This is a genomic window from Halohasta litchfieldiae, from assembly GCF_002788215.1.
GTDB classification, from domain to species: domain Archaea; phylum Halobacteriota; class Halobacteria; order Halobacteriales; family Haloferacaceae; genus Halohasta; species Halohasta litchfieldiae.
This window is the reverse complement of sequence record NZ_CP024845.1, coordinates 1,235,054-1,347,980: the sequence shown is the minus strand read 5'-3', so window position 1 is coordinate 1,347,980 and position 112,927 is coordinate 1,235,054. Positions and strand designations below refer to the sequence as shown.

The window sequence follows — 112,927 nt, the reverse complement described above, 5'->3', positions numbered from 1 at the left end:
TCTCAGCCAATTCTTACAATACTACAATCAAGTCCTTCACATCTTCTATCAACCGTATAGGTGGTTTCACTCACTGAGCGAATATTCTTCGTAAGTTCGAACCCGTTTTGTTCCCAGCTGGACTTTCCACCTTTCATCAAGCGTAACTTCTCGTGTCCAAAGTACCAGCAGATCCAGAATGCATGAAATGCATGCCAATTACGCTCATCACTGTAGAGAATCAGCGTTGTGTTTTCAGTAATGCCGCACTTTCCCATGACCTCCTCAAATGTTTCTCTCTCAATACGGTGGCTTCCAGAAATTTGAGACATCTCATGATCCCAATTAAGAGCTATTGCTCCGGGGATATGCCCACGTCTATATCTTTCAGGATTACAACCTATTTCTAGTAACCGTACCGACGAATCCTCTTTTTGAATCTCATCAAGCTGGGACTGTACCCATGATGAGCTCACTGTATACGAATTGCGTGGGTCAACAGTCATCAATATCTACCTGGTTTGAGGGGTTTTGGAGTTACAGAAATGTATTTGAGAAGCCCAATCTGGATGTACCAGACTTGTAGCTAGGCGCAATTCGTGGTGGACGAATTGGAAGTGGGCAATCCCAAATACGTTCATATATAAATACCAGACCGATATAAATGTATTCCTTCGAGTGATAATTTCAAACATATATGGAAGTTAGATAGGAAACAATGTAGTATCCATCACCCCAAAAAGTATAATCCAGAGACTCCAATACCCACAATGATAGATCAATATCTATGAAATTCACATCCAATAGATGTGTGATTGAGCTATTACGAGAGAGAATTCTAAACAAAAAGCAAAAATGGTGGCGATGACTGTACCAGAAGTGCTCCTCGTTGAAGACAGCGAGTTCATGTCGATGCGTATTATTGAGACATTAGAAGACAGCCATAATATGTCACTCACGGCTGTCGGGACAGCCGCCGAAGCGAGAGACAGTCTCATCGACAATACATTCGACTGTATTGTTGTCAATTATGAACTCCCAGACGAAACGGGGGTAGAACTAGCTGATTCATTGAATCCATCGGGGAGGGAACCAGTAGTACCCATTATTCTGCTGACGGGCCGGGAGCTCGAACCGATCGCCGCCGATGCAATTGAGAAAGGGGTGACAGAATTCGTCTACAAAGGTGACCACGCTACGGCCAATATGGATGTCTTAGCAAATCGAATCCGAGTTGTTCTCAAAACTCACAGTCTTCCTGGAGAATCGAACTAATCGTAAGACGAGATCAGTTCGTCACTCATTGACAATTTGTATCTACAACCAGTTTCATTCGGCAGTCTACTCCGACTCTTCTTCAAAACGCTGGCGTGCGCTGTCGTTGATTTTCGCTGCGATTTCGTCCATATCCTCGTCGCTCAATTCTCTATTTACTATGAGCTCATCGATCAATTTCATCGATAACGAAAGAGGGGGTGCCCCCGGCTCTCCTTCGCAGAGATCCCCCCAACCCCTGCAACTTGACATTGGTTTGAACTCATAAAACAGTACTGGTAATTTACTCGTTTAATCAAAAACACATCTGCCAACTGGCGGTCAATGCCTCCCAATTCGCGTGTTGAATCTACCGCCCACGAAGAGAGTACAACTGGTTTCGATGAGATCAAACCATTGCTCGAACTGTCGATAGCAGATGAAGACGAACTTCCTGCAGACTGTAGACAATTGGTAGCTACTCAGTTATCAGCAGTGAATTGTCCCTGTGACATCAGTCGACGCGCGATCACGACCAATCCGTTGCCGAAGCCTTCTCCGAAAATTGCCTGTTCCTCTCCCGTTGAGGGCACAATCGAACTCACTAGGATTGTCGATCGATCGACCAACACCAGCCGTCCGATTGCCGTTTCGTCGGTATTGGCGTCGTCTTCTTGGAGCCACTCTAAACCGGACACGAACGTTGTAGCCCGTGGAATTACATCCTGGACGTGGGTTCGTACCGACTCGGATGCCGCACCGACCAACAGGTCGACTTCCTGGTCAGTCTCGTTGAGCTTCGCAACCAGCGGGTCAGTGAACAATGACTCGTCGGCGATGACGAATACGATCTCGGTTTCGGCCTGCGAGAGCAGTGTGTTCGTCCGTTGCTCAATTGCTGTCGAGCCTGTCATTGACCAGATCTCCTGGATCGATGACTCGTCAGCATCGGTGTCCATCTGGATGGAATCCAGTGCGTCGTGGAGCCGGTCGACGCGTGCGTCATACTGATCCCGGAGCGTCTCTGTAGCCTCCGACAGCGAGACGGCTCGGAACCGCTGGGGACTCGAATGCTGAATCTCGACCAACCCCTTAGACTCCAGTACCCGAACCGCATCGTAGACGCGCGTACGGGGAACATCGGTTATCTCGCTGATTTTTTTCGCCGTGGCTGACGGCACCTGTGAGAGACCGACAAAACACTGTGCTTCGTATTCTTTGAGCCCTAGCTGCTGGAGAATCTCAACCGCCTCTTGTATATTGTCCACTGTTTCCATATATTCGACAGTCCGACAGTTTCGGATCTACCTGAGAAAACCGTATCTGCGCAGATAGATATTGTTACTGGTTTCGTAAATAGAATATTCAGGTTGGTAGAGCAGCACGCGAAGTGTGCGAGGAAGTCCATGAGATCCAATCATACTGTAACTGCTTGCATGAACATTTTGGAAACACGTGATTTGAACGTTTTGCCTTCTCAAATTGGCAGTAAACTAATTCACTCACTTAATCACAAAAATTATATATCTGGTAGAAGCCAAGCGATTTACCAGTGCACAATCCCAATTTGTATTCTCCCTACAGCATTGCTGCGTGCCGATCGCCCACGTCGTGTGATCTGATTCGTGTGTTTAGACAGCAACAGACACGATGAGTAACAACCCAATCGAAAACCCACAGTCGACAGCAATCACCCAACTCGAACGGTTTGGATTGAGTACCTACGCCGCACGAACGTTCGTTGCGTTGGCGATGCTCGATACCGCAACAGCAAAAGACGTAAGCGAGGTCTCGGAAGTGCCACGGACTCGGGTGTACGATGCTATCGACGAACTGCACAACCGGGGACTCGTCGATATTCAGAACACCTCGCCCAAGGAGTTCTGGTCAGTCTCCGCAGAAACAGCGAGTAGAATATTCGAACACGAACTTCAACGCTCCAATGAAATACTGCGGACGGCACTAACTGAACTCGAACCTGTCCAGCGACGATCTGAACAGCGAGGGGTCTGGACTGTGAGTGGACAGCAAGCGATTTCTAACCGTCTGGTGGATTTTTTTGACAGTGCCGAAGAAGAGATCGTCTATATGACTGTCGAAGACCTCCTTACTGAGGATCTCCTGTCGGGCTTACGTCGGGCCGCAGAACGAGGTGTTTCGATCCGACTCGGAGGGGTCTCGGCCGACGTCCAGGCACGTATTCAGGACGACATTCCCAGTGCACAGATGTTCGAATCACTGTGGGTCTGGTCGGATACGTCAGCTGGACGGCTCATGATGGTCGACAGTGAGAAGACACTTGTGAGTGCGCTCGCCAACGGCAAGGACGCGAAACCGTCGGACCCACGGTCGGAGACTGCAATCTGGGGAGAAGGCGAAACAAACAGCCTCGTTGTGGTCCTGAGAGCAATCTTCACCTGGCGAATGAATTCAAACGAGTAGGAAATCAGATCTAACAGATACGAACGCCGTGCGAGGCAAGGGTGTGGGGGCGTCCCTGCAAAGAGGGCAACGGGAAGGGACCGACATCTCATTGAATTCTCTTGTGGCGGAAACTGTTGGTGAGTCATAATCGATTGACGATTTGTATAACAACTCGGTTGTGCGATTCAATGCTCTACTTAGAGGATCAATCCAGCAAATGAAAATCGACTGTAAAGCCAATTTGTTCTGAACTAATGTAACTAGTGATCGCCGAGGACAGTCTCTTCTCTAGTCGTCCTTCGGGATCTAGAAGAGGCCAAACAAGCCTCCTTCATCTCCTTCCTCTTCTTCCTCTTCTTCGTCTTCTTCTTCGTCTTCCTCTTCTTCATCTTCTTCTTCGTCTTCCTCTTCTTCATCTTCTTTTTCATCTTCTTCTTCGTCTTCCTCTTCTTCATCTTCTTCTTCGTCTTCTTCTTCTTCTTCCTCTTCTTCGTCTTCCTCTTCTTCTTCCTCTTCTTCGTCTTCCTCTTCTTCTTCCTCTTCCTCTTCCTCTTCTTCTTGAAGACTTGGATCAATTGTTGTATCGCAAATAACTTGATTATCGGTTACAAGCTGGATTTCAGTCTCAACAGAAGGCGAATCAAACGCAGCTGATTCTCCCGTATCAAAAAAACCATCCCCATTTCCTTCTGTTATCTGAAACGCTTTTTGTGACTGTGATGACTCATTTTCGAATACGATTTTTAACTCGTCTACATCGGCGGACTCCCCACCAGTATGTGTGATTAGTACAGAATCATCCTGCATCTCAATCGAACAATCCATCAATATATCATCGGAATTTGCTTGTTCCATGAAATTAGCTAATGCAAATCCACCTACACCTGTTATTCCAATCGTAATTAATCCCACAAATAGAAGAGATCCAATGACTTCAGACTGTCCTCGATCCGAATCTTGAATCATCTCGTACAACAAAAAACATAAATTCAGAATTAAACTTTCCTTATTAATTCTCTCTTTATGTATCTACAAAATAATATATATGCCATTTCTACTATTTCATGCACCTTTTCCTTTGTATATGCGGTGGAAACATAACCTATTGCAAGATATGGCGGCCACAGTCTTGGATATCTGGTTTGATCATGTTATCGTATAACTCGATTACAAGCTGTTGTACTGGCTTACCAGCGAACAGAATTTTCATACTCACGCTGCTAGCTCATCTCAGACTGTACGACGTGTTTTAATCCCGTGCTGGGTTTTCTGGCTGTCTCGACCCGACCGCGTCGATAAATTCGACTAAGTATCAGTCGATTATATTGAGAACCTCAAGATATCCTCCAGTAGGTGTTGAATCTGTGTCTGCGGTGGCTGGCTATCCTTCAGCAAGGTAGCGACTGTGAGTCCTATTCGTAACCAGTCGCTGTCGGCGGCGGTCAGCCGCCGACGCGACAGTGTTGCCACCAATCAACGCTGCCCTGATTCGGGGACAACCACCGGAAGAACCGGCTGTCAAGCGGTTGGTTCGGTGGAACAGATCGACGAACTTCGAGTGCTGTCCAAGCAGGTTAGCCGTTCAACCTAGTGGGTCTTCAGTCGTGATCTGTTAGATGCCCACTACATACCGTCTATCAGTTGTACCTAGGACTTCATCGTTGGAGACAGACTAGACCGATCGCTTCCATACCCGCTTTCCGAAACCGGATTGTGCGGTCGCCGCGCCACACTTCTACGTCCATCGTCGAACGGAGCAATACTGCGACGGAATCGAGATACCGGTCCGAACGCTCCTCCCGAATCTGCATGAAGTTACGGTCGCGCCGGTCGGTCGCCCGATTGGCGACGTACACACGGGCGAACTCCCGTTGGGTTGAATCAGCGTGGCGATAGAGGTACGACGGCAGTCGCTCAACCACGCCCGCTTTCTCACCAGCAGGCGCACCGAGGGCGACAAGCACCCGGCCCAGCACGCTGGCGTCTGACTCCGGCCGTATCTCTTCGACGTTTCCGGAGTTCGAGAGAGCGATACGACTCCCGACGCCGAGGGTGTCGAGATCAGCCCGGAGCTGGCCGTCGACGCGATCGTCGGGTGCGGAATAACTCGGCTCAAAGGTTGAAGCACTGATCGACCCGCCCGAAAACACACCGGCGACCAGTCGGTTCAGCGCCGCGAAGGTATCGCTGTCGGCCTCGCATTCGAGCCAGCCGTGCTCACGGGCGGTCTCGATACCGTTAACGACATCTGGTCGACTGCCGTCTTCCCACGACCGAATCCGACCACGAGGCAACTCCATGCGCGTCGAAATTGCGTGTGAGCCGAGGGTCGTCGTTGCCCACTCTCGTTGGTACTGCCGATAATCTTCGACAGCATCCATCGGGTTGGCATATGCAGGGGTGTTGTAGGTCCCAGCAAGGTCCTCAACACTTGGCAGTCGCTCCATGCTACCTAATACAAGACCACTATCAGATATGAGGCTGTCGAACAAACGTATTTATATCACTACCAGCCTAGTGACATACACCACAGCACAACAGTCGCTCGAATGTAACTGTCGACGAAGAACGGCGGAGCGGGATGGCGTGCTCCAACCGTGTCGACGGGATGTATCGAAATAACCGTTGTGCCATGTGGAGGTATACCAAAAATGTTCAAAGAACTATTCACAGACGATAATGAACGTGGTGTGTCTCCTGTTATAGGGGTCATCCTCATGGTGGCGATAACCGTCATCCTGGCCGCCGTGATCGGTGCGTTTGTGCTCGGACTCGGCGATCAGGTGTCGACTAATGCACCACAAGCTACGATCGGATTTTCATTCGACTCTGATACGAATGTGACGCTCACACACGAAGGTGGCGACAATATTGAAAAAAGCGAAATTGAAATATCAGTCGGTGGCTCACCATTGTACGATGGGTCAGGGTTTAACAAAACCAACACCAACACAGATGATGCTACTAGAAACGATACGTGGTCAAGCACCATCTCAACCGGTGATGAACTCACAATACCTGTCGACGGTTCAGATACCACTGGTGAGGTCGTCCGTGTTGTATGGACCAACCCATCGGGTGGGTCTTCAAACACGCTCGCCGAACGACAGTGGCCTAACTAATCGGCTGTTGTCGGCGGCAGATTTTTTATTTGGCTCGCAAATTCCGATAGCGTGAACCCTCGTCGACTCGTATTTATTGCCGTCCTAGTCGAGGCCTGCTGTGTCAGGGTACCACTGCTGGGAAGTCGGGGGGCGGGATAGGGATTTGTCGATCAGCCGCCGATGCGACAGCGTTGCCACTCATCAATGATGCCCTAATCCGAGGGCAACAATCGGAAGAACTGCCGGTCGAGCGGTCGGTTCGCTGGAACAGCTCGACGAACTCCGAGTGCGGTCCAGGCAGCGCGGAGTACCATCTGGCAAAACTCTACGAACGGCCACTCCAAGAGGCGGCGCCCCCTGTGGTGGGGCGCCGCCAGGTTTCACACCACGTCCAAGCAGACACTTTCTCTAACCCGATGTGATCGACTGAAGATGTGGTCGAGACGCCTAGAAAACCCTGCACGGGATTGAAACCGACGGCGAAGCCTACGGAATCCAAGGCTCGAACCGTCGAGACAGATAGAAGACCCAGCATTGCAGAATGAATTGATCGAGTTATGCCGTAACTCGATTGAACATCCCTACATCAACCGATATATGATCCTCTCAGCGGACCGCCAAACCAATTTTTGATCGAAAACCCCTATCTATCTGTTCATGGTTCGGATCGATGACTCAGATCCAGTTGTCAAATGCTGGTTGTCACCTGATGAGCTCGATTATCTTGAACGGACTGCTGGTGCCGCCGGGTGGGAACAAGAGATTGCAATGCAACTGATGGGGCGGTGTGGGCTCCGTGTGAGCGAAGTTTCCTATCCGAGTACCGAGGAACTCAGGTGGTCAAAAGATGGTGATATCTGGCTCTTTGAGGTCCGAGGCAAGAATACCAAAGGTGGCGGTCCGAAGACCCGCGATGCTTGGATGCCCGAAACAGTAGCTGATGACATCCACAAATATACTCGTGAACGCAAGCTCTCCGAGTCAGATCTGTGGGTCGACGTCTCTACACCATCGATCCGTCGGTGGGTGAAGGAAGCAACACAGGCGATTGCTGACGAAACGGGCAACAAACGGTGGAAATCAGTTTCCTCACACGATCTCCGGCGTAGTTGGGCGACCTACCATCTCGTCGAACGACAAGTCGACGTCCGGACAATGATGGCTATCGGTGGCTGGAGTGATTACTCCGCCATTGAACCGTATCTTGCTGAGCCGACCGAACGTCGAATTGGAGAGGCAATGTTGTCATCCTCTCTTCACTGAAGGGCGAGAGCTTATCATCGTAGTTGGGGGCTCAAGCTATCTATCGACACATCATGAGAGGAGATTATCTGGGAGATACTGTGCACAGTCAACCGGGATCGCCTCCCATGCTGCTTGAATCGCCTGGTATCCGACCCACCCTTCGCCGCGAAGCATCTCACCGCAGGCGTGGCAAAACTCTTCGACAGTACAGGCTCCTGAATCAAGTAACAGATACAGCAAAAACGTGGGTGCAACCGCCTTTCCGTTCGTCTCGTCTGCCTGGTCAAAAACACGGTTGATCGACCGTCGACCGTGCTTGTCCATTAAAATCGCAAACCGATATGTTCCGGGATGCTGTTTGATCTCGGTTTGTATCGACTGCTCGCCAGCATCCTCCCCATGTGGTCGTGGGACACATGAGACAACAGTAAACGAATCGTTCGTATCGTCATCAAATGGTTCGCGTACATTGGTACACCCATCATGAAGCCACTTCTCCTGTGTCCCCTCTGGTGCGTGTTCGGATGTCTCCCGAATATGGCGTGTGAGTTCGTGATAACAGACGTTTGTCGTCGTCAGTTGGAGCGTCTCGACAATACGGGGCCACAGGCTTGTGTTTGCAACAGCAATTAAAGCGTCAGTGTCAACAATTACGGGATATCGTACGTCATCGTCGACCATTGTCACTCCTGGAACACATCAGTCGTGTCAAGCTCTGTGGCCTCTTCGAAGGTCTCCCGCTCGCGGTCGATCTCTTCAATGGCATCACCGAGCAAGATTTCTGCAGCATCATCGGACAGCTCGCCATCTTTGTACTGCTGGTGAAGAGTAATCCTCTCTTCATCTGACAGCGTCTCTCGAAGCTTCTCGGCTAACCCCTGACGAGCAAGTTCACTGATGTTGATCCCACCAAGCCGTAGCTGGTCGACGATCTGTGTTGCCTCCTTTTCAGCTCGCCCTCGGAACTGGATCTTGTCGTTGTTCGTCGACATCTTGTGTTAGTATTCATCCCCGAGAGACATAGTTGTTGTGACACGCCATCCGTGTCATGACATTATCAGACTACACCTCCCGCATAACACTTGACGCTATGTAGATGCGTGGAAAGACACAGTAGAGTGCCTATGTACGTGTTTCCTCCACGAAGTGGATTCAGTCGAGATCAGCCTTTACACAGCACTTCGAGCAGTCACCTTTCACCAGCGGTCACCCTGTTTCGGCAGCTCTACATATGGGTGAGCGTTCTACCCCTCACACCTTCTAAGCAGGTTAGTATTAACTACTAACTTGTGATCTCCGGATTGTGAGCAAGTTTTCTGCGAGTTGGACACTGCTCCTATTGTGGATGACGATCAAGCCTTGATCAACGACTGTCGGTGCACTATTACCGATCTCAAAGCCCGCCTCGCGGCATCCGGGTAGTTGGACTTGATAGCCATTGCCTGCAATTCCTACTGATGACATCGCACCTTGATGGATACTATTGGTGTCCTCGGCTGCAGATGCGACTAACTCCGCACGGTGGCTTGTCGACACGTTTTCGGCATCGATGATAAGTAGCAAGCTGTCGAACCCGTAAACGTAGACCTCGGCTAAGCGTGTCACCTCTCCGTCGTCATCTTCAACAATTAGGTCCGCTTTCCGCGCTGGCTTCGTAATCTGCAACGCCCATCCACCAGCCGACTCTTTGATATTGTTAGCCACATAAGTTAGTAGAGACTACTAACTTGTTAGTGTTGGCAATACACGGGGTGCCAGAATTACGGCACAAAAATAAAATGGGTTATCCGTCAAAACTGTCTAATTTATCTTTGATGTCTTTTATATCTAAACCGTCTAAACTATCTAAACCGGCTTTGATTAGTAGTGGGAAGTAGTGACGGTTTTTTTCGAAGTTCTCACTGAATTCGTATTCATACTCAGTTTCAATCATACCAAATTGCCGATTCATCTCCCGCTGCATTGATTCGGGGAGGTACATCATTTGAGCTGGGCGGTCTTCTTTCACAGAGATCTTATTCGTCTTAGATGGTTTAGACTGTGTAGATTCCTTATCGCTCTTTGCTTCTTTTTCCATCTTCTCTGTCCCAGATTTGGCCTTCTCACGAGTCTTATTTCGGCGGTTCCGCAGCCGGCTGGCACGGTCTTCACCCTCGTCATCGCTCATGCTGTAGCCTCCCCATCAGCAACTTGGCTCTCAGCAACACGCTCAATCTCGACTGCGATCTCGTCGAAAACATTGACCATATCACAATCCGGATCGAACTTGGCAAGCGACTGCCCCGAGTCTAGGGATTTCTGGATGGCTGCTCGCTCTCGGACCTTCCACGTCGGCTTGCCCTCAAACGCACTTTCGATCCACTCGATCATCTCGGTTGCCTGAGTCTTCCGTACGTCTATCCGGTTAATTACTACACCAATATCCTCAATACCGATCTCGTAATCATACTCTAGGGCGTCGACGTGATCGAATAGGAGTTCGAAGGCACGTTTCGAGGTCGACTCCGCGAGTGCTGGGATGAGAACGTTTTGAGTGGCGAATAGGGCGTTGTCCATGAGGTTTCCCAAGAATGGCGGACAGTCGACGAGGATAACGTCGTAGTCGTCCTCAACCATATCCAAGAGCAGGGCAAGCTGCTCACCACTGCGGCGACTGAGTGTGAGCTCCGGCTCGGCAGCAGTCATGTCGATATTTGATGGAATCAAATCCATCTCGTCGTGATCACAGATAATCTCTCTTACCCGCTCGCGTTCGGTAGAATCTGTGAGGCATGTAAACAGATTTGGCTCGGGGTCGTCGTAGCGTTCCATCATTCCAAGATTCTCGGTGGCGTTCCCTTGGGGATCGAGATCTACAAACAGAACGTCGTTCCCACGATCAGCTAGCGCACCAGCAACATTGATTGCGACAGTTGTTTTTCCAACGCCTCCTTTTTGATTTGACACAGCGATCTTTAACGGTTTAGACATACAAGATAGATTTATTGTCTAAACTGTCTTAACTGTTTGCGTGGTCTTTGGTGAGCTGGCTTAGAAGAGCCCACTCGGAATTGTATAACAATATGTGATTTTTGCAGTTGCGAAGATTGGATGAGTTGCCCGCTGAGTCACCAGCAGACAGGGCTAAATTATTATGGAGAGTGATTGTCCTACTCGTAGCACGCGTTCCGCGGGGCGTCGACCTGGTGTCTAAGTCGGCACAAGGGCTAATACAATTCAAATACAATAGTCGTATATGCCAGTCGACTTCGAAAAACACACACCTGGTAGCCCCCGGATTGACCTGTCCGAAGGCACCAACGCGAGGCGGTTGATGGAGTTTCTACTTGAGACGCCCAGTGTTGGATATACGCCAGCAGAATTAGCAGATCAAACCGAGATACCTCGTGGAAGCGTTGGTCCAACATTGAAGCGGCTCGAAGAGGCGGGGCTAGTTCGACACAAAAAACCGTATTGGGCTGCAGCAGAGGATGACAGACTCGGGTCTGCGATTGCTTCGTTTGTTGGTGTTGAAACTGCCGCATCATCCTTTGGCGATGATTGGTACGCCGAAAACGAAGGGTGGGAAGAAGATTTGCCTGATCTGAGTGCTGAGGACGAATAGGATGGCGTACAATCAAGGAGCAATTGTTATTGCTGATGACCCCTTCGGAAATAGCTCGACCCGACCTTATCTAATACTTTCAAACAAGCAACACCCGTTCCACGGCGAAGAGTATATTGCTGCTATTGTTACGACAACAGCTCGGGAACAGGCTATCGAGCTCACGGAAGAGAGGATAGACGAAGGAAGACTGCCGAAGGTCTCGCATATTTCTCCATGGGCTGTGTTGACTCTCAAAGACTGGATGATAACCCAACAACCTGCAAAAGCGACTCACTCTACTGTTGAAGACGTATATCGAGAATTAGGTATCTATCTTCGAACCCAGCAATAGGGTCACTGGATCTGTATAGGTCTGAAACGTGGCGATAGTATTGAAACGACGGTGAATCTGAATATATGTCTCAACTAATCTGCGAGACCACTCTATGATTCACTCTTCTGTTTCAATTTCATCTCGAACGATCTCCCGGATCTCTGCTTCAGAGAGCCCTGTCTCGTTGCGAGCAGCAGCAACCTCTCCGTTGAGCTGGCTCAACAGGTCATAGAGGTGGTCAATCTGGTCTTCGAGGTCGGTATAGCCTGTGCTGTCGATCTCCTCTGGTGAGATTGCAGCGGTGTCGACATCCGAATCAGCACCAACGGCGATAGGACTCAGCCGTCGGCTTCGAGTGACCTGCTTGACACCGGTGACGTTCTCAGCAAGGTGGGGTCCAAGCCGTTCCTGGGCGTAGTCGGGGCCGTGTATGAGCGCGATTGTGTCTGGCCCCACTGTCCGAGCAAATGAGAGTAAGCCGCTCTGTGCGGCGTGGCCGCTGAGTCCGTCAACCATCGAGATCCAGTCAGCAGGGAATGAAAGCCGAGTTTTCAGTTCCGAACCGTTGTCATTCTCGGGTGGGACCCATTGAACGTCAGTACTGTCAGGCCAGTCAGTACCGAGTGGTGTTGCATCAATGGTTGCTGAGATCGTCTCTTGGTCTGCCTGATACTGTGACTGGAGGGTCCGACCAGTGGTATTGGTAGCCTGATATCCCGTTAGGAAGACCGAAGCAGTCCCGAAGCGGGCTGCAAACTCAGCCAGATACCGCGGAGAGTTTCCACCGGTTAGCATCCCTGACGGCGAAATAATAACTGGGACGGTATCATCACGTACTGCACGTGAGAGGATCTCTTGGCGGTCTTGGTCTGTCTCAGGAGTAGTGATTGACTCCGGGAAGAACGGTTCCGTCTGACCACTCTCGGTCACCCGGTTGACCAGCGACTCGTCGACATAGGTCTCGTCGTCGACGTATTGGTGATAGATGTCAGTCCCTTCGACGGCCATGCCATCGAGAACAATTTCGAGACGATCCCGAAGGTCAGTAGACAAGGTATGGAATCGTTCAGCGATTATCAACAGAATCGTCTGGGCACGCCCAATAGCAAAGGTGGGAATCAAGACGGGTTCACGCGTTTGGATCGCCCGTTCGATATCAGTCCAGAGGTCTGTACGAGCACCACTGAGAGAGGGGTGGCTGTGAGTGTCGCCGTAGGTCGACTCCAACATGAGGAGATCTGACTCTGGGGGCGGACTCAGGTCGGGAAGGTGGGTGGCTCTGCCACCGAGGTCACCAGAAAAACAGACACGATAGCCACTGGTCTGGATCATCACCCATGCAGATCCGAGGAGATGAGCTGCGTTGCCGAACTGGAAGATTGCCGGTTCGACATCCGAGACTGGAGCCACACCTTCGATACGGCCACCGCCGTAGTCGACCGTCTGGAAGCGATCACACACCTCGGCGACATCACGACTAGTAAACTGTTGGATTGCCTGTGAGTTATCGGTTTCGCGGCGATGAATCTTCAATGAGTCCTCAAGCATGAGTGAGGCAATCGAGACCGTCGGTGGGGTAGCAATGATGGGAGCATCATCAGCGAGGAGATTTCGATTTTCGAGGACTGGCAGCCCACCGCAGTGGTCGACGTGGGCATGGGTAAGGAATACAGCGTCGATTGATTGCGGCTGTAATCCGCGGAAGTCGGGGAACTTCTCGCCGGTGCCCTGATTCAGCCCGCAATCGACAAGATACCGGCCGTGCTGGGTGTCGACCTGATAGCAACTCCGACCGACCTCTCGATCACCTCCACGTGGGGTAACAACCAATGGAGTGTCGGGAGAGGGTGTTACATCCGCATAATCAAGTGGATCAAAAGTTTCGTCAGCATCTTCGGGGAGCCAAGGGTGAGTCGTATTCGGCATGAGAGTAACCGACACTTTCGGTGGTAGAAATAAAGTCTGGTCGCTTCTGAGACAAATTTTTTCGGTTACCAGTGGTTCGTACTTGGCTATCTAGTATTATCATTCCAGTCAGTAGCAATGATCTCCCCCACGGTCGCGGTGCCTTTCGGTGTAACATGACGATCTAATTCTGCGTGAAAACCTCAGTTGATCTAGAAAATTGATATAGCGATATACTGTATATCACGCAGACCATCTTACAGCGGTACGATACGGGTGGTTTGAGAGTATACTACGACTTAGGATATCATTCACGTGCGCGCGAAACACATAATATGGGGCTAAACACCTGCGTCACTGTAATGCAGTTCTCATTGATTCGATAATGTTCTGTTCAGTTGGAGCGGCGAGATAAGGCTCAATAGCGTCATAGGAACTCCATCCCCCGAGAGCCATGACGATCCGCGGGCTGACGTTCTGTTCGACAAGGAGGTGATTTGCCCAACAGCGGCGAAGATCGTGGGTTGAAATACGGCGGTAGTCATCGTCTCCAGTTTCTTCGGCTGCTTTCTCGGCTGTTTGTTCAACCCAGTACTGGACGGTCCGTTTGGCTTTCGGCACTAAGCGTTCCTCGTCGTCGATCCCAGTCTGCTGAATGTAGCGGTTGATTGTTGCCTCAACATCCCGTGGAAGCCATGTCTCGCGGTACTTACCCCCGGTATACTCACCGGTGGTGTCCTTTCCACCGACGACTTTCAGCTCGAAGTGCGTACCGTCGCTCATTCTGGAGACGTGCTTAGGCTTCACATCAAGGACTTCCTGGACACGAAGCCCGCAATCACCCATTAGCCGGATCGCTACTTCCTGTTCAAACGTCTTGGCTTCCCGAGGCAGTACTTCGTATTCGCTCCGTGAGAGCCAGACGTTCCAGGAGCTGTCTTTGTTCCGTTCGGTTCGCATTGCGTGTTATTCATGAGAATCATGCACTTAGCGGTGTTGATATCGGCCCTCAACAGAGACAATTCCCGGCCTGGAGTCGAATTTTTGCACGTTAATATACAAACGTGCAAATACTGGTCGATGATGTGATCTGGCCTTCTGGATCCGCTCGTTTCGTGAAGCTTGGGCTTATAAATCAAGTTTTCACGAGAGTAATAGCTAATACGGAGTAGTGAAAATAGCCGTGTATGTCTGGATCAGATCGAGACGGTGGGGGACGATACACACCATCGGTTACAGACGCCGATATTCTTGGGATTCTTGAGCGAGCGTCAGCCCCAGTGATGACTGCAACTGAGATTGCAGATGAGCTCCCGATTGGTCGGAGTGCTGTTCGAAAGCGACTCGTTGATCTTCACGAACGTAAGGCCGTCGAGCGAAAGGACGTTGGGGCCCGCTCAGTCGTCTGGTGGATCGTCGACGAAGATGACGAGACACCCGATTTCAAGAGCGGGTTTGGGTCATTCGCTGAAACCGATCTCGAAGCCCAGGTAGAGAAGGCAAGTGAAGAGTTCGAGAAGGGGGTTGAGGAGCGACAAGATGCTTTGTTTGGACAGTAGCTTTCTTATCGACTATCTCCACGGTCGAGATCATGCACTGTCGTTTCTGGAGGCGCGACCAAATGCTGAGTACGTGGTCCCGACCTTGGCATTGTGGGAGCTCTATACTGGGGCCGAACGATCCAACAAGCAGGGAGACTCGATTGCAGCGATTGATGACTCACTCGATTGGATTGGTGTGATTGGATTCAACCGAAGTGCAGCTCAGGAGGGTGCCCGGATACGGGCTCAACTGTTCGATCAGGGTCAACAAATTAATGCGGTTGATGTTCTCATCGCTGCCGTCGCTCTGGATTATGATGCAGATATCGTTGCTATGGATCGTGATTTCGAGTATATTGACGGCCTAAATGTACTCTATCCCGATGATTTGAGTTGAAATATGAGTGAGGTCTGTCGGCACCTAATTAACTTTGAACGGCTGTTAGAGTAGTCCCACACTAATAATGCGTGAATTAAGAAGCGTCCTAACCACGACAAACCGTTAGTTCTGAACTAAGCGTAGTATTTCGTAGTATTAACCGGGTCTATTTAAGTAGTACGTGCACAGTAGACTTCTTATGGGGTCGTCCAGTGTCGTACGGTTCTGAATCTGAGTACGTTGTCGGAGTTACGCGTTCTGGACAGCCTGTCGTCGCTGAATCTGGTGATGGTCAACGATCCGCTCTTGCTGTGAAGCGTGACCGCATTGTCGACAATAAAAAGCGGCTTATTCAGTTCGAAACTGCTCGAACGACATTCTATGCGGAGAGTGCAAAGGATACTGACAAGTGGAATCGCCTTTGGAAGCACCAACACGAATGGAATTCTGATGATACTGGCCGACGAGAGCACCAAGACAAGGTTCACCTGAGTCATGCTCTCGCGGATTCACTGCATCTCTCTGCTTTCCAAAAACGCCGTGTCGTTGATATTGTCACTAACACCAACGGTCGACGATTTAATCAAATCGGAGGCATCGAGGCCCTAGTACTCGGTGCAATTGCATATATTGGTGAGGTCGATGCAAAAGAAATTGATGATCGAATTGTTGGATCTGAATCGTTTGAAGCAATCTGTGAGCTGCATGATGTTGAAGGATGGAATGCCTGTAAGAAAATAAAAGATATCATGAAAGACTAGTTCATGAATACGCTGTCTACTGTTTCTTCATCTGTATGATTGATAATTAGCTTCTAATGTGGTTAGTTGAGCAAGCGTTGGATTATTGTTTTTATAGCACGTGAAATTTGAGTGCTTTGGGAAATAATAGTGAAGAAAACCAAGAATATGGTTGTAGATAAACAGAAAACATGTATGTGATTATGTTAGGGTGTTGGTTCTGTGTTGTTTTTATCGCGCGGTTGTGGTGAGCGCTCTGTGGTTGAGTGTGATCCATGGATAGATTGTGTAGAACGAGATCCAGAGTGCTCATAAACTGACATTCGTTAGTCAGCAAAATCAAACAAACCAATGACTAATAGCAGTGACTACGTTTTCCGTTGTAGCGGAATCATAGAAGGAACAGAAGATGTGCTTGAGAACGATTGCCGGTCACGTATCTCAAAAGCAGTCAAGCATTTGCCCGGTTCGGCTGAAGGGTGGTTTGAGATCTACGATCTCACGACACGACCACTCAGCAGCCACATGGGACATCTCGGTCGATTTTGGCCCAACATTGAAGTAAAACGTAAGATACGGTCACTCTTAGCGACTCGTTCGAGCCGTTCCGGCTCGAACTTCGTCCGAAGATGGTAGAGGACCGTGTTCCCAGCGGGTGAGTTCTGGCTCGACGCACAGAGCGTAGAGACAGAGGTCCCGTCGGCGCAAGCGCCGACGAGGACCTCATAGATGTCTTCAGCAGTGATTTCAGCGTTATTGGCTAACGAGAGCGAAACTTCCTCGTCAAGGCGGTTGACGAGAAAGTTAAGAAGCTGGTCCTCGTGGATCTCACCGTCTGCTTGTTTGGTTTTAGACACACCTTCAGCAAGCAGACGTTCTAACTAAGCGGCTTTGTGAAGTACTGAGCATGAGCGACCAGAACACCTGTCCGACCAACAGAAGCACGAGTGCTCTCGCCCCTGGCTTCTTCCCCTCCCTCCACGCCAGGATACCCGAAGCCGAACCGAGAACGATCGAAATAAGTAACGAGAGGAGCAGAAGGATTGAATTCGACACAGTCACCCAAATTACCTCTATGTATACGAATCTTATGTTGATAAAAGCTGTTCTCTCACACCCAATTAAAAAAAAAGAGAAAGCGGTAAATTAGCCGAAGACGGCGATCAACAGGACGCTTGCCACAAACACATAGTTCATCTCGCCGAGCAACTCCAGCCGACGGTAGTCGTCGCTGCGCCCGATACGACTATTGAGCAAGACCGCCAGCACCCGCCCGGCGAGGAGAATCAACGCGAAGAGCATCGGCAGGTACCCGCCGAGAAACGCCCCGACGACCACGAGAATGGAGAGAATATTGATCATATACAATAGGTGTCGCGTCCGTCGGACGCCCACGACTGTCGGAAACGTTGAGACGTCGTTTTGGGCATCATCTTCGATGTCACGGACGTTCGGAATCTCCGTGTTGACGAAGATGTCGGCGAAGAAGTAGACCGTGAGGACGACGGCGAGGGGCGTGATCGCGGCGTCGGCAAACACAATCGGCAGGAATACCATCGCTGTCGCCCACGCTAGCGCCACAAGTGTGGAATTGAGCACAAAGACGGTCTTCAGGCGCTTGAGCGGCACAAACGAGCGTTCGGACAGATCCACTACATACAGGATCCAAGTCGCACCTGGGACGAGGGTGATCGCGAGCGCGAGTGGACCACCAAGCGTCGAGAGGGCGATTGCGAGTCCGTATGCTCCAGCTGACGTGACCGAGAGGAGACGCCTGTGTCGCCCAATGAACGCACTCCGCTCAGACGTTGCCTGCGGGTCGTATCGTACATCGCTGATTCTGTCGCCGACGTAGACGCCGTAGGCGACCAACCCGACGACGATGGGGGCCGGGGTTGGCGCGAGCGACAGGATCACCATCGTGACGAGCGTTCCGGCGATACCCATCCCCACGATATCGAGTTGGGTGAAGATGCAGGCTTTTCGTATTCGATGCCACAGATCGACTGACGGACGATGACCTCTACCAGTTTCGGTGGACTGTTCACTGGAGGTCGTCCGCTCTAGTTTTTTACTTGACATACTACTGTAGTGACAACCCAAGCGAACGCGCTGTTGTTCCCTTGGGTGTCGAATGTGAATTATACCCACCTGACAATAAGATCAATCGAGAAGTTTCGGCTGGAGGACTGTCTGTGTGTGGCTTTCTCGACGGCCAGGATTCCGTCGCGATGACGAGGAGGCTCTCGCCGTCGACGTTAGCTCACGTCGACCAACGTGTCGACGCTGTCGGTAGTTCCACATTGAGCATCGACCTACAGAGACTTGGAGTCCCATTTCCAACAAAAAGATATCCAGTGATTGTGACGTGTCGGATTCTCGGAGAACCAAGTACTCGGGACGTAACATTGGACTACACAGCGACGAGAATTCAGATCTACTTAAAGAACAAGAGAGTACATTTCGTCTGCTCTGCAGAATCATCACAAGGGGAAACGGGGGTGCGTCCAGCAAAGCCAACAAACAGAAACTCTCTCTGTTTTCTCGATAGAAAGAAGAGATCAAAAACAGCAGCTAGATTCGTCTACAGTTGATACCGTGCTACCTCCGAACTACCGCACTCTAAACAACAATTCTGTCCCTCCTCTAGTTTCGAACCACACTGTCGACACTCCACCAACGTATCTGAGGTGCTACCGTCACCCAGAACAAAATTAAAAATTCTCAACATTATGTATCAAAGGCAGAATGCAAGAGAGGTGTGAGTTGCATGGAGCATGTGACATTGTATTCCAACTACTCAACCCCTCCTACATATCCAGAGAAGTCACTACTTGATATAATTCAGCCAAGCACAGTGAAAGTGAAACATCAATCCCGATATGAGATACCCCAATAATAGGACTGTACCACCTGCTTCCTCAGCCTCTTTAGGAGCGATATGTTGTATGTCACAAGAACCTCGTCGACCAGTCTGTGCTGAAACGCCGCTGTTTATATATACCTTGTTGCACAAGATAAGACAGTGTCCGATATGACGAAACAAAGTGTGAGGATCTGTATTGATCCAGATCCAAATACCGATACGGGGGTATTTCGTATCGAGGCAGCAGACGATATTCTCCGTCTTCTAGCCGATGCCCACGACTCAGAGTTCACCATTCCTGAGCTTGTCGACACAACGGACGTCGCTCGCTCGACAGTGTGGCGGGCTATCGACTTACTCGAAAGTATAGATGCAGTCGACATTCGAGAGACGCCACAACGAAACTACGTCTCCATAAATCCAGATAATCTCAAAAAAGACGATCCCATACTGGCCATCGAACAATCGGAGTTCCACAAGCCAATCCGAGCGTTCGTCGACCAGATCCAGGAAGCAATCATTGACACAGATGATGTCGACTCACTTCTTGGGATCGTCGTCTTCGGAAGCGTCGCTCGCGGTGAAGCTGATCGACAGAGCGATATTGACCTCTTCGTTGTAGTCGACGGAGATCGAACACCTGCTCGGCGGGTTGTGACCGATGTCGTTGCCGACCTCCAAGACCAGCGATTTAATGGAGATCGATTTGAATTTGAGCCATACGTCGAATCCGCAGACAGTGCTCTGCGAGCTGGATCAAAGCTTCGTGAGATCTTCTTGGAGGGAATTACAGTATATGAAGACGAGAAACTGCAGTCAATCCGGAAGACGGTGATAGCCAATGAGTAGTACACGTATCGACCAGTTAGTCACCGAAGTCCAGGCGGCATTCGACCGCCGACCAACACAAATCGAACCAGGCCTCGATGTCGAGGATGCTGCACTCCTCCAGTTGCGAAAGGGATGTCGACTGCTCGCTGGTGCCGACACACTTCGGGATGCAGAATACTACACACTCGTGATTGAGGCCTCGTTCGTCGCAATCGAACGGACAGTCGAGTTTCGGTTGCTCGAACGGGGAACAATGGATCCAAATGACCTTCCGGGCACACATCCAGGAGTGTATCGAGAAGCGGCTGCTATCGGGCTTTTCGCTGAATCGGTCGCCGAAGATTTGGCGGATCTGTGGCGAGAACATCGGGCGAAGACCTACTATCAAGATGGCCTTGCAGCAGCTGACCGTGCAGACACAATGTATGAACTTGCCAGCGAGATTCACGAGTTTGTCGTCGGTCGATCTCGACAAGGCCATGAATGCATCTGTGACTCTACCGACTGAAATTCATCCCTGAACATGGTAGTTAGTGTCGATGTCGAATTAACTTTATCCAGCCTTTGAGAACCGTCTACCAACGTTTCTCTATTTTGAAGCAGACGAAATGTACTCTCCCACTTAGCGTTGCTGCCAAGGTCGTGGCTGCGCGCACAGCGGCGTTCTCGTGAGCCTGCGAACGAGAACCGGTGAGACGACCGGTGAGTCTCACCGAGCGAGCACGGAGCGGTGGGTGGGGAGGTGGGGTTAGGGTCGGCTCCGGCATAGAGCAAAAAAGAAGCCCCCTCGACCGACTACTCCCACCACCGACCGCGCTCAGGAGTATGGATGGTGCTCCACCCGGTCACAGCCACCGAGACACGCCCTTGATACCAGCTCTTGGCCGCTCCGTGTATACACACCTGCTCGCCTTCTTGCACCGACTTCGGATTCGACCTCACGAAGGACGTGAACTTCGTTCGCCCACTCTCATCCTCGATGAGTCCCACCTGAGCAATAACTGGACTCGATGAATCCCACAACTGGACTACTCGACCCTCGATGCTCACCTCTTCACGACTAATTGATTCGAGCTTCCCGATCGGCACTACCACTCCGGGGGCCGTCTGCAATTTCTCGAACGTCCCAACCACCGCACTCGTCAGATCCAATCCACCGACTACGGCTTCAGCCAGATGTCGACCAATCGCTGCCCTTGACCAGCCCTTCAATTTCTCGGCCAACCGCATCGCCTCCCTATTCACCGCCCCCAACTGCTCAGGAGGAAGCATCTCACGAGGATCGGCTCGCTCTGGATGAATCATCGGATTCACACAGCCGGCCCGCTTTAGGAACTCCACACGCCGCGCCCCAGTTTGCTCGACCACGATCTCTCGGGTCCGCTCTTCTCGTCCCTCTTGACTTCCGAATACCGCCTTCGCACTAATCGATGCTAACTCTGCTTCCCGCCCCTGGATACGTTCTTCCTGAACGAGGGTCTTTCCGTATATGTGATCCCGAGCTGCTTCGAGACGCGCATCTGGGTGGTTTGAATCGACCTTCGCCTGGATTTCCATCTGCACCGACGGCCGGAACTCAGGAGTCTCATCGACGACCTCGAAGCCATCCTCGTCGACAGTCACTTCATCCGCATTTTCGAACGCCTGTTCATCGACCGAAACTTCATTACTGGTTACGTTGCTATTTTTCATTGGAGTCCTAACTCCGAAGGCGCTCGCCCAGCGTCTTTTTCCGACACCACGACTGCCCAGCCGTGGCTCTCTTTCGACCAACTCAACCGTCACACGCTCTCGCTCGCGCCTTCACGAGCGCCGCTGGGCGCGAGTGAGAGCGTGTCCGAAGAGAGAAACTAACCAGTACCGCGCGCAGTCTCAGCGAGCGAAGCGAGGTGAGGCTCGGGGCACGAACGCAGTGAGTGACCCGGTGTCTGCCTGAAGCAAGCGTCCAGCAGAGTATGCGTCGCGGGGTGAGCACGTCAAAGCGCAACCCCCGACGGATACCTGCTGGCGTCGAAGGCACATTCATTTTAGCCCGGAACGGCGAGCTTGCTCGGCGCAGCCCGGAATGGTCGGTCGCGAGCGCCGCGGAAGGCAATAGACGGCGAGCGGGACGGACCGTTAACCAATATAGACCAGACCAAGATACTGGAGGAGTAGCTACACGACTGGTCTCTTCAAGGGTCGACAATTAGGCCATCATTAAAACATATGTGCAAGGCTGCGAGAGAAAAGTGATCGAACAAAGATTGTTATCCAGTTTAATAGTCAGAATAGATTAATACGTAATTCGTTGGAGTGAGTATGGCACTCATTCAGTTCACTTAATACATTCGTGAGTAAGTGGTACGTAACTACCGTATGCTCTCAACAACGTCTGTAATTCTCGTTACTCTATGGAGCATCTTCATACTGTACTCCACTTCAGTGTTGTTCTGGCTGTTTGAGGCCGGTATTCTTGCCCGAAATCAGATTGTTTCTACTGATGAACTGGTGTATGGGCACGAGGATGTCCAGGTTCGCATCTTGACAGTCGGAGCAGAGGAGGTTGTGCAAGCAACGGTCAATTCGATACCAGAAGGAGTCACTGATATTCGGGTGATCGCCGAACGGGATATCCAGATCGAGGGTGCGACGGTACATGTTGTTCCTGAAGAGTTCCAGTGTAACGCGACTCACAAAGGCCGTGCGCTTGAATGGGCGCGCCAAAATGTTCCATGCACACAGGAGTTCATCTTATATCTCGATGAGGATACCATCGTCCAGCAGTTCACCGGCTTGCCGGATGCAGATGTCATACAGATCACCGAAATGCCGATTTTCACCGGGTCATGGATCGCATACCTCTCAGAGACGTTCCGAATCGGCTACCAGTACGAGCAACGGGCATTCGGCCGGTTCAAATTCCCCCTGTATGCATGGGGCGGTGGCATCGCCATCAGGAAATCATTGGAGGACGAAATTACATGGGATGCAAAAACGATTACCGAGGACACAAATTTCGTCTGGCGTGCAATCAAAGAACGCGGTGACATCGACTTCCGAGTTCTCAATTTCAAATTCCGTAATCAGGCACCGCCAACAATTCGGGGGATGTTCCGGCAGCGTCGACGATGGTTTTCTGGGACGCAGCACTCATCGAATATCCTGCCCCGTCGATATCGTGCGTTTCTGTCGTTCCGGATGATTGCGTGGGCTCTCTCGCCGGTCATCCCGTTTATTTCGCTCTTCTTGTACTTCTTCCCACAGTACGTTCCACAGCCACGGGCGTATCTACTCGGGTCGCTCGTTGCGTTCGCAATGTTGTTTGTGATCACGTTCGTTGGCGTCATTGTTTATATCAAGCACGAACGGATTACTCTGCTTGCACTCCCACTGACGCCACTGCTGGTCGTGTTGAACACTTTCGGTGCGTTATGGGGATGGATTGCGCCCATTCAGACGTTCGCTGTAACAGAAAAGGTTGCCCCGAAAATACAGAAGGTCTTGCCTAGCGAACTTGAACAAATCAACCCGTGGCTAAAAGAGGGTGATCTTGAGAACCATGATGGCGAAACGGAACTCATTGCGGATGGTGGATTTGATGAGATTCCTTCCAGTGGAGAGTAGTCGATAGTAATTACTGCGCCGAACTGTTTTATTACCGTGTCGTGAGTTCCGATCGGATGCCTCGTCGGGCGGTTCTCACTGCGCTTTGAGTGGCTTCTGGGGCAGGGATATCTCGGAGGGAAAAAACAGACCAATGTCAGATCGTACGCAGTCGACTACCGGACCGGATGGGAACTGGACAGTTATTGTTGAAGAAAACTGGGAACAGTTCGATTCGGATTGGTGGGGTGTCGGCTTTATTGATCGAGACGAATGGATTCCCGACGACGATGCAACTGTGAGTCCCGATCATGTCTTTGTGGAAGGCGAGCAGTGTGTCTTAGAGGTAGAATCCGAAGGAACAGGCCCTTCTGGTTGCTATCAGGGAGTGATAAATTCGAGTGTTGGGGGTGAGCCCCATCATCCGTCTATCGGTATTCCGATTGACCTGTCACCCGGACAGTACGTAGAAGCTCGACTCAAGTTACCGGGTCGAACCGGGGTGTTGCCTGCGTTCTGGATGCACCCAGCAAACACGAAGTGGCCACCTGAAATCGACATCGTAGAACTGTTTCAACGGGGAGCTGACCCCGAGACTGAACGCCGTTTGATGAACGTTGATGTTCATTGGAGTGCATCTGGAGAACCAAACGATAGAGGGACCCACGAACATGCCCCGTCGTCAGTAGATACTGGAATCGATCTCACCGAGAGTTTCAATCGGTACGGCTGTGCGTGGTTCGAAGATCGGATTGAATGGTATTTTAATGGGCAGCAGATTGCGACACGGTCATCTCTGCCAACAATGATTGGATCACTCACAGCGTCGACTGCTCAGCCGTTCGGACTCATATTCTCGAATCATGTGAATCGAATCGGTCAAGCAGATCTTACTCGGGCATGGACCGAGCAGCTCGTTATTGATTGGATTACAATATCTGAGCTGAGTTCGTAATTAGCGATCGTATAAAGAACGTAATTCATACTGGTTGTGAATTCGGCTGCTATACTGCCACTCTGTATTCAGGATACATTATCAATCATTGGCTAAGGGTTTCAACAGAACCTCAAACTATAGAACTCAGATCTATTGGTCTGGAGACTGAGAATCTTATCAGCGCTACACATATCCTTGAGCAGAACTATCCTCGCAGTTTTTTAGCCGAAAACCTTTACTGAGTTATGAATATTGCGACCTTCCAGCTCGATCATGAGGCAGTCGGTCTCAACCAAGCATTTGGACAGGTTCCCAAAATGCGAGTCGAAGCCGAACGAGTTGCTGCTCACAGCACTGAGTGGACGATGCCGTGTTTATGGATTTCAGGCACAGATTTCACTGCAATAGACGAAGCACTCTCGTCCGATCCGTCGATTGAAACAATCGTAGAAGCAGCCGAGTTTGCTGACGAGAAATATTATATGGTAAAGTGGGCTGACGCCGTCATGGAACAAATAGCCCGTTACACCAACCAAGGAGGATCGATTCTGAGTGCGACTGGGACTCCTGAAGGATGGCGGCTACGGTTTCGATTCGCTGATCGTGACCATTTTGACTCCTTCCGTAAAGCCCTGAATGATCAGAACTATTCATATTCGTTATTAGAACTCACAGAACCAGACAAACCTCGACTGTCAGTTGGAAATTTGACGCCGAGACAGCGAGAAGCCCTTGTGACTGCTTGGGAACATGGCTACTATAAGATTCCACGAGAGGTTTCGGGCGAGGAGATCGCAGCAGTACTTGGAATATCTCACCAAACGCTTTCAGAGTTGCTTCGACGTGGGACAGAGAAACTCATTAAGTCACAGCTGGTGACAACCGAATAATCCTGCTCCAGTTTCGGTAAGAACATTCGTGCCCCTTATTTAAAAGGCAGAATGAGCAGGGGTGGAAGTCATTTCGTTAGAGTACCCATGTTAGTTTGGGATTCTCCCATCCCATCAAGTGATTCCTTCCCCCAAAATCACCAGTTGCCCTCCTCTCACAAATCAGAGTGCCAAATGCCCCCACATTGGGCACTCTTTGATAGAGAAACCACTCCGCTAGTGCCCCCGTTTCTCTATCAACGGCTCTGGTGAATCGCCAGAAGGCGTTTGATTTCACGGTTTCACGGCTCGCTTGATGTTGTAGACCGCACACATCAGAACGATCTCACGAAATTCGCGGTACCACGCTCGGGCACGCACCGCGTGGCCGAGCGTTCGCTTAATCGTTGAAAAGACGGTCTCAGACAGCGCTCGTTGGCCGTACAGAGACTCATCGATGCGCGCGTTATGCGCGCAATCGACGGGTCGGAACTCACGGTGCTTGATCAGCGGTCTCACGCCTTCTTCGCGCAATTTCTCGCGTAATTGCATCCAATCGTAGCCTTTGTCGGCGGCGAGGCTGGCAATCTCGCCCGCGTTGCGGCGGGCGAGTTGCCAGCCGATCTGCGTGTCGTGACGTTTCTCGGTCGTACAGTGAACGTTGAGTACAGCTTGTGTTTGTGTATCGACGAGAGCGGTCGTTTTCAGTGTTTGAACGCGGTAATTCGTGCGGCGGCAGTAGTGCTTGCTGGCGGTTTCACGGTCGAAGAACGTCGCGTCCATCGCGGCGTGATCCGCGGTGTCGTGCAGCTGCGCCGAAAGGCGCAGCAGCACTCGCCAGATCTTCATCTGTAACCTGTCAAACGACTTTACTAGCGTCGAGTGATGCGGGAGATCGCCCTCTTCGAGGCCGATTTCGGCCAAAATATGTGGCATCTCGCTCAAGAGATCGAGCGCCTCGCGGTAGGATTTCTCTAGGTAAATCCGGAGACAGTGAAGCGAAACGACGGCGTAGTCGGCGAAGCCCCCACCCCCTTCGGGGGCGGCGGCTTCGCCTCGGCCACCAACAGCATTTTTAGCTAACGACACCGCCTTGCTCGTGAAGCGGGAGATCTTCGACATAGGCATCGACAGTCTCCCGCTTCAACTCCTTTGAACTGACGACCTATCCCGACGCAGTGTGGCGATTCACCAGAGCCTTTCAGACGAACGCTTGTGCGGTTGAAGCCGTTGGCGCTGCGCTCGGTTGGCGGTCGCGACTGGTTTCAGACGAACGCTTGTGCGGTTGAAGCCGAACATTGCTCAATGCGCTCCAAGACTTCTCTCCCGGTTTCAGACGAACGCTTGTGCGGTTGAAGCATTCCCTTCGTGCCTTGAATCAGCCACTCCCAGACTGTTTCAGACGAACGCTTGTGCGGTTGAAGCTCATATCTTATCGCCTCCCAAATGGTGCGAGGACAGTTTCAGACGAACGCTTGTGGGGTCCGTTCTACTTTCACTGCGCTTTACATTCTTTTATATACTGTCTGTGAGTATTAAGTATTGGATGACATCCCCCAATCACAGAGGTGAGTCCAGTAAGTGCGCGTAATGGCTCACCTATCCGCACGTGCAGACACGGTATACCAAAATGACTACCACGACAAGCTCCGCGGTCGACTCTGGGGTGCCCTATCAGGAACCAAATACGATGAGCGACACGACTCGGGTAAACCACCAGGGTTCTCGTTTTCTAACCCGTTCCCCCCACATGATATGCAGGAGGGTGACGACCGCAAACTGCTAGTTGCCTCTCCTGACGAGGAACTGCTCGCCAACGTCGCTGCGGACCTACTTGAGGAGCCGGAGCTCAATATCGGCGAGATGCCGTTTCACGTCGACGATGTAACCTCACTCGAACCCGACGTGGGAGAACCCGGAACACGAGGGACGATTGAATCCGGAACCGGCCTGCTAGTCCGGATACCGCCGTGGCGGTGCGAAGAGTACGGAATCGACCATCCCGGTGGCGATACGGCCGTCTTTTGGCAGCCTGAACATACAACGAAGCCGCTTCGAAAACAGGTAGAGGCCAACCTCGATCAGAAGCACGAGTTGTATGCTCACGATCACTTGCCCGGACCGAGTGATGTCGACGGCGACTTGTTCGACGGCTACGAACTTATCAAGACCTTCGCCGTTCCGGTGACGGTGACCGAAGGTCAGGAGATGACCTACGTCTTGAGCAAGTGGAAGTTCAGTTATACCGTTCGAAATGACCATCACCGTCGACACCTGAATCTCGCACTCGACTGCGGGCTCGGCGAACGAAACTCGTTGGGACTCGGGTTTATAAATATCACCGACAAGACTCGACCCGGCGAGAGCGAACTGGAGGAGCGGGATGCTTTCGCCTGAGGCATTCCGCGAGTCCTATCCCGAAGACGAACTGGCCGAGGAGCTACCCGACTCACCTATCGGATCACTCCGGGATCTCCAGTACCTCTACGGGAAACTCTACACACTCGCCACGACAGGCGGCGGCGAGTACGCCCCGTATCTCACACCCGATGCAGCCGGTGATCTTGTCGACACTGATGACAGCCTGATCGTCGTCCGGGTCGATGTTTCTGGTGAAGAGCCACAGCTGGCCGACGACGATATCGGCCCCGTTCAAGTGAGGAGATACACCAAAGACCTGATTCAGCAGGTCGGTCACTGTAAGTATCCGGCAGCTCGGGGGATTGACCACAGCGTGACCCACCAGGCTGGGCGAAATAGCGACCCCGAGAAGTTGGCTCGGTACGCTAAAGAACGGTTGACCAAATGGGCCACTGATGATGTAGTAACCGAGACAGCCGACGAACATCCGGATGGCTGGATTATTGACCGGCTTGCCGAAATCGGTGATAATGAGACGGCGCTCGAAACAATCGAGGAGACACTCACGCGGAAGCTTGGTGGCGAATCGGCGACATCGCTGCTGACAGTACAAATAAAAACTGAGTCTGACGGCGACTACCAATGGCCTGGAGATATTGACGTGTTCCGTGAGGCGATGCGCCAGCGGAAGCTCTCAAAGCTTGTCACCAAAAACAAGGCCAAGGACTCATCTGGCGACGCGACAGACCTCGTCACCGGTCGACCTGCTCGGACGGTCGGCACGTCCGAGGACCCACAGAATTACTTCCTCGGCAAACAGCTTGAGAAGTTCCCCGGCCTCGACATAGAAAACGCGTGGCGCTCCCACCCGATTTCGGAGGACGCCGCGATCACGGTGATGAACGCCGAGACGTTCGTCGAAGCCTGTACCTATCGAACCTTCGGCGCGAAAGTGTACTATCTACCATACGTGTTTGGTCGGCTGACCCCCGAAACGGTGTATCAACTGTATGGCCTACTGTACAGGGTTGTCGAAGACGGCGGCGACACAACGCCTATCGAACAAGCGCATATCGACCAGCGAGAACAGGACCTTGCTGATCAGCGATTCCGGTTCTATGTCTCAGCAGTCATGCCGCATCAGATGTCCCGGTATGACGTATTCGGTGAGACGCTGAACGGTCGACTCCACTATCCAAAGGAACTCGCGTTCACACACAACCGATTTGTCGAGACCGTCTCTGTGTTCAACACCAGTACAGAGTGGACTGCACCATTACCGACAAACGAGAAGTGGGGGCTACTCTCCGGGAGCGATGAGCAGCTCCACGCTGTCGCAACTGGCTGGTACTTTTATCAGACGTTCGCCGAGCGCGACGATGACGCTGCGGACGCCGACGATCCACGGATCGAGGCGCTCGTCAGCGTGCTGAGTGGCGATGCAATCAGCGTCGATGTCCTACTTGGAGAGTACGTCGACCGAATCATCGACGACCAGACCGACGAGGACGACCACGAGGGCTTTCCAGCGTTTCTGGTCGCCAGCCAGTTCGCTCAACTCTGTGCGCTGGCCGACGCCGACGACCTTGATCTGTTGAAAACAACCGACTCGAGTAAAGAACCGATCACCTACGAACCGAGCTACGAGAGACATACAATGGACAATCATTTTGCCGCAGATGGGGGCCACCCCGCCGAACCGAAACTCGAATCGTTCATCAATGACACACCCGCGCTGTCGCCAGACCACGACGATGATCCCGAATCGGTCTCTAGCGAGCGCCGTGGGGCGTTCCTCCTAGGCGCGCTTGTCGGCGATATCGGGAGCTATCAGGAGTACAGCGAGAACCGCTCGACGACGCTCGTCGACCAGTATCCGGTCAAGTCGATCACCCGGTCACGTATTAAAAAGGTCACTCAGGAGACGGTCGCCAAGACGCTGACCTATACACGAAAAGAAAAGAAACAGAGCGGGATCTATCCTGGAACGAAGGCCGAACACATCGTTGAACGACTTCGCGAGACGATTCTCGATCCAGATCCCGACGACTGGGAGATCGACACTGACGACCTCCGCTTCTACTACGCCCTTGGCGTAACTTACGGAATGAACGACCACCCAGATTGGAACCAGACGGATAGCGACGCAGACGACCCAGCCGAAACCGAGGAGGAACACTAATATGTCCGACACTATCGACACCGTGACGAACCGCTCAGAAATCGTCTTTCTGTACGACGCCGTCGACGCCAACCCGAATGGGAATCCACTCAGTGGCTCAAATCGCCCACGAATCGATCCACAAACCCAGCAGGCTATCGTCACCGATGTTCGACTGAAACGGTATCTCCGCGACCAGCTCGATGACGACGGCCACGGCGTCTACATCCGCAACGTCCAAGAAGAGGGTAACCAGTTCACCCGCGGTGAACTGCTCGAAGATCGACTCAAAGCCGTCGACTACGATGACTACGATCTCAAGGACGACGAGGAAGCCGACCAGTTCCGCGAGGACGTGTTCGGCGAGTTCCTCGACAACAGCGTCGACGTGCGCTATTTCGGTGCGACGATGTCGGTCAACACAGACGATGCCTACGCGAAACATCTGCCGGATCACTTCACAGGTCCGGTGCAGTTCTCGCCCGGCAAATCGATCCACGCGGTCAACGAAAACGAGGAGTACGACAGCCTGACAAGCGTGATCGCAACGCAGGAAAACAAACAGCAGGGTGGGTTCGATCTCGACGACCACCGGATACAGTACGGGCTGATTCGGTTCCACGGACTCGTCGACGAACACGGTGCCGAGGATACCAAACTCACCACGAGCGATGTCGAACGACTCGATACGCTCTGCTGGCGGTCGATCAAAAATCAGACGATCAGCCGAAGCAAAGTTGGCCAAGAGCCACGGCTTTATTGCCGCGTCGAGTACGCCGACGAGAGTTTCCATCTCGGCGGCCTCGATAGGGATCTCGAACTCGACCCCGACAACTCGAAAGCCGACGAAGAGCTGCGGACAGTTCGAGATCTGACACTCGACGTAGAGGGATTCGTCGACCGGCTCGAAAACGCGAGCGACCAGATCAAGCGCGTTAGAGTCGTCGTCAGTGATGTGTTGGATCTCTCTGCTGGCGACGAATCCGGTGGACCTGACGTTCTCTACGATGCACTCCGTGAGGCACTCGGAGCGGACATCGTCGAGATCGTCGATGTATACAACGAACACACCGCAACGCTTCCGACCGACGGCGACACTGCCTAACGATGGGACAGCAATCGTTGGGCGAGTGGTCGACCGAGAGTGATGGTTCGCGCCCGAAGCGCTGTCTCTCGTTTACCATCCGTGGTCCATGGGGACATTTCCGGCGGATCGAGGGCAATATCGTCAAACAGACCTACCGAATCATCCCACGGACGACCGTCGCTGGCCTGCTGGCCGCCGTTGTCGGCATCGAGCGGGACGGCTACTACGATCTGTTCGCCCCCGAGGAGTCAGCAGTCGCCATCGAACCGGTCTGTGAGATCCGGACGATCAATATGCCGATGAACACGCTATCGACGGCGAGCGGCAATCTCCAATCACTCAACGGACGGGGAAAAATCAGCGTGAAACTCCCCGATCCGACGACACTCCGGCAACAGCACAACTACGAAGTACTGGTCGAGCCAGCCTACCGTATTGATATCTCGCTGTCGGACGACGAGTGGTATACTGAACTCCGAGAAATGCTCACGGCAGGGAAATCACACTATGTCCCAAGCCTCGGCCTCTCCGAGCATCTCGCGGAAATCAAGTATCACGGGGAATTCGATGTCGACGCAGGACCACAGGGTGAGTCTGTAGCAGTCGATTCAGCAGTTCCGAACGCGGTCGACGATATCGTTCTCGATGCGGGCACACGCTGTCAGATCGAAGAATCACCGGCGTTTATGCGGGCAGATTCCGGTGGCCGGACGACAACCGGATTCACGACCTACGCGTACAATCCGGATGCGAACCCACTGACGGTTGCCGATATAGAGACTGCTCGTGTCGACGGGCGGACCGTGGTGTTCGTCTGATGGCCAGTCGGTACTCTCATCCACCGGAGAACGGCCATGACGGTGTCGAACTGGTCGACCATCTCGAAGATGTTGCCCGCCGCGTCCGAGAAATCGTTCCTGTCGACGCCGAAACACCCGACGGAGAGTCGCTTCCGGATGTCGTCGAGATACTCGCGTACGTACACGACTTCGGTAAAGCGACGACGTTCTTCCAAGAGTATTTGCTCCATTCGACAGAGCCGGATTTCAAAGAGTACCGATACCATGCACCAGTCGGCTCGTTTGCGGCCTACTACGCGCTTGATGCTCAGGGGTTCGAAACCGAGACCTGTTTGGCGGGTTTCGTTGCGGTCGCCAAACACCACGGTCAACTCACGGATGTCGTAAAATACATTCACGACCGTTCGTACCGTCGCAAAAACGTCTCAGCCGGTTCGTTCAATAGTGCTGAACGACAGCAGACGGCAATTGCAGAACAGTTGGCGGATATCGAGACCCATGTTCCGGAACTTGCAACCAAACTGTTTGACAAGGCGACCAACAAGGCGGGTTCATGGGAGTCGTTTCGAACATCGTTTACCGATGGGCTGCTCGACGAGATTGCTTCGGCCGTCGAGACGGTCGGAAGCGGAGCAACGATCAGTCGAGACTCGTTGTCCGACTCCTGTTACGGACTGGTTCTCGAATGTTGGGGGTCGCTCGTGCTCGCAGATAAGACGAGTGCCGCAAGCCGAAGCGAGGCTACAGGAACCGAACACTCACCCTACGAGGCGGAGCAACCCGCATTGCAGGTGTTGGATGAGTACGTCGACGATCTCGAATCGTCGTCGCCTGCTGATCCGGATGGAAGTCGAACGGAACAACTGAACTACTACCGGTCACGTGCCCGGTCGACTATTGTTGAAAACGCCGCGGCATTCGCCGAGTCCGGTGGTGGGGTTGCGACACTGACGCTACCGACAGGCATGGGAAAAACACTGTCCGGACTGTCGGCCGCCCAGACGATTCGTGACGAACTCGGCGGCCAACGGGTGATTTACGCGCTACCGTTTACGAGTATTATTGATCAGGTCGTCGACGAACTCGAAGAGATCTATGAGACGGACACGCTTGGTCGGCTGCTGACGGCCCACCACCACCTCTCGGAGACCACAATCGTCGACGAGACCGATGAGGATGTCGACAAAGCCGACAGAAACGACGACGTTGCTGGGATGCTCGCAGAAGGATGGCGGGCCGGATTGACGGTAACAACCTTCGTCCAACTATTCGAGAGTCTCGCCGGACCAGCGAACACACAGTCGATGAAGCTACCAGCTCTTCGCGATAGTGTGGTGATCCTCGATGAACCACAGAGCCTCCCGCTCGACTGGTGGAAGCTCGTTCCTCGCCTCATCGAGATGCTGACCGAGCAGTACGATGCGACAGTGATCGCCATGACTGCTACCCAACCCCAACTGTTCGACGAAGCGACGGAACTGGTCGACGATCCCGACGTATACTTCGAGACGACAGCCCGCGTCCAGTACGAACTCGACCGGTCGACCGAGCGGTATATCGACGCCCAAGAAGGGCCGAAATCGTACGCCGACGCAGCCACCGAGCTTCACAACGCTGTCGAGTCCGGTGAGTCGACACTCGCAGTCTGCAACACAATCGATAGCGCGAGGACTCTGTTCGATCACGCTACTGATCTCGAAGCGTCGCTCCTGAGCGTGGGTGAGGTCTATGCAAACGCACTCGAAACCGTCGAGACAACAGCCGACCTCGATCCAACTGAACTGGCAGCCGAGATCGTGGACAGCGGCGACCAATCAGTACTCCACCTTTCGACACGACTTCGGCCGGTAGATCGACTTATGCTGATCGAAACGGCAAAAGAACTCACAAAGCGTGGGCATGGCCTGCTGGCTGTCTCGACACAGCTCGTCGAGGCTGGTGTCGACATTAGTTTCGACCGAGTCTACCGGGATCTGGCCCCCATCGATAGCATCGTGCAGGCGGCCGGACGCTGTAATCGGTCGTTCGAGCGGGACCGAGGCCACGTTACGGTTTGGTGGCTCGACGTTCCTGACGAACAACAAAAAACACCTGCAGAGGCAGTGTACAATCGCGGTGCGACACTGCTTCCGGTGGCGGCCGAGACGCTCGATTCCGTTCGTGGTGAAGAATCTGTGCTGTCGGAAAGAGCTGTTGCTCGAACAGCAGTCAAGCAGTATTATAAGACACTCCACGAGCAGAAGGACGTTGGCAAAGCGGCATACGCGGAGTATGTCGACGACGCGAGAGGAGACAAACTGGCGGAGTTGTCGCTTATTGATCAGCGAAATGCTGTCGACATTGTTATTTGTCGAACCAATGCCGAACGAACTCGCGTTGAGAACGTCCGAGAAGCGTGGCGAAACTACGATTTCGACCAGGTTCGTCGACTGATGGACGAACTCAAAGAGACGAGAGTATCGATTCCAGTATATCGAGGCGAGTCGGACAAAACTGAGAAACTCGGACAGTTGAATCCGATCCACTCGGATTCCGATGTATTGTGTCTCGACATTCGGGAACACGGTCTCGGCCAGTATTTTAACGAGAGTACCGGGTTCGTGATACCTGATAGCACTGCTGAGAGGCGGATACTGTGACCGACTCGGACCCAGTCGGCCGCCTCCTCGCAACCGCCCGTGGCGAACCAGTCGACGATCCCTTCCGCGTGACGGGCGTGATGATGCAGTACTACCACGTCTGCAAGCGAGAACTCTGGTTCGAAAGCCGGAATCTCGAAATAAACCGTGAGAACGCGACTGTCGTTCGTGGGACACGAGTCGACGAGACAGCCTACAGCGACAAGCGCGAGAACCTTCATTTGGGTATGATCTCGCTGGATCTCTTGGATGACGGTCGCGTCGTTGAAATTAAACCTTCCTCGGCACTCACCGAGCCCGCTGAGATGCAGCTGTCGTACTACCTCTGGTATCTCGACCGCGTTGCAGATGTTCAGCGCGATGGCGTCCTCGCCCATCCCCGAGAACGAAATCGAGAGCCAGTTGAACTAACTGACGAGCGCGTCGAAAAAGTCGAAGCAGCGGTTCGAGGGATTCACAGCATAATCACCCAGTCATCGCCGCCACCGGCTGAGGAAAAGCCGTTCTGTGACTCCTGTGCATACCACGACTTCTGTTGGTGTTGACAATGGATAGAAACTACCACGTGTTTTCCGACGGCCGACTCGAACGCAACGACGACACCCTTAGACTCGTTACTGAGGACGACGAGAAAAAATACATTCCAATCGAGAACGCTGAGGCGTTCTTTCTGCATGGCCAAATCGATTTCAACACTCGATTGATGTCGTTCTGTAACGAACATACCGTTGCACTCCATGTCTTTGGCTGGGAGGATTATTACAGCGGCTCCGTGATGCCCAAGCGCGGCCAGACCTCCGGCAAGACGGTTGTCGAGCAGGTTCGGGCCTACGAAGACACACAGCACAGACGCCAGCTTGCGGCCGCAATCATCCGTGGAAGCATTCACAATATGCGGACAAACGTGGTCTACTACAATGGCCGCGACCACGATCTCGAAACTGAAATCAGTGATCTGGAAACTGCAGCAGGGCGTGTCGACACGAGTCTCCCGATTGACGAGTTGATGGGAATCGAGGCGACCGCTAGAAAGGCCTACTACCGGAGCTTCAATGAAATCCTGCCGAGTGAGTTCCAGCTTGCCCGCCGAGAATATAATCCGCCGCCGAACGAAATTAACAGTCTTATTTCGTTCGGTAACTCACTGGTGTATGCCAACTGTGTTTCGGCAATCAGAGCAACCGCTTTGGATCCGACGATCAGCTATCTGCATGAGCCCGGAGAACGCCGATACTCGTTGTCACTTGATCTCGCAGATCTCTTCAAACCGTTACTCGCTGATCGAGTGCTGTTCCGTCTCGTGAACCGACAGCAGATATCCAGTTCTGACTTCGAGACCGAACTCGGGTCGTGTCTCCTAAACGAGAGCGGGCGAAAAACATACACAAAGACGTTTGAAGAGGCACTTGAGAGAACGGTCGACCATCCAGAACTGAATCGGAAGGTTAGCTACCAGTATCTGCTTCGGCTGGAAGCCTACAAACTGAAGAAACATCTTCTCACTGGCGAAGAGTACGATTCGTTCAAGCGATGGTGGTAGTATGTATGTCGTGATGGTGTACGATTTAGAAGCTGAACGGACTCATAAGGCTCTCAAATTGGGTCGACGGTATCTGACCCACGTTCAAAACTCAGTTCTTGAGGGTAAAATTTCAGAGGGTGATCTCAAAACACTGCAAAACGAAATCGACGATCTGTTGAAACCAGGAGAGTCGACGATCATCTACGAATTGTCCTCAGATACACTGCTCAACCGTACCGTGTACGGTGAAGATCCCACCGAGGATCAACGGTTTCTCTGAGTTTCCGTCAACCCCCCGGGGGTTTGGGGGTGATTGGGGGTCGACCGAAGTGCTTTAGTATAGCCGTCCGGTAGAGAGCTTGTGACCCGTATTTCGGGCATGGTTTCAGACGAACTCTCGTGAGGTTGAAGCACTTTCCTCTACTGGATCATCGTAGGGATTCCGAGTTTCAGACGAACTCTCGTGAGGTTGAAGCGCCTACGGCCCGAAGGGATCGGGCAAGACGACGTTCGTTTCAGACGAACTCTCGTGAGGTTGAAGCCGCCACAGAGTTGCGGGACGTACTTCTTGAGCGCGTGTTTCAGACGAACTCTCGTGAGGTTGAAGCCTCAGCCGAGTCATCGCCATTCGTGTGTTCTCTTGTTTCAGACGAACTCTCGTGAGGTTGAAGCGAATCGATACCAACCTCTTCGGTGAAATTGCCTCGTTTCAGACGAACTCTCGTGAGGTTGAAGCAGTTGTTATTGATACTGAAACTGATTATTACATCAGTTTCAGACGAACTCTCGTGAGGTTGAAGCGAATCTGAAGAGAACATCGGGATACTGGCACACCGGTTTCAGACGAACTCTCGTGAGGTTGAAGCAGCCTATCTGGCTACGATCCAGTCGAATCTCCTCAAGTTTCAGACGAACTCTCGTGAGGTTGAAGCGAACATATCAGTAGGAGCATAGTCCCGACCAATTGTTTCAGACGAACTCTCGTGAGGTTGAAGCAGTGGTAACCGAGGGTATCCCTTTGAGGGACCGAGGGTTTCAGACGAACTCTCGTGAGGTTGAAGCTAACTGTCGGGACGTGGTTTTCGGCCGTCTTACATGTTTCAGACGAACTCTCGTGAGGTTGAAGCCCCGCAGCGTCCGACTGTGCTATTGTTCACGTTGATGGTTTCAGACGAACTCTCGTGAGGTTGAAGCTATTTCACTTACGACATATCGCGCGGAGAGGGCACGTTTCAGACGAACTCTCGTGAGGTTGAAGCGTTCGACTCGATCAGCGCGTCCCAGAACACCGTAGTTTCAGACGAACTCTCGTGAGGTTGAAGCATGTTCACGACACCGTGTTCCGCAGCCATGGATTGGAGTTTCAGACGAACTCTCGTGAGGTTGAAGCGGTCCATCGACGTCCTTCGTCGTGGGCTGAATAAAGTTTCAGACGAACTCTCGTGAGGTTGAAGCTTCCGAATCGAGGCCGTTGCCCTCCATCGTAATTTGGTTTCAGACGAACTCTCGTGAGGTTGAAGCTCCATGACCCACACCGTTGCGAGTACGCCCACCACGTTTCAGACGAACTCTCGTGAGGTTGAAGCATGGACTACCGAGATGTCAGTCCAGCGCAGGTCAATGGTTTCAGACGAACTCTCGTGAGGTTGAAGCCGAATGGGATTATCCAGCGCCAGTGTGCGAAGACTGGTTTCAGACGAACTCTCGTGAGGTTGAAGCTTTACCAACGTCAGAGGCCCCGACGACCACTCCGAGTTTCAGACGAACTCTCGTGAGGTTGAAGCCCGTTCAATGGCAACCACAAGGCCATCGCGTCGTCGTTTCAGACGAACTCTCGTGAGGTTGAAGCGAGTTACAACACTGGGTTGATACCTTCAGTAGTAACCGTTTCAGACGAACTCTCGTGAGGTTGAAGCCACCGCTGTCCGATCTCATACCACCCGGCAATGTCGGTTTCAGACGAACTCTCGTGAGGTTGAAGCGGAGGTGTCCCCCGATGGGTCATCTCCCGGCATGGTTTCAGACGAACTCTCGTGAGGTTGAAGCCTGTTGAGTCGCAAAGAACTCATCCACCGTGGCGACAGTTTCAGACGAACTCTCGTGAGGTTGAAGCAGGCCTCCGAGCGGCGATTTTGTTAGCGAGTACAAGTTTCAGACGAACTCTCGTGAGGTTGAAGCATGGTCGTTCCGTCGTCGAATTCGACCACGACAGACAGTTTCAGACGAACTCTCGTGAGGTTGAAGCTTGAACAAAGCCGCCAACTTCGCAGCTCCCACCGGGTTTCAGACGAACTCTCGTGAGGTTGAAGCAGGTATCAGAGGATGCACCACCAGCAGCCAGTCGAGTTTCAGACGAACTCTCGTGAGGTTGAAGCGCGCTTTTCGACGAGGACCGACCCGATAACGAACGGGTTTCAGACGAACTCTCGTGAGGTTGAAGCTCGATCTCCTGGTCCGACCCCGACGACTGGCATAGCGTTTCAGACGAACTCTCGTGAGGTTGAAGCGACTTCGACTATTTCAGGGACAAAAGGACTCGAAACAGTTTCAGACGAACTCTCGTGAGGTTGAAGCAACTTCGGCGGCTACTCACTCTCGACGGCGTGGGTGAGTTTCAGACGAACTCTCGTGAGGTTGAAGCGACATTGCAACTCAAACAAAGGCTCGGCTTGACTTAGTTTCAGACGAACTCTCGTGAGGTTGAAGCACTGATCAACCTACCGGGGGGCATCTTCTATCGCACGTTTCAGACGAACTCTCGTGAGGTTGAAGCCGCTTCCTGCGTGTGCTTTCCGCGGGGTTTCACAACGGGTTTCAGACGAACTCTCGTGAGGTTGAAGCTGTGGACGCACACTGGCCGCTGTGTGATCTAGGGTGGTTTCAGACGAACTCTCGTGAGGTTGAAGCCGCGGTGTGTTGCTACTCGAAGACGCCCCGCAACAGGTTTCAGACGAACTCTCGTGAGGTTGAAGCTATCGCACGAAGGCGATTTACACGTACCAGCCAAGTTTCAGACGAACTCTCGTGAGGTTGAAGCAGGGTGGGGGAGAGAATCGGGGGGGAAAGTAACAGTTTCAGACGAACTCTCGTGAGGTTGAAGCGACCGTGACAGACACTCCGGTGGGGGCGGCGAAGTTGGTTTCAGACGAACTCTCGTGAGGTTGAAGCGCGATACAGTCACCGGTGTTTTCTCGAAGGTCAAAAGTTTCAGACGAACTCTCGTGAGGTTGAAGCGAGTCCTTAGTGTAGTCGGTCCACCCGTCGAAGATAGTTTCAGACGAACTCTCGTGAGGTTGAAGCAAAGGGCAACTCGTCGAAGTCGAACAGTCGGATACGTGTTTCAGACGAACTCTCGTGAGGTTGAAGCATCACCAACGAGGGGATCTACGAGGGGCAGTTCGAGTTTCAGACGAACTCTCGTGAGGTTGAAGCCGTGGAAACCGGCGACGACTCGTCGGAGAGCTGCGAGTTTCAGACGAACTCTCGTGAGGTTGAAGCTTTCATCGCGCCGTCGACGTCGCCCATCACCGAAAGTTTCAGACGAACTCTCGTGAGGTTGAAGCAATTGGCCCGCCTCCGCGAACGCTGCGACCTGCGGGTTTCAGACGAACTCTCGTGAGGTTGAAGCCCTCATACGGCTCCTCAGTGATCGTTATGGTTCCACGTTTCAGACGAACTCTCGTGAGGTTGAAGCTGGTGGAGGTCGGTGGCCAATGTGTGTCCACAGGGGTTTCAGACGAACTCTCGTGAGGTTGAAGCGACAGTTGGACCGACCTCCTGGAGAACCGCGACGACGGTTTCAGACGAACTCTCGTGAGGTTGAAGCGATGGAGATGGATTAGAGGTCACTGGGTTGTCGGTGGTTTCAGACGAACTCTCGTGAGGTTGAAGCGATACGGCAGTCATCCACGAGCTGACGATCTCGACGAGTTTCAGACGAACTCTCGTGAGGTTGAAGCGTCGACCCTCCGTCGATAGTTTTGCCAGTCGGTCGTTTCAGACGAACTCTCGTGAGGTTGAAGCATACTACAAACCTGATGAGGAGACCCAGTCACCGGTGTTTCAGACGAACTCTCGTGAGGTTGAAGCGAGGAGTGCGTCCATATGGCCGAAGCATGCCCCCCGTTTCAGACGAACTCTCGTGAGGTTGAAGCGGCCTCAAACTCACCAAAATGCTCGGCCATTCGGACTAGTTTCAGACGAACTCTCGTGAGGTTGAAGCAGACGAACTCCCGTGAGGTAGATGGATCTAGATCATGGTTTCAGACGAACTCTCGTGAGGTTGAAGCAGCGACTCATCCGACCGAATCCCGATTCCAGCGGCGTTTCAGACGAACTCTCGTGAGGTTGAAGCCAACTAGATCAACGGGTCGGCTTGACTTAAGGGTTGTTTCAGACGAACTCTCGTGAGGTTGAAGCGAATTCTAAATCAACACTGCCGGAATTGACGACTACAGTTTCAGACGAACTCTCGTGAGGTTGAAGCCTCGCTTTGGGCCCACCCGCGGAGATAGCCGACAGGTTTCAGACGAACTCTCGTGAGGTTGAAGCAACAAATGACTGCGGTTTTCGATGGGGCTAACTCTAGTTTCAGACGAACTCTCGTGAGGTTGAAGCGACCGGGATCGGGGCGCGGTGAGCATCCTTCGACCGGTTTCAGACGAACTCTCGTGAGGTTGAAGCGTGCTCAAACTCACCAAAATGCTCGGCCATTTGGATTGTTTCAGACGAACTCTCGTGAGGTTGAAGCCGTGCACGTTGCGATACGCGCGTATTGGTATTTCCCGTTTCAGACGAACTCTCGTGAGGTTGAAGCTTCGGGAATGGCTGGCTCGTCTGGGATCTGGGCGAGTTTCAGACGAACTCTCGTGAGGTTGAAGCATGGTTGTCTAACTACTGGAACCAGAAACACGCTGGTTTCAGACGAACTCTCGTGAGGTTGAAGCGTGAGGCGAGCCACGCGCAGGATAGGGTATGCGGGTTTCAGACGAACTCTCGTGAGGTTGAAGCAGTCCATGGCCGCTGAGTACGGTGTCTACAATATGGTTTCAGACGAACTCTCGTGAGGTTGAAGCTGGTGGTAGGTCAGTGGCCGGTTTTGGACCTATGGTTTCAGACGAACTCTCGTGAGGTTGAAGCGCTCGTCGGTCGGCCTTCGTCGGGGTCAATGGTGTTTCAGACGAACTCTCGTGAGGTTGAAGCGTTGCCAGAACGACGATTGTTGCGAGATTCCGAACTGTTTCAGACGAACTCTCGTGAGGTTGAAGCGGACGCTCGTCGAGAATGGTGGCATCCAGTTCTTCGTTTCAGACGAACTCTCGTGAGGTTGAAGCTACCGCCCCATTGCACGGCGGCTGGCTGAAGCCCAGTTTCAGACGAACTCTCGTGAGGTTGAAGCTGTTTACCCTACTTCTATACGGCTGTTAATAGCCGTTTCAGACGAACTCTCGTGAGGTTGAAGCTGGCTGTGCAGGTAATCGATATAGCGGTGAGTGCTTGTTTCAGACGAACTCTCGTGAGGTTGAAGCACAGTCGATCTCTCCTGATCGGGCGGCTCTGGTTGTTGTTTCAGACGAACTCTCGTGAGGTTGAAGCCAGAGCCTTCCATAGCGGCCTCAGATACCCAAAAACGTTTCAGACGAACTCTCGTGAGGTTGAAGCAAATTATGGAACAGCGGCCTGATCGGTATTCGGATGGTTTCAGACGAACTCTCGTGAGGTTGAAGCAGTTGCCACCGCATCTTTGACTCAGTGATGCACGGGTTTCAGACGAACTCTCGTGAGGTTGAAGCAAATTATGGAACAGCGGCCTGATCGGTATTCGGATGGTTTCAGACGAACTCTCGTGAGGTTGAAGCTCATCTCCGTCGTTGTCTCTATCACTCATGCTACCAGTTTCAGACGAACTCTCGTGAGGTTGAAGCCCCGCACCAGCTTGGAAGTGATGGTTCTCTGTTGTTTCAGACGAACTCTCGTGAGGTTGAAGCAAAAAATAAGATCCGACAGCAACGATCTCGTGCTTAGGTTTCAGACGAACTCTCGTGAGGTTGAAGCGCTCGGTCGGACAATATCCTGGTCGTGTCGCAAAGTCCTCTAGAGTTCAGTAGTAACTGACTCCCGTGAAGGCGGGGTTGCCTCTGGTGTCCAAACCGAGGTACCCCATGCACGCCACAATCGACGTGCGGTTCGAACTGAGTATCGACGACGACAAAACGCTACCGCTCGCCACGCTTGCCGAGGCCGTCACTGACCAGAACCTCGAAGCAGTCCTTCTCGAATCGCTGGTCGAGAGCCTCGACGCCGCCAGCGTCGAGGCGCTCTGTGGTGAGAAACACGCACATGGCAACGGTGACCAGCGCTTCCAACGCGCCGGCACCGACACCCGCACAGCTGTCACAACTGCCGGAGAACACGAGTTCTCTCTCCACTACGTCGAAGATACAGCCGCTTCCCCAGACGAATCCAGCTACTTCCGGCCCGTCGAAGACGTTCTCGACTTCGACGGGCAGAACCGCTATCAGCAGGACATCGCCGCCAAAAGCGTCGATCTCGCTACCTCGCTCAGCTATCGAGACGCTGCCAATCACGGCGACAGCTTCGTCTCGATGCCGTCGCCGACCACCATCAACCGCCGTGCCAAGAAATACGGCCACAAGCTCAAACAGTTCCTTCCAGACTGTGTCGCTGGCACAGACGCTGACGCCGTCATTCCTGACGGGACAAAGTGCCACAGCCAAGACGACGACCGCTCGTCCCACTCCGTCCAAGCAACGCTCGGCGAAGACACCGCCGAAGAGTCACGCTCCCTGCTGGATCTGTCGGTCAACGCTGACTGGGACGAAACTGCCGCCGAACTCGATGATATCGGCGCAGTCACTGACGACGCGACGGTCGTCAGTGACGCTGATAGCGGCATCGTCACAGCCTTTACCGACGAAAACCGTGACCACCAGCTCGATCTCGTCCACGTCGGCCGAACGCTGGGTAACACCCTCTGGGACGATGGCGTCTTCTCCTTGGACCGTCGGAAGGAGATCGTTTCGGAGGTGATCGACGAGGTGTTCCATCTGAAGAACTCTGTGGCGAAGCATCGTCCAGCGGAGGAGTTCGCGGCGATCCGCTCGCGGATCGCGCGAACGAGAGAGCGATTAGAGAAGACAGCGTGGCAACTGGAGCAGTTCGGGTCAGCAAAGGCTGCAGGGTATCTTCGGCGGTGGCTGCCGTCGATTGTGACGTTCGCCGAGCACGCTGTCGAGGGGTTCGAGGTTCCGTGGACCTCGAACCCCGTCGAACGACTGATGGGCGAGGTCAGCAAGCGGTGCAAGAACCAGTGGATGCGCTGGACAGCAGAGGGATTGGAAGCGATACTCCAACTTCGGTTGGTGAAGTACGCCGACCCCGAGTACTACCAAGCGTTCCTCGACGAACTGCTCCAACGTTCGACCAAAACAGCAATCAACTGTGACCTCTCAATTGAGAGTACCAGCGGCAAAGTCTAGACCGCTTTGCAACACGACCCAAGGAACTGATGAGTACGGATCTCGTGACGGTTCCGTCCGGGGCTACGATGAAAGGGGCCGCAGGTCAGATGCTCCACAACGACGTTGGCAGCGTTATTGTACTCAACAACGAGACGCCCGCGGGCATCGTTACCGAAATGGACGCACTGCGTGTTGGGTATGCAGCTAACCGGCCTTTCGAGTCGGTTCCGGTTCGGAAGGTGATGAGTCGACCACTAATCACGATTGAACCAACCAAAACCGCACGGACCGCCATCGGTCGCATGCACAAAAATAATATTAAGAAGCTCCCAGTGGTCTCTGGATTCGATCTTGTCGGGATTCTGACGATGACCGACATCGTCCAGAACCACGGCAAGCTACTAAACGAAGCCCGAAACCTCGAATCCGGTCACGGGAGACGAGATCCCGACGAGTGGCGTGGCGGAGACTGAGTGCGTTCTCACTCACTGAAAACGAACCAGTTTCGCTAAGTGCCCCGATTACCTACGTGGGAGTATGCAACAGCGCAAACTCGGCGATTCCGATGTGGCGGTCAGCGAGGTCGGTTTCGGCGCGTGGGTCGTCGGCACTGACTGGTGGGGCGACCGGACCAGAGACGAGTCGATCGAGATGATCCACCACGCGATCGACCAGGGGATCACCTACTTCGATACGGGCGATGTCTATGGCCACGGCAACTCCGAGGAGCTTCTCGGCGAGGCGCTGGCCGACTACCGCGATGAGGTCACCATCGCTACCAAAATCGGCTACGATTACTACAACAACCCCCAGGCCGGCCACGGTGAACTCCCCAAAGAAATCACCCCCGAATACATCCGCGAGGCAACCGAAAAGAGCCTCGACCGACTCGGCGTCGACTCTGTCGACGTGCTCCAGCTCCACAATGCCGATGTCGAAGAGGTCGACGAGGACATCTTGGAAGTGTTCGACGAACTCAAAGAAGACGGCATCATCAAGGCGACCGGATGGGCGCTCGGCCCCTCGATCGGCTGGCTTGCTGAGGGCGATATGGCAATTGCCGAGGAGTTCGATTCGCTTCAGCTGGTCTGGAATATGTTCGAACAGGAGGTCGGCAACCACTTCCTCGAAACCATCGAGAACACTGGATCGTCGACCAGCCTCATCCCACGAGTGCCTCACTCTTCGGGGCTGCTCAACGAGCAGGTCACTCCCGAGACCGAACTCGATGCGGGCGACCACCGTGGTTTCCGGCCCGACGAATGGTACGAGACGGGCTGGGAGAAACTCGACACGCTCCAATTCCTCAAAGCCGATGACAAACGAACAATGGGGCAGGCTTCGATTGCCTACCTGTTGAGCCACGACCCAGTCGCTTCAGTAACGCCAACCTTCCGGACGAAAGCCGATATCACCGAGTGGGCTGGGGCTTCGGAGGTTCCGCTCACTGACAAGGAGGTCGACCGCGTCGACGACCTCTATGCAAACGGTTTCGGTATCGAGCGATTTGACGGGATGGATAGTCTTCGCTCCTCGGTCGACGGCGAGGATCTCCGAGCTGCCGGACTGGATCGGAAAGTAGCTGGCGACTAGCAATGAGTCGACTTGTGTCGCTCTTGAAACTCCTGAAATTGACCATGGCGACACACACACTACTGGCTGGGTGTGTGTTCGTTCACAGTCGGTTGACCGACCAATCTGCCGGAATATGGCTGCCACTCACCCTTATTTTTGGGCTGTTTGGCGTCGCGGGCTATCTGTTGGATCGGTAGTCGAAGCAGTAGCCCAAGCAAAATCGAAGCCGACCCGTGCAGTTCGGTTCGAAACCACCCGACTGCGCCGTCTCTCGCTGTTCATATTTCACTTTCACTCTCGGTTGCGTCGACCGACGAAACCGGTAAATGGACGCCTGCCGATAACACTTGTATGTCCTTGGAGTCCCACATTGAGGCAGGCGGTCGACGGGTCCTCCAGTCGCCCCTCTGGACCGGGATCGCGATAACGCTGTTTTTTGTCCTCCCGACGGTCGTCATTCCGGGGATTCCGTTGTGGGTTTCGGCGGCAGTCCTCCTCACGTTCGGGCCACCAATCGTTATGGCCTGTTACGTGTTGTATGGTATCTATGGTCGACTGTTTGGCTCGGACAAAAAAGAATCCGAGCCTGTCGAACCAGTCGAGGAGACACCACCGGGTGTCGACACCCCGCTTGACCGACTCAAATACCGATATGCAAGCGGTGAGATCGACGAGCGAACCTTCGAACGCCGACTCGAACAGCTGATGGAAACTGAGGAGGTGGCTCGTCGACTCAATAGTCGCCAGCAGGTCGACGACGAAATTACGGTCTACAATCGGTAATCGGTAATCTATCCTGTTTTGAAATCAGAATGCTGCGGAGAGCAACTAGGCCAAAAAGACGTGTCGCGGTCGGTCGGCCAGCACGTCACGTCCCCACTGGACGGTATCGCGGAACGCATCCGAGCCGAAAAAGCCCATTGCGTCCTGCTGTGAGTTCCACTGGCTAGCGATGAACATGTCGTTTTCGTCCTCGTGGTTGACCATCAGATCCGTCTCGATGTGGCCCTCGGTCTCTTCGAGCACGCCACCGACGGTCTCGAACTTGTCGACGAAGTCCTCTCGGGAGTCCGGTTTGACAGTATAGAACATTCCCATCGTGCCGAAGCCGGACTCCTCGCCAGCTCGCTCGACAATATCAGGGAGCTCCGACAGGAAGCCCGCGGCGGTGTCGGCGGCACTCGCGGTCTCCCAGATCGAGACGACTGCGCTTCGGCCCCCGTCTGTTGCGCCGTAGACGGCGGTTTTGACGTGCGAATCGTAGTGGTCGAAGTTCTTTCGCAGTCCGTCGACCTCCTCGAATAACTCCTCGCGGTCGGCCTCCGAGTAGAGCACGGTCGCATACACGTCTTCTCCGTGTGGCTTGCCCGCGTAAATGTCGAGATCCGCCAACTCGCCGCGGATCGACTCCTCGTCAGCCGGATCGTCGTCGACTGAATCCTCGTCGGTAGTCGACTCGCCGTGATGAGAGTCGCCGTGGGCATGGCCCTCACCGTGATTGGTGTCACTCTCACCATGGGTACCGTGGTTGGAATCACCGTGTGTGTGGGCCGCTTTATGTGGATGGCCGCTGGTCTCGTCGCCGGTCGGAACCGTCTCGCCTGCAAGATAGGCACCCAAATCCTGCGGTGGGAAGCGTCGACCGATATAAAATGAGCCGAACTCGCCGTACTTCGAGGTCGCCTCGTCGAACCGCATCTCGTAGACGATATCCTTGATATCAGTCGGTTCGGCCGCAAACAGCGTCACACCCCACTCGTGGTCGTCGAACCCAACCGACGAGGAGATAACCTGCTTGATTTTCCCGGCGTACTGTTTGCCGGTCTCGCCGTGGCCGCTCATTAGTTCGGCACGATCGTCAAAGGAAAGATCGTACCAGTTGTGTTCCTCGCCGCGACGTTTGCTCATCGGGTAAAACGAGACGTACTCGTCGTCGGGAATCTCGGGTTCGAGTTTCCCTTCGATGTAGCGTTTGAGTCCGGCGTCGACCTCGCCATCCTCCTCGAAGTAGGCATCCGAGACGTAGCCCGAGACTTCGGTCACCGAAACGTAGGAGGTCGACTGGTCGGTGACACCTGCGAGGGCGGTCTGTTCGAACTGTCGTTCGGCCTGCGAAATCTCGTCGAGCGTCGGTCGGAGGTGAAGGATCAGCAGGTCGGCCTTATGACCAAGAATCGAAAAGACCGCCGAGGCACCCTCGTCGACCGACTCGTGGTCACTGAGGTAGTCGACACCCTCGCTGATTGCACGCTGTCGATCCCCCTCGGGCGTCGCTCGCCACTCGTCCCAATCGATCGTCCGAAAATCGTGTAACACGTACCAGCCTTCGTCAGTCTGCGGGACATCGGCCATAGCTACTGGTTCGGTCGCCGGAACTATGGACCTTGCGTGTTGGGATGCCCAGAGCCATTATTGGCCAACAGCGGTGCCCCTTAGCTCAACAGCCGCGGACCGAAGATCATGAGGATGAGGCTGATCAGCATAATCAGGCCAATACTGGTCGTAATCGCCCTCGTGAACTCGGGTTTCGAGTCGACGGGAAGCCGTGCAACGACTGCCTCTGTCGCAGATCTGAGAATCCGACCCCCATCCAATGGGAACGCCGGAATACAGTTGAACAGCGCGAGATTGATATTGACCCAGCCGGTCCAAAACAGGATGTTTGCCAGGAGGAACACACCGCCGTCTCCAAGCACAGACAGTGGCCCAACAACCTCATAGAAGGCTGCGTTGACGTCGACAAAGCCAGCGAAATTGAACTGAATTGTCGGATCAATGATCGAGGCAAATGGGAGGATAAGCAGCCACAACAGGAGGACAGCGACCCCCCCGTCGAGGGCCCCGGTGAGAATTGACAAGAAGTTTTCGGCCGGGTATGAGATCACGCCAAAACTGTTGACGCCGATGCCACTCAGCGGTGTGCTTCCGAGAATCCCGACGTAGGCCCGGTCGTCATCCTCTGGATGTGAGCCGAGTTCGACGGTGTACTGGCCCCGCTCTCCGTCAGCATAGGCGACTATGTCGACTGTCTCGCCCGGCTCACGGTCGGTGAGCGATTGGCTCACGTCCTCGAAATCGAGGATCCGGTTGCCATCGATGCTCGTGATAACCACCTGCTCGTCTCCGGGTGCTCCCGCTGCATCAAGCGGATCATCTGGAGAGACCGTTGTCATGACGCCAAGTGGTCCTGTTGCTGTTTGTTCCTCACCAGTCTCACCGTCATTGTAGGTCAGCGTGACGACCGACTTGTTTTGGGCTGCCGCTTTGATCTCTTGTTCGGTCGTCACAGACGTGTTGTCGACGGCGGTGATCGTATCGTTGACCGCAAGCCCGTTCTCGCCGGCAAACGGTGAGTTTTCGAGGAGCGTCGTGACGAACGCAGATCGCTCGACCATCACCTCTTCTCCACTCGCCAGGGTGACACTCACAGTCTCAGCGTCAATCTCAGCGAGGGCTTGGCTGAGTGTTTCGTCCGATTCGATCTCGGTGCCATCGATCGCAACGATCCGGTCGCCTTGATTAATATCCGCAAGGTCCGCAGCACCCCCGGGGTAGACACCACCGACGGGGGCTCCCGGAGCGACCGCAATTGCACTCCCGACTGGCCCAAAGAGAAGTCCGAAAACGAGGGCTGTAATAAGTAGATTGTTGAGAACACCCGCCGCGAACATTCGGGTCTGTGCCCCACGGCTGGCGGTATTTGCGCTCTCGTCGTCTGGTTCAACAAATGCGCCAATCGGCAACAGCGCGAACAGCACGACACCTATCGAATCAATATCGATGTTCTCGACGCGACAGAGCAGTCCGTGGCCGCCTTCGTGGACGACCAACCCGACGAGAAGACCGATAATGATCTCGGGGGCTACAGACAGTGGGAGGAACTCGTTGACACCGGGAATCACGAGCGCATTCCGCGGATTCTGGAGGACTGTTTCGGTCGGTGGCGACTGGATGATCGTGACACTCTGGATGATCAACATCACAAACGTCCCGATCATCGTGACCAGTGCAATTCCGACGCCGATATTCGCGAGGGCTCGCCAGGCTCGTTTCGGTGTCGCAAGCCAGTTGAGGAAGGCTCGTCCACGTCCGGTGTGGATCGTCATTAGTGGACCTGAGACTTTGACATACCCGGGCAAGAGCCCGCGCTGGTTGAGCGCAATCGCCACAACCGAGTAGATCAAAATCCCTGTGAGAATCCAGGGTAACGTACTCATTGGGTTTTATTGGTTATCGAAACAGGAAAGCGGTTCGGGTCTGGGCTGGTCGACCACGAGACATGAACACACATATACTGGGAACCCAAAGCGATAGTCATGAACGCACTCGTCGACTTTGTCGTCCGCCTGCTTGGTGATGCGATACAGATGCCTGGACTGTTCGGAGAGGTCGCACTGGCCGATCCACTGTCTCCGCTTATTATGGCTGTTGGGACGGTCTTTGTCGTCACTGCGGTTGCGGCGATGGGCTATCCCCTCCTCGGTGCGCTTGGAATCCCACTGCCGCGTCTCGGCCGTGGCCCCGACGACAAAATAGAGTAATATCGAATAACACCGCATAAAATCAAATACCCCACCGACTCGTACTGTTTCTGTACTCGAATCGCCTCACCGTTTCAGTTGACTCGATTCTCAGTCGACGTGTCCTACTGGGTCGGTGACCGCTACTGGTGGCTTCGTCCTTAGTCGACCTGGTCGTAGGCCTCGGCTGCGAGGTCGATTGCGCTTTCGAGATCCGGCCCAAGCGGTGAGCCAACGACAATACTGTCGGCATGGTCCAACACACCGGCCATCCGGTCGGCCACGTCGTCGACGGTGCCAGCCATACAGAAGGCATTGATCATCCCTGGGGTCACGAGTTCGAATGCCGCCGAAAACTCACCGGCACTGATTTTGGTCCCGATCTCGCTGGCGGTCTGTTTGTCAATATTGTGTCGATCAAGTACCGGTGGGGCTGCCCCCGCGGTAATAAATGCAACCGGCGGCCGAGCAGCCTCACGGGCAGCTTTACGATCCTCGTCGACGCTCACACTGGCGTAGGCTGCGAGATCGAACTCGCCGCGAGAGTCTGGTCGGTCGGCCAGCCCTTTTTCAACTTGCTCGCGCGCCCACGCGAGATCTGCCTCATGAGAGCCATTGAACAACAGCCCACCGGCATGTTTGGCGGCCATCCGGCACATGTGCGGCCCCTCGCCACCGACATAGACCGGAATTCCAGGGCCGCTTGGTGGTTCGTAGTTGAGTCCCGCGTTGGTTGCCTCGAAGGTGCCATCGTGGTCGACGCGTTCGCCAGCCCAAAGCTTCTGTGCTGTTTTAAATGCCTCAAGCACGGGTCGGAGCCCGCGATCGTCGGCGTAGCCGAGATTGGCGAGCGTCGACGGATCGCCCGGCCCGATGCCGAAGACAGCACGGCCACCAGTCGCCTCATCGATGGTTGCGACCTTCGAGGCCAGCGTGACGGGGTGGATCTCAAAAGGGTTGGCAACGCCCGGTCCAACACGGAGGTCGTCGGTTGCTGCGCCGATGTGGTGGAGTGCGGCAAAGGCATCACGGTTGTTGTAGTGGCACGACGAAAAGAGGGTGTCAAACCCGGCTTTCTCGGCTCGAACCCCGAGATCAGTGAGTCGCTCGATTGGGTGTTCAGGCGTGAGTTCGATCCCGAACATTAGGCTTCACCCTCCGTTGGGCTGTGGGACCAGCCACGCAACGCCTGGCGGACGTAGTCGCCATCGAGATCTCGGAAATGGTTCTGGCTGCCCGGGAGGTCGCCGAACTCAAAGCCACGGACGACGACAACCGGTGTTCCACCGTTGCCTTCGCCAGCGACAAGATTCGCGGCCGCGGCGAGTTCGTCGATCACGTTCTGGACCGTTACTCCGAGTTCTCGGCCATCGCGGTCGACCGCCCCTCGCCAATCACGACTTGCGGGCATCCCATCCCAGCCGATGGCAACCCCACGTTGGCCGTAGCGGAAGGGTCGACCACAGGTATCGGTGACGATGACCTGCTCGGCAGGAAGTTCGGCTTGGATCCGAGCCGCGCTCTCGCTGGGCCGTTTCGGGAGCAAAAGCAGGTCGCCGCCCGGCACGTTCGAGCGGTCGATACCGGCGTTGACGCCGACGTGGCCGAATCGCGTTTCTGTGAGCAAAAAGGGCGACTCCATGATGATTTCGACGCTCTCTTCGAGGACCGCCTGGGCGAATCTGGGATCCTTCTCTCTATCTTCGAGTTCCGAAAGATGGGCAGCAATCTCTCGGGCGCGTGGTCCCGCGGGGTAGTCTTCGAGGTCAGCAACTCGGCCTTCGGCCTTCGAGACGACTGTACTGGCGACACAGACCACGTCGTCGGGTCGGAGGTCGACCCGGTTTCGGATCTGGGCGGCGAGATCGTCACCCGGCTGGATTTCGGGTATGTCTGCCACAGCGAATAGTTCCATGACGTGAGTACGGCTTGTCGACTCAAAAAGGCCGACGATAGGGGCCGGTCGAACCGGTGTCGACGGAGAGGTCGGCTTACAGTACGAGTTTCATTTATACTACTAGTCATACATCCGAACAATGGAAACCATGGTATCGGTCGACGACAACAATGAAACGATGACCGAGATCGTTACTGCGTTCGTCCGAAACCGTGGTGAGGTGCTTGTGACTCGTCGCGGAGCCGACGCCGAGGTCGATTCGGGGCGCTGGGATGGGATCTCCGGCTCGCTTGCGACCGGCTCGGGGAGTCGGGTCGACGCCGGCCGTCGACTCGTTCGTGATCTCACCGGGCTCTCGGGGCTCACGCTTGCCTACGCAGGCGAATCGTTCACTGTCTCGGATGGCCGCGAACGGACTGTCCACCCGGTGTTGTTCGACACACCGAGCCGCGAGATCGGCTCGATCGATGGTGTCGATGCGGTCGACTGGATCGCTCCGACCGCGATGCTCGACCGCGAGACCGTTCCTGGGCTCTGGGAAGCCTACCAGCAGGTCGCGCCCTCGGTGACGACGATTGCGGCCGATACGGTTCACGGGTCGGCGGCGCTCTCGATTCGGGCCCTCGAAGTGCTTCGGGATCAGGCAGCGGTAGTCTCAGAGTGGAGTGAACTCGTCGAACCAGCCCTCGCACTCCAGGATTCTCGGCCGAGCATGGCGGTGTTGGCAAACCGGATCAACCGCGTGATGACGACCGCAGAACAGTCACCAGCCGCGGTTCACGACCGGGCTCTCGACGAGATCGGGGCGGCACTCGATGCCGATGCCACCGCCGCGTCGACGGCCGCAGATCGACTCTCGGGACCGATTGCGACACTCTCGCGATCCGGGACAGTCGGAGATGCCCTCATCGAACTCGGTGAGGCGGTCACCGTCGCCGAATCGCGACCGGATCGTGAGGGGATCGAGGCCGCCGAATCGCTGGCGGCCGCTGGGCTCGATGTGACAGTGACGACCGACAGCGCACTGCCAGCGATCCTCTCGGACCGGGAGTTCGGTGCCGTCCTCGTTGGTGCAGATACGATCCTTCCGAATGGGGACATCGTCAATAAAGTCGGAACGCGTGCGCTCGCTCTGGCCGCAGACCGCGCTGACGTGCCTGTCTATGTGGTTGCAGCCCGCGATAAGGTCGCCACTGACGACACATTCCATTCGGAGTCAGGTCCAGCAGCCGCAGTCTACGACGGAAGCGAGGCGATCTCGGTTTGTAATCCGATCTTCGATCTGACACCGGGGGATCTCATCACCGGTGTCCTCACAGAAGACGGTCTGCTCGATCAGCGTGGAATCAAGGTCGTCGCAGCCCAACACCGGTCGAACGCCGACTGGATGTCGGATCTCTGAGAGAGCGACTGTGGGATCGGTGGGTCAGGCGTCGATCCAGTCGACCCCGAGTTCGTATCGCGTCACCTCGTCGACACGGGTCCCGAGCGAGAACTCGAAGCTCGCGGTCTCGCTGACGTCGATCGGTTCGACAGGTTGGACGCCGGACTGATGAAGCGTTTCCTCGGATTCATTTAAAAACGCACACGAGAGCTGTGGCACTCGGCCATCGGGAGTAATCGGGCTCTCGCCACCGTTTTTGGCCGTAACGTCGACAACCACCCGCGTACCTGACGGTGTCCCCTGTATTTCGTAGTCGTGGCTCAGTTCCAGTGGCGTCTCGTTTCTCACCACGTCTCCGGCTACAGTCGATCCCAGACAGCCAGCAGCCACTGTTCCGCAGACTGTTGCTGCCATCCCGAGCACAGTTCGTCGTTTCATACTGGGTTCAGTTGTCGGCTGCAAGTGTTGTCTCCGGGACAACCGGCTCGGCACCAACCGACCGAGCCACGTCGTCGACAGATTTCGTCTCGAAGACGAAGTAGTCGGCCGGAACGTGCTCGACGATTGATTCGTGGTCGACCAGTGGCTCATGTTGATCTGCAGTGCCATCGTTGTCGTGGAGGTGACAGACCCGAATCCGGTCGCCAAAGCGGTCGACAAACGCCTCCCAGTCGTAGCCGTTGACCTTCGCGTGGCCGACATCCAGTGTCACACCGAAGTATTTGGGAACCACGTCGACCTCGTCGAGTACTGCTGCAAGATCGGCTGGCGTGGTGGTATACCGGCGTTTCGACCGGCTTTTGGGCTGGTTTTCCAGACAAATCGGGACGCCAATGAGTTGGGCGTACTGGGCACATTCAGCCAGTGACTGGAGGGCGTTCTCGTGGGCGGCGCTCCGAACCCACTCGGGGTAGCGGTGGGGAACTGAGCCACCGTGGACGACGACCGCCCCGGCACCCGCGGTCGCAGCATCGTCGATGGTCTGTTTGACCTGGTCGACTGATGCCTGTCGGGAGGCCTCGTTGATACTCCCGAGATTCCAGTCTCGGAAGGGGGCGTGGTAGGTGACCGAAACATCGTACTGATCGGCCAGTTCGCCCAGTCGCTCGGGGGTCGGTGCCTCGGGATGGCCGTAGAGATACTCGCGTTTGAGTTCGATGTGGTTCAGTCCCCGATCCGTGATGTAGTCGAGAAACTCCGGGACGTTGGCATCAAACCGGATATCCATTGCTGCGCCGAGTCTGCGGTCGGTCATCGCTTGCCTCCAAGCGTTCCATCTGCTCGATACACCGGCTGTCCACCCACGATTGCTTGAGTGACTGTCGGCGTCGGTTCGCTGTCGACGACTACGAGATCGGCCCGTTTGCCGGCTTCGAGACGACCTCGATCCGCGAATCCAATAGCGTCGGCAGGCGTTGCAGTCACCCGTCTGATCCGATCTGCCAACGGTTCGCCGGTTTCGACGAACGCGCCCGCCAGAAGTGATGGTGGATGGTAGTCGGCGACGAGGATATCCACGACACCGGCTTCGATGGCGTCGACTGTCGCAAGATTCCCCCACTGACTTTCGCCACGAACCAGGTTCGGTGCGCCCATCGCGGTGTTCATGCCGCGTTCGGCAGCCCGCTCGGCGGTCGCCATTGTGATCGGGTACTCGGTAATGTCGACGCCGACATCGGCAAGTCGGGCTACTTCCTCAGGGTCTTCGTCATCGTGAGAGGCCGTGACCGCCCCGGCGTCGTGGGCCCGCTCGATGACCTGCTGGACTCGTTTTCGGATGGTCGACATCGGAACGTCGCCCCGCTTTTCGATGATTCGGTCGGCCTCCTCGACGGTGTGGTCGGTCGACTCCGCGTAATACTCGCGGAACGACTCGATGTTTCGGAACTGCCCCTTGCCGGGGATGTGGCTCATCACCGAGACGAGATCGGCGTCGCCGTTTTCGACGACAGCCAGTACTGCTTCGACGCACTCCGGTTGGGTGACCTCACATCGGGCATGGAGCCGGTGGTCGACTAGCAGCCCGTTGGCGGCGGTAATCGCCCCAGTGAGTTCGGCGGCCAGCTCCGGTGACCGATCGGCGTCCTCATCGAGTTCGAAGGAGATTGCGTGGAACTTCGTCGTAATCCCGGCGGCAACGTTGGCCCGATCGGCCGAGGCAAGCGCCATCGGCGTCGACATCCGGGCTCCCGATCGGGGATGAAGATGACCCTCTATATCGTCGCCGTGGAGATCGATCAGTCCGGGAAGCACGTAACGCCCATTGGCGTCGATCACTCTGTCAGCGTCTGTGTCGACATCGCCAACCTCGACAATCCGGTCGCCTTCGATTCGAATTCCCCCCTCGATGACCGTTTCTGGGGTAACGACCTGCCCACCGACGACCGCAAGCGAGTCGACTGTTTGGGTGTCTGTCGTGGCTATCGAACCAGTCGATGCAGCCTCACCGATCGGTGTGGTTTCGCCGGTCGATGCGTCCTCGCTGGTTGGTGTGGTTTCGCCGGTCGATGCGGTATCGCTGGTCGTAGAGTTGGTCATCTCACCACCTCCCCGTCGTAGTCGTCGACCGGAACGACCCCTTGGAGTTGCCCGTCTTCGAGCATGACAACTCGGTCGGCAACCGCCTCGATGACCGCCGTATTGTGGAACACACCGATGACGGTAGTGTCGGCGTCGAGATACTCCCGCAAAAGATCAATCGCAGCCTGTCTGGTGTCGGGATCGAGCGCGCTGGTCGGCTCGTCGAGCAACAGGAGATCCGGTTTCGGGGCGAGTGCTTGGGCGAGGTTGACTCGCTGTCGCTCGCCGCCCGAGAAGGTCGCGGGATATGCCTCCCACAGCTCCTCGGGAAGTCGGAGCCGAGACAACAGCTCCCGGGCTCGTTGGCGGGCCTCCTCGGCTGGAACACCCTGTTCGCGGAGGGGACGCGAAACCACGTCGACCGCGGGAACGCGTGGTATCTCATCGAGGAACTGAGAGGTGTAGCCGATCGCGGTGTTTCGGAGCCCGATGACTGTCTGGTCGTCACAGGAAGCGAGGTCGACCGATGAATTGTCCGATGAATTGTCTGATGAACTGTCGACCAAGGCGTTGCGATGATACACGACCCGACCGCCTGTCGGATCGTAGGTCCGGTAGAGGCATTTCAACAGTGAGGATTTGCCGCTGCCGGATGCTCCGACGACCGCGAGGAACTCTCCCTCGCGGACATCGAACGAGACGTCGTCGAGCCCGACGACTTGGGTGTCGCCGAGAACGTGCATGTCGAAGGTTTTGGACAAGCCGTCGACGGTAAGTGCTGTCATATTACTGAATTGATAAGTGTCTGGGTGTATTCGTGGTGCGGATCTTCCATCACGCGGTCGGTGAGCCCCGATTCAACGATGCGACCATGACGCATCACCAGCGTTCGGTCGGCCAGCAGGCGGACGACGCCGAGATCGTGTGAGACGACGACGCAGGCGACGCCCTCCTCGCGCTGGACCTGTCGGAACATATCCAACACGCGGGCCTGGACGCTCACGTCGAGGCCAGTCGTTGGCTCATCCAGCACAACGAGTTCTGGATCGGTCGCGAGTGCGCGTGCGATCTGGACTCGGCGCTGCATCCCACCGGAGTAGGTGCTCGTCGGGTCGTCCATTCGGTCGACCGGAATCTCGGTCGCTTCGAACAGCTCTTGGACCCGGTCGCGAACGTCCTCGTAGGAGCGCCAGCCAGCCGACAGCAGTTTTTCGGCAACGTTGCCACCACCGGTAAACTCGGGATTGAGACCATCCCGGATGTGCTGGTGGACGAGTGCGATATCACTGGTTCGGAGGTCGTGTCGCGTCTCGTAATCGACAGCTAACAGATTGCCGTCATAGCCGTCGTAGTCGACCATCCCGGTGGTGGTGGCATCGGGGTCCCGTTCTAAGGCAAGCTGTTCTGCGAGACTCGATTTTCCCGAACCGGATTCACCAACGATGCCCAGCACCTCGCCTTCTCGAACCGACAGATCGGCCTCAGCACAGGCGACGACGCTTCCACAGTGGGGACACTGGTTCGTCCCGGCACGATCGCCAGTCGACTCAATACAGCGCGAACACCCCTCGCCGTAGACGGTCTGGAGTCCTGTGGCCGAAAGTAGCGTCATTCGGCCTCACCTCCTGGGCTCTTGGTTTTTCCCGCGGCCGTTTTTCGACTCCCGGTGGTTTCGCTGGCCGTTTTCGGCCCCCAGTCGACGCCCCCGCGGTCGAGGTGGTGGTCTTTGGGTAGCTCGGGGTTTTCCCGGCGCTTCGCACAGAAGCTCGAATCGTTGCAGGCATAGCGCGTCTCGAACTCCCGGTCAGTGTTGTTTGTTTCTCGGTCAGTGTCGCCTGCTTCCTCTGAGACCTCCACGAGATAGGTGTCGGTCGACCCACAGGCGTGACACGACTGCCCGCCGAATCGCTCGACGGTGAACTCGCGATCACTGAACGCCAGCGGTTCGACATCGGTGTGCGGTGGGACCGCATAGATGCGGGCCTCTCGACCTGCAGCGAAGACAAACAGATTGTCGGCATCATCGAGTTTCGGCACGTCCCAGCGCGGAATCGGCGAGGGATCCATCAGATACCGCCCGCCGACCATCGTCGGATACCGGGAGGAGATGTTGATTTCACCCCACTCGACGACGTTTTCGTAGAGATGGACCCACATTTTTCCGTAGTTCTTGTGGGCGTGTCGACGCCGGTTGGCCGCATCCGAGGGGTCGACTTTCCGGAGTGCATCGGTGATCGGCACCTGCAAAACGAGGATCTGATCGTCGGTCAGCACTTCCTCGGGAATACGGTGGCGCGTCTGGATCAGATCTGCGTCGGTCGTGTCGGTGGTCGTCTCGATCTCGGCGGTGTTTTCGGCCAGTCGACGGATGTTGGCCGCATTAACGCTCTCGTCGGCTCCCTGGTCGATTACTTTGAACCGGTCGTCCGGTCCCAGAATCGACAGTGACGCCTGAATGCCACCGGTCCCCCAGCCACGGGCCAGTGGCATCGGCCGGGAGGCGTAGGGTACCTGATGGCCGGGGATGGCGACGGCTTTCAGCATCGACCGCCGGACCTCGCGTTTGGTGTGTTCGTCGAGATACGCGTAGTTGTAGCCCGACAGTCCGTCGCTTTCCAGTGCGTCGAGGGTAGCGTCGACAGCATCTGTCTCACCGTCGACTGTGTCAGACGAAACAGTCGTCCCACCGTCGGTCGCTACAGATGACTCATCGGCTGTTCTGAGTTGATACTCGACTGTTTCTGGTGGCTCGTCGGTCATAATCTGGTCAGTCATCGTCGCTTACCTCCGCAACAACTGGTTCCTCGTCAGGCGTTGGCTCGTCGACTGCGCTGTCGGGATCATCGTGCCCGCAGTCGGGATCACTGCTCCCGCTGGCGGAACCATCGTTCCCGCTATCGTCATCACTCCCATCGTCTCGAATCTCAGTGTCGACCTGCCCTGTTTGGCCCACTCCTTTGCGCTCACGGATCGACCGTATCCGGTCGAGTGTCGACTGGAAGGTGACGTAGTGAGGCAGTTTCAGGTGTTCTATGAATCCAAACGAGTCCATCCCGTCGACGACATCGAGCACAAATTCGGGATTCTCGGCCGGTTCTGTGACGCCATCGAGTTGGATGGAGGCATCGAGAATTGTCATCCCGATGGCCTTGCGCTCGTTGCGGCCGAAGGTCAGCCCGTAGCCGAAGGCGAACTGCGGGTCGTCCCGTTTGGCGTACACGGGAACGATCGCCTCCGATTCGCTGACCTCGGTGTGGGTGACTGTCACCTCATCGCCAGTGTAGGGATGCTCGATCGTTACTGGCAGTCGACCGACTCGGACCTCTGCGAGTGTCGGGTGGACCTGACCGTACCCGCGCAGTGCAGAGTAGCCGAGCGCAGTCACCGCACCCGTTTCGCCCCGTGCGAGTTCCTGGAGAACTGCATCGCGGTCGGGTGGGTGTGTTACCGGCTCCCGGGTCGTATCGGTCGGCTCAATCGGCTCGTCGACTGCCAGTTCGTCGGGCTCGTCGGGTTCGTCGATCAACCCCTCCTCGCGGAGCAGTTCCATCACGTTGGTCAGTTTCTCAGGGTCGTCAGCGTTGTCAGGGTCACTCCCCTCGGTCGTCTCCCAGTCCGCAGTCGGATCCTTCGAATCGCCCTCGATCAAGTCAAAATCCAAAAGGCGCTGGGTGTAATCTTTCGTTGGACCGAGGATCTGGCCGCCGGGGACGTCTTTGAACGCTGGCGAGACGCGCCGACTGGCGAGCATCTCACTTGGTTCGACCGGGACGGTCTCATCGAATCGTTCGAGCGTCGACCGGTAGGCCCGAAGCAGGAAGGCGGCCTCGACAGTGTCGCCCTGTGCCTGCTTGACCGCGAGCGCGGCGAGTCGAGGAGCATACAGCCCTCCTTCGCTCATTGCCTGGGCAGTGAGTCGACCCAGCTGTCCGTCCAGTTGGTCGACCGAGATGTCTGTCTCTTGGCCGTCGATCCGCTGTTTTTCGAACAGCTGTTCGGCCCGTTCGATGATCTCCTCGCCGGCAGTGACCGCGACGTACCCCATTAGGCCACCTCCGAGGTCGACGCCGGCTGTTCGGCGGGCCGCTCTATGGTTACCGAGCGCGGAATCGCTGCCACCGTCTCGGCAGCGGTGAAAATAACGTCGACACCACGTGGGTAGGTCGACTGTGCCGCAGCAATCGCATCGAGTTCGGCCGGTGGGAGTCCGACCGAAAGCACTGCGGTCCCGTCGACGCCTGGCCCCGACAGCGAGACGGTGGTGAGGTTGTCGTGGGAGCCAGCGGCGAGTCCCTCGACACGGTAGATAACTGTCGTGCCGTTGCTGGGCTCGATAAGTGAGCCACGCCCACAGTCACGGACGTCAAGGAAGTCGTGATCGCGCGCGTGAACAATATTTGCTTTACTCGGAGCCACCTCGTCGAGTCGACCCTGGGCCGACAGTGCCTCTTTGAGTGTCTCGTCGTCTGTGGCGACACGCACCTCGTGGTCGACGAGCGTCGAAACGACCGCGTAATCGGCTGGATCGGCTACTGTTTCGACAGTTCCTGGTCGACTCATCACGTCCAGTAGCGACCGAAACGTCTCGCGTGTGCCGTGGACTGGATCGACGCCGAGTGTTCTCACTGTTGGTCCTCCATCGTCTCGAAGTCGACGGTGGTGTGTTTGCTCTCGGCCCATCGTTGGGCGCGTTCGGCCTCGCGGTCGGCGGCGGCGGCTTCGAGTGCGGTGGTTATCTCGTCTGAAATCGGGTGGTCGCCCGCGACGGCGGCGTCGACAATTGCCCCCGAGAGGGCGGCCCGTTCGGCCTTTCCGGGGATCATCGCGAACCCTCGGTGGCCGTCCAGTTCGACGGCTGCGGGTGTGACGACAACTTCACCGAGGTTGAACGCCCGGCGCTCGACGGGCTCGACAACCTGCTGCATCAACAGCTGTGGTTGTGGCTCTTGTCTGACGGCGAGTGGTGGGTCGGCTTCGAGGACGTCGTTGGCGAACCGGGCGAGTGTCTCCCCATCGCAGCCTGCGATGAGTTCGAACCGGTCCGAACGGTCATGTGGGTCTACCATGCAGTCGGTCGAGACCAGCCACAACTACTGCATAAGCGTTCGCTGGGTACTCTCTATTGCCAATTCGATTTCGAGGCTCAATCACTGTCCCATCTCTAGGCGTCCAGACCTATCCGGACGAGTCTATACTCGGCTGGTTCGGTGCTGACTCGACCCACGTACTGCCTCTCTGAGACGGTTCCATCCAGACTCTATGCTGCAAATCGTTATCCCGGCTCTTTGTAACCGTTCGGATGATGATAGACGGCACGTCAGCAACAGCAGGTGTAGGGTCGAAAACGAGTCGACGAGGGTATCTCACAAAAGCAGGCCTCGCTACCGGAGCGCTTGCCAGCCTTTCGGGCTGTGCAGGTGTCCTGGGGTCCAGTGATGACATGGATACAGTCACTATGGTACTCACACCGGGGACGCCAGCTGATACCGAACAGCGGTATATGCCCATGAAAAATCTCATCGAAGGGGAGGTCGACGTCAGTGTCGAGATGCAGGTCCCCCAGGACTACTCGGCGGTTCGTCCGGCACTCGAAAGCGAACAGGCCGAGATCGGGATGGACGACATCACGCTCATCTCGAATCCGGACCTGATGGACGTCTACGGCACCACCGTTACCGGCGGCTCGGCGTTCTACTTTTCGATGATGGTCACTCAGCCGGATTCGGATATCGAACAACGAACAGATATCGAGGGACGGACAATGGCCTTCGCCGACCGACTCTCGACGAGTGGCTCCATTTTCGCCCTGTATGCGCTCAAGCAAGCCGGTCTCAATGTCGGCGAGGCACCCGATGGTGACCCGGTCGACTTCGAGGGCAGCTGGTCGAACCACGACATTGCCTTAGAGAAAGTCGGTAACGGCGAGGCCGATGCTGCAACCACCTACGGTGGCAACGGTGTCCCACATATCCCGGAAGATACTGAACTCCCCGACCGTGTCACCGAGTACAGCACCGCCCTCGACACGATCGGCACCGAGACGCCGCAGTTCCGACCGTTCTGGTGGTCATTCCCCATTCCGAAACAGCCAGTGTATACCCGGGCGACCTGGGACTCTCCCTTGCGAGATGAGATTGGTGAGGTGCTTTTGAACTCAGATCAGTCACAGATCGAGCAGTACTACCCCGACGATTACGACGAAGAAGAACTTCCGTTTACAACACTCCGAGATACTTCAATGGAAGACTACGAGCCGGTCATCACCCGACTCAACGATCTCGGTATCGAACTGGGCGAGTAATCGCAGCCATCCTTTCCCCTTTCTTTCAACATGAGTACACTCAAAGTCGAGAACCTAACCAAGGAGTATGGTGACGTAACCGCAGTCGAAGACGTCTCGTTCGAGATCGAAGACGAGTTCGTCGTCCTGCTCGGTGAGTCCGGTGCAGGGAAATCAACCCTGTTGCGCTGTGTCAATGGCCTGACTGAGCCCACCAGTGGTGGTGTCTACCTTGACAACGAGCCATTGGCTGGCTCCCAACCCGAGGTCGGCATGATCTTTCAACAGCACAATCTCGTCGACGGCGTTTCGGCGTATCTGAACGCACTGAACGGTTCGCTCGAACGAACCGGTCTCGTCGAAAGCCTCTTTCAGTGGCAGTGCCGCGAGGACAAAAAACGCGCCTTGGATGCGCTTTCGACAGTCGGCCTGCTCGATGAGGCCCACCAACGGGTCTCCCAGATGAGCGGCGGCCAACAGCAGCGAGTTGGTATTGCTCGTGCGCTTGTCCAAGATCCTGAACTACTGCTGGCCGACGAACCGGTCGCCAGCCTCGATCCCTCCAGTGCTGAGACAGTGATGGGGTATCTGAAGAAAGCCGCCGGTGTCCATGAGGTCACTGCACTGGTGAGTCTCCACCAGGTCAACATCGCCGCCCACTTCGGAGAGCGATTTATCGGCCTGCGGGACGGCCAGTTGTTGTTCGACTGTGGCCCCGAGGACCTCACGCCCGAACGCGTCGACAACCTCTACGGAAACGTCGAAACCGTCGGTCTCGCCGAGACGAGCAGTACGGAGCCGGTCGAGTCCAACAGCGACCAGTCGGACACTCCGAGGGTTCAAGGGTGAGTTCCAAATCATCGGGGGCCAACCGCCTCAAAACCTATCTCGGCTTCGAAGCAACTGGCGACAGTCCAATAGACCAAAAACTCACCGAGATGAAACGCCGCAAGACGATGCGGCGGCTCTACACACTTATCGGCCTCATTGTCGGGACCGGCTTTTTTATCATCTCGCTCCGTTCGGTCGGGTTTTCGATCTCGGAACTAATCACGCAGATCCCACAGTTCATCGATGCACTCGGGGGGTACTTCCCGCCAACGACCTACTACGGAATCCCCTTCGTCGACGTGATGCAGTACTGGGAGTTCATCGTGGCCGAAAACCTGTTTCAGGCCTCGCTTGTCACCGTCTCGATCGCGTTTGCCGGGTCGGTACTCGGGCTTCCTGCGGCGATCTTTTTCGGTGTGATGGCCAGCGAACGCGTTGTGCCCTACCCGTTTAATTTCCTGTTCCGCGGGACGATGAGTCTGATCCGAGCCATCCCGGCGCTCGTCTGGGTGCTCATCCTCATCCCGCTCGGCGGTGTCACTCCCTTTACGGCGACACTCGCCATCATGATCGACACCACCGGCTATCTGGGTCGACTGTTCACTGACGAACTCGAAGAGATTGCCACCGGCCCCATTGAGGGGATTCGGAGCACGGGCGCAAACAAATCCCAGATCATCTCGTTCGGGATGTTGAGTCAAGTGTTCCGCCAGTTTATCGCCTGGATCGCCTTCGATCTCGAACACAACGTCCGGGTCGCCATCGGACTTGGGCTTATCGGAGCCGGTGGTCTCGGTCTCGAACTGGATCTCCAGCGCAGAACGTTCAACTACACCGAGATGATGGCCTGTATCATCCTCATCCTCCTGCTTGCGGGGACCGTCGAACTGTTGAGCCAGCGCGTCCGGTCGTATCTCCGTGACGACGAGGAAATCGAGCAACGCGGTATCATAGAGACGTTCCTCAACGCACCGAGAAAGATCATTGAGTCGACCGCGGGGCGTCGCTCGTAGATGGTCTATATCGACTCACACGGACCCAATCAAACTCGCACGTTAGGACCCGAACCGACACTACACGACCCGGTTTCGATCTCCGAGAGCGAACTCGGCGAGTGGACCGAAGTCCATGCGGGCTCTCGACTCAACGAGTCGACGCTCGGCGACTACAGCTATCTCATGGCCCGGGTCCAACTGGATTACACTACGATCGGTCGCTTTGGCAATGTCGCCGCGGACGTTCGACTGGGAGCGACTAACCATCCCATCGACCGTCCGACAGCCCACCATTTCACCTACCGTTCAGAGCTCTACGAGCTCGGTGCCGACGACGAGTCGATCTTCGAGTGGCGCGCCGACCAGCCGGTCGACATTGGCCACGATGTCTGGATTGGTCATGGTGCAATCGTTCTTCCAGGGGTGACCATTGCCAACGGTGCGGTGGTCGCTGCCGGTGCTGTCGTCACTCACGATGTGCCAGCCTACACTGTGGTTGGGGGCGTTCCCGCAACCCCGATTCGACGCCGGTTTTCCCCCACGGTCGCCGAACGTATCGAGTCGACCGAGTGGTGGCTCTGGGACCATGAAACGCTGGCCGACCGACTCGGCGAGTTCCGCGACCTCGATCGATTTCTCGAACAGTATGCTCCAGAATCTATCGAGACAGTCGACTAATACTGTCGACTGATTCTCTCAGCTCTGTTTGTCGACTAACACTGTTGGCTACCACTGTCGACTGGTCGTCGTCACGAGATTCTTACGAGATTCGCTGCTATCGACGGCTGCTATTCCAGTCCGTGATTTGGTGTGAGCCCCGAATGGAGATTGACTGCGAGTTCGGCGGCATCGGCCCAGTAGTAGATCGCCCGTTCTAAGGCCCGAATGACTGTGACAAGATAGCCATACAGCTCCATATCGTAGGCAGTCACCAGCTCAAACAGTTCATCGATATCCCGGTGGATGGTTTCTTCTTCGCTTCTGAGGTCTGTGTACGCCGAGAGATCACACTCGAACAGAATCGTCGAGAACCTGTCGTTGATGCGATCTCCAGCCCGAAAGATGTCGCCGATCCGTTCTGTGATAATACCTGCTGCTGGCTCTGGCCGCCCGTCGACAACGTCTGCGATGAAACAGGCACGGTCGCCAACGATCTCCAAATTGGTTGCAATACTCGCAAGATCTGCTGCCACGCGGTTACCGGGCCAGTCGGTGGTCAACGTGTAGGATTTGAGCTCCGAAATCACGGCCCCGTAGCGCTCGTTGGTCAGTGATTCGAGCGTGTCAGCCGGTTGTTCGGGCTCACCGCCATCAAAGGCCGTTCGGGCGGCCTCGTACTGTGTCGTCGTGACGGTTTCGAGCCGTTCGAGGAGGGACAGTACTGCTGGTCCACGATCGCTAGGCGAGGTCATCCCGTCGACTGACTCAGGAGCCGAATCACTGTAAAGCCGAGAGATGCCCGTCGTCTCCTCGTAGACTGCCGCATCGTCGACGACGTACCCTTTCCGAACGACACTGTCGGCTTTCAGTGTCTGGAGGATCTCCGAGAGATACTGTTCGGAGATTCCGACTGTCGAAGCGAGATCGGATTTGGTTTCGGGTGCAGTTCGGTCTATGGCTTCGATGACCTGTGCGCGTGTGGCCTCGCGACCCTGTTGTGTCGACGCGAGTGGACGCTGCCAGCGGTGCCGGGACATACCTACCAGTCTGTGCTATCGCTGTTATCAGTACCCCACAGACAATCCGGACGACTATATATTCGTCTAGACCGGCCGTCGACAGCAAGGGATTCGGACGTGGTTCTGTGGGGTGTGTTTGGATATATATTGGTTTAGACTAACATGTACCACTCATATAAACTATAAGATAGGTACTGCCAGAACCACACCGTATGGAGACACGGAAAGTGCAGCTCTCTGGAGGGACAACATACACGGTTTCGCTCCCCAAAGCGTGGGCCCAAGAACACGGTATCGACGCTGGATCGGTGCTCTCGTTGCATCCCAACGGTGACGGCTCGTTGCTTGTCGAGACCCGGATGGACCGTTCGGCTATCAAACGCACCACCACTGTCGATGTTGCGACCGACTCCGAGACGATTCTCCGCCACCGTATCCGGGCACTGCACGCAGTTGGCTTCGATACGGTGACGCTTGTCGACACGACCGGACATTCCGACACGCGGCGTGCAGTCGTCGAAAACACACTTACGGAGCTTTCGGGGTTCGAACTCCTCTCGTCGACTGACACTCGACTCCAGCTCACGAATCTTATTGATGCCGAAAATGTCGATATACGCAAATCGGTACTCCGCCTCCGATTGGTGATGCTTGCGATGCATCGAGATGCGATCGATGCCGTTCTTTCCGACGACACTACGCTCTCCGAACGAGTCATCGAACGCGACAACGAGGCCGACAAACTGTTTGCAATGGTGACTCGCCACTTCCGACGGGCACTGACAGACCTTCATGAGGTCGAGAAACTCGATTACGGCCGTGACGAACTCTTCGAGTACTACTACGCCAGTCGTCAGTTCGAACGTGTCGCCGACCACGCTGTCAAGATCGCGCGGTTCGCCGCAGACCCAGACGCAACAGTCCCTCCTGCGTTCGCCGATCGCCTCGAATCGCTGGCAGCCAGCTCACGGAAGGTGGTCGACACTGCCGGGGATGTTATCCTCACCAATGCCGGTATTGACGCCGCCCATCTGGCACTTGAGCGTCGGAGCCGTCTCAGCGAAGATCTCACCGAGTTAGATCGTGACCTGTATACCCACGATGACCCCGGAGAGGCGTACGTCGTCGGACTCCTCCTCGACAGTATTCGACGGAGTGCCGAATACGGTGCGAATATCGTCGGTATCGCGATCCAACAGACGGGTCGACAGAACGTCGCTCAGTAACTGATTTCACAACAGGGGATGTAATTGTCGACAGTCGACATTTCGCTAATTTGGCCGGGTAGAACACATATCAAACCGGATGGGGTTCGGATCTCGGATAGATGCGTACATTCTTGTATTTCGTCGACCGATCGCTCAGTGGTGGCAGTGAAGAGAGTTACCCCCTCCGAGCCCCTTGTGACGAGGTCTCACACTGAGCCACCATCTTCGATACTGGCCGCCACGTCGTCGTGCGAATCTACTTCCTAGTAAGTCATGCCAAAGTTGACCAGCTGATCTTACTCAACACACTGACTTCGACACAGTGTTGCGTCACCGGTAGTTAGTAGTATCTTGACGAATTAAGTACAACCAACCATGTCAAGTAATACACGAGAGCCGGATGTAGTTCGTGTTTCCCAGAAGGGGCAAGCTACGATCCCGAAGCCACTACGGGAGAAGTTTGGGATCGACACGCCTGGTGAGGTGTTCATTTACGAGGAGGGTGAGCGGATCGTCGTCGAGCCCGTCCCCTCCCTCGAAGAACTGGGCGGCATCCACGCCAGTGACGACCGCGACCGCGGGGAGATGATCGAGACGGTCCGGGAGCGCAAGCGCGAAGAGATGGAACGCGACAAGGAACGTATTGACCGTCTCCGGTCGAGCGGTTCTGGGGACGAATGAGCGCTACGTACGTCTTTGACACCGAGGCGATCATTGCATACCTCTACGACGAACCCGGCCGTGATGTCGTCGAAGAATACCTCACGGAGGTCCGCGACGGCTCCGTTGAGGGGTTGATGGCCGAGACGAACGCTGCTGAACTGTTCTACCTCATCGCCCGGGCCGAGGGCGTCGACGACGGCCCGACACCGGACTCGTTCCGGACCGCGGATCGGGACGTGCGGGCCCTCCAACGGTGGGGTGTCGTCTTGAAACGGGCCAACTGGCGGATGGCGGGTGAGGTGAAGGCGGATGGTCACATCTCACTGGCGGATGCCCACGCCGTTGGGCTTGCAGCCGAGACCGATGGTACTCTCATCGCCGGCGGAGACGATGACTTTGATTCTCTCCCCATCGATGTCGACGTGGTTCGGTTTCGAGACGGTAGCGTGTAACTGATGACTGGCTCTGTTATTTGTACCCGTCATTTTCGCCATTGAGATTCTGTTCCTCATTCGAGAGAGACCACCACGTAATCTATTAATAGATATTGTGTTACCCCCTCCGAGCCCTTTGTGACGAGGTTTCACACTGAGCCACCATCTACTTCCGTCAAATAGGTTCTGTATCACAGGTGCGCCTGTATAAACCGTCTTGATAGAGAAGTTTCAAACTCGGTTAGTTGACTTGACTCGGTAAAATCCTGGAGTAGGATTCAGAGATGCCACATAAGATCTAATAGCTTCTAATACAAATCAATACACAAGATGCCGATCTCTAAAGACAAATTCCAGACCATCGGTGAGGACGGCCCTTCACTGCCGGACCTATCGCCGGACACCACCCAAGGGACAGTGTATCGCTTTCTCGTCGAGCATGCTGATCAAGCGTTCCGACAGCGTGAACTTGTCGACGCTATTGATGTTCCGGCGGGAAGTGTTGGACCGACTCTCAAACGGCTCGAAGAACATGGGCTTGTCGACCACCGAGATCAGTTTTGGGCGATTGCAGACGCCGAACATGGTGTCGCCTCGGCTGGCCTCCACGGTGCTGCGACAGCCGACGAGCTCGATGGTGGGTTCTCCGATGACGCTGTCGACTCCTGGATGGAGACGGCAGTCGATCCCATTGACAGTGACTCAAACCATAGCGACCAAAGAGAGTGATCGGAGGTGGTAGATCAAGGAACGGTGGTGTGGGCACCCGATCCATTCAAAACGGATGGGGGAAACCCACGGCCGTGGCTGGTTGTCTCCGATGAGCGGATGCCGTATCCGGAACAAGAATCTATTGCCGTGGTATTCACAACACAATCACACCATCCGGGGAGCATTACCGTCCCGAATGAAGCGTGGGTACGTGGCGAACCGGGCCAGCAGAGTTACGTCTTACCGTGGACGGTGGCGACTCTCAAGGACAGCCTCCATATCGTTGGTACCCAAGGTTCTGTTACAGATGAGTTCACAGATCGGGTTACCACAGCTACAATCTCCTATTTCGATAATTCGTAGCTACATCTTGCAACTGTATCGTCATATTCGGGCAATGTAATCTATTAATAGATTCTGTGTTACCCCCACTGAGCCCCTTGTGACGAGGTATCACACTGAGCCACCATCCACTTCCGGTACAGCGGTTCTGTGATCGGGGACAGTTGAAATCATAGTGCCACCTCCTCAGTAATCGAATCCCGTGTAGAAAACACGGATAGAGAAGAAGGATCGCGTTCACTATATAAACAAATCGGCTGATAGGTATGAAGTTTAAATAAAAGGCATACCGTATACTTCACTATGCAAAGCAGCTCGAATGTATCTCCTGAGAATGGATCGCAACTTCTTTTCGATATCCCAGCAAAGAACACAGATCTATTCAGGAGCCAGGCGGTTCATGATATCCTTTCATTTTTATCTCGATATCATACCGAAGAGTTCTCTATCACCGAATTAACCGATGCCGTAGCGTACTCACAACCCAGCGTGTCCAAGGCTGTCGACGTCTTAGCCGCCAACGATCTCGTCGTCGACCGCCGCGATGGCAACACTCGACAGGTCCAGATCAATGCCAACCGGCTCTCCCGTCCGGACGATCCGTTCCTGCAGATCCCCCAAGCGGAGTTCCAGCCACCAGTCCGAACCGCTGTCGACCAGCTGCTCGACGAACTCGACACTGTCATCGGAATCGTGCTGTACGGCAGTGTCGCCCGCGGTGAGGCTGACCGACGGAGTGACATCGATTTGTGGGTACTCGTCGACGAAGACCGAATGGCGAATCAACGAACGGCGAACCGAGTTCGGCAGGACCTCGAAGACCAAGAGTTCGATACTGGACGATACGCATACGAGATCGATGTCGAGGGACTCCCAGCCGTTCCAAACTACGTTGACGAGCTTCGGGAGATCCTCAGTGACGGCCTCGTCGTCCACGACACGGAGAAATTCGACACTGTTCAGAGCATGGTCTTCCACGGTGATCTCGATGAGTAATGGGTCTGACCCGAACGCCATTACGGATGCACTCGACGCGGCTATCGATGCGTTCAATGAAGAAGGGTACGGCGTCCCAACCCGAGAAGACGAAATCGACCCGGACGCCGACTGGAAAACCCAACTCACGAAAGCCTGTCGACTCCTTGCAGCGGTCGACCAGATCGCCGAACAGGGATTTTACACTGCGACCATCGAGTTGTGCTTCGGCGCGACCGAACGATCCGTCGAAGCTTTCGCGTTAGCTGAAGGTGGCGACGATCTCAACGACTTCCACGACCACACCTATTGTTACGACCGTGCGACTGCGCTTGGTTTGCTTTCTTCCACAACAACTGATAATCTTCGACACCTGTACGACACGAATCGCACGGACAGTTATTATGGTGGTCGACGGCCCACCGAACGACAAGCAGAGACAATGCGGGAGCTGGCCCGAAGCGTTCACACGTATGTCACCGATCAAATCCGTGAAGGGGGTGTCTGCGTCTGTGATTCCGAGTAACCGAGACGGGGACCAGTAGTATATAATGAATCTATTAATAGAAATCGTGTTACCCCCTCCGAGCCCCTTGTGACGAGGCACCACACTGAGCCACCATCTACTTCCGACAAATCGGGTCACAGACGCACCCTTCAAAAAGTTCTCTAGTGTTCGATATCCAGTGAGCCTCAGTAACCACACGGCGAACAGCGGGGCCTAACCGAGAACTAATTCACATACTCATCAGATACAACTGATGTATGTCTATTAGATAAGACCGACCCAGTAGTGTTCGGTTCCGAGGGCGCCGCTGAACCATACTTCATGGTTCTGCGAGCCCGGATTATATGCCCGCAGTTCGGCATTGCTACCTACCACTGAAATCTCGATTGGACTCGTCCCACCGTGATGATACCAAAACCGTTCAAACAGCGTGATTTGTAATTCTCGACCCCCCGGATAAACGACGTCGATCGCATAGCCACCGAAGTTCATAAAGTATGAGTTCCAGTCTTTGTATTCGACACCATAGGGACTCTCTGCTGGTTCCATATACGCGTTTGCGTCGTAATAGCCACTGAAATCCATGTTCGTCTCGATCCAGTCGGGTGGTCCGTCAGGCAACGCTGTTCCGGCGAGACCGGACTGGCTAATCCGAGACGGCTCGCTGGGAACGTCGTCGCCGTCGACCGCCATGGTCTCGACTTCTTCACTCCGCTGTGGCTCATCGCTTACGGCTGAATCAGTACAGCCGGCCAGCGTGAGGACGCTTCCGCCAGCAATCATCGCCCCCGTCTGTCTGAGTACACGCCGTCGAGAGCTACTTGTAACCGTGGAATCGGGTGAAAAGACCATCTCTTAGCTACGTATCTCGCCGAGACTATTTAAATATATCTTACATTTATTTTGCCTGCATTTTACTATTTTGCAAGTTATATTTTATGTATTAACTATTTATTTAGCGGTCGGTGAGTAATGTTGGATCTGGTACAGACGATCGTGTCGGAGGATGATCGTGGGCCACAACTGTCGACATCGGCGGGTCGGTTAGAAGAGTCCGATCCAGTACTTTTCTATCTGCAACGTTCCACTAATCCATATTTCGTACCCATTTGCGTCGGGTAACGAGACGGTCAAAAACGCATTACTTCCGACCGCTTCGATATGTAACTCTCCCTCAAGGTAGTTGGAGTACTCTATGCTCGTAGCATATACGTGCGTATTAGTAACATCGTCTGGAGTGGTTGCACGAATATTGAACAGCCCCCTGTTTCTGACATAGAAATAATCGCTGTCGAAGTCCCACCCTATTGATTCGTTGTACAATGTCGTGTCGTACCAGCCTTGGTAGGTCATATTTGTCTCGATCCAGTCGGGTGGCTCGTTAGGAACCGATGTTCCGGAGAGCGAAGACTGACCGGCGGGAGCTGGCTCGTCGATCGACTCCTCGTCCCTCTCAAAACTCCTGACTTCCGTACGCTGCTGTGTCTCGTCGCTCGCGGTCGACTCAGTACAGCCAGCCAGCGTGAGGACGCTCCCGCCGGCAATCATCGCCCCTGTTTGTCTGAGCACACGTCGTCGAGAACTGCCTGTAAACGTGGAATCGGGTGAAAAGACCATCTCTTACCTGCTATTATCGCTAAGACTATTTATATTCGATCTATAGCGATGTTTATTTATCATCGACAGTGTCGAACATCGGTATTTGAGCAGAGATGATACAGACCGAATCCCAGAGCGCTGGTCCCACGAGCGAGGATTTCTTATGTTGAGTCGGTACGCAAAACCAAGACAGTATTGCGGGACGATATATTCATACGACCTCCCTGCTGAGGATACACAGTTAATGGCGATTTCGGAGACAGTACAGCGACTGTCGGTTCTTCTCGTGGCCGCCGCAGCCACTGCGGTACTGCTCACCGAGAGTGTGATGGTGTACCGATCGCTCGCTGGTCGACCACTGCTGAGCCAGTTCGGGTTCGATGTTCACTATCTCGTGATGAACTCGGTTCTCATTGCCGCCGCAGGGCTGTTGGGTGTGGCCGCCTATCAGTCGAAAAATATTCTCCTGTTCATCGGGAGCTGTGGGATCGGAAGTTGGACACTCGCACACATTTACTGGACGCTCTACGTCTATCTGGCTGGCCAACCGATTACCTACCCGTCGGTTGCTGAACTCGGGTTTCAGGGGTTTTATATAGTCCTGATCCCGGCGGTCGTCTCTTTACAGCAACGTTCCGGGGCTGACCGACCCGTCTGGTTGGTTGGTACAGTCTTGCTGCTCGTTGGTGCTGTAATCGGCACGAATATGATGTACGGCACGGGCGTTTCGCTGTTCGTCTACACCACGGTGTCGGCCACGCTTGTCGGAACAGTTCTGCTGTTTGGGCTCGCGCTCGTGTTGTATACTCGATACCGACTGTTCGGGGCCGGACTCTGTCTGTTCGCGGCTGCTGACGGGATCTATATCGTGTTGGCCATCAGTAGCCCCGTGCTTTCGGTCCCCTACGTCGATCCAGTCTCAGTACCTCACAAAGCATCCTCGGCTAGCTGTTTCTGCGGCCTGAGTTCTGTGTCGAAGCGGTTGTACTGACGGTCTCGACGAGAGAATTACGGACGGATCGACGGAGAGCTGTCGCTGTCGGCGGCGGTCAGCCGCCGACGCGACAGCGTCGCCACTCACTCCGCTGGCTTGCTCGGTCGGTGGTTAGCGGTGGAATCGGTCGTCAGGTGGCCGATTCGCGGGGACGGCCCGACGCACCGCGAGGGCCGTCCACGCAGCTCGTCGAATCATATTGACGAACTCCTTGTACGGCCACCACCAGAGGCGACGCCCGCCTCGGCGGGGCGTCGCCACATACTCGTAGTGAAGGTACCGCCAGACGTTCTGTAAGAGGAGACTCACCACCACGTACAGCAGCCGTACCGTTGGATCTCGTGTTGTCGTTGTCGCTATCGCTTGCTCAAACAAGCGATAGCTTGACTCGATACCGAAGCGTTTCGAGTAGTGGTATCGAGCGTCCCGTGGTGAGTCGATGAACGGCGCGTCAGCGGCGTAGCCGTGACGCGCCACACCGTTCTCGTCATACTTCCCATTTAGGTACGTACAGTCGATGTAGACGGGAAAATCGACGGTCCAGCTGTGACCGTCGAGTTTCCCCGTCAGATCATGCTGAATGACGCGACTCCATCCTTCCGAGAGCTCTTGCTGAATCGCCTCACCCCACCGGATGATCGGGATCACGTACGCGTAATTGTGCGCCTGAAGCAGCGTGAGACACTTACTGTCGTAGAATCCGCGATCAAGGTAGACGGCCTTGACCCCGGCGTCAAGGCCGTCGAGGACACCGAAGAACTCAGCGAGGACACTACTTGCGGTATCGCCGTCTTTGAGACGGCGTACCGCCAGCGTGTAGCGTTTGTTCTTCACACGCGCGTAGAGTGTGGCATAGGCGTGGAACGCAGTGGTTCCACGCTTCGCTACCGAGTGATAGAGGCCGTCTGTGTCGTCTTCGTCACCGTAGTAGGGCCGCAGGTGGAGGTCTGCGCAGACCTCCACCTGTTCGGGGAGCAATTCATCGAGATCCTTTCGCAGGAGCGTGTTAGCGACTCGTTCGAGCCGTTCCGGCTCGAACTTCGTCCGAAGATGGTAGAGGACCGTGTTCCCAGCGGGTGAGTTCTGGCTCGACGCACAGAGCGTAGAGACAGAGGTCCCGTCGGCGCAAGCGCCGACGAGGACCTCATAGATGTCTTCAGCAGTGATTTCAGCGTTATTGGCTAACGAGAGCGAAACTTCCTCGTCAAGGCGGTTGACGAGAAAGTTAAGAAGCTGGTCCTCGTGGATCTCACCGTCTGCTTGTTTGGTTTTAGACACACCTTCAGCAAGCAGACGTTCTAACTAAGCGGCTTTGTGAAGTACTGAGTCTGGTATCTGAGTGCGACGCTGCTGACTGCCGCACTGATTCGATACCAACGAGCGGGTGTAGTCGAATGATGCTGGCGCTCTCGGTTGCGATCACCGTCCCGCTGTTGTTGTTAGTGCTCCTCGTCGACAACGCCCAGACCCGATTTCTCCTGTTGTTTTTTATTTGGGGGTCGACCGCGGGCTTTCTGGCCTCGGAAATCAACAGCGAACTGCTGGCAGTCGCTGGGATCTCCTTGCAGGCACTCCAAATACAGTTCGCGCCGCTCGTCGAGGAGCTACTCAAAGCGGTGCCGCTCGCAGTGCTGGTAGTCGTCGCTCCGAAATATCTCCGGCGACGGGAGATCGTTCTGGCTGCAGTGTTTGCAGGCTTTGGCTTTAGTCTCGTTGAGAACTTCTCGTATCTCATCCAGCAACAACAGTTGAGTTCGTTTGCACTGACCCAGTATGTGATCACACGAAGTGTGTCGACGACGGTGATGCACGGAACCGCAACCGGTGTCATCGGCGCAACAGTCTACTATCTGTCGGGACAGACGCTCGATCAGTTCGGATTCAAGCCGCTATTCGCACTCTACAGCTACTGTCTGGCGGTACTGCTACATGCGCTTTTCAATATTGTCGTGTTATTTGCAGTCCTCGGCCAGACGGTTGCCATCCTGAGTGGACTCGTGTCGTATCTCGTTCTCTGGGTTCTGTTTCGGACACTCCACTGATTGGGTTTGGAGTGACACTGCAAACCAGCGACAACGAGATTCTTTGAGCCACCGAGTCTACGGTAATATTACAAAAGTTTAATAGATCATTTAACGTGGGTACGTTGATGAAAAACGGTATTAATTCGGTCAATCGACGGGATCTACTTCGAGCAGTTGGGGCGGGGTTGGCAGTCGGCTCTATCGGTACGATAAGTGGGTGTCTCGGCCAAACAAACGGGACCGGGACAACGACCGAAATCACTCGTGAGGAAGCAACGGGAACAGTTGAGGCACCTTATGAGGAGCCATCAGTAGATACGAGCCTTGCAGGCAGTGCAACCGGAGAACCAAGTGGGATCGAGAGTGATAATATGAGCTTTGAAGGCAGGTATGATCCACGGGAGTATAAGCCACGCATCGAGTATCAACCTGATTGGATACACATTTTTAATGCGGGAGGCTATGCAGTTCGAGTAGAGGTATTTGGAGATGACGTTGATGATGGTGAACCAGAGTTAACCCGAGAACTAACTGTCTCTGAGCGCGCTGGATTCAAGGGCTATGGAGATGTCCGGATTAGTGTTATCGGAAGCAGTGAATCACTCGTTATCGACGCTGACCTGAGAGACGTTGAAATCTGGTTGGTAGGGCCTATTCAGGGTGCTCAATACTGGGTCGGGAGTTTTTAACTGACTGGCCAGCAGTGGAAAAGATAATTATTTGTTCTCTCTCGATATTCTGGGGTGTAACCTCTCATAGTACAACTGGAGTTACAGACGCACCAATTCAAAGAGTTCCTCTGGCGTTCGATAATTAAAAACACAGATAGTTGTGTGAAGTCGTTGAAAGACGCAATTTGAGATGAGGAACTTTGTTAGCCACGATCACGAACTCAGTCAACACCTGTGATTTCGAACCGTGCACCACCGGCCGTCCCTTCTGTAACACAGATACCCCAACCGTGTGCCTCAACGATTTGTTTGACAATCTGTAGTCCAAGTCCAGTCCCCTCAGCAGCAGTCGAATATCCACCAGTGAACACGTGATCACGGTTCTCGATCGGTATTCCTGGACCATCATCGGAGACATGGAACCCAGTGTCGATTGTGCCAACTGTTACCATCTTGCCACCGTGTTCGATCGCATTTCGAAAGAGGTTCTCGAAGAGCTGTTTGAGTCGATTTCTATCTGCCAAAATACTGCGATCGGTAGTAACATTGAGTGTTGCATTCGTTGTGTCGACGTTCTGCCAACAGTCAACACAGAGTTCAGCAATCGACAACTGGGTGATATTTGTCGACGAGGTCCCATCCCGAGCGAGTGTGAGGAGATCAGCAACTAACATCTTCATACGAGTGTGTGCACGCTCGATCACCCTGAGTCGGTCGCTATCACAGTCTTCCATAGCGAGTTCTAAACTACCCGACGCGATTGTCAGTGGGTTTCGAAGATCGTGTGCGACAACACTGGTGAACTCTTCCAAGCGTTCATTGTGACGCCGAACTGTTTTCAGCCGAACACGCAACTGTTCGATCTCTATGTGTCGTATCAGGTTTGCTGCCGCGACAGACTGGTCCGTCTTGGTCTGTTGTCTACGGTATACTGTCGCACCCATCGAACTCGCCTCACTGGCGAGGGGTTCAGTTCCGTTTCGAGTACACAGGATGAATGGAAGGTCCTCGTCTCCCCGTCGAATGGATCGAAGCAGTTCGATCCCAGCCAGCCGGGACAGATCACAGTCGAAAACGAGACAGTCAGTGTTCCCCCGAGCAACGATACGCCGTGTTCTGTCGACGCTCGGTGTGGTCTGGAGATCGATGTTCGTCTCCTCGCGTTCGAGAACTGTCGTCAGTAGCTGCGTCCACTCTCGATCACCGCCAACGTAGAGAACGTTGATCGGCTGGTTGGTCATAGAAATCGACTGATTTTCGACAGGAACCCGTTTTCAACAGGGATGCCTGTTCGAGTGGACATCGCTACCGTGGCGAAAGCGAGGACCTGCGGGAGGGTAATATACCGGTTTTCCCATCTGCGGCGCTGCGAGAGCAGCGCTTTGCCACGGTCCGTGATCTCGTAATAGTTGGTCCGTTGATCGAGACTCCCTTTTGTAACGAGGGAGTATTCGACGAGCTTGTCGAGGTTTGGGTAGATTCGACCGTGGTTGACACCATCGATGTGGGTTTCCATCTCACGTCGGACAGTTTGGCCAGAGGGTCGTCCGGAGCCTGCGATTACGTACAGGAGGTCCCGCTGAAAGCCGGTCAGTTCGAATGACTGTATGTATCCCATTCTGTTCCCAAGACACAGTCATACCTATTAGTTAAGTTATGAATATCCAGTTATCCAAGATCGTTTCGGGGAGCGTAACACCGAATCTACGATGCTAATCACATCTTAGAACCCAAAATATCCCTGATTTAAGCACCACTGTTGATTGTCTCAATATGTCTAACTGGGTTTTGATGCTCTAGTTGGCTGTACTCAGATCGCTCTCCTTGTCCGGAGTCCGCTCATCGCTACGTTCCGAACTCCCATCGGTCGTGTCGGTCTCTGAATCGGAATCGGAACCGCTCTCTGGGATGTCGTTGCTCCCGGTATCGCTGTCCGACTCGGGGTCGACCGGTCCTACAATAGTCTCAACCGGCTGTGAGTCGGTGTCGTCGGCTCCTCGGTGGCAGTCTCAGTTCCTGTTTCAGTAGCGGGTTCTTCGACCGCATCCGGTTCGGCAGTGCCATTGTTCATAGCGTCAGTATCAGCCATCTCATCACTGACGGTTTTATCGCTCCTGTTTGGCTCGCTAGCGGTTTCGTTGGTACTGATTGTATCAGAGAGCGTTTCATTGCTCACTGTTTCGTTGTCACCGGGACTGACCATTGTCTCGTTGCCAGCGACCAGCGTACTGTTAGACAGTGAACCAGTCGTACTGTTGGGTATCGAACCGGTCGGTTCGATCATGGAGAATGCCTCGACAGTCGAGAACTGTCCGTCGACGGTCGACGAATCGGAGAACAGCCCCACGGTGTAGACGCCGCCTCCGGCAGCCGAGACAAAGACCACGAGAGCGACGATCACAGCCACCCCTCGAAGACTCATTCGTCTCCCCTCCCGTCGGCTGCTGCGGGTGGTGTGTCGGCCACTTGGTCGACGCCACCGTCAGCGGTGGGCTGTTCGGGAGCGGTATCTGACAGCTCTAGGTCGGCATCCGACAGCTCTGGGTCGCTCTCCGACTCAACGGTTACGGACTCCGGCAGTGAGACCTCCGGTCGCAGTCGAGGCCAAACAAGGAGCATCGAAACTGCAAGCAGTGAAATCCCACTACCGACAACCATAGCGATAGCGACCGCTGTCAGTCCCGTCTGTGTTGCTCCAATGTAGGCGACGTACCCGCTGTAGATCGCCAGCACGAGGAGTGGACCGAATGCGCCTTCGAGCGTCCTAGACGTGATGACGAATCCAGACATATCCTCGGTCGACTTCTCGGCTGCCGTGGCAGTCTCTCCAGGAGCCACCGCTGAGTCCGATTCGTCAGCCGCCGCTGTAGCCGGTTCCGCAACGGCCGCTGTAGCAAGTTCGCCAGCAGCCGCTGGGGTCGACGCAGACGTAGTTGCGGACGACCGACCGTCGTAGAGCGTCCATAGCTCCGAGACGATGAGCAACCCAATCGGAACAACGACGAGTGCCAGAAACCCGTAGGGGGTATTGGTGAACTGGATCACGTACCCAATGAAGGGAATTGAGAATATCACTGTCCCGAGGACGTTGCTGGCCACCACGACCGAGGCGTCAGGATCGCTGTTGGCGTCTCCCTTCGTCTCGAAGGCGAGTTCGCCGTCGCTCGCAGTGACTGCAGTCACCCGATGTGTTACCGGAACCTCGTTGGTTCCACGGGTGAACGTGATCACGTCACCCGCTGCAATCGTTGCTGTGTCACGGTCGTCGACGATGACCACGTCTCCGGGAGCGATTGCGGGCGTCATGCTGGCGGTCAGAACGACGAAACTGTAGTCAGCGCCGACGACCGCTGGCACCGAGTAGATGACAAACGGGACGACGATGGCGATCAACAGCAGTCCGGCGACGATGTTGGCTACTTTTTTGAGATTCATTGTGAACTCACCTCACACAGCGTGTGTCCGCCGGCATCGACCGCCGATAGGACGGTCAGTGTGTACGTGCCGTCGGTTATCACGAGCCCCGGACCAAACGGCTGTGAACAGCTGATGTGGAACGTGTCGACACGCTGTCCGTCGACGACGAACTCGATATCAGGACCACCTCGTATATCCGGAGGGTCGTGGAAGGTCGCGCCGAACAGGTCACCAGCCTCAAGGGATTGACTTGTCAGAACTTCTCCGTTCCCGGACCCATTACCGGCACCGTTGCCGGCTCGGATCAGCTCGACGAGATCGGTTGGACCATTGTACTCGAAGGTCGCACTGGCGACACGGTCATCTTGACACGGCTGACAGGTTTCAGCTTCGTCACATGGGGGCGTGGTGGCGAAGGGATTGATAACGTCGACCGTTTCTGCATCTTCCGGCGTGTGTCGACATTGCTCGGCGACGAGATCGAAACGGAGTGCGGTCCCCGATCCGGCGACCGAATCAGCCGTCTCTCCGGGAAGCTCCCAGTCGAGATGGAGTTCAATAGGCTCTCCTGGAATGGTGCAGTCCGTATCGAGTCTGATTCCGGTCCGTAACGCCCGCCGAACGGACGAAAGGCTCCCCGATGCGAGCGTTTCATCGTCGCGGCCGAGTCGAACCCGCAATGCATCGCCGAGCCGATCAGGAACCGCCGGACAGTCGGTCCGAAGCCACAGCCGCGCCGGGTTGGTTCCCACTGTTATATCGAGCGTTTCACGCCCGCTCTCGCCACGGTCGATTCCGTCGACCGCAAAGGAGACCGTATTATCAACTACCGAACACAGCGAGCAGTCGACGTTGATCGAGACCGTTCCGGACTGGATCTGTCCGCCGGTGTCGACTCTCCGTGTCAGAAACGCATACGTACCGCCTCCGCTGACAGCGCCGGTAGCGCCGATCCCACAGATCCCGGCCAAGATCTTCCGGCGGGTGAGCTCCGGAGCCGCCATCTCAGGGGCCCTCCGCGAAGGGGTTCGTCCCGGTGTCGATCCCATCTGCGGCGACTGCAGCGAACTGCAGATCGAAGCCGACGGCCGTGTTCTGGAGTTCGTTTCCGGCAGTCTCCGGCAGCGTCCATGCGAGAGCGACACATACTCGCTGGCCGGCCTCGAGAACACCGTTGTCAAAGGCTCCGGGATTGATCTCGACACCGTCGACGAGTGCACCCGGATCGGCAAGCGTTGCACCCGAGTCGGTAATTGGATCGAACGACGGTCCAGCTTCGGCTCCCTGACAGCCACCGACACCGAAGATCCCGGTGTCGTACCAGGCTTCGATTCCGACTGCCTCGCTGAGTGGCCCACTGTCCGTGCTGACGAGTCTCGCCCACACCCGGAGCGGCTCCGAGTCGGCGAACAGGCCGATGCTGAGCGTGCCGCTGTCTCCCGGCAGGAGATTGTCGACGTCGACTGCTGGGTCGTCAGCGAGAACAGTCGCGACGTCGTCAATGTAGCTATCGGTCGCGTTGGCGTCCCACTCGGTGTCGTCGAGCGGCGAGCCGGAGAGCACCGCTCCGTTGTAGGTGCTGTACCAGCCGACGATAAGGCGTGGGCCATCGGTGTCGGCAATTGTGTAGTTCGGATACTGGTCGGGTGGCGTGGCCGTCGACGCGCCACGGAGCCGGAGAAAACCGTATGCGCCGACGCCAGCGACACCGACGCTCGTCAGTAGATGGCGGCGGGTTGGATCTGGGAATCGTCGATCTTTCATTGTCATGGTCCGCACCCGAACGCTGCTGACCCGAAACCGCAGACTGCGGTCGGCGTGGTTCGGTTGGTATCGGTTCCATCGGCAGCCGGTGGTATATCCATGGATTACCTACCGGGGCCCGTAGGGTGTGCCAACCGCCGGTTTGGTGGGCTACCGCACGGTTTCGAGCTACTTTAGGTACATACGAGATCGCGTCGAACGCCCTCAGGGAGGATATCAGGAATGACGAGATGCGGTCTCGGTATCGTCGGAGTGATTCCTGTTTACCACGGCTTCGATCAGTCGTCAGCCACCGCGAACGGGTTCGTCTCGCCGTCGTTGTGGCGGCACTGTTCGGCGGCAAAGCCAACTGCGAACGCCACCGAATCCGACTGGACCTCGTTGCCCACCTCGAAGGGGAGTTCCCACTCGAAGCCGAAACAGCGAGTCACGGAGTTGGTAAAGCAGACGCGGTTTTCGTCGTCGAGGTTCGCGTCCAGGGGAATGCCTGCGGACAGTTCGGTCAGTACATCACGCAGTGACCCTTCGGCGATGACTGCTTCGCCGGTGAGAATGACCGAGGAGATTTGTGCGTAGATCGCATCGAGGTCCGCGCCGGTCGGCGTATCGTAGTAGAGTGTGGTACCGTTGTCCGTACTCGCCATTGTGATGAGCGTGTTCTGGGCAGTACTGCCACTGCTGACATCGAGCCCGATCGTAAACACGGTGATGCCCGCATTTTTCGCGTCCGCTGCTGCATCGATTGCATTCTGGACGTCATCATTCCCAGGGCGTGCAGACTCGTTGGGCTGGCCATCGCCGAGCAGAATGATGACTTGGTCGACACCGCGGTCGTTTGCGGTGAGCTCGTTCGCCGCGAGGTCGACACCGGCGTCCATCATCGTCCGACCGCCAGCGGTGATGCCTGCCGAGCCGGGCTGGAGATCGTCGGCGACCAACGAGTGATCGAGCGTGAGTCCCTGGACGAGCGAACCGGAGCTATCGAACGTGACCAGTCCGATTCGGTCATTTGGTCCGAGATTGTCGACGAAGTTCAACGCGGCCGCCTTGGCGTCCTCCATCTTGCTTCCCGAACCGCTTCCCATCGAGCCGGAGGTGTCAATCGAGAGCATCACGTCGACGCCGCCACTGTCTTCGCCGCTCCCGTCTGCCTGATGAATGTTGTCACAGTTGTCGTCGTACCACACCTTCGCCTGAATCGCGTCGGCGAGTTGGCCCTCCCCAGCAGGGTCGTCAGTCGGAAGCCCGAGCTCATCGAGTGCGGCCATCTCCGGGTCGTTGTACCCGTTTTGGTCGTTGGCGGTCAGCGCGCCGCTGATCCACATGTAGCCGGGGTTGTCGTAAAGGTGCGTGCTGAACGTAACTTCCCCGTAGTCGCCGGGTTTGACGTCGTCGAGACGGATGAGCGCCTCGTCGAGATCGCCCGCGTCGACCAGATCCTCTCGTCGGAACCCCTCTCCCTCCCCTGTTTCGGGGTTGAAGATGCTGTTTGCGCCGCGGACCCAGCCGTCCGCAGTAGGGTAGCGATCAAGACTCGGAACCTGGTCGAGGAGGTAGACGCCGGTGTCCTCGTCGGTCGGCTCCATATCCTCGTCGACGAACGTCGCATTCGGGTAGTTGTTCTGTATCTCCGCGAGCCGGCCGCGCCCGCCGCGGTAGGTCATCCGGTAATCCATCTTCAAGTCGAGCTCGCCCGCGGTGATCGTGTTGTTCTCGAAGCTCTCGGTGTCGCTGAAAAAGGCGGTCGTGCCGAGTCCGGCACCGGCCGAGGCGACACCGATTGCGCCGATTCCACCGAGGATGTGTCGACGGGAGAGACCGATTGGTGTGTTGTCGTCTGTCATGATTTGGGTCCCCAAGAGGGGAATACCCACTGACGGAATCGAACCGCCATCCACGGGCGAGGCCCGTGTCACAGCATCTCAACGATGTCGAGAGACCGTGCTCCAAGTGGGTGGAGACGAAGGGAGCAGGTGAGCGCTGGCAACCAGTTCAGTCGGCGGCCTCCACGAACGGATTGTGCGAGCCGTCGTTGTGGCGGCACTGTTCGGCGTAGAAATCGAGCGAGAACACTGCCGAATCACCCTGGATTTCGTTGCCGACCTCGAAAGGGAGATGCCACTCTAAGGCGATACAGCGCGTATCGGAGTTGGGATAACACTGTCGACCATCGCGGTTCCGGTCGGCATCGAGCGGGTAGCCCTCGGCAATCCCGTCGACTTGGTAGCCCTCGACCGAGCCATCGGTGATCCCTGCGGGCTGTGTGAGTAGATCGTACAGCGAGCCCTCGAAGATCGTCTCTTCGCCCCCCGCAGTAAAGCCGATCTCCTCGGCGACGCTCGTAACCGGCTCCGTGTTTGGATCTGTCGGGCCGTTGATCGCGGCGTCGATATTTGAACCGGAGACGAGCATGAACGCGTGGTTCCCCGGAAGCGTGCTGATCTCTCCCAGCGTCTGTGCGTCGTCGGCGCTGGTTCCGAACCCGATGATGAGGAACTGGTCGACCTCGCCACCGTTGCTTCGAAGATTGGCGCTCGCTGACGCCAGGAAGTCACTCGTGTCGACGTTGATCCCGTTCGTGATCAGAACCATAATCCGATCTTCGTCCTCTGGACACCCTCCGAGCACCGAAGCCCCCGCTTCGATTGCGTTCGGGAGATCCGTCCCACCGATGATTTCGTCCTGGTAGTTGATCGTCTGGAGCCCTGTCGAATCGGTGTAGGATCCACCATCGGTACCAACGATGTCGGCCGCGGTACTCGTCGGCGTGAGAACCGTATCGGCGACGGTCGTCCAGTTGGTGAGTCCGACACTGAACAAGCCGGTATCGCCATCGGCTGGCTCTGTGCCGTCTTTGGTGTCGAGTCGACCGACGTAGGTTTCGAGTGCCTCGATCAGCAGTTCGTCTTTTAGTTCGGTAAACGAGCCCGGAGCCTGGCTCCCCATCGAATCCGTGTTGTCGACGACGAACTGGATACAGGACGGCGAGCCGCCGTCGAAGAAGTTGTCACAGTCGTCGTCATACCAGAGCGTGGCTTCGATCTCTTTGGCGAACTGGGCCTCGGCCTCTGCCAACGCGACCAGATCCGCGTCAGTGAACGAGTCGCCCAGTTCCGCGCTGTACCGGTCGACGAGCGCCGCCCGTTTCGGCTCGTTCAGCTCGCCGATGGTGTTTTCGAAGCCGCTTGCGTTCAGCCAGAGGTACGCCGGGTTGTCGAAGACGTGTTTGCTGATCGTGATCTCGCCTCTGTCACCGGGTTTGACATCGTCGAGATTGATCACCGGACCCACGAATGGGGTGTTCCCGCTTCCAGTCGTCTCCTCGAAGCTGGCGAACTGACCGCGGTAGGCCTGTTCGATCTCCTCGTCGTCAGCGTCGACTGGGAGTCCGACCAGTGTCGGGTCCTCGGCCAGTTGGAAGCGTGTGTAGATCGGGTCCTGGCGGTTGTCACCGTCCAGATCGGGGTAGGCGTTGATCGGCTCCCAGGTCGTGTGGTCTTCTGGGTCTTGCCCCGAAATACCGGTGTAGTAGCTCTGTTGCCAGTCCATCCGGAGTTCGACTCCACCAGCAGTGATCGTGTTGTTCTCGAAGCTCTCGGTGTCGCTGAAAAAGGCGGTTGTGCCGAGTCCGGCACCGGCCGAGGCGACGCCGATTGCGCCGAGACCACCGAGTACACTGCGACGAGAGAGCGGTATGTTGTTGTTTGTCATTTGAATATGGGTTCGAAAGAGGGTGTTCGGTAGTCAGGCGGCCAGCTCAGGCAGTCTGGTTGGTCAGCCCATCACCATCGGTCCCGCTGTCTGCGGTCCCGTTGTGTGTGAACGGGTCGTCGTTGTGGCGGCACTGCTCGGCGGCGAACGCGAGATCACCGCTGAACGAAGCGCCCTGGACCAGATTTCCGGGGGAGTCTGCTGCGTCGAGTGGGCCGAAGGTGTGGCCGTCGACGTCGACTTCCGATCCGATATCCGCATGCGAGGGCAGGTAGAGGTAGACACAGACCTCGACCCCATCTTCGTCGGGCGAGAGTTCGCCACCCTCGACAGCTGACTCACATGGGAGATGGCAGTATTCGACGAATGGCTCTTCAGTTTCTGGGTCGACATCCGCGACGGCGTGAATGAGGCCCCCCTCGTTCCACTCCTCGACGAGTTCCGCAAGCGTGCCGGTGAAGACGATATCCGTGTCGTCGCCAGCGCGCTGGTCGTCGATGGTGACGACCGCAAGCATGTACTCCCCGAGCGTGCCCGAGGCGTCGGTGTGGGTGACACCGTTGTCGTTGCCGGTCAGTTCCTCGCTGTCGAGGGTGATCTGGACGTAGCCGGGGTTATGGTTCACACAGATATCCCAGCAGTATTTGTAGCTGTCACCGGGCTTTGCGTCGGTGATGTCGAGGAAGCCATCCAGGACTTCGACGGAGTCGTCCACGGACTGTGCTTCGGCAAGCATCGTCTCGAAGTTCTGTTCATCGGGGCCGATTCCATCTTGATCGACGAAATGTGTCGACTGGGTGACCGCCAGCTCGAACTGGCCGGCGGTGATCGTGTTGTTCTCGAAGCTTTCGTTGTCGCTGAAGAAGGCCGTTGTCCCGATACCTGCACCTGCGCTTGCGACGCCGACTGCACCGATTCCACCGAGTACTTTTCGCCGCGAGAGGCCGATTTGCGTGTTGTCGTTTGTCATTGGTTTGCTCCCGAACTGGTCGACCGATATCGATGGACGGTTCGTCCGAGTTCGGTTGCTACACCCCTGAACAGCGACCCACGTAGTTACGATTCCACACCCGGGTTTCGAACAGCACCATAGTGCCGCAGCTATCCGTTTAAACCCCGTATTTGAGTGGCGTAACCCAGCGCATCCGGATCGTTGAGGACTCCTACTGCCAGTCGACAGGGTGTCAAATCAATCATTACGGACGAACTCACCGGTGGTATGCATTCCAAACTGTTCCGGTATGTACTAGTATCCGATCCAGTATGTGCTGGCGTCCGATCCAATATGTACTGGTATCTGATCCGGTATGTGCTACGATCCATTCCGGTATGTCGCTCGAAATCATGATGATCTTGCTCAATAGAGATGTATGCTCAGAAATCGATCGCTCCCGGAGTCGGTCGTGTACGATATTCTTGCTAACTCCCGTCGACGGGAAACGATCCGCCACCTGACCGACACCGCTGGGGGGCGAACGGTGTCGCTTCGGAAGCTCTCGGAGGCGATTGCGACCGATGAAACGGGACAGTCGCCACCGCCGCGACCGTGTCGGGAGAGCGTCTACAACTCCTTGCATCAGACACACCTCCCGAAGCTCGCCGAACTCGGGATCGTCGAATACAACCTGGAAGCACGGACGGTCAGTGTCCGGAACTCCGCGCGTGAGGTCGACCAGTACCTAGCGCTGCTGTCGCCCTCCGGGCTCACATGGGGAGAGTATTACCGGACGCTCGGCATCGTCTCACTACTTGCGGTCGTCACGTCGCTCGCAGAGATCCCTCTTGTCGACAGTGTCGACCCGCTACTGTGGGCCAGCGGTTTTCTGGTCGCCTTCGCACTGTCGGTCACCTATCAGTTGTGGTCGGTGCGGTGGTATCTCCGACAACGGTTTTTATAATAGATTGTCAGTCCGAGTCGACTTTGCTCTGTTTATAAATCAAACGGATACGACGCTGACTGCTTGGCGTCGATTTTGTTTTCCAACTGTTCTCTCCGATTACTGCGGCAGTGTGTCGGGGTCGATATCCATCTCGAACAGCCTCGCATCACAGTGGTCACAGGTTGCAGCGACGACATCGTAGCTCCAACAGCACGACTCGACAGCCTCGTGGGACAACGAAACCGTCCCGTCGCAGGCCGGACACCGCTCGATAAAGAGCCGAAGCGCACCGAGAATATCCGACTGGACGACGAGCCGACGGCGGCTCCAGTCGGGGTCCCAGTCGACCAACTCCCGTGCGGCGGCGGCATCAGCGATACAGGCCTCCCGTGAGGGCCACGTCGCGAGATGCAGTCCCTCGGCAGTCACGCGGAACCGCTGGGCCTCGTGTTCGAACGCGAGCGAATCAGGGTCGGCACCCGAGAGCTTCCCCAGACTCTCGCGGGCGAGTTCCTCGTCGCCCCAATGGAGTCGGATCGATTCGCGCCACTCTTCGAGGAACACCGGCGCGAGCGTGTAGTCGGCAGCGCTCGGATCGTCGACGACGACTCCTATCTCGACGAGCAGTTCGGTGGGGTCGGTCCCATCCAACAGCGGTTGTCGACTGTTGGATTTGAACCAGCCCCGGAGTTGGGTCGGCAGATATCGCTTGGTGAGCGCTGGTGTTCCCGGAACCAGATAGCCACGGAGGTAGATTACTGCGAGACAGACTACCACCACGAGGATCCCAACTAGGACGCCGTATGAGCCGACGACTGCCTCGATGGTCCCGCCAATGAGAACAGCGAGCCCAACACTGATGAGACTGTTCAGAATCGTGCATGGGAGACATCGATTGTCGCCAGTGTATTCTGGCTGCTTGATGGTCGTAATCAACCGAGGCAACCGTGGTTCGGGATGCATACCTCGTCGACCGACTGGCAAGACCGTAGTTGGCACCCCCCTACCGACTGGCAAATCGTTGGTTTGTGCTGTGGTCTCGGAGCGATCTCTGCACAGTACCCACAGAGTGGCTATCATGTCAACATAGTGGTTTCAAATGAAAACCACACGACCGTGTCGGTGTTAGGAACACCTTATTGGCTTCGTTAATTTAGTTACTGACATACATAGTTATTATCCAGACAATCTATAATACCTATATGCCCCCACAATCGAGGTTGGAAAGCCAAAACTACCCTCACAGTCTGAACGAAACAACAGATGAGATTGCGCTTTCGAAAGACAATATGTTCAAAATGCTCTCGAATCGGCGGCGGCGACTTGCCGTACAGTTCCTTCGAGATCAACCGAGTGCAGACGGTAGCCTCCAGATTCGAGAACTCTCTGAACTCATCGCCGCCGCAGAAAACGACATACCGGTCGAAGAAGTGACGTACAAACAGCGGAAACGCGTCCACATCTCACTGTATCAGACACATCTCTCGGCGTTGCATACCAATGGAATTGTCGACTACGACTCGCGGAGTGGTGATGTGAAACTGCTCCCGACATCCCGAGAGTTCAGCCAATATATCGGTCGTGTCGCAAAGTCCTCTAGAGTTCAGTAGTAACTGACTCCCGTGAAGGCGGGGTTGCCTCTGGTGTCCAAACCGAGGTACCCCATGCACGCCACAATCGACGTGCGGTTCGAACTGAGTATCGACGACGACAAAACGCTACCGCTCGCCACGCTTGCCGAGGCCGTCACTGACCAGAACCTCGAAGCAGTCCTTCTCGAATCGCTGGTCGAGAGCCTCGACGCCGCCAGCGTCGAGGCGCTCTGTGGTGAGAAACACGCACATGGCAACGGTGACCAGCGCTTCCAACGCGCCGGCACCGACACCCGCACAGCTGTCACAACTGCCGGAGAACACGAGTTCTCTCTCCACTACGTCGAAGATACAGCCGCTTCCCCAGACGAATCCAGCTACTTCCGGCCCGTCGAAGACGTTCTCGACTTCGACGGGCAGAACCGCTATCAGCAGGACATCGCCGCCAAAAGCGTCGATCTCGCTACCTCGCTCAGCTATCGAGACGCTGCCAATCACGGCGACAGCTTCGTCTCGATGCCGTCGCCGACCACCATCAACCGCCGTGCCAAGAAATACGGCCACAAGCTCAAACAGTTCCTTCCAGACTGTGTCGCTGGCACAGACGCTGACGCCGTCATTCCTGACGGGACAAAGTGCCACAGCCAAGACGACGACCGCTCGTCCCACTCCGTCCAAGCAACGCTCGGCGAAGACACCGCCGAAGAGTCACGCTCCCTGCTGGATCTGTCGGTCAACGCTGACTGGGACGAAACTGCCGCCGAACTCGATGATATCGGCGCAGTCACTGACGACGCGACGGTCGTCAGTGACGCTGATAGCGGCATCGTCACAGCCTTTACCGACGAAAACCGTGACCACCAGCTCGATCTCGTCCACGTCGGCCGAACGCTGGGTTACACCCTCTGGGACGATGGCGTCTTCTCCTTGGACCGTCGGAAGGAGATCGTTTCGGAGGTGATCGACGAGGTGTTCCATCTGAAGAACTCTGTGGCGAAGCATCGTCCAGCGGAGGAGTTCGCGGCGATCCGCTCGCGGATCGCGCGAACGAGAGAGCGATTAGAGAAGACAGCGTGGCAACTGGAGCAGTTCGGGTCAGCAAAGGCTGCAGGGTATCTTCGGCGGTGGCTGCCGTCGATTGTGACGTTCGCCGAGCACGCTGTCGAGGGGTTCGAGGTTCCGTGGACCTCGAACCCCGTCGAACGACTGATGGGCGAGGTCAGCAAGCGGTGCAAGAACCAGTGGATGCGCTGGACAGCAGAGGGATTGGAAGCGATACTCCAACTTCGGTTGGTGAAGTACGCCGACCCCGAGTACTACCAAGCGTTCCTCGACGAACTGCTCCAACGTTCGACCAAAACAGCCATCAACTGTGACCTCTCAATTGAGAGTACCAGCGGCAAAGTCTAGACCGCTTTGCAACACGACCAATTTCTTTGACGATGTTTAAACCAAATCCAGTTCCGCTATCTGAGGTTGAATGACCGAATTTGAACACTTGATCACGTTCATCAACGGGTATTCCCGGCCCATCATCAGAGACGTAGAACCCATCTTCTAAGGCGCCAACTGTCACAGTCTCTCCACCGTGTTCGACAGCATTTGCAAAAAGGTTCTCAAAGAGTTGCTTGAGCCGATTCTTGTCAGCGAAAACTATACTATTAGTAGTAACATTGAGAGTAGCTGTCGATGTTTCCACATTCTGCCAACAACCCTCAGAGAGTTCAGTAAGTGATACAGGGGTGATGTCTGCTGTATTAGCACCCTCCTGGGCGAGTGTGAGGAGATTATCAACCAAGGCCTCCATTCGGTCGTGTGCACGCTTTACCTTATTGAGATACTCGCTATCATTGTTTTCAATAGCGAGTTGCAAATTACCTGCAGCGACTGTCAGTGGATTTTGGATATCATGCGAAACAACACTGGTAAACTCCTCTAAGCGCTCATTTTGACGCGTGAGTTCTCTTTCGCGAGCCTGCAATTGTTGTGTTTGTGAAACCTGCTCAAGTGCTGTGTTGATGTTCCCTGCTAGTATTTCACCAAGTACTATATCTTGATCATCAAATTGTTCTGACTCTGTTGAACCACCGATTAAGATACCATAATCACCGATTGGGAGATATATTTCACTCCGAATTAACGTATCTGGATTATATCTATCAGGATCTGTATGGACATTATCAAGTGCAAGTGCATCTCCTTTGTTGTAGACACGCCATGCGATACTATTATCACCTGTGAGTACCGGGGGCTCACCGATGAGATCAGTTAGACCATCAGTGGTTGCCATCGGTACAAGTCCTGATTTATTCTCATCATAAAGATGGATCCCATTTAATTGAAGTCCAAGAATATCACGAGCTGCTTTGGTACCAATCTCACAGACTTTATTATGCGTTTTTGCAGCCATGAGGTCCTGACTCGTCTTATTTAATGCTTTGGTCGTGTCGCAAAGTCCTCTAGAGTTCAGTAGTAACTGACTCCCGTGAAGGCGGGGTTGCCTCTGGTGTCCAAACCGAGGTACCCCATGCACGCCACAATCGACGTGCGGTTCGAACTGAGTATCGACGACGACAAAACGCTACCGCTCGCCACGCTTGCCGAGGCCGTCACTGACCAGAACCTCGAAGCAGTCCTTCTCGAATCGCTGGTCGAGAGCCTCGACGCCGCCAGCGTCGAGGCGCTCTGTGGTGAGAAACACGCACATGGCAACGGTGACCAGCGCTTCCAACGCGCCGGCACCGACACCCGCACAGCTGTCACAACTGCCGGAGAACACGAGTTCTCTCTCCACTACGTCGAAGATACAGCCGCTTCCCCAGACGAATCCAGCTACTTCCGGCCCGTCGAAGACGTTCTCGACTTCGACGGGCAGAACCGCTATCAGCAGGACATCGCCGCCAAAAGCGTCGATCTCGCTACCTCGCTCAGCTATCGAGACGCTGCCAATCACGGCGACAGCTTCGTCTCGATGCCGTCGCCGACCACCATCAACCGCCGTGCCAAGAAATACGGCCACAAGCTCAAACAGTTCCTTCCAGACTGTGTCGCTGGCACAGACGCTGACGCCGTCATTCCTGACGGGACAAAGTGCCACAGCCAAGACGACGACCGCTCGTCCCACTCCGTCCAAGCAACGCTCGGCGAAGACACCGCCGAAGAGTCACGCTCCCTGCTGGATCTGTCGGTCAACGCTGACTGGGACGAAACTGCCGCCGAACTCGATGATATCGGCGCAGTCACTGACGACGCGACGGTCGTCAGTGACGCTGATAGCGGCATCGTCACAGCCTTTACCGACGAAAACCGTGACCACCAGCTCGATCTCGTCCACGTCGGCCGAACGCTGGGTTACACCCTCTGGGACGATGGCGTCTTCTCCTTGGACCGTCGGAAGGAGATCGTTTCGGAGGTGATCGACGAGGTGTTCCATCTGAAGAACTCTGTGGCGAAGCATCGTCCAGCGGAGGAGTTCGCGGCGATCCGCTCGCGGATCGCGCGAACGAGAGAGCGATTAGAGAAGACAGCGTGGCAACTGGAGCAGTTCGGGTCAGCAAAGGCTGCAGGGTATCTTCGGCGGTGGCTGCCGTCGATTGTGACGTTCGCCGAGCACGCTGTCGAGGGGTTCGAGGTTCCGTGGACCTCGAACCCCGTCGAACGACTGATGGGCGAGGTCAGCAAGCGGTGCAAGAACCAGTGGATGCGCTGGACAGCAGAGGGATTGGAAGCGATACTCCAACTTCGGTTGGTGAAGTACGCCGACCCCGAGTACTACCAAGCGTTCCTCGACGAACTGCTCCAACGTTCGACCAAAACAGCCATCAACTGTGACCTCTCAATTGAGAGTACCAGCGGCAAAGTCTAGACCGCTTTGCAACACGACCAATGCTTTAAGTTGGCGCTCATGATTTGTTCGATCTGTAGCGTCATAATAGACCCAGAGATGGCCATCTCCACCAGCAAATTCAATCGGTTGGTAACTCCGTTCAAAGGTCTGCCCATTTGTTCGAACAATCTCATCTTCTTCGATTGGTTCACCCTCACTCGCTACTGTGTTAATTTGTTCAACAAATTCGGTAGAATCGACTACTAATTCACTAACTTTGCTTGCGAACTGTTCGCAGTCTTTTCCAATGGCTTCACTCGGTGAACCAGATACCTCGAAAAACTCATATAGTTGTTGATTGACTGCCATTACATCGCGGTTGTCATCTTCGGCAAGCACACCAACTGGTAGGGCATCAAAGAGTGTCGAAAGCAAAACATTCGTTTGCTTGAGCTCTTTTTTATTCTCTTCTTGTTCGGTGATATTTCGAACAGTACATACAACACCGTCAGCATTAGTCCTCGCAAGGACCTGATCTTCAACAAAGGTACTTTGATCGGCCCGAAGGCCAGTTGTAACCCCATGCCAGTATCCCGACTCGTTTAGAATAGGCAAAATCTCTTCGTAAGTATAGGGAATTTCATCAGCAGGAGAAAGAAACTCCCAGTGTTCGCCAAGAATCTCGTTAGGTTGGTATCCATAGAGATCAGCATAGGCTTGGTTAACATATACAAAATACCCATCTTCATCGAGAATACTGATTCCCTCACGGGCAGTTTCAATGGCCTCAAGGTGGCGATCACGTTCGTTTTGAGCCCACACACTTTCGACTGCGTTTCTAATTCGATTTGCTAAAAGTGCATACTGAGAAGTTGCAGTCTTTTTTTGAATATAGTCTGTGACACCCATCGAGATCGCTTCGCTAGCGACTTCCTCACTTCCTTTTCCAGTAAATAAAATAAATGGAAGGTTCTTATCTTGCTTTCTAACGGATCGAAGGAATTCTACCCCTGTTTTATTGGACATGTCATAGTCAGAGATGATACAATCGATGTTCCCTTCAGAAACAATACTTAGCCCTTCGTCAATGCTCGCTGCTGTCTGCAATTCGATTTGTGTATCTTTTCGTTCGAGATAATTTCCTACTAAATTCGTTAGATCTAGATCATCATCGACGTGTAGGACTTGTATTGATCTTTTGTTCATAGATGCCAAATTGTATTCGCCACTTACACATCCTAGGTATATGTATCTACTTGATGAGTGAGGTTATCATATTCACCCTAAAGCGAGGAACTCTTTTTGACCCAGTGATTATTTATAACAAAACCACATATAGATTCCAAACTGTAATACCCCCACCAACAACGATTAGAGCGAGCGGAACAGCAACACGCGTTGGCTTCCAGAGAAAATGCCAAACCACTATAAAAAATAAAAAGGAAGATATTTTGACGATAAAAAGACCACTAACTCCATAGAGGTCCATTAAAGGTCCAACAAGAGGGCCGATCTCGTCGGCCCCCTTGGTAGAGAATCCCCAGAGTGTTGTTGATGTATCGCCAACTCCATAGAGCAATACAGCCATAAGCCACAATATGTGCTCATTGTCGACAAGCTGCCATAATCCACCTTGATCACTCACAATCGATCTCTCACAAAATTGTGTCTACTCATAGGGCAACTCATCAACAAGTACTAATATGTGGTATAAAAATATATCGGAGTGTCATATGAGGATTACAGGTAAAAACGCTAGCACGCTAATTAGAACAAAAATTAAAAGAAAATCAATTGTGGGTGAGATAAAAACTGGATAATCTTCTGATTGCTGGGTTGCCAAACCAGCATCATCAGCTCCTTTTTGCACCATATTGATTCTGGCCAGAGAGACAATATCAACATTGGGTAGTAATTATCATTTTTAATACTTCACACTGCTAGATTGAAACTCCATCTGTGAATTTTCCTACTCTATCGGCGCTCTGCGCGTTGGTTCTTGAGGATGTCGCCATAACCTGCCAGATTTTGGCTAATATCTAGAAGTCTTGGACTTCTAGTGACGGGACACCGATGGAACAGGGTTCTATCGAGGTCTCGAAAGATCTCACTTTTTGATTATACACAACGCCAGTAACCCCAAGAATAGTAAATCTAACTATCGGATGGTGATTGAGAGCTACGATGATTGACTGAGAATGTGTCGACCGGCTAGCGTTGAACATCCAACCGAAAAACATAATTGTTTGACTGATTATTGTATTCATGCCGGTCAGAGGCTTTCAATCCCCATCACGACTACACGAAGCTCGCCGATAGTAGTACACTTCTGTATCAGAGACTTGACATCCTCCCCGCGCTAAAGCGCGAGGATTCCCGACCGCCGTTGGGATATTGTGGTTTACGACGTAGCCTGATCTTGAGGTGCGAACGCACCAGTTTCCTTGTCAAACAAGAACGTCGATGGCTGTGCCAACCAGCCGTTACTCCTATCCTCTGAACGAGGACTCGGAGATACTTTCTGTCGAATGTTCTCAGCACCGTTCACATCCGCGTTCGCCACCGTCCCGCACTCATCGCACACGTACAACCCACGCTCAACACGGTTCTTCTTGCGTTTGCGACCACAACACGAACACGACTTCGACGTATCACGCTCGGACACTTGCTCAACCGTGATACCTTCCATCTCGGCTTTGTATTCAAGCATTGAGGTGAAGCGGTCGAACGCCCACGAATGTAAGTCAAGATTCCCGTGTGTACCCCAGTTCTTCGAATCCCCATTCTCCTCGTCTTCACGGATATCAGAGAGGTTGCCGACCACAATCGTCCCAACACCCTCATCAACACACCGCTCAACGAAGTGTTTGGAAAGAGTGTGGAAGTAGTGAGTGCGGCGAGCCGATTTCTTCTGGTTCAATCGCGTGGATTTCACGGAGTCCGAATCATCACAGCAAGCAATCCGCTTGCTGAAGTAGTAGTCATCCTGCTTCAGACAGTTGAGCGGGTACAGTTCGCTGTGACCGTCTTCGTAGGCAAGGGCGGCGAAGTTTTTGATACCGAGGTCTACACCAACGGTTTTCTCACCGGGCGATTCAACAACCTCGATTTCAACCTTGCACACGAAGTGCAGTTCCCACTTGTCACCCGTCCAGACGGCTCGAACTTGTTGGACACTCTCTACGGTGGAGAGGTCAAAGTCGGGGCGAGTCTGGTATTCGCAGAGGATGAAGTCCGACCAATACACCTTGAGGTTCGATCCTTTGCTGAGTCGAACCCGGTTGTACTTGGTGTCGAGTTTGAATCCAGCGGCTTTGAACGTGACCGTGCTTCGCGGGTGTTCGTCGTTGTGTTTGCGGTACTTCGGTGGGTTTGCTCTCGCATCTTCGTTGCGTCGTTTTCCGTACCAGCCGTTGAATGCTTCAGCGAGTTCTTGAAGGACTCGCTGACTTGACTGAGAATGCAGGTCATCGTAGCGTTCGTGCGACTTGAGGTACGAGGTGAGTTCGTTGTGACCGGGGATATGACCTATCTCAGACCATACGCGGTCACAAACCCACCGTCCGACGTTCCAGAGTTTCGAGGCTGAGAACCCAAGCGAATCAAGGTCGTCCTGTACCCGTGACTGGTTCTGAATAGAAGCAGTGTAGGTGCGTGTGACGACCTGTTTCGCCATACGTAACCTATGTAGTCAAATTTATTTGAAGGTATGGACTCGAGGGCACTGTCTAGTTAACGACCACCTCAGCTGGCGTTCGATCATCTAGCGATTGATGCGGTCGCTGGCGGTTATAATAATGTGCAAACTGTGAACACCAGCGACGAACGCTCGACCGACTGCCCACCCACGAATTATGGAAGCGGTCGATCCTCATTTTGAGCGTCTGAAACCATTTTTCGATCAGGTTTCGGTCTGTATAATCACGCCGACCGCTGAGTCCTAATCGAGCAAGGGCAGTCTGATAGCCGAAACCATCGACGAGAAACACGGCCTCGGAGAGGTCGTGTTTCTCGGAGAGTCCATGCAGAAACGCAGCAGTTGGATCGGTCCCGTGAGTGCCGAACAGATCGACACCCAAAATCAACTTGGTGTCGAGGTCTATTGCAGCATACAACCAAGACCACTCGCCATTGATTTTGACAGCGGTTTCGTCTACAGCGACCCGCTTCGGCTGCGCCTCAGGCGGGTCGGGAACGCTGTCAGCTACTCGATGTACCCACTGAAAGATTGCTTGATGAGACCGTTGAACGCCAAATAGTCGGAGAATTGCTTGTGTTTCTCTGAGTGAACAACCGGTCGCGTGGAGTCGGACAGCGAACGCCCTGACGGGCGTCGCCGTCCGCTCTCGCTCCCAACATTCAAGATTTGCCGTATCCAACGTCTCTCTGAGCAGTTCTGGCGACAGCATAGACAACTCAAACCACGAACTGCTCACTTCTCAAACTGGCTTAACTAGACAGTACCGTTTGACCGATAAATTTATTTAATTTATATAATAAATGCAAGCTAGGATCTTACAGATGTACGACCTAACAGGATTCCAACGTGACTTGCTGTATGTTATCGCTGGTCTTGACGAGCCACACGGCTTAGGGATCGAAGAGGAGCTCCAAGACTACTACGAAAAAGAGGTCCACCATGGCCGGCTGTATCCAAACCTCGATACACTCGTTGAGAAAGGACTCGTCGAGAAAGGTCAACTCGACCGCCGGACCAACTCTTATACAATCACTCGACGTGGACGCCGCGAGATCGAGGCTCGTTCGGACTGGAAAGAGCAGTACGTAGCACCATAACTACGTCCAGTTCGGATTCTCTATGGCGATGAGTGATATCCACATCGACGGGTGCCGCCAATACGTTGATCAGGCAGGTTTGGTGGTGTGTACTCCTCTTTTTTCGCTCGTATTGTTGCTGTATCTCACCTCGGTGTGCAACGCCGAACAGTTCGTCGGCCTGTTCGTCGGTTACGTTGAGAACCTCACCGGGGGAATTGCCACCATCTGAGAATGTGTTAACGATTTCTGATTCAGTCGACCCTATTTGAGGTCGCGAAACGGGAGCTAGTGATGACTGAATAATTTATTCGTCGTCGACATTGAGTTCGGATTGTTCGTTCTCGCAGACTGACTTGAGTACGACGCTGGTGTTGGATTCCCGTATGTCAACGTCAGATAGCAGCTCTTTGATCTGAGCGTTCATTCCGTTTGTATCTTCGAACTTACCAATCGCAATAATGTCATAATCACCGGTGACTTCATAGACAGTGATTATCTGTACCTGGTCGCGAAGCCTGTCGACAATTTCTGCAAGCGCGGCTCCTTCGACCTTCAGCTGCATGATTGCGGTAACGTCGTAGCCCAGTTCGCCGTAGTTAATGACCGGTGTATAGCCTTCAATAACACCTTCTGCTTCGAGATCGTTGATGTGATTTGAGACGGTGGTCACTGATACATCAAGCCCCTCTCCAAGGCTTCGAAGGCTGGCCCGACCGTCATCGAGTAGTGCGTTGATTAACTGACTGTCTAAATTATCGTACGACATGCTGATATAATCTCGATTAAGAGCACTATAATTTAACGAACATTTTGTGATACATGAGTTCAGCTGTCTGGAAAGAAATCAGCCTTTTAGACATCTAGTTGCTCATCTTCAAATCGGGATTGCTGATATGACTTAACCAACACAGGCCGTACAACCACACACTCTGTTGGTTTATATTATATGTTCCAGGTCTGCTAGCCGGTAGAGACATCTTTTCGCGGTTGTTTAGTTTTCAGCAATTAGTTGCTTGTATTTAACGAGATAGTTCTAAGAGACGGATTTTTACACTGATTTACCCTTAATCTGCCGCGAATACCGGCGAGAAAACGTCTACCTCGTGACGTGAGAGCCGCCATTCGCAGCGTGACTGCCCAGAAATCTATATCGCAATATGTGATTTATTGATGTGGCGTGGTTTCGCGCCGAATATACCATGGGTTTAGCAGACTCTCGTAGTCAGCGTAACCCATAAATTTATAATTAATCCTACTGAATGACTGAACAACCAGAATATGGGACTCTTAGAATTACCACACGAGGCAGCGAGCAGGCTTCTACTTCGAAATCTGTTCTCAGAACCTCATCCAGACAACAGCCGGGGCATAACCCAATGAGTCACCCTGAGTCCGATCAGGAAAGCGAGCTCGAACCACAGCAGCCTTCGTTCGACGATGTCCGGTGGTCGGCCTGTTCACTCGAAGACTTCACACAGCTCTACTGGGAGCAGGTTGCTCCGTGTCTCGAAGCAGAAGGCCTTGATCCTACGGCGGAGAAACCAACCCACCAGTGGTTCAGTGATCACGGTGTGCGGTCATTTCTCGCGGCCTTTCGTCGACACCACGACCGATCTTTCGGAGAGTTCTGGAGTGAAGATCTCGGACTTGGTGACGACGATGACGGCTACACTTGGGCAACTTCCGATGAGCAAACAGTCGACGCACTCGAGCGATTCTTGGATCGTCGACAGTCGCGGTACGGTCTTTCGACGTCTTCTGTCGACACCCTCCGAACGCGGCTGAACCTCTATGTCCGGGCGTACTCTGAGGCAAACGACACGGATGATCTCCTCTCGCCAATTCAACGTGATCGAGACGCACCCGCATACGAAGCTGTCGATGCATGCTATGGTGCATTTGACTGGCTGAATGAGGGGGCCGAACGCGAGTACAGTGCTCAGACCCTCCAACGGGTGCGACGCATCGTCGACGCTTGGTATCAGCATCTGGTCGGTCGACGAATCGCTTCGATGAATCCCGCCAGCGGATTGTATGAAGAATTCAAGTGGGAAACCAAAGACTCGCCGACCCCATCACTGTCAGCGGCCCATATTCGCCAGCTGATGGAGATGGAAACGACCTCACGAGACCAACTATTGGTGGTTGCCCTCGCTGGGTGGGGACTCCGAGCAGGCGAGGTCGCGGCACTCCACATTTCGCAGTTCAATCGCGATGTTCCCGACGACGACGTCCCCCATATCGCATTCGAGAGCCGTAAGAACGGTCCTGGAGAAGTATCGGTACTGTTCGGTCTAGATATCCTGGACTCCCGAATTGATGAACTTGGAGAAGATGAGACGTGGGACGGATACTTGTTCCCCTCACCGCAGGGCCAAATCCCACACGTAACGCGGGACACAATCCGTAATTGGTTCCAAAAGCTTGCTTCAGAAGCCGATCTTCCAGATCGGATCGAAGGCGAGCGTCCGAGTCCGCAGCTCTGTCGACGGTTCTGGTATGATACCTATACTGCAGTTCTCGAAGGAGTCCTCGAAGGCGTCGAAGAAATAGCTGCAGAGCAGGGTAGTAGCGATCCACAGGTCGTTATGCAGAATTACCTCTCCGACTCACGATCTCGCCAGTTACGTCGCGAATTCATGCGTGAGCAACTGATGGGAATCTTCAGGGGTGAGAGTTAGATTTCATCTAGGTCGTAACCCCACTCCCGGAGTACCTCTGCAATGAGCTCTGGATTCCGCTGTGCGACGACCATCGAAGCCTCTCGGTAATCAGATTTGTACACCTTTTCACCGAGCAGCTCTTCGAGCGTATCCTGGAGTTCGTCCTCGGCTTCAAGCACACCTTCACGAAGGAAGTAGGGAACCTGTTCGCGGCCTTCGTTTACTTTGTCTCGCCGTAACTTGTACGGGATCGAGTCCATTGTCGGTCGTTGAGATTCTGTTTCAGAGGAGGTCGACGATGGCGTACTCTCGTGTTCGTCCTTTATTTCGGTTGATGATGGATCGGCGTCTTCTTCGCTCTCTGTCTGGGGTGTATTTCGTTCCTTCTCAGTAGATTGGTCGACGTCGCTTTCGGAGTCGTCGAGGCCAGCATCTCGTGAACCGGATTTGAGTCCCATTATGCAGTCACCTCTGGAATCTCAAGCCCTGCTTCCCGTTCTAGATGACGAGCCAGCTCGTCAAACTGGTTGAGTGTCTCAGTTTCGTAGTCGCGCTTCCGGCTCCGATGCTCCTCAACGTACCTGTACGGGCTACACTGCTGTTTCCAGCACCCTTCCATCAGCGACCCTCGTTCGCCAATAACAACGGGAACTGAGAATCCACTCCCACGGAGATCTGCCAGAATTTCTTTCTGGTCACGTGTGTCCTTATACCCAATCGGGAGGACTGCAAGCACTCCCACGTCAATATCAATACTTTCCTCTAGGCCATCGACGAGATCGTCGAGACCTTCAATCGATTCTTGACCCTTTGCAGTTGCCTCAAATGGAATAACGACGTTCCTGACTGCAACCAATGCATTGTACAGAATTGGACCTGCCTTACCTGCAGAATCTACGATGACGACGTCGTATTTATCGCGAACGTTTGCCTCACTGAGAACACGATGGAGTTGATGGTACATACTGTAGGACTCACCGAAATTCTCAGCCTGATTTTTTTCGTTCAGTAGGAACTCGTGGAGGTCCTCGAGCATATTGTGAGATGGTATTAGGTCAATCCCTTCTTCGACCTCAATAGCAAGATCGTGGAATTCTCCTTTTGGACGCCCTACGAGATGTCGGACCAGATTGTCGACGTTTGGATCTCCACGGTCGTAATCTGGACCGAAGAAATAGGTGAGACTGCCGTTCTGTGTGTCCATGTCGATTACGAGGACCTCATGTCCCGCGCGTGCGTGACTCGCTGCAAGTGTCGCTGCAGTGGTCGTCTTTCCGACCCCTCCAGCCTCTGAAACGGGTGCATAAGTGAGCATTATAGGTAATAGTAGGAAGCTATGAATATAAATCTAAGTCAGACATTGTAGCTACATCATCCAGCTATATGATGTAACTATACATTCTAACTATACCGTTCAGCTATAGTCAATAGCTGCGCCTTATATCGAGAGACGCCATTATAGTATAGCTATAAAGTATAGTTGAACAGTATAGCTATAGTTGATAGCTATCTTTTTGGGGGAGATATCCGCTGGAATATTGGTTGAGCAAGTCGACCTTCCACAAGTAGGATTCGATCCCTCTACCTTACTCGACCATTTGCTGAACAAACGTCGTACAGTGATCTCCAAGGACAGACAGCCCCTCCTCAATATCATCACCATCAACGATCGGCACGTAGAAAATACCCGGTGCAACTCGCTGTCCCGAATCCCATTGTTCGTCACCGACGCTTATTGCATCCCACTCATTTGACTCCCGAGTTGCTGCTGAGACCGCCTGAAATGGTTCGGTGGGTGCGTATTTAATTTTGTAATAGACATAGCACAACAATGGCTCGGGCCACTCGTCGCGGCCCTGGGTTTCTGGCTCGACCCACTCGAGACCAATATTCAATTTGAGATTGTTTCCATCGCTGTTGGTCTGCATCATGGTTCCCTCGAACCGTAAGGTCCCATACGTCGGCCCTGGGGTCGGGTTGTGTCCCTTGTCGTAGTCCAAATTATTGTCGAACAATCCCTCTTGCTCACTCGTCATAATATCGTCGAGTGTATCCTTGATCCTATCGTAGACCTCATCCTCGAAATCGTCGACCAACCGGACGGCCTTCACGTAGCGATCGTTCGTCAATCCATCCGTGAGTGTGTCGTTAGTCACGAGGGTCACCTCCCAAAGAGGCTCTCAGATACTTGATCTGGTCGTCAATGTCGACACCACGTACACTAGCAAGATCGGGCACGTCCCCTCCGGCGGTGATCTGTTCGATCGCCGACTGCGAGTGGAATTGCATAATCTTCTGTTCGATCAACGTAATAAAGAGGTACGCACTCGCCTGCCAATTTTCGTTGATTTCCGCTGTAATTGCACGCCGGAGTGCCGCTGCAACGTCGTTCCACCACAGGATCTCTACGTCAACAAAGGCCTCAGAGTAGATTGTTGGAGTGCCCGCACCGGATAGATCGATATTATCTCCAAACGCATCCACAACGGCTGGTTGTTTCAGTTCGGGAACCAAGAGATAGTGTGTCCACGGCTTGTCGTGGTCAGTGTTTGCCTCTGCGAGGTAGGCTGCCTCTGAGGATTTTTCGTAATGTTCGTCGCCTTTCTTCAATTCGATTGAAAACGACAGCTCCGGAAACTCGACAATGATGTCGACTCGTCGGTCGTGGTGTTCTTGACTGGACATGTGGATTTCCCTGTCGACCGACGTCGTCGACTGTTCTGGTACTCCAAACAGCTCGTGGGAAAACCGACCGTCTGAGGACCGAATCAAATGCGCAAGCCACTGTGACCAGTTTTCCTCTTGGTTTGTGCGTAAGGGCCCAGACATTGGCGATTGTGGCTCCCAACTCTCGCACAGAGGATCCTGAGTGAAAATGCTCTCGTTGGCTGCCCACTGTAAATTCGATTGCTCGATCAGCTTGCTGACCACCTCGAGACCATGGCCGTGGTACTCGACGTGGTTGTCCCACCACCCGTCGATGTCCGCCCACTGTTTGGTAATCACCGATGACACAGTTGCAGGTAGATACACCAACTAATGAAGATTCGGTCAAGTACCCAGCCACAGGTCTACTTCCGATCGTCGAAGCACTGTCCCGCCACGCTCATTGCATCGAAGATGAAAACACATCAATCTCACCCCTTCCAGGACAGCCACCAAGAACCTGAGACAAACATCCACTAAAGCCAGTTAAGATTCCAACAGACAGACCGACAACAGCTCGTCTATTCATGTATACAAATAAACAAACTTAAAATAAATATCTTTTCCAAGGATAACTGCATAAACAACACATGACTACCTAAAGGCTACTACAAGACTGCGAGCGCAAGTGACCTAGTTTCTATAGAAGGTTGGGGAAGTCAAATAGACTGAAACTCATAAAGCGAGTTAAAATACTTTCTTAACGACTTGACTTGCCACCTTCTCAGCGACTACCATTCCAAGTAGAAATGCAATGGCGACTAGCGTAATACCTGCAGCAGAGGAAACAAACCATCCAACACCGAGAGTACTGAATATCCCTACAAGAAGCACGTACGCAGTATACATAATTGGAAATCCTATACCAAGGACAGAAGCAAAGTACACTATGCCAGCCTTGACTAGTGGTTTATTAGAGGATGATGTTTTCACGGACATGATAGATAATTCACTTTCTCCGACAATATAACTTCCCCTTGCGAACACGGACATATCTGATTCGTCCACAGAGGTCCTGAAAGAGCGTAGTTCTGAGTATAACCGCTCATATGTGCCGGGATAGACATCATTCTCCGACAAGCAAACCAACCTGTTGTTCGTGTGTTCAAACAGGAGAGGTGTGTAGTACTGCGAGCGCAAATATTGTGTCACTAGACTGCGAAATTTCTAAAATGTGTTGACACATACAGAAAGTATATAATTACAGTTTGATTATTTCTAAATAGTATGTTTCGACGTGGGTTCATTGGAGTGGTTTTTTCTTCCCTTCTTAGTGGATGTATAGCCTTCTCTGGAGGTGGTGACGGATTCATCGACATACACAATCGAACCGATTCTGTACGGGATGTTACTGTAACGTTGGTCCAGCAAGAATCCCAAGAAACAGTTCTTGATGAAACTTACCACGTTGAGCCTAACTCCGACCAGCGTATTGACGACGCATTTAATGACGGTGTTTTTGAGGCAGAAGTCATAGTCGATAACGAGAGAAGCGAGGAATTCGAGTTAGGTGTCGGTCGATGTCCCGGAACTCGGTTTTTCATTGGAGTGGAAATAGATGAGATAATCCTTGATCAGAGCGTTTGTGACTGAACAGAGTCTGCAGTACCTATTCTCTCAGCTGTGCAGCTAAGTTCCATTATTATAGATCTGAGGTCAGTTAGTAGAAACTCACCCCCTGACGGGATGAAATCCCCATATCCGACACTATGGGTAGGTTATTGGAATGACGGTCCTAGATTATCGGTTGTCGAAATTTGCCACGATAGTTCTCCACCGTCCGATACGTTACCGCCTAATATCTGACCAGTAGTTTCGTCGCTCGAAGAGTTTGGATGGAATACAGTCCTTCCGAGGTCCTCCCCCGAGTACTCGTCGTCGAGTGTGAATCGAACGTCATACCAGACTCGTGACTCGAACACGGATTCATAGGTCTGTGTTTGTCCGGGTTCAACGATAGTTGTCGCAGTGAGATTTCGTTGGGGGACTGCAGTGTCGGGAGTTCCGGTAACGGTATCGTGTCCGTCTCTTCGTTCACCTTTCGAAGTTCCCACATTGAGAACCTCAATAGAGATCTCATGTGGGACGGTATGATCGTTGTCAAATTTCAGGCTTCCTGCAGGAAGATCCTCAGAAGAATCCATCAAGCCGATTCCAGAACAGCCTGCTAATGACGTGCTCACTCCGATAATTCCTGCTACTCTCAGAAATGAACGGCGATGGGTGGAGGCCATGCAGTATCGTTAAAGTCGATTGTCAATAATTTTTCTATACGCAGTCGTAGTGATCAGCGGTGTCAAAAAACAAAACCTAGAAATAAAGTTCTTTGGGAGTTATTCCTTAGTAAAACAATCAAACCCATCGAATAGGTCTAAGACAGTGTAACATCAGCTGAAAATTTGATACAGGAATATACCGGGTGAAGAGAGGCCGTGAACGTTTTGTGTCGTTCGTAACTTGACGTGGTGCGGCTGGTGTGTCAACGAAGGCTATCTTGAAGCACACTACGCCCAGCGGGCCAGTGCGACCGCGCCACTCCCTGATGACGACGGTCGCAAGCCCGGTGACCAGCAGGCTTGGACCTCCGAGCAGCGTCACGCACTTACCCGTCACGTCGACGAACAAGCCCGTAATGCCATCGAGGCACTCACTACACTCTCAGAGGATGTCGACCCACGTGAGAAGCAACAAGCTAGATATACTGCCCTGAGAGCTGCCCGAGACCGAGCCTTGGTGTTCGTCCTAGCATACACCGCCGTTCGGGTCGGGGAACTTCTTCGGGACCCGAACGATCCGCGTCGACGTGGCGTCCGCTGGGAGGAACTTTCGCTCGACGACGGGAGTATGGACGTCTACCGGAAGAAACAGCAGTGGGACGCCGCGAGTCTCCCCGACCCGGTTATTACGCCGCTGCGGAGCTATCGCCAGCTGATGGACCCGCCGACAGAGCGTTGGCCGGTGTTTCCGACGTTCGACCAACGGACACTCGCAGGGCTCGTCCAGGATGAGCTAACTGACCGAGGGGAACGCTCGAAAGCAATTACTGAGTGTCGACAGAAGTACGCTCGCGACCTACTGCTGGCGCTCGATAATGATATTCGGCCACCGTCGATCACGACTGACGGTGCACGGTCGATTCTTCAGCGGCTTTCAGAGGCTGCAAAGATTGATATCGACCATCCGAAACACGACTACCTCGCGCCCCACGGTGGCCGGCGTGGTATGGGTGAGGTCCTCGTTCGCACGTTCGGGTATACAGTCGCTGCCCGGTATCTCGACAATTCAGAGGAGATGGTCCGTGAGCGGTATTCACATATTGAGGCTGGGGAGTTAGGTGATGTTGCTACAGAAGCCCTCAACGAGGTTGATTCTCTGAATCGTAGGTAAAATCGATGAGGGCTATTGGGTAGGTCCAGTTAGCGCCCGAACAATCAGTCAGCCAACGAGCGAGATTGTGGCCGGTCGGCCAACAGAACTGACGATTCGACGTCGTTGAGTACCTTGAAGGCCAGCGAGCCATGGACTAACCGCGAAAGTAGCCCCTCCTGTGCGGCCCCGATCATAACCATCGAGTGGTCCTCGGCATGGCGGGCAATTGCATCCTCGACATCGCCGGAATCATCGACGATCTGGCTTGCATCATCGAGATTATGATCTGCGGCCTACTCAGCGAGGAACGTTTCACCGTCTTCCCGCTCGGTAGGGGGTTGTCTACAAGATAGAGCAGCGACAAATTTGACCTACGATCAGCGTCGATCCGGTCGACATGTTCTGAACCTCCGTGAAGAGGCGTCTGGTCAGGCAATTGGACGATGTGTGTGGCGACCACATTGCCGCCTTTAGCTTTCGCCAGCAGGCTCCCGAGTTTGATCAGGTTCTTCTCGGTCCGGGGGTTCGACAGCGGCAACATCACCCGGTAATCGCTGTTATCCGGCTGGACGGTCGACGCGGCTGAGACGGTCGCATCCGGCATTTCCTCTGAACGGTCTAGGATGTACTGACCAAGATATCCCTGATGGTATGTCTCTCCGAGGGCGTAGATGAAGTACCACGTTATGATCTAGGATGTCATTGCCGACCATGACGCTACACTACGATCACACGAACTCTTAGCGGAGGGTGTCGGTCTCACTGGTCGACGAAAAGGGGTTTAGCGCCACTTTCAGCTAAATAGTCAACACGCACATCTCAGCAGACAATTTCTCCATACGTCATTATGTAGGTGCGATTGTTGTATCTCACATACGTCTCTTCCCTAAACCCAATGACTCCTTCCACTGTACCGTCCGAATACATTTCTTGGCTTGAGACTCTCGCTACCCGTGCATCAGGATCTCGAAACGATTGATCATCAAGACCGTCATCAACTTCGCTATGATTTGTCTCATTTGAGGTATTGATACTAGTACTGACACCTGCCATTTCTGGTTCATAATTTTCTTCGGCTTCTGAAAGTGCTTGAGAAAGATATTTAGAATCAACAAATTGCTCTGATGCTCCATCGAGAACGTCTACACCTTTTGGCACATCACCTGCAACAAATACTTCAATCTCACCGACCCCAGGGCAGCCACCAAGCACCTGAGACAGACATCCACTGAATCCAGTCGAGACCCCAACAGTGAGACCAACGAGAGTTCGTCTCTTCATGAAAATGAATTGATCTCTATGAGTATATATTTTCTCCTAAGATTGGAACTTTGTCGACTACATCCTCAAGGAGAACGGTGCTCGACTCCCCGAACTTAGTGAGAACGCCACGAAACTCCTTTAGATGACGAAAACAAACGGTGGTGAAACAGATATCTGTCTGAGTGGCTCAGATGAGAACGTTGCACCACCCCACCAGCGCACAGCAGTCGACGAACTCAGAACCACACTGTCTTTGCTTGAGACCAATACCTCCAGTGATCAAGTAGAGTACGTCCAGTACAATGGTGAGTGGTACCGTATACAGATTGGGGAATGGGTCGTCTGAAAAACACAGATGAGGCATTCGGGTAGATCCTGTAAGTAGAATTCTAAACTGAACTCAAGTGGCGATAGTCACTGTAATTATATCGACAAGGTAGAGACAACCGTGCCTAACCAACAGTGAATTACGACTTTTCCAGTCGATTCAGCGAGCAGATCTCGTTGTCCGTCCCAACGAACACGTACTCCCCTATCGCAGAGACCCGATCAGGGGCGTTGACCGAGTGGCTCCACGTCTGCTCGCCGTCTGGGGTGAACGTTGCGAGCTGTGTCTCGCCCCCTTGAACGAACACGGTGTGATCGGCCTCAGCGCCGTTATTGATGACGGTCAGCGTTTTGATCGGCCCATCGCCGACTGACGCCTGCCAGAGTTCGTCTCCAGTTGTCGCGTCTATTGCACGGAGCGTCTCGCCACCGAGATAGGCGATGTCTCCGTATACAGTTGTCCTCGGAGTCCATTCAAAATCTGGTTGGACAATCGGTTGGATCGGCTCGGAGGTCCAGGATCGCTCGCCGGTTGCAACCTCGAAAGCCTGGAGTTGGTGGGCGTCTCCGTCATCACCGCTTGTAAAGACGAACACACGATCAGACGTGGTCCCGACAATACTCTCGCCTGTTTGTGCAGTAGTAGTGTCGAATTCTGTGCGCCACTGCTCGGCACCGTCCGAACTCGCAGCGATCCGATCACTGGTCATAACGTAACTGATTCCGTCCGAGAGCTGAACTTCCCCTATCACTTGATCGCCGGTTTCGAACTCCCACCGCACGGTTCCCGCAGTCGGATCGAGTCCGAGGACTGTGTAGCCCGTTTCGACAACGACAGTGTCGGTGACGTCGACGATTGTCGGCGACAATCTACTACCCTGTAGGTTGTACTCCCAGCGTAGATCTCCTGAAGCTACATCAAATGCGTACACCCGGCTGTCGGCGACGTAGACTGTGTCGTTGGCTACACGTGGACGCTCGTAACCGACTGCAGTGTTCACGATCCAGCGCTTCGTGCCGTCCATATTGAGAGCAACCACTCCGTTGCCGTCTTGGGGGCCACTCCGGGTGAGGTATATTCCATCGTCAACTGTGACGGCAGTAAAGTGATCAACGTCTCGTTCGGTTTCATAGCTCCATGTAATCGATCCGGTCTCAGCACTCAGGGCGATAGCTTCCCTCGTCTCCGATCTGCGTTCGGTAATATCTCTCCGACCGAGTACTGTATCCCCTACCACACTGTCGACTTCCAGATCTCCTGGAACACACCAATCGTACTTGGTTCGGTATAGGCTAGGAGCGTCTGTGTTGGAATCGTCGTCGGATCCCTGCAACATACCTAGGCATCCAGACAGCAGTGATGATCCGATGACAGTGGCCCCTGCTGCCATTTTCGAAAGTTGTCGCCGTTTCATCATAAACTGTCCCGAGTCATCATACAAGTAAGTACTCAATCACATTGCAGCAAGAACACGGGTTCAACGCCGCGTCGACTGGTCGATATCCCAGCTTCAACGTCGACTCATACTTTAAAAATAAAACCCAACATTTCCAACAGAACAAAATAGCAGTCGCTGCTCGTTTTGGTATGACTCTCACTCGTCGACGTACACTCCAAGCAACTGGGACTGTGGCTCTCACGACTCTCACAGGTTGTCTGAACGATACCAATTTTGGATCTCAAGGCACAACTAAGGAGTATACCCTCGATATTGATCGGATTGAGAGCTCACCTGTCGAGTATGCCCTCTACGAACCAGATAATAGCTCCTTGTTCGGCGGGCCTGCACAAACTGCCCTTGAGAATATTCTCCCAGAGGGACGACACACGACGTATGGCTTTGAACCATTGCCGACCGACGCCTACGTAGAGTACGAGGGATCGTATTATCAGACCAAATACGTCGTCACTGGTCGACAGCAGATAGAGCGACAGATAGTTCGCGTTGAGACCGTCCCACAAGAGCAGGTACCTGATGATTCGATTCTGGTTGAGACGCTAGACCGACCGAGTGCTCGAATCATAAAAATACTGCACTCATATACTGTGAGTGGTGGAGAATCAGGCACTGCAGAGTTGCTTCGAGACGACGGGTATGTGTTACGGTGGCCGAGCGAACGTGAGAGTCGACTCGCAAGCGGTGAATTAAATGAACAAGTCGTGACCATGACCGATAGCGGGGCGTGGGCCTACCGTGTCGACATCACGACGGAGCAACTCACAGAAACCGCTCATACCGCCTTTGCTGTTGAGGTGGCAAGCTCCCAGAGCGACTTCCGCAAGGTTGTCTTCGGCTCTCGGATCGATACGGAACTCTCTCCAGATGCGTTGCCAGCAGAACCACAAGAGATCCTCGAGCAGGCGATTGCCGAAGAGACCTACACAGAAGAGGCTCCAATAACTGAGGCATTTGAGAGGCTGCTTGATCTTCTCGGACTTGGAGCGGTCGACACAGCAGAGAATGGCAAACAACTCTGGTACAACGACGAATTCTACCGGTATGGCCTGTACATCAATACCAACTAAGTGGAGCGATATGACCCTACAGAAGACATTTACCACGTACAACAGTTTCTGAAGCTATGAACAGACGGTCTGTCCTTGGAGTCCTCGCAAGCACCAGCCTCACTGGGATTGCGGGCTGTCTCGGGGACAGCGGAAACGACGGAGCCAAACCCGCCACGACACCGATCATGAACCGTGAGGTTCCGATTGGTGGCGATATTGGCGGTGTGATTCCGCAATTTCAGGGCTCTCCCGAACATACAGGAAATCTCGATGCAACAGGGCCGACGGATGGAGTGACGACATACTGGCGTCGGACACCCCATCGATACGACCACTCCCAACCGGTCGTTGTTGATGACCGGGTGTATGTCTCCTTCGGGGGAAAACTCGTCCAACTTGACCGTGCGACAGGGCAGCGCCAATGGATCACTGATGTCGGCCACGACGGTTCTTCGACACCAGCAGTGTACGACGGGACGGTTTACGTCACAGTTTGGAACGGCGGGGAGAACGAAGACCGGGGACTGGCGGCAGTCGACGCCGACAGCGGTGATATCACATGGCGAGCCCTCACAGATGCCGACATAAACAGCTCACCAGCTGTGACCGAAGACGGTGTCTTGGTTGGTGGGGGCCTCGGGACCACATCTGTGGCGGCGTTCGATCACGACGGTACTGAGCGATGGCGTCACACCCTTGGTGAGTACGCTTCGACGCCAGCGGTGACCGGTGAGACAGTCGTCTACGGAGCGGGAACCCCTCAGGTCGTCAGCTACGACGCCGTTTCGGGCGAACGACTCTGGCAGTTCGATACCGATGGTGAGACGACAGCGGCACCTACTATTGCGGACAATCGTGTTGTGGTCGGTACGCAGGCCGGAACGCTGTACTCGCTGGACCTACAAGATGGATCTAAAGAGTGGAGTATCGATCTCCCGGGCTCTGTCCGTCGTTCAGTCGCTATCGCTGAAAATCGTATTATCATCCCGACCGTTGAGGGACTTATCGCGGTCGACACTGCGGGAAACAGAGACTGGACTGTCGACACGAGTACAAGGGCTACTGAACCGGTAATTGCTGGAGATGGTGTGTATTTCGGCGATAGACGGATATTGCGGGCACTTTCTCTGACTGATGGCACAGAGTGGTGGTCCTTTGAGACCCGTAATCGATCTTTCAGTGACTTCGGTCTCGGAGGCATCCAGAGAGCGCCAGCGATCACTAATGGCATCGTGATCGTTGCCACCCAGGCTGGTGATGTGTATGCGCTGGGCGAAAAATAATCTCGAATATACAAAGCATATCGACAGACTCCTTAATCACGACTAAATTAGTGTCCTCCTCCAGATCAAGGTACGCTAACTTCCTAAGAGTGAGAATCCAATTAATCCAACCGAGGTCGACTGATTTTGTCCTCCCTTTATAATACCATATCCGTAACTAGGTTACATTAATTTATGACCGCACCTACAGAGACAATTGAAATTCAGAACGTTGTTGCATCAACTGGAATCGATCAGGAACTTGATCTCGAAACACTTGTCGACGATATTCCCGGTGCCGAATTCAACCCAGACAACTTTCCTGGACTCGTTGATCGGACACAAGATCCAAAAGCTGCAGCACTGATTTTTCGCTCCGGGAAAATCGTCTGTACCGGCGCTGCAAGTGTTGATGATGTCCACGAGGCCCTCGAGATAATTTTTGAGAAGCTTCGTGAGTTAGGTATCCCAGTCACTGACTCTCCAGAGATCACCGTCCAAAACATTGTTTCGAGTGCAGACCTCGGTTATGATCTTAATTTGAATGCACTCGCGATCGGGCTTGGGTTGGAGGATGTTGAGTATGAACCCGAACAGTTTCCTGGACTCGTCTACCGAATGGAAGATCCAGGGGTCGTCATCCTCCTCTTTGGGAGCGGTAAAATCGTAATTACGGGTGGTAAATTTGCTGAGGATGCGACTGCTGCTGTAGAGAATATTGTTGAGAAAATCGATGATCTCGGTCTACTGGGCTAAGTTTCAGGGCTAGCCGTAGCAGCTGATTCGCTCTAGTACGTTTGCGAATAGCGGGATCGACATTTAGTGACAATTCAAATTGGCTTAGATGGGTTATTTTTAGAAATGCCGACTAGCGGTACATTTGATGGCTGCAGTTGACGTACAATATATTCTAACGAACTGAAGCAGGATACCTAATTGAGTATATGTAGTTCTATATTTTTGAAACTGCCTCGATGATCTTCTGAGCAGTCGAACTAATCCGACCGAGACGGTCCTGGATCACCTCCGAATCCTCGTTTTCCCACGCCGCTAAGTAGAACGCAGACCCACTCGTATCCAAGTCAAAAAATCGACCGACGATGTACGCAACGGCCTCGGCTTCGACCTCACGTTTTGCCCGCTCGGGTTCACTGTCGACACCGAAGTGCAACAGTGCATGGGCATACTCATGAATCAACGTCACGGCGAGATCGGCCTGATTCGCACGAGCTTTTGCTTCAATAACGGGGTGAAACGAATGGATACATCGGTACTTGCAGACACCCATCGCCTCTCCGTACTCCCACTCCTCTCCCTCAACAATGCGAACGGTCACACCGAGGTCTTCAGCCACCCCCGTGAGCTTCACCACGAGATCACCAGCACTCCCAGTGGCCGCAGTCTCCAACTCGGGAAGGAGCTCACCCTCCGTCTGAGAGACATCGAAGACGGTTGTAGGTCTGAACCCCACTAGCCCTTTCGACCACTCTCTTGGAGGTGTCTCGTCGTACTCACAGTCGACTTGGTCGTGATAGCTGGGTGCATTCTTGCACTTGGGACAGCGCTTGGCGATGATCGGAGCCCAGATCCAGATTGCCTGCTCGCCCTTCTGGACATGCCGGTCGAAGTCGGTTCGCCAGGTATGGTAGCCTGCAACCCTTGTTGCCTCGGGACACTGGAGCTTGATGAGCAGGGTATTTCGATGCGAGTAGTCATGGAAGCGACTCTGGACATCGAGCCACTCCTGAAACTCTTTGCTTTCCTGTGCATCATCGACGTGGTCGACGAGCTCATCAACCCATTGTTCGATCGTACTGTGCATCTCATCGTGTCGGGTATCGCTCTCCTCGAAGGAAACCGATGTCTCACTCGTTGTAGCCATGATTTTCACACGACGAGTTCTGCTTCTTCAGAACGCGCCGCACCCCTTGGGGCGCGAAAAAATACTGCGGTTAGGCTGGTGGGAAGTAGACGCTCTGTTCGCCAGCTAGCTCTTCGAGCTGGTTCCGATGTCGGTGTGTAAAGTAACAGTCGTAGCTGCAGTACCCACAGAGGTCTCCGGTATCGTACTCAGCCACATAGGGTCCACGTTCGGTCGACCAAACGTTCATACTGCACTCAGAACACGCTGGGCTCTCTATATCGCTCGGTGAGGGCCCACGATACGCGTACTCGACACCGACATCCTGGAGGGTCGACTCGGGCCAGACGCCGTGTGCTTGCCAGAACTCTCGAACCTGCCCGAGGCTATAGCGTACGATCTTCCGAACCGTCACGTGATCGGAATCACGACCACTGTCGTCCCAGCCACGATCGGTCCAGAATTCACCAAATTGAGCCCCTCGATGCAAGCCATTCCAGTCAAGGCCGACAATATCTGCAGGAGGATCACCCGTCAGCGTTGGACAGGTGAGCTGCT

The 112,927-nt window shown here is 54.3% G+C and carries 112 protein-coding genes, 3 pseudogenes and 1 CRISPR repeat array (1 of these 116 only partly in view); of the genes and pseudogenes, 55 read left to right on the top strand and 60 right to left on the bottom strand.

Going from position 1 to position 112,927, the window contains the following annotated elements; genetic code table 11:
- Nucleotides 1-2 precede the first annotated feature (2 nt).
- Complete coding sequence (locus HALTADL_RS06855; RefSeq protein ID WP_089673160.1) at nt 3-485, bottom strand: sulfurtransferase; 483 nt, start codon at nt 483-485, stop codon at nt 3-5.
- Between the two features lie 358 nt (nt 486-843).
- Here HALTADL_RS06855 and HALTADL_RS06850 point away from each other — a divergent pair, with 358 nt between their 5' ends.
- On the top strand, nt 844-1,254 hold the full coding sequence (locus HALTADL_RS06850) for a response regulator (protein WP_089673184.1): 411 nt from the start codon (nt 844-846) through the stop codon (nt 1,252-1,254).
- Nucleotides 1,255-1,715: 461 nt separating this feature from the next.
- Here the strand turns inward: HALTADL_RS06850 and HALTADL_RS06845 are convergent, their stop codons facing one another.
- On the bottom strand, nt 1,716-2,510 hold the full coding sequence (locus tag HALTADL_RS06845; protein ID WP_089673161.1) for a TrmB family transcriptional regulator: 795 nt from the start codon (nt 2,508-2,510) through the stop codon (nt 1,716-1,718).
- Between the two features lie 373 nt (nt 2,511-2,883).
- Between HALTADL_RS06845 and HALTADL_RS06840 the strand changes: the two genes are divergently transcribed.
- A complete protein-coding gene (locus tag HALTADL_RS06840) occupies nt 2,884-3,675 on the top strand; it encodes a TrmB family transcriptional regulator (protein ID WP_089673162.1) in 792 nt (263 codons plus the stop codon).
- A gap of 288 nt (nt 3,676-3,963) precedes the next feature.
- Here HALTADL_RS06840 and HALTADL_RS06835 read toward each other — a convergent pair whose 3' ends face one another.
- Both HALTADL_RS06835 and HALTADL_RS06830 read right to left on the bottom strand, forming a co-directional pair.
- On the bottom strand, nt 3,964-4,623 hold the full coding sequence (locus HALTADL_RS06835) for a type IV pilin N-terminal domain-containing protein (RefSeq protein WP_089673163.1): 660 nt from the start codon (nt 4,621-4,623) through the stop codon (nt 3,964-3,966).
- A gap of 689 nt (nt 4,624-5,312) precedes the next feature.
- Entirely contained in the window at nt 5,313-6,104 is a 792-nt protein-coding gene (locus tag HALTADL_RS06830) for a hypothetical protein (RefSeq protein WP_089673164.1), read from the bottom strand.
- Between the two features lie 204 nt (nt 6,105-6,308).
- Here HALTADL_RS06830 and HALTADL_RS06825 point away from each other — a divergent pair, with 204 nt between their 5' ends.
- Nucleotides 6,309-6,779, top strand: coding sequence for a type IV pilin (locus HALTADL_RS06825; RefSeq protein ID WP_089673165.1), 471 nt, complete (start codon nt 6,309-6,311; stop codon nt 6,777-6,779).
- A gap of 194 nt (nt 6,780-6,973) precedes the next feature.
- Here the strand turns inward: HALTADL_RS06825 and HALTADL_RS18005 are convergent.
- Nucleotides 6,974-7,129 (bottom strand): annotated as a pseudogene (locus HALTADL_RS18005) (ISH3 family transposase); the annotation flags it as partial.
- Nucleotides 7,130-7,418: 289 nt separating this feature from the next.
- Between HALTADL_RS18005 and HALTADL_RS06815 the strand changes: the two are divergent.
- On the top strand, nt 7,419-8,024 hold the full coding sequence (locus HALTADL_RS06815; protein WP_089673166.1) for a site-specific integrase: 606 nt from the start codon (nt 7,419-7,421) through the stop codon (nt 8,022-8,024).
- A gap of 51 nt (nt 8,025-8,075) precedes the next feature.
- Here the strand turns inward: HALTADL_RS06815 and HALTADL_RS06810 are convergent, their stop codons facing one another.
- From HALTADL_RS06810 to HALTADL_RS06790, 4 genes are all read right to left on the bottom strand, one after another.
- Complete coding sequence (locus HALTADL_RS06810) at nt 8,076-8,687, bottom strand: hypothetical protein (protein WP_177171942.1); 612 nt, start codon at nt 8,685-8,687, stop codon at nt 8,076-8,078.
- Nucleotides 8,688-8,689: 2 nt separating this feature from the next.
- Nucleotides 8,690-8,998, bottom strand: coding sequence for a hypothetical protein (locus tag HALTADL_RS06805; protein WP_089673167.1), 309 nt, complete (start codon nt 8,996-8,998; stop codon nt 8,690-8,692).
- 791 nt (nt 8,999-9,789) lie between these two features.
- Nucleotides 9,790-10,173: a hypothetical protein gene (locus HALTADL_RS06795; protein ID WP_089673169.1), complete on the bottom strand. Its 384-nt coding sequence runs from the start codon at nt 10,171-10,173 to the stop codon at nt 9,790-9,792.
- Nucleotides 10,170-10,976, bottom strand: coding sequence for a ParA family protein (locus HALTADL_RS06790; RefSeq protein ID WP_089673170.1), 807 nt, complete (start codon nt 10,974-10,976; stop codon nt 10,170-10,172). Before HALTADL_RS06790 ends, HALTADL_RS06795 begins: the two co-directional genes overlap by 4 nt.
- Before the next feature lie 343 nt (nt 10,977-11,319).
- Between HALTADL_RS06790 and HALTADL_RS06785 the strand changes: the two genes are divergently transcribed.
- Together HALTADL_RS06785 and HALTADL_RS06780 are read left to right on the top strand one after the other, a co-directional pair.
- Nucleotides 11,320-11,610: a winged helix-turn-helix domain-containing protein gene (locus HALTADL_RS06785; protein ID WP_245708460.1), complete on the top strand. Its 291-nt coding sequence runs from the start codon at nt 11,320-11,322 to the stop codon at nt 11,608-11,610.
- A 1-nt stretch (nt 11,611) separates the two neighbouring features.
- Nucleotides 11,612-11,944: a hypothetical protein gene (locus HALTADL_RS06780; protein WP_088901859.1), complete on the top strand. Its 333-nt coding sequence runs from the start codon at nt 11,612-11,614 to the stop codon at nt 11,942-11,944.
- A 99-nt stretch (nt 11,945-12,043) separates the two neighbouring features.
- Here the strand turns inward: HALTADL_RS06780 and HALTADL_RS06775 are convergent, their stop codons facing one another.
- Together HALTADL_RS06775 and HALTADL_RS06770 are read right to left on the bottom strand one after the other, a co-directional pair.
- Nucleotides 12,044-13,852, bottom strand: a complete 1,809-nt coding sequence (locus HALTADL_RS06775) for an MBL fold metallo-hydrolase (RefSeq protein ID WP_088901860.1) — start codon at nt 13,850-13,852, stop codon at nt 12,044-12,046.
- A gap of 333 nt (nt 13,853-14,185) precedes the next feature.
- A complete protein-coding gene (locus tag HALTADL_RS06770) occupies nt 14,186-14,791 on the bottom strand; it encodes a site-specific integrase (RefSeq protein WP_088901861.1) in 606 nt (201 codons plus the stop codon).
- Nucleotides 14,792-15,018: 227 nt separating this feature from the next.
- On the opposite strand from HALTADL_RS06770, the gene HALTADL_RS06765 reads away from it, so the two are divergent.
- From HALTADL_RS06765 to HALTADL_RS06755, 3 genes are all read left to right on the top strand, one after another.
- Nucleotides 15,019-15,390: a helix-turn-helix domain-containing protein gene (locus HALTADL_RS06765; RefSeq protein WP_089673171.1), complete on the top strand. Its 372-nt coding sequence runs from the start codon at nt 15,019-15,021 to the stop codon at nt 15,388-15,390.
- Complete coding sequence (locus HALTADL_RS06760; RefSeq protein WP_089673172.1) at nt 15,371-15,769, top strand: PIN domain-containing protein; 399 nt, start codon at nt 15,371-15,373, stop codon at nt 15,767-15,769. Before HALTADL_RS06765 ends, HALTADL_RS06760 begins: the two co-directional genes overlap by 20 nt.
- Nucleotides 15,770-15,963: 194 nt before the next feature.
- Entirely contained in the window at nt 15,964-16,512 is a 549-nt protein-coding gene (locus HALTADL_RS06755) for a hypothetical protein (protein ID WP_143054169.1), read from the top strand.
- 560 nt (nt 16,513-17,072) lie between these two features.
- Here the strand turns inward: HALTADL_RS06755 and HALTADL_RS06750 are convergent.
- A pseudogene (locus tag HALTADL_RS06750) lies at nt 17,073-17,348 on the bottom strand (ISH3 family transposase); the annotation flags it as partial.
- A 50-nt stretch (nt 17,349-17,398) separates the two neighbouring features.
- On the opposite strand from HALTADL_RS06750, the gene HALTADL_RS17250 reads away from it, so the two are divergent.
- Complete coding sequence (locus HALTADL_RS17250; RefSeq protein WP_162551684.1) at nt 17,399-17,641, top strand: hypothetical protein; 243 nt, start codon at nt 17,399-17,401, stop codon at nt 17,639-17,641.
- On the opposite strand, the gene HALTADL_RS06740 is transcribed toward HALTADL_RS17250, so the two are convergent.
- Complete coding sequence (locus HALTADL_RS06740; RefSeq protein WP_245708462.1) at nt 17,638-18,438, bottom strand: UbiA family prenyltransferase; 801 nt, start codon at nt 18,436-18,438, stop codon at nt 17,638-17,640. The genes HALTADL_RS17250 and HALTADL_RS06740 overlap by 4 nt on opposite strands.
- A 1,087-nt stretch (nt 18,439-19,525) precedes the next feature.
- Here HALTADL_RS06740 and HALTADL_RS06735 point away from each other — a divergent pair.
- On the top strand, nt 19,526-20,206 hold the full coding sequence (locus tag HALTADL_RS06735) for a nucleotidyltransferase domain-containing protein (RefSeq protein WP_089673175.1): 681 nt from the start codon (nt 19,526-19,528) through the stop codon (nt 20,204-20,206).
- Nucleotides 20,199-20,696, top strand: coding sequence for a hypothetical protein (locus HALTADL_RS06730; protein WP_089673176.1), 498 nt, complete (start codon nt 20,199-20,201; stop codon nt 20,694-20,696). The genes HALTADL_RS06735 and HALTADL_RS06730 overlap by 8 nt, the downstream gene beginning before the upstream one ends.
- Before the next feature lie 287 nt (nt 20,697-20,983).
- Here HALTADL_RS06730 and HALTADL_RS06725 read toward each other — a convergent pair whose 3' ends face one another.
- Entirely contained in the window at nt 20,984-21,880 is an 897-nt protein-coding gene (locus tag HALTADL_RS06725) for a DNA-binding protein (RefSeq protein WP_089673177.1), read from the bottom strand.
- A 666-nt stretch (nt 21,881-22,546) separates the two neighbouring features.
- Between HALTADL_RS06725 and HALTADL_RS06715 the strand changes: the two genes are divergently transcribed.
- The 3 genes from HALTADL_RS06715 to HALTADL_RS06705 all read left to right on the top strand — a co-directional run bounded on the left by HALTADL_RS06715 (nt 22,547) and on the right by HALTADL_RS06705 (nt 25,600).
- Nucleotides 22,547-23,794 carry a glycosyltransferase gene (locus tag HALTADL_RS06715; RefSeq protein WP_089673179.1) on the top strand — a complete coding sequence of 416 codons (1,248 nt, stop codon included), beginning with the start codon at nt 22,547-22,549 and terminating at the stop codon, nt 23,792-23,794.
- A gap of 133 nt (nt 23,795-23,927) precedes the next feature.
- On the top strand, nt 23,928-24,728 hold the full coding sequence (locus HALTADL_RS06710) for a glycoside hydrolase family 16 protein (protein WP_089673180.1): 801 nt from the start codon (nt 23,928-23,930) through the stop codon (nt 24,726-24,728).
- Between the two features lie 227 nt (nt 24,729-24,955).
- Nucleotides 24,956-25,600 carry a helix-turn-helix domain-containing protein gene (locus tag HALTADL_RS06705; RefSeq protein WP_089673181.1) on the top strand — a complete coding sequence of 215 codons (645 nt, stop codon included), beginning with the start codon at nt 24,956-24,958 and terminating at the stop codon, nt 25,598-25,600.
- A 273-nt stretch (nt 25,601-25,873) separates the two neighbouring features.
- Here HALTADL_RS06705 and HALTADL_RS06700 read toward each other — a convergent pair whose 3' ends face one another.
- Nucleotides 25,874-26,701, bottom strand: a complete 828-nt coding sequence (locus HALTADL_RS06700) for an IS5-like element ISHli2 family transposase (protein WP_076611936.1) — start codon at nt 26,699-26,701, stop codon at nt 25,874-25,876.
- Nucleotides 26,702-27,169: 468 nt separating this feature from the next.
- Between HALTADL_RS06700 and cas6 the strand changes: the two genes are divergently transcribed.
- The 12 genes from cas6 (at nt 27,170) to HALTADL_RS17660 (ending at nt 45,988) form a co-directional block, all read left to right on the top strand.
- Nucleotides 27,170-27,976, top strand: a complete 807-nt coding sequence (gene cas6 / locus HALTADL_RS06695; RefSeq protein WP_089673855.1) for a CRISPR-associated endoribonuclease Cas6 — start codon at nt 27,170-27,172, stop codon at nt 27,974-27,976.
- Nucleotides 27,963-30,122: a type I-B CRISPR-associated protein Cas8b/Csh1 gene (cas8b, locus tag HALTADL_RS06690; protein ID WP_089673856.1), complete on the top strand. Its 2,160-nt coding sequence runs from the start codon at nt 27,963-27,965 to the stop codon at nt 30,120-30,122. Before cas6 ends, cas8b begins: the two co-directional genes overlap by 14 nt.
- Before the next feature lies 1 nt (nt 30,123).
- Nucleotides 30,124-31,206: a type I-B CRISPR-associated protein Cas7/Csh2 gene (gene cas7b, locus HALTADL_RS06685; RefSeq protein WP_089673857.1), complete on the top strand. Its 1,083-nt coding sequence runs from the start codon at nt 30,124-30,126 to the stop codon at nt 31,204-31,206.
- A 2-nt stretch (nt 31,207-31,208) separates the two neighbouring features.
- A complete protein-coding gene (gene cas5b, locus HALTADL_RS06680; protein WP_089673858.1) occupies nt 31,209-32,006 on the top strand; it encodes a type I-B CRISPR-associated protein Cas5b in 798 nt (265 codons plus the stop codon).
- Nucleotides 32,006-34,627 carry a CRISPR-associated endonuclease Cas3'' gene (locus tag HALTADL_RS06675; RefSeq protein WP_089673859.1) on the top strand — a complete coding sequence of 874 codons (2,622 nt, stop codon included), beginning with the start codon at nt 32,006-32,008 and terminating at the stop codon, nt 34,625-34,627. The genes cas5b and HALTADL_RS06675 overlap by 1 nt, the downstream gene beginning before the upstream one ends.
- Nucleotides 34,624-35,172, top strand: coding sequence for a CRISPR-associated protein Cas4 (cas4, locus tag HALTADL_RS06670; protein WP_089673860.1), 549 nt, complete (start codon nt 34,624-34,626; stop codon nt 35,170-35,172). Before HALTADL_RS06675 ends, cas4 begins: the two co-directional genes overlap by 4 nt.
- A 2-nt stretch (nt 35,173-35,174) precedes the next feature.
- On the top strand, nt 35,175-36,167 hold the full coding sequence (gene cas1b, locus HALTADL_RS06665) for a type I-B CRISPR-associated endonuclease Cas1b (protein ID WP_089673861.1): 993 nt from the start codon (nt 35,175-35,177) through the stop codon (nt 36,165-36,167).
- 1 nt (nt 36,168) lies between these two features.
- Nucleotides 36,169-36,429 carry a CRISPR-associated endonuclease Cas2 gene (gene cas2 / locus HALTADL_RS06660; protein ID WP_089673862.1) on the top strand — a complete coding sequence of 87 codons (261 nt, stop codon included), beginning with the start codon at nt 36,169-36,171 and terminating at the stop codon, nt 36,427-36,429.
- Nucleotides 36,430-36,531: 102 nt separating this feature from the next.
- Nucleotides 36,532-42,203: direct repeats of the CRISPR family, unit length 30 nt; unit sequence GTTTCAGACGAACTCTCGTGAGGTTGAAGC.
- A gap of 107 nt (nt 42,204-42,310) precedes the next feature.
- Nucleotides 42,311-43,648 carry an ISH6-like element ISHla10 family transposase gene (locus HALTADL_RS06655; protein WP_100190878.1) on the top strand — a complete coding sequence of 446 codons (1,338 nt, stop codon included), beginning with the start codon at nt 42,311-42,313 and terminating at the stop codon, nt 43,646-43,648.
- Nucleotides 43,649-43,677: 29 nt separating this feature from the next.
- On the top strand, nt 43,678-44,103 hold the full coding sequence (locus HALTADL_RS06650; protein WP_089673547.1) for a CBS domain-containing protein: 426 nt from the start codon (nt 43,678-43,680) through the stop codon (nt 44,101-44,103).
- A 64-nt stretch (nt 44,104-44,167) separates the two neighbouring features.
- Nucleotides 44,168-45,223 carry an aldo/keto reductase gene (locus tag HALTADL_RS06645; RefSeq protein WP_089673548.1) on the top strand — a complete coding sequence of 352 codons (1,056 nt, stop codon included), beginning with the start codon at nt 44,168-44,170 and terminating at the stop codon, nt 45,221-45,223.
- Nucleotides 45,224-45,556: 333 nt separating this feature from the next.
- Complete coding sequence (locus HALTADL_RS17660) at nt 45,557-45,988, top strand: SHOCT domain-containing protein (protein ID WP_089673549.1); 432 nt, start codon at nt 45,557-45,559, stop codon at nt 45,986-45,988.
- 45 nt (nt 45,989-46,033) lie between these two features.
- Here HALTADL_RS17660 and HALTADL_RS06635 read toward each other — a convergent pair whose 3' ends face one another.
- Together HALTADL_RS06635 and HALTADL_RS06630 are read right to left on the bottom strand one after the other, a co-directional pair.
- Nucleotides 46,034-47,557: a heme-binding protein gene (locus HALTADL_RS06635; RefSeq protein WP_089673550.1), complete on the bottom strand. Its 1,524-nt coding sequence runs from the start codon at nt 47,555-47,557 to the stop codon at nt 46,034-46,036.
- An 80-nt stretch (nt 47,558-47,637) separates the two neighbouring features.
- On the bottom strand, nt 47,638-49,422 hold the full coding sequence (locus HALTADL_RS06630) for a site-2 protease family protein (RefSeq protein ID WP_089673551.1): 1,785 nt from the start codon (nt 49,420-49,422) through the stop codon (nt 47,638-47,640).
- A 99-nt stretch (nt 49,423-49,521) separates the two neighbouring features.
- Between HALTADL_RS06630 and HALTADL_RS06625 the strand changes: the two genes are divergently transcribed.
- Complete coding sequence (locus HALTADL_RS06625) at nt 49,522-49,746, top strand: hypothetical protein (RefSeq protein WP_089673552.1); 225 nt, start codon at nt 49,522-49,524, stop codon at nt 49,744-49,746.
- A 140-nt stretch (nt 49,747-49,886) separates the two neighbouring features.
- Here the strand turns inward: HALTADL_RS06625 and HALTADL_RS06620 are convergent, their stop codons facing one another.
- Nucleotides 49,887-50,870: a 5,10-methylenetetrahydromethanopterin reductase gene (locus HALTADL_RS06620; protein ID WP_089673553.1), complete on the bottom strand. Its 984-nt coding sequence runs from the start codon at nt 50,868-50,870 to the stop codon at nt 49,887-49,889.
- Nucleotides 50,870-51,640, bottom strand: coding sequence for a coenzyme F420-0:L-glutamate ligase (locus tag HALTADL_RS06615; protein WP_089673554.1), 771 nt, complete (start codon nt 51,638-51,640; stop codon nt 50,870-50,872). Before HALTADL_RS06615 ends, HALTADL_RS06620 begins: the two co-directional genes overlap by 1 nt.
- Before the next feature lie 121 nt (nt 51,641-51,761).
- Here HALTADL_RS06615 and HALTADL_RS06610 point away from each other — a divergent pair, with 121 nt between their 5' ends.
- Entirely contained in the window at nt 51,762-53,024 is a 1,263-nt protein-coding gene (locus tag HALTADL_RS06610; protein ID WP_245708496.1) for a translation initiation factor 2, read from the top strand.
- Between the two features lie 24 nt (nt 53,025-53,048).
- Here the strand turns inward: HALTADL_RS06610 and HALTADL_RS06605 are convergent, their stop codons facing one another.
- From HALTADL_RS06605 to phnG, 9 genes are read right to left on the bottom strand one after another with little or no spacing between them, the layout of a single operon-like run.
- Nucleotides 53,049-53,444 (bottom strand): hypothetical protein, encoded by a 396-nt coding sequence (locus tag HALTADL_RS06605; protein WP_218143708.1) that lies wholly within the window; start codon nt 53,442-53,444, stop codon nt 53,049-53,051.
- 7 nt (nt 53,445-53,451) lie between these two features.
- Nucleotides 53,452-54,261 carry a sugar phosphate isomerase/epimerase family protein gene (locus HALTADL_RS06600; RefSeq protein ID WP_089673555.1) on the bottom strand — a complete coding sequence of 270 codons (810 nt, stop codon included), beginning with the start codon at nt 54,259-54,261 and terminating at the stop codon, nt 53,452-53,454.
- The gene (locus tag HALTADL_RS06595; RefSeq protein WP_089673556.1) at nt 54,258-55,544 is read right to left on the bottom strand and encodes an alpha-D-ribose 1-methylphosphonate 5-triphosphate diphosphatase; all 1,287 of its coding nucleotides are present in this window, start codon (nt 55,542-55,544) and stop codon (nt 54,258-54,260) included. The genes HALTADL_RS06600 and HALTADL_RS06595 overlap by 4 nt, the downstream gene beginning before the upstream one ends.
- Nucleotides 55,541-56,311 (bottom strand): phosphonate C-P lyase system protein PhnL, encoded by a 771-nt coding sequence (locus HALTADL_RS06590; protein ID WP_089673557.1) that lies wholly within the window; start codon nt 56,309-56,311, stop codon nt 55,541-55,543. Before HALTADL_RS06590 ends, HALTADL_RS06595 begins: the two co-directional genes overlap by 4 nt.
- On the bottom strand, nt 56,308-57,138 hold the full coding sequence (locus HALTADL_RS06585) for an ATP-binding cassette domain-containing protein (RefSeq protein ID WP_089673558.1): 831 nt from the start codon (nt 57,136-57,138) through the stop codon (nt 56,308-56,310). The genes HALTADL_RS06590 and HALTADL_RS06585 overlap by 4 nt, the downstream gene beginning before the upstream one ends.
- Entirely contained in the window at nt 57,135-58,301 is a 1,167-nt protein-coding gene (locus tag HALTADL_RS06580) for an alpha-D-ribose 1-methylphosphonate 5-phosphate C-P-lyase PhnJ (protein ID WP_245708498.1), read from the bottom strand. The genes HALTADL_RS06585 and HALTADL_RS06580 overlap by 4 nt, the downstream gene beginning before the upstream one ends.
- Nucleotides 58,294-59,571, bottom strand: coding sequence for a carbon-phosphorus lyase complex subunit PhnI (locus HALTADL_RS06575; RefSeq protein ID WP_089673559.1), 1,278 nt, complete (start codon nt 59,569-59,571; stop codon nt 58,294-58,296). The genes HALTADL_RS06580 and HALTADL_RS06575 overlap by 8 nt, the downstream gene beginning before the upstream one ends.
- Nucleotides 59,571-60,152 carry a phosphonate C-P lyase system protein PhnH gene (gene phnH, locus HALTADL_RS06570; RefSeq protein ID WP_089673560.1) on the bottom strand — a complete coding sequence of 194 codons (582 nt, stop codon included), beginning with the start codon at nt 60,150-60,152 and terminating at the stop codon, nt 59,571-59,573. The genes HALTADL_RS06575 and phnH overlap by 1 nt, the downstream gene beginning before the upstream one ends.
- Nucleotides 60,149-60,592 (bottom strand): phosphonate C-P lyase system protein PhnG, encoded by a 444-nt coding sequence (gene phnG / locus HALTADL_RS06565; RefSeq protein WP_089673561.1) that lies wholly within the window; start codon nt 60,590-60,592, stop codon nt 60,149-60,151. Before phnG ends, phnH begins: the two co-directional genes overlap by 4 nt.
- A 389-nt stretch (nt 60,593-60,981) precedes the next feature.
- On the opposite strand from phnG, the gene HALTADL_RS06560 reads away from it, so the two are divergent.
- Genes HALTADL_RS06560 through HALTADL_RS06545 form a run of 4 tightly spaced genes read left to right on the top strand, consistent with a single transcriptional unit; the run spans nt 60,982 to nt 64,310 of the window.
- Entirely contained in the window at nt 60,982-61,827 is an 846-nt protein-coding gene (locus HALTADL_RS06560) for a PhnD/SsuA/transferrin family substrate-binding protein (protein WP_245708499.1), read from the top strand.
- 30 nt (nt 61,828-61,857) lie between these two features.
- Nucleotides 61,858-62,655: a phosphonate ABC transporter ATP-binding protein gene (locus HALTADL_RS06555; protein ID WP_089673562.1), complete on the top strand. Its 798-nt coding sequence runs from the start codon at nt 61,858-61,860 to the stop codon at nt 62,653-62,655.
- Complete coding sequence (gene phnE / locus HALTADL_RS06550) at nt 62,652-63,650, top strand: phosphonate ABC transporter, permease protein PhnE (protein WP_089673563.1); 999 nt, start codon at nt 62,652-62,654, stop codon at nt 63,648-63,650. Before HALTADL_RS06555 ends, phnE begins: the two co-directional genes overlap by 4 nt.
- Entirely contained in the window at nt 63,651-64,310 is a 660-nt protein-coding gene (locus HALTADL_RS06545) for a DapH/DapD/GlmU-related protein (RefSeq protein WP_089673564.1), read from the top strand.
- Nucleotides 64,311-64,420: 110 nt separating this feature from the next.
- On the opposite strand, the gene HALTADL_RS06540 is transcribed toward HALTADL_RS06545, so the two are convergent.
- Complete coding sequence (locus HALTADL_RS06540; RefSeq protein ID WP_089673565.1) at nt 64,421-65,329, bottom strand: PhoU family transcriptional regulator; 909 nt, start codon at nt 65,327-65,329, stop codon at nt 64,421-64,423.
- A 194-nt stretch (nt 65,330-65,523) separates the two neighbouring features.
- Between HALTADL_RS06540 and HALTADL_RS06535 the strand changes: the two genes are divergently transcribed.
- From HALTADL_RS06535 to HALTADL_RS06505, 7 genes are all read left to right on the top strand, one after another.
- Nucleotides 65,524-66,537 carry a phosphate signaling complex PhoU family protein gene (locus HALTADL_RS06535; RefSeq protein ID WP_089673566.1) on the top strand — a complete coding sequence of 338 codons (1,014 nt, stop codon included), beginning with the start codon at nt 65,524-65,526 and terminating at the stop codon, nt 66,535-66,537.
- A gap of 357 nt (nt 66,538-66,894) precedes the next feature.
- A complete protein-coding gene (locus HALTADL_RS06530) occupies nt 66,895-67,200 on the top strand; it encodes an AbrB/MazE/SpoVT family DNA-binding domain-containing protein (protein WP_089673567.1) in 306 nt (101 codons plus the stop codon).
- Nucleotides 67,197-67,634, top strand: a complete 438-nt coding sequence (locus HALTADL_RS06525; RefSeq protein WP_089673568.1) for a PIN domain-containing protein — start codon at nt 67,197-67,199, stop codon at nt 67,632-67,634. Before HALTADL_RS06530 ends, HALTADL_RS06525 begins: the two co-directional genes overlap by 4 nt.
- Before the next feature lie 312 nt (nt 67,635-67,946).
- A complete protein-coding gene (locus tag HALTADL_RS17655; RefSeq protein ID WP_245708500.1) occupies nt 67,947-68,345 on the top strand; it encodes a helix-turn-helix domain-containing protein in 399 nt (132 codons plus the stop codon).
- Nucleotides 68,346-68,351: 6 nt separating this feature from the next.
- The gene (locus tag HALTADL_RS17955; RefSeq protein ID WP_089673569.1) at nt 68,352-68,690 is read left to right on the top strand and encodes a type II toxin-antitoxin system PemK/MazF family toxin; all 339 of its coding nucleotides are present in this window, start codon (nt 68,352-68,354) and stop codon (nt 68,688-68,690) included.
- A gap of 282 nt (nt 68,691-68,972) precedes the next feature.
- On the top strand, nt 68,973-69,665 hold the full coding sequence (locus tag HALTADL_RS06510; RefSeq protein ID WP_089673570.1) for a nucleotidyltransferase domain-containing protein: 693 nt from the start codon (nt 68,973-68,975) through the stop codon (nt 69,663-69,665).
- On the top strand, nt 69,658-70,170 hold the full coding sequence (locus HALTADL_RS06505) for a DNA-binding protein (protein ID WP_089673571.1): 513 nt from the start codon (nt 69,658-69,660) through the stop codon (nt 70,168-70,170). The genes HALTADL_RS06510 and HALTADL_RS06505 overlap by 8 nt, the downstream gene beginning before the upstream one ends.
- 246 nt (nt 70,171-70,416) lie before the next feature.
- On the opposite strand, the gene HALTADL_RS06500 is transcribed toward HALTADL_RS06505, so the two are convergent.
- On the bottom strand, nt 70,417-71,004 hold the full coding sequence (locus HALTADL_RS06500) for a hypothetical protein (protein WP_143054183.1): 588 nt from the start codon (nt 71,002-71,004) through the stop codon (nt 70,417-70,419).
- 192 nt (nt 71,005-71,196) lie between these two features.
- Nucleotides 71,197-71,721, bottom strand: a complete 525-nt coding sequence (locus HALTADL_RS06495) for a hypothetical protein (protein WP_143054184.1) — start codon at nt 71,719-71,721, stop codon at nt 71,197-71,199.
- Between the two features lie 274 nt (nt 71,722-71,995).
- Between HALTADL_RS06495 and HALTADL_RS06490 the strand changes: the two genes are divergently transcribed.
- Complete coding sequence (locus HALTADL_RS06490) at nt 71,996-72,742, top strand: hypothetical protein (RefSeq protein ID WP_100190877.1); 747 nt, start codon at nt 71,996-71,998, stop codon at nt 72,740-72,742.
- Nucleotides 72,743-72,856: 114 nt separating this feature from the next.
- On the opposite strand, the gene HALTADL_RS06485 is transcribed toward HALTADL_RS06490, so the two are convergent.
- On the bottom strand, nt 72,857-74,023 hold the full coding sequence (locus HALTADL_RS06485; RefSeq protein ID WP_009486633.1) for an ISH3-like element ISHla1 family transposase: 1,167 nt from the start codon (nt 74,021-74,023) through the stop codon (nt 72,857-72,859).
- 116 nt (nt 74,024-74,139) lie between these two features.
- On the opposite strand from HALTADL_RS06485, the gene HALTADL_RS06480 reads away from it, so the two are divergent.
- Complete coding sequence (locus HALTADL_RS06480) at nt 74,140-74,787, top strand: PrsW family glutamic-type intramembrane protease (RefSeq protein WP_089673888.1); 648 nt, start codon at nt 74,140-74,142, stop codon at nt 74,785-74,787.
- A gap of 107 nt (nt 74,788-74,894) precedes the next feature.
- On the top strand, nt 74,895-75,458 hold the full coding sequence (locus HALTADL_RS17245) for a hypothetical protein (protein ID WP_143054202.1): 564 nt from the start codon (nt 74,895-74,897) through the stop codon (nt 75,456-75,458).
- 203 nt (nt 75,459-75,661) lie between these two features.
- Here the strand turns inward: HALTADL_RS17245 and HALTADL_RS06470 are convergent, their stop codons facing one another.
- The 9 genes from HALTADL_RS06470 to HALTADL_RS06430 form a co-directional block, all read right to left on the bottom strand.
- Nucleotides 75,662-76,681 (bottom strand): ATP-binding response regulator, encoded by a 1,020-nt coding sequence (locus tag HALTADL_RS06470; protein ID WP_089673886.1) that lies wholly within the window; start codon nt 76,679-76,681, stop codon nt 75,662-75,664.
- Complete coding sequence (locus HALTADL_RS06465) at nt 76,678-77,058, bottom strand: PadR family transcriptional regulator (protein WP_089673885.1); 381 nt, start codon at nt 77,056-77,058, stop codon at nt 76,678-76,680. The genes HALTADL_RS06470 and HALTADL_RS06465 overlap by 4 nt, the downstream gene beginning before the upstream one ends.
- Nucleotides 77,059-77,394: 336 nt before the next feature.
- The gene (locus tag HALTADL_RS06460) at nt 77,395-77,862 is read right to left on the bottom strand and encodes a hypothetical protein (protein ID WP_089673884.1); all 468 of its coding nucleotides are present in this window, start codon (nt 77,860-77,862) and stop codon (nt 77,395-77,397) included.
- A complete protein-coding gene (locus HALTADL_RS06455; RefSeq protein ID WP_089673883.1) occupies nt 77,859-78,875 on the bottom strand; it encodes a signal peptidase I in 1,017 nt (338 codons plus the stop codon). The genes HALTADL_RS06460 and HALTADL_RS06455 overlap by 4 nt, the downstream gene beginning before the upstream one ends.
- Nucleotides 78,872-79,861, bottom strand: coding sequence for a hypothetical protein (locus HALTADL_RS06450; protein WP_089673882.1), 990 nt, complete (start codon nt 79,859-79,861; stop codon nt 78,872-78,874). The genes HALTADL_RS06455 and HALTADL_RS06450 overlap by 4 nt, the downstream gene beginning before the upstream one ends.
- A gap of 1 nt (nt 79,862) precedes the next feature.
- Entirely contained in the window at nt 79,863-80,621 is a 759-nt protein-coding gene (locus HALTADL_RS06445; RefSeq protein WP_089673881.1) for a hypothetical protein, read from the bottom strand.
- Nucleotides 80,622-80,899: 278 nt separating this feature from the next.
- Nucleotides 80,900-82,465: a vWA domain-containing protein gene (locus HALTADL_RS06440; protein WP_089673880.1), complete on the bottom strand. Its 1,566-nt coding sequence runs from the start codon at nt 82,463-82,465 to the stop codon at nt 80,900-80,902.
- Nucleotides 82,466-82,613: 148 nt separating this feature from the next.
- Nucleotides 82,614-84,332, bottom strand: a complete 1,719-nt coding sequence (locus tag HALTADL_RS06435; RefSeq protein WP_089673879.1) for a SipW-dependent-type signal peptide-containing protein — start codon at nt 84,330-84,332, stop codon at nt 82,614-82,616.
- A 46-nt stretch (nt 84,333-84,378) separates the two neighbouring features.
- Entirely contained in the window at nt 84,379-85,302 is a 924-nt protein-coding gene (locus tag HALTADL_RS06430; protein ID WP_089673878.1) for a SipW-dependent-type signal peptide-containing protein, read from the bottom strand.
- A 400-nt stretch (nt 85,303-85,702) separates the two neighbouring features.
- Between HALTADL_RS06430 and HALTADL_RS06425 the strand changes: the two genes are divergently transcribed.
- Complete coding sequence (locus HALTADL_RS06425; RefSeq protein ID WP_089673877.1) at nt 85,703-86,230, top strand: DUF7344 domain-containing protein; 528 nt, start codon at nt 85,703-85,705, stop codon at nt 86,228-86,230.
- 99 nt (nt 86,231-86,329) lie between these two features.
- On the opposite strand, the gene HALTADL_RS06420 is transcribed toward HALTADL_RS06425, so the two are convergent.
- Complete coding sequence (locus HALTADL_RS06420) at nt 86,330-87,175, bottom strand: hypothetical protein (RefSeq protein ID WP_089673876.1); 846 nt, start codon at nt 87,173-87,175, stop codon at nt 86,330-86,332.
- Nucleotides 87,176-87,501: 326 nt separating this feature from the next.
- Here HALTADL_RS06420 and HALTADL_RS06415 point away from each other — a divergent pair, with 326 nt between their 5' ends.
- Both HALTADL_RS06415 and HALTADL_RS06410 read left to right on the top strand, forming a co-directional pair.
- Nucleotides 87,502-87,822 carry a DUF7344 domain-containing protein gene (locus HALTADL_RS06415; RefSeq protein WP_143054201.1) on the top strand — a complete coding sequence of 107 codons (321 nt, stop codon included), beginning with the start codon at nt 87,502-87,504 and terminating at the stop codon, nt 87,820-87,822.
- 54 nt (nt 87,823-87,876) lie between these two features.
- Nucleotides 87,877-89,214 carry an ISH6-like element ISHla10 family transposase gene (locus tag HALTADL_RS06410; protein WP_012659191.1) on the top strand — a complete coding sequence of 446 codons (1,338 nt, stop codon included), beginning with the start codon at nt 87,877-87,879 and terminating at the stop codon, nt 89,212-89,214.
- Here HALTADL_RS06410 and HALTADL_RS06405 read toward each other — a convergent pair.
- On the bottom strand, nt 89,171-90,214 hold the full coding sequence (locus HALTADL_RS06405; RefSeq protein WP_100190876.1) for a sensor histidine kinase: 1,044 nt from the start codon (nt 90,212-90,214) through the stop codon (nt 89,171-89,173). The genes HALTADL_RS06410 and HALTADL_RS06405 overlap by 44 nt on opposite strands.
- A 117-nt stretch (nt 90,215-90,331) precedes the next feature.
- On the opposite strand from HALTADL_RS06405, the gene HALTADL_RS06400 reads away from it, so the two are divergent.
- Nucleotides 90,332-91,669 (top strand): ISH6-like element ISHla10 family transposase, encoded by a 1,338-nt coding sequence (locus HALTADL_RS06400; protein ID WP_012659191.1) that lies wholly within the window; start codon nt 90,332-90,334, stop codon nt 91,667-91,669.
- On the opposite strand, the gene HALTADL_RS06395 is transcribed toward HALTADL_RS06400, so the two are convergent.
- The 4 genes from HALTADL_RS06395 to HALTADL_RS06380 all read right to left on the bottom strand — a co-directional run bounded on the left by HALTADL_RS06395 (nt 91,640) and on the right by HALTADL_RS06380 (nt 96,039).
- Nucleotides 91,640-92,836, bottom strand: coding sequence for a PAS domain-containing response regulator (locus HALTADL_RS06395; protein ID WP_100190875.1), 1,197 nt, complete (start codon nt 92,834-92,836; stop codon nt 91,640-91,642). The genes HALTADL_RS06400 and HALTADL_RS06395 overlap by 30 nt on opposite strands.
- A 112-nt stretch (nt 92,837-92,948) precedes the next feature.
- Entirely contained in the window at nt 92,949-93,275 is a 327-nt protein-coding gene (locus HALTADL_RS06390; protein WP_218143675.1) for a hypothetical protein, read from the bottom strand.
- Nucleotides 93,276-94,031: 756 nt separating this feature from the next.
- Nucleotides 94,032-95,306 (bottom strand): RNA-guided endonuclease InsQ/TnpB family protein, encoded by a 1,275-nt coding sequence (locus HALTADL_RS06385; protein ID WP_089672958.1) that lies wholly within the window; start codon nt 95,304-95,306, stop codon nt 94,032-94,034.
- Between the two features lie 52 nt (nt 95,307-95,358).
- Entirely contained in the window at nt 95,359-96,039 is a 681-nt protein-coding gene (locus HALTADL_RS06380; protein WP_076611631.1) for an IS6-like element ISHli8 family transposase, read from the bottom strand.
- A 112-nt stretch (nt 96,040-96,151) separates the two neighbouring features.
- On the opposite strand from HALTADL_RS06380, the gene HALTADL_RS06375 reads away from it, so the two are divergent.
- The gene (locus HALTADL_RS06375) at nt 96,152-96,427 is read left to right on the top strand and encodes a helix-turn-helix transcriptional regulator (RefSeq protein WP_089672984.1); all 276 of its coding nucleotides are present in this window, start codon (nt 96,152-96,154) and stop codon (nt 96,425-96,427) included.
- A gap of 22 nt (nt 96,428-96,449) precedes the next feature.
- Nucleotides 96,450-96,638 (top strand): hypothetical protein, encoded by a 189-nt coding sequence (locus tag HALTADL_RS06370; protein ID WP_089672959.1) that lies wholly within the window; start codon nt 96,450-96,452, stop codon nt 96,636-96,638.
- 75 nt (nt 96,639-96,713) lie between these two features.
- On the opposite strand, the gene lrp is transcribed toward HALTADL_RS06370, so the two are convergent.
- Nucleotides 96,714-97,175 carry an HTH-type transcriptional regulator Lrp gene (lrp, locus tag HALTADL_RS06365; RefSeq protein WP_089672960.1) on the bottom strand — a complete coding sequence of 154 codons (462 nt, stop codon included), beginning with the start codon at nt 97,173-97,175 and terminating at the stop codon, nt 96,714-96,716.
- Between the two features lie 610 nt (nt 97,176-97,785).
- Here lrp and HALTADL_RS06360 point away from each other — a divergent pair.
- On the top strand, nt 97,786-99,090 hold the full coding sequence (locus tag HALTADL_RS06360) for a tyrosine-type recombinase/integrase (protein WP_049933923.1): 1,305 nt from the start codon (nt 97,786-97,788) through the stop codon (nt 99,088-99,090).
- On the opposite strand, the gene HALTADL_RS06355 is transcribed toward HALTADL_RS06360, so the two are convergent.
- From HALTADL_RS06355 to HALTADL_RS17240, 5 genes are all read right to left on the bottom strand, one after another.
- Nucleotides 99,087-99,530 carry a hypothetical protein gene (locus tag HALTADL_RS06355; RefSeq protein WP_049933921.1) on the bottom strand — a complete coding sequence of 148 codons (444 nt, stop codon included), beginning with the start codon at nt 99,528-99,530 and terminating at the stop codon, nt 99,087-99,089. The genes HALTADL_RS06360 and HALTADL_RS06355 overlap by 4 nt on opposite strands.
- Nucleotides 99,530-100,387 carry a ParA family protein gene (locus HALTADL_RS06350; protein WP_012660072.1) on the bottom strand — a complete coding sequence of 286 codons (858 nt, stop codon included), beginning with the start codon at nt 100,385-100,387 and terminating at the stop codon, nt 99,530-99,532. The genes HALTADL_RS06355 and HALTADL_RS06350 overlap by 1 nt, the downstream gene beginning before the upstream one ends.
- Before the next feature lie 271 nt (nt 100,388-100,658).
- Nucleotides 100,659-101,183, bottom strand: coding sequence for a hypothetical protein (locus tag HALTADL_RS06345; RefSeq protein WP_143054155.1), 525 nt, complete (start codon nt 101,181-101,183; stop codon nt 100,659-100,661).
- A gap of 37 nt (nt 101,184-101,220) precedes the next feature.
- The gene (locus HALTADL_RS06340) at nt 101,221-102,087 is read right to left on the bottom strand and encodes a hypothetical protein (RefSeq protein WP_049933918.1); all 867 of its coding nucleotides are present in this window, start codon (nt 102,085-102,087) and stop codon (nt 101,221-101,223) included.
- Nucleotides 102,088-102,465: 378 nt separating this feature from the next.
- Entirely contained in the window at nt 102,466-102,786 is a 321-nt protein-coding gene (locus HALTADL_RS17240; RefSeq protein ID WP_143054156.1) for a hypothetical protein, read from the bottom strand.
- A 219-nt stretch (nt 102,787-103,005) separates the two neighbouring features.
- Between HALTADL_RS17240 and HALTADL_RS06335 the strand changes: the two genes are divergently transcribed.
- Nucleotides 103,006-103,371: a hypothetical protein gene (locus HALTADL_RS06335; protein WP_089672961.1), complete on the top strand. Its 366-nt coding sequence runs from the start codon at nt 103,006-103,008 to the stop codon at nt 103,369-103,371.
- 125 nt (nt 103,372-103,496) lie between these two features.
- Here HALTADL_RS06335 and HALTADL_RS17235 read toward each other — a convergent pair whose 3' ends face one another.
- Nucleotides 103,497-104,012: a hypothetical protein gene (locus HALTADL_RS17235; protein WP_012660069.1), complete on the bottom strand. Its 516-nt coding sequence runs from the start codon at nt 104,010-104,012 to the stop codon at nt 103,497-103,499.
- A gap of 229 nt (nt 104,013-104,241) precedes the next feature.
- Here HALTADL_RS17235 and HALTADL_RS06330 point away from each other — a divergent pair.
- Nucleotides 104,242-105,165: pseudogene (locus HALTADL_RS06330) on the top strand (site-specific integrase); the annotation flags it as partial.
- Nucleotides 105,166-105,209: 44 nt separating this feature from the next.
- On the opposite strand, the gene HALTADL_RS17230 reads toward HALTADL_RS06330, so the two are convergent.
- The 4 genes from HALTADL_RS17230 to HALTADL_RS06310 form a co-directional block, all read right to left on the bottom strand.
- Nucleotides 105,210-105,347, bottom strand: coding sequence for a hypothetical protein (locus HALTADL_RS17230; RefSeq protein WP_162551683.1), 138 nt, complete (start codon nt 105,345-105,347; stop codon nt 105,210-105,212).
- Complete coding sequence (locus tag HALTADL_RS06325; protein WP_049933934.1) at nt 105,338-105,751, bottom strand: adenine nucleotide alpha hydrolase family protein; 414 nt, start codon at nt 105,749-105,751, stop codon at nt 105,338-105,340. Before HALTADL_RS06325 ends, HALTADL_RS17230 begins: the two co-directional genes overlap by 10 nt.
- Before the next feature lie 215 nt (nt 105,752-105,966).
- Nucleotides 105,967-106,428, bottom strand: a complete 462-nt coding sequence (locus tag HALTADL_RS17225; protein ID WP_141104814.1) for a hypothetical protein — start codon at nt 106,426-106,428, stop codon at nt 105,967-105,969.
- 449 nt (nt 106,429-106,877) lie between these two features.
- Nucleotides 106,878-107,975: an outer membrane protein assembly factor BamB family protein gene (locus tag HALTADL_RS06310; RefSeq protein WP_245708426.1), complete on the bottom strand. Its 1,098-nt coding sequence runs from the start codon at nt 107,973-107,975 to the stop codon at nt 106,878-106,880.
- A 392-nt stretch (nt 107,976-108,367) separates the two neighbouring features.
- Here HALTADL_RS06310 and HALTADL_RS06305 point away from each other — a divergent pair, with 392 nt between their 5' ends.
- From HALTADL_RS06305 to HALTADL_RS06295, 3 genes are all read left to right on the top strand, one after another.
- Nucleotides 108,368-109,264, top strand: a complete 897-nt coding sequence (locus HALTADL_RS06305; protein ID WP_241211169.1) for a hypothetical protein — start codon at nt 108,368-108,370, stop codon at nt 109,262-109,264.
- 56 nt (nt 109,265-109,320) lie between these two features.
- Nucleotides 109,321-110,529: an outer membrane protein assembly factor BamB family protein gene (locus HALTADL_RS06300; RefSeq protein WP_089672963.1), complete on the top strand. Its 1,209-nt coding sequence runs from the start codon at nt 109,321-109,323 to the stop codon at nt 110,527-110,529.
- Between the two features lie 174 nt (nt 110,530-110,703).
- Nucleotides 110,704-111,264, top strand: coding sequence for a TATA-box-binding protein (locus HALTADL_RS06295; protein ID WP_012660131.1), 561 nt, complete (start codon nt 110,704-110,706; stop codon nt 111,262-111,264).
- 196 nt (nt 111,265-111,460) lie between these two features.
- On the opposite strand, the gene HALTADL_RS06290 is transcribed toward HALTADL_RS06295, so the two are convergent.
- Together HALTADL_RS06290 and HALTADL_RS06285 are read right to left on the bottom strand one after the other, a co-directional pair.
- Nucleotides 111,461-112,390, bottom strand: coding sequence for an ArdC-like ssDNA-binding domain-containing protein (locus HALTADL_RS06290; protein WP_012660132.1), 930 nt, complete (start codon nt 112,388-112,390; stop codon nt 111,461-111,463).
- Nucleotides 112,391-112,460: 70 nt separating this feature from the next.
- Nucleotides 112,461-112,927: the final stretch of a DUF6610 family protein gene (locus HALTADL_RS06285; RefSeq protein ID WP_012660133.1), read on the bottom strand. The gene runs 535 nt beyond the window's last position; the window shows 467 of its 1,002 coding nt (coding positions 536-1,002); its start codon lies beyond the right edge, outside the window; it ends in the stop codon at nt 112,461-112,463.

What these genes read in the sequence shown, in the direction of transcription:
- HALTADL_RS06555 (WP_089673562.1), top strand. Translation starts at nt 61,858, where the DNA reads ATGAGTACACTCAAAGTCGAGAACCTAACCAAGGAGTATGGTGACGTA.
- HALTADL_RS06530 (WP_089673567.1), top strand. Translation starts at nt 66,895, where the DNA reads ATGTCAAGTAATACACGAGAGCCGGATGTAGTTCGTGTTTCCCAGAAG.
- HALTADL_RS06295 (WP_012660131.1), top strand. Translation starts at nt 110,704, where the DNA reads ATGACCGCACCTACAGAGACAATTGAAATTCAGAACGTTGTTGCATCA.
- HALTADL_RS06735 (WP_089673175.1), top strand. Translation starts at nt 19,526, where the DNA reads ATGACGAAACAAAGTGTGAGGATCTGTATTGATCCAGATCCAAATACC.
- HALTADL_RS06375 (WP_089672984.1), top strand. Translation starts at nt 96,152, where the DNA reads ATGTACGACCTAACAGGATTCCAACGTGACTTGCTGTATGTTATCGCT.
- HALTADL_RS06845 (WP_089673161.1), bottom strand. Translation starts at nt 2,510, where the DNA reads ATGGAAACAGTGGACAATATACAAGAGGCGGTTGAGATTCTCCAGCAG.
- HALTADL_RS06410 (WP_012659191.1), top strand. Translation starts at nt 87,877, where the DNA reads ATGCACGCCACAATCGACGTGCGGTTCGAACTGAGTATCGACGACGAC.
- HALTADL_RS06455 (WP_089673883.1), bottom strand. Translation starts at nt 78,875, where the DNA reads ATGAATCTCAAAAAAGTAGCCAACATCGTCGCCGGACTGCTGTTGATC.
- HALTADL_RS06540 (WP_089673565.1), bottom strand. Translation starts at nt 65,329, where the DNA reads ATGTCCCGGCACCGCTGGCAGCGTCCACTCGCGTCGACACAACAGGGT.
- cas7b (WP_089673857.1), top strand. Translation starts at nt 30,124, where the DNA reads ATGTCCGACACTATCGACACCGTGACGAACCGCTCAGAAATCGTCTTT.
- HALTADL_RS06840 (WP_089673162.1), top strand. Translation starts at nt 2,884, where the DNA reads ATGAGTAACAACCCAATCGAAAACCCACAGTCGACAGCAATCACCCAA.
- HALTADL_RS06765 (WP_089673171.1), top strand. Translation starts at nt 15,019, where the DNA reads ATGTCTGGATCAGATCGAGACGGTGGGGGACGATACACACCATCGGTT.
- HALTADL_RS06465 (WP_089673885.1), bottom strand. Translation starts at nt 77,058, where the DNA reads ATGGGATACATACAGTCATTCGAACTGACCGGCTTTCAGCGGGACCTC.
- HALTADL_RS06460 (WP_089673884.1), bottom strand. Translation starts at nt 77,862, where the DNA reads ATGAGTCTTCGAGGGGTGGCTGTGATCGTCGCTCTCGTGGTCTTTGTC.
- HALTADL_RS06715 (WP_089673179.1), top strand. Translation starts at nt 22,547, where the DNA reads ATGCTCTCAACAACGTCTGTAATTCTCGTTACTCTATGGAGCATCTTC.
- HALTADL_RS06645 (WP_089673548.1), top strand. Translation starts at nt 44,168, where the DNA reads ATGCAACAGCGCAAACTCGGCGATTCCGATGTGGCGGTCAGCGAGGTC.
- HALTADL_RS06855 (WP_089673160.1), bottom strand. Translation starts at nt 485, where the DNA reads ATGACTGTTGACCCACGCAATTCGTATACAGTGAGCTCATCATGGGTA.
- phnG (WP_089673561.1), bottom strand. Translation starts at nt 60,592, where the DNA reads ATGGTAGACCCACATGACCGTTCGGACCGGTTCGAACTCATCGCAGGC.
- HALTADL_RS17235 (WP_012660069.1), bottom strand. Translation starts at nt 104,012, where the DNA reads ATGGCCTCCACCCATCGCCGTTCATTTCTGAGAGTAGCAGGAATTATC.
- HALTADL_RS06405 (WP_100190876.1), bottom strand. Translation starts at nt 90,214, where the DNA reads ATGGCTGCAAAAACGCATAATAAAGTCTGTGAGATTGGTACCAAAGCA.
- HALTADL_RS06430 (WP_089673878.1), bottom strand. Translation starts at nt 85,302, where the DNA reads ATGACAAACGACAACACGCAAATCGGCCTCTCGCGGCGAAAAGTACTC.
- HALTADL_RS06785 (WP_245708460.1), top strand. Translation starts at nt 11,320, where the DNA reads ATGGAGTTTCTACTTGAGACGCCCAGTGTTGGATATACGCCAGCAGAA.
- cas5b (WP_089673858.1), top strand. Translation starts at nt 31,209, where the DNA reads ATGGGACAGCAATCGTTGGGCGAGTGGTCGACCGAGAGTGATGGTTCG.
- HALTADL_RS06325 (WP_049933934.1), bottom strand. Translation starts at nt 105,751, where the DNA reads ATGCCGGATGCGACCGTCTCAGCCGCGTCGACCGTCCAGCCGGATAAC.
- HALTADL_RS06450 (WP_089673882.1), bottom strand. Translation starts at nt 79,861, where the DNA reads ATGGCGGCTCCGGAGCTCACCCGCCGGAAGATCTTGGCCGGGATCTGT.
- HALTADL_RS06370 (WP_089672959.1), top strand. Translation starts at nt 96,450, where the DNA reads ATGGCGATGAGTGATATCCACATCGACGGGTGCCGCCAATACGTTGAT.
- HALTADL_RS06385 (WP_089672958.1), bottom strand. Translation starts at nt 95,306, where the DNA reads ATGGCGAAACAGGTCGTCACACGCACCTACACTGCTTCTATTCAGAAC.
- HALTADL_RS06400 (WP_012659191.1), top strand. Translation starts at nt 90,332, where the DNA reads ATGCACGCCACAATCGACGTGCGGTTCGAACTGAGTATCGACGACGAC.
- HALTADL_RS06355 (WP_049933921.1), bottom strand. Translation starts at nt 99,530, where the DNA reads ATGGGACTCAAATCCGGTTCACGAGATGCTGGCCTCGACGACTCCGAA.
- HALTADL_RS06825 (WP_089673165.1), top strand. Translation starts at nt 6,309, where the DNA reads ATGTTCAAAGAACTATTCACAGACGATAATGAACGTGGTGTGTCTCCT.
- HALTADL_RS06535 (WP_089673566.1), top strand. Translation starts at nt 65,524, where the DNA reads ATGGAGACACGGAAAGTGCAGCTCTCTGGAGGGACAACATACACGGTT.
- HALTADL_RS06795 (WP_089673169.1), bottom strand. Translation starts at nt 10,173, where the DNA reads ATGAGCGATGACGAGGGTGAAGACCGTGCCAGCCGGCTGCGGAACCGC.
- HALTADL_RS17655 (WP_245708500.1), top strand. Translation starts at nt 67,947, where the DNA reads ATGCCGATCTCTAAAGACAAATTCCAGACCATCGGTGAGGACGGCCCT.
- HALTADL_RS06850 (WP_089673184.1), top strand. Translation starts at nt 844, where the DNA reads ATGACTGTACCAGAAGTGCTCCTCGTTGAAGACAGCGAGTTCATGTCG.
- HALTADL_RS06760 (WP_089673172.1), top strand. Translation starts at nt 15,371, where the DNA reads ATGCTTTGTTTGGACAGTAGCTTTCTTATCGACTATCTCCACGGTCGA.
- HALTADL_RS06740 (WP_245708462.1), bottom strand. Translation starts at nt 18,438, where the DNA reads ATGGGTATCGCCGGAACGCTCGTCACGATGGTGATCCTGTCGCTCGCG.
- HALTADL_RS06500 (WP_143054183.1), bottom strand. Translation starts at nt 71,004, where the DNA reads ATGGTCTTTTCACCCGATTCCACGGTTACAAGTAGCTCTCGACGGCGT.
- HALTADL_RS06545 (WP_089673564.1), top strand. Translation starts at nt 63,651, where the DNA reads ATGGTCTATATCGACTCACACGGACCCAATCAAACTCGCACGTTAGGA.
- HALTADL_RS06490 (WP_100190877.1), top strand. Translation starts at nt 71,996, where the DNA reads ATGGCGATTTCGGAGACAGTACAGCGACTGTCGGTTCTTCTCGTGGCC.
- HALTADL_RS06705 (WP_089673181.1), top strand. Translation starts at nt 24,956, where the DNA reads ATGAATATTGCGACCTTCCAGCTCGATCATGAGGCAGTCGGTCTCAAC.
- HALTADL_RS06615 (WP_089673554.1), bottom strand. Translation starts at nt 51,640, where the DNA reads ATGGAACTATTCGCTGTGGCAGACATACCCGAAATCCAGCCGGGTGAC.
- HALTADL_RS06710 (WP_089673180.1), top strand. Translation starts at nt 23,928, where the DNA reads ATGTCAGATCGTACGCAGTCGACTACCGGACCGGATGGGAACTGGACA.
- HALTADL_RS06620 (WP_089673553.1), bottom strand. Translation starts at nt 50,870, where the DNA reads ATGTTCGGGATCGAACTCACGCCTGAACACCCAATCGAGCGACTCACT.
- HALTADL_RS06510 (WP_089673570.1), top strand. Translation starts at nt 68,973, where the DNA reads ATGCAAAGCAGCTCGAATGTATCTCCTGAGAATGGATCGCAACTTCTT.
- HALTADL_RS06805 (WP_089673167.1), bottom strand. Translation starts at nt 8,998, where the DNA reads ATGTCGACGAACAACGACAAGATCCAGTTCCGAGGGCGAGCTGAAAAG.
- HALTADL_RS06360 (WP_049933923.1), top strand. Translation starts at nt 97,786, where the DNA reads ATGAGTCACCCTGAGTCCGATCAGGAAAGCGAGCTCGAACCACAGCAG.
- HALTADL_RS06395 (WP_100190875.1), bottom strand. Translation starts at nt 92,836, where the DNA reads ATGAACAAAAGATCAATACAAGTCCTACACGTCGATGATGATCTAGAT.
- HALTADL_RS06610 (WP_245708496.1), top strand. Translation starts at nt 51,762, where the DNA reads ATGGAAACCATGGTATCGGTCGACGACAACAATGAAACGATGACCGAG.
- HALTADL_RS17660 (WP_089673549.1), top strand. Translation starts at nt 45,557, where the DNA reads ATGTCCTTGGAGTCCCACATTGAGGCAGGCGGTCGACGGGTCCTCCAG.
- HALTADL_RS06770 (WP_088901861.1), bottom strand. Translation starts at nt 14,791, where the DNA reads ATGCGAACCGAACGGAACAAAGACAGCTCCTGGAACGTCTGGCTCTCA.
- HALTADL_RS06335 (WP_089672961.1), top strand. Translation starts at nt 103,006, where the DNA reads ATGTTTCGACGTGGGTTCATTGGAGTGGTTTTTTCTTCCCTTCTTAGT.
- HALTADL_RS06815 (WP_089673166.1), top strand. Translation starts at nt 7,419, where the DNA reads ATGGTTCGGATCGATGACTCAGATCCAGTTGTCAAATGCTGGTTGTCA.
- HALTADL_RS06775 (WP_088901860.1), bottom strand. Translation starts at nt 13,852, where the DNA reads ATGCCGAATACGACTCACCCTTGGCTCCCCGAAGATGCTGACGAAACT.
- HALTADL_RS06810 (WP_177171942.1), bottom strand. Translation starts at nt 8,687, where the DNA reads ATGGTCGACGATGACGTACGATATCCCGTAATTGTTGACACTGACGCT.
- HALTADL_RS06435 (WP_089673879.1), bottom strand. Translation starts at nt 84,332, where the DNA reads ATGACAAACAACAACATACCGCTCTCTCGTCGCAGTGTACTCGGTGGT.
- HALTADL_RS06575 (WP_089673559.1), bottom strand. Translation starts at nt 59,571, where the DNA reads ATGGGGTACGTCGCGGTCACTGCCGGCGAGGAGATCATCGAACGGGCC.
- HALTADL_RS06585 (WP_089673558.1), bottom strand. Translation starts at nt 57,138, where the DNA reads ATGACGCTACTTTCGGCCACAGGACTCCAGACCGTCTACGGCGAGGGG.
- HALTADL_RS06730 (WP_089673176.1), top strand. Translation starts at nt 20,199, where the DNA reads ATGAGTAGTACACGTATCGACCAGTTAGTCACCGAAGTCCAGGCGGCA.
- HALTADL_RS06560 (WP_245708499.1), top strand. Translation starts at nt 60,982, where the DNA reads ATGGTACTCACACCGGGGACGCCAGCTGATACCGAACAGCGGTATATG.
- HALTADL_RS06440 (WP_089673880.1), bottom strand. Translation starts at nt 82,465, where the DNA reads ATGACAGACGACAACACACCAATCGGTCTCTCCCGTCGACACATCCTC.
- HALTADL_RS06595 (WP_089673556.1), bottom strand. Translation starts at nt 55,544, where the DNA reads ATGACCAACTCTACGACCAGCGATACCGCATCGACCGGCGAAACCACA.
- HALTADL_RS17245 (WP_143054202.1), top strand. Translation starts at nt 74,895, where the DNA reads ATGAAAAACGGTATTAATTCGGTCAATCGACGGGATCTACTTCGAGCA.
- cas8b (WP_089673856.1), top strand. Translation starts at nt 27,963, where the DNA reads ATGCTTTCGCCTGAGGCATTCCGCGAGTCCTATCCCGAAGACGAACTG.
- HALTADL_RS06835 (WP_089673163.1), bottom strand. Translation starts at nt 4,623, where the DNA reads ATGATTCAAGATTCGGATCGAGGACAGTCTGAAGTCATTGGATCTCTT.
- cas6 (WP_089673855.1), top strand. Translation starts at nt 27,170, where the DNA reads ATGGCTCACCTATCCGCACGTGCAGACACGGTATACCAAAATGACTAC.
- HALTADL_RS06600 (WP_089673555.1), bottom strand. Translation starts at nt 54,261, where the DNA reads ATGACCGACCGCAGACTCGGCGCAGCAATGGATATCCGGTTTGATGCC.
- HALTADL_RS06415 (WP_143054201.1), top strand. Translation starts at nt 87,502, where the DNA reads ATGTTCAAAATGCTCTCGAATCGGCGGCGGCGACTTGCCGTACAGTTC.
- HALTADL_RS06445 (WP_089673881.1), bottom strand. Translation starts at nt 80,621, where the DNA reads ATGAAAGATCGACGATTCCCAGATCCAACCCGCCGCCATCTACTGACG.
- HALTADL_RS06505 (WP_089673571.1), top strand. Translation starts at nt 69,658, where the DNA reads ATGAGTAATGGGTCTGACCCGAACGCCATTACGGATGCACTCGACGCG.
- lrp (WP_089672960.1), bottom strand. Translation starts at nt 97,175, where the DNA reads ATGTCGTACGATAATTTAGACAGTCAGTTAATCAACGCACTACTCGAT.
- HALTADL_RS06470 (WP_089673886.1), bottom strand. Translation starts at nt 76,681, where the DNA reads ATGACCAACCAGCCGATCAACGTTCTCTACGTTGGCGGTGATCGAGAG.
- HALTADL_RS06480 (WP_089673888.1), top strand. Translation starts at nt 74,140, where the DNA reads ATGATGCTGGCGCTCTCGGTTGCGATCACCGTCCCGCTGTTGTTGTTA.
- HALTADL_RS06580 (WP_245708498.1), bottom strand. Translation starts at nt 58,301, where the DNA reads ATGACTGACCAGATTATGACCGACGAGCCACCAGAAACAGTCGAGTAT.
- HALTADL_RS17250 (WP_162551684.1), top strand. Translation starts at nt 17,399, where the DNA reads ATGAGCGACCAGAACACCTGTCCGACCAACAGAAGCACGAGTGCTCTC.
- HALTADL_RS06700 (WP_076611936.1), bottom strand. Translation starts at nt 26,701, where the DNA reads ATGTCGAAGATCTCCCGCTTCACGAGCAAGGCGGTGTCGTTAGCTAAA.
- HALTADL_RS06630 (WP_089673551.1), bottom strand. Translation starts at nt 49,422, where the DNA reads ATGAGTACGTTACCCTGGATTCTCACAGGGATTTTGATCTACTCGGTT.
- HALTADL_RS06350 (WP_012660072.1), bottom strand. Translation starts at nt 100,387, where the DNA reads ATGCTCACTTATGCACCCGTTTCAGAGGCTGGAGGGGTCGGAAAGACG.
- HALTADL_RS06420 (WP_089673876.1), bottom strand. Translation starts at nt 87,175, where the DNA reads ATGCATCCCGAACCACGGTTGCCTCGGTTGATTACGACCATCAAGCAG.
- cas1b (WP_089673861.1), top strand. Translation starts at nt 35,175, where the DNA reads ATGGATAGAAACTACCACGTGTTTTCCGACGGCCGACTCGAACGCAAC.
- HALTADL_RS06655 (WP_100190878.1), top strand. Translation starts at nt 42,311, where the DNA reads ATGCACGCCACAATCGACGTGCGGTTCGAACTGAGTATCGACGACGAC.
- HALTADL_RS06300 (WP_089672963.1), top strand. Translation starts at nt 109,321, where the DNA reads ATGAACAGACGGTCTGTCCTTGGAGTCCTCGCAAGCACCAGCCTCACT.
- HALTADL_RS17225 (WP_141104814.1), bottom strand. Translation starts at nt 106,428, where the DNA reads ATGAAGAGACGAACTCTCGTTGGTCTCACTGTTGGGGTCTCGACTGGA.
- HALTADL_RS06625 (WP_089673552.1), top strand. Translation starts at nt 49,522, where the DNA reads ATGAACGCACTCGTCGACTTTGTCGTCCGCCTGCTTGGTGATGCGATA.
- HALTADL_RS06525 (WP_089673568.1), top strand. Translation starts at nt 67,197, where the DNA reads ATGAGCGCTACGTACGTCTTTGACACCGAGGCGATCATTGCATACCTC.
- HALTADL_RS06605 (WP_218143708.1), bottom strand. Translation starts at nt 53,444, where the DNA reads ATGAAACGACGAACTGTGCTCGGGATGGCAGCAACAGTCTGCGGAACA.
- HALTADL_RS06590 (WP_089673557.1), bottom strand. Translation starts at nt 56,311, where the DNA reads ATGACAGCACTTACCGTCGACGGCTTGTCCAAAACCTTCGACATGCAC.
- cas2 (WP_089673862.1), top strand. Translation starts at nt 36,169, where the DNA reads ATGTATGTCGTGATGGTGTACGATTTAGAAGCTGAACGGACTCATAAG.
- HALTADL_RS06780 (WP_088901859.1), top strand. Translation starts at nt 11,612, where the DNA reads ATGGCGTACAATCAAGGAGCAATTGTTATTGCTGATGACCCCTTCGGA.
- HALTADL_RS06290 (WP_012660132.1), bottom strand. Translation starts at nt 112,390, where the DNA reads ATGGCTACAACGAGTGAGACATCGGTTTCCTTCGAGGAGAGCGATACC.
- HALTADL_RS06425 (WP_089673877.1), top strand. Translation starts at nt 85,703, where the DNA reads ATGCTCAGAAATCGATCGCTCCCGGAGTCGGTCGTGTACGATATTCTT.
- HALTADL_RS17230 (WP_162551683.1), bottom strand. Translation starts at nt 105,347, where the DNA reads ATGGTTATGATCGGGGCCGCACAGGAGGGGCTACTTTCGCGGTTAGTC.
- HALTADL_RS06635 (WP_089673550.1), bottom strand. Translation starts at nt 47,557, where the DNA reads ATGGCCGATGTCCCGCAGACTGACGAAGGCTGGTACGTGTTACACGAT.
- HALTADL_RS06650 (WP_089673547.1), top strand. Translation starts at nt 43,678, where the DNA reads ATGAGTACGGATCTCGTGACGGTTCCGTCCGGGGCTACGATGAAAGGG.
- HALTADL_RS06380 (WP_076611631.1), bottom strand. Translation starts at nt 96,039, where the DNA reads ATGCTGTCGCCAGAACTGCTCAGAGAGACGTTGGATACGGCAAATCTT.
- HALTADL_RS06790 (WP_089673170.1), bottom strand. Translation starts at nt 10,976, where the DNA reads ATGTCTAAACCGTTAAAGATCGCTGTGTCAAATCAAAAAGGAGGCGTT.
- HALTADL_RS06675 (WP_089673859.1), top strand. Translation starts at nt 32,006, where the DNA reads ATGGCCAGTCGGTACTCTCATCCACCGGAGAACGGCCATGACGGTGTC.
- HALTADL_RS06830 (WP_089673164.1), bottom strand. Translation starts at nt 6,104, where the DNA reads ATGGAGCGACTGCCAAGTGTTGAGGACCTTGCTGGGACCTACAACACC.
- HALTADL_RS06725 (WP_089673177.1), bottom strand. Translation starts at nt 21,880, where the DNA reads ATGAAAAATAGCAACGTAACCAGTAATGAAGTTTCGGTCGATGAACAG.